Source organism: Cupriavidus basilensis (assembly GCF_008801925.2).
GTDB classification, from domain to species: domain Bacteria; phylum Pseudomonadota; class Gammaproteobacteria; order Burkholderiales; family Burkholderiaceae; genus Cupriavidus; species Cupriavidus basilensis.
In genome coordinates this window covers 3,451,650-3,565,995 of sequence record NZ_CP062803.1, presented here as the reverse complement: position 1 = coordinate 3,565,995, position 114,346 = coordinate 3,451,650, and the positions used below count along the sequence as shown (strand labels likewise).

Genomic DNA, 114,346 nt, shown 5'->3' with positions numbered 1-114,346 from the left:
GAAAGTAGCCGCCGACACCACGCTTCTGATCAACAACGCCGGCATTGCCGCCCTGATAGATGGGCCTCTCGCGGCCGACACAGAAACCCAGTCCCAGCAGATGTTCGATACTAACTACTATGGCGTCGTGCGTGTCTCTCAAGCCTTCGAAGGGATACTAGCAATCAAATCACATGCGGCAATCATCAACGTCCTTTCCGACATTGTGTGGCTGCCGCGCCCCTATCTGACGCCGTATGCCGCGTCAAAGGCAGCGGCGTGGAGCTTCACGAACCAGCTTCGCTTTCACCTGAAAGAGCGTAACATCCACGTGCTCGGCCTGCACGTCGGCTTCGTCGATACAGACTTGACCAAGGGCATTGACGTACCTAAGGCGAGTCCGGATGATGTTGTTCGGAAGACCTACGACGCTCTAGCCGCCGGCAAGAGCGAAGTAATGGCTGACAAAGGCACTGCAGTCCTGAAGAGCACCCTCGCGGCCGAAGTGCCTGGGTATATCGTACCGCCGGACGGAGTGTAGACCGTCCGATGACGATGGCCGTTTTGCACGCGTATCGTCCGGTCAGCCGACCCGAGTATCTGAGTGCCCCGGAGCCCGGCTCGGCGCAAGCTGCTCCAAGTTTAATGCATGACTAGCCCAAATAGATAAGGAGTGGAACCGCGATGTCGCTGTTTAACCAGCCGCTTGGAATCGATCAGTGCAACTGCTTCGCCGCTAGGAAGGCAAGCAGGCAGATCTCGCGACTCTACGATAGCCATCTCGAACCGGTGGGTCTGCGCATTACACAATTCCTGACGCTTGCGGCACTGGACGAGGTGGGAAGTGCCCCAGTCAACGCGCTGGCCGAGAGACTCGATATTGAGCGGACGGCGATGGGAAAGATGGTTGGCTTTCTCGAACGCGATGGCTTCGTGAAAATCAAGCCGTCGCCAACGGACGGCAGAATCCGACTGATTGAACTCACCAAGGACGGTCGACGGCTGCACGAAAGAGCAGCCCCGTTCTGGCGAGCTGCACAACGGGAGTTCGAGGAACTAAACGGCATAGAAAATGCGACCGCACTGCGTGAAGGGCTAAAAGCAGTGGTCGTAGGCGACGACAAGGAACACGCGGCCGGAGATTAAAATACGCGGGCAAGTAGTCGAGTACCGACGTGGCGTGACGTCATCCGCCATGTCTTGTTCATGGAAACCGCTCGATGCCGCATCCGGCCGACAATACCCCGGCCGAGGTCGACGACTTCGACCGCATCGGCACAGCCAAGTCGAACATGTCAGCCAATCGGCCAGCCCAGCGAGACCCTGGTTCTTCTCTGTCGAGCTCTATAAGCGGCGAGCAGCTGCTTTACACTGGGTTGCGGCCGCACGGTAGAGTGCGGTTCAGTGTCCCAAATGGGTCGACTACGGAAGTTCGGAGCTGAGTCTGGGCGATCGAGCGTTGGCCGGCGACGAGCTTCCGGCCAGTAGAGGTCGTTCGACTACCAATCCGAAATCGACGACAATCCTGTACCGAGCACGAGTTCCTCAAATACGCCATGGAACAGTCCATCACGCTGAATGTACCAATCGATTTATCGGCTGAGGAATGGCAGAAGGTTGCAGCTGTCTATAAGACACTAGACGGATGGATGGCTGATTCCGATGGAGCGCACTGGTATGGTCGCGAGGGTGATGCACAGTATATTTGGGCATCTGCGGAACCTAGCGGGCTCCTCTTCTGCGGCCGGCTTGAATCGGACTTATGGCTTGGTTGGGTTACAGTACTTTGTGCCCGATTGAGTCTTGCGCTCGGTCGCGAAATCTACGACGCCGAAATGTAGATAGTGCAGAGGCTTGCTCTTGCGTCCGCTTCCGAGAGACTTCACTGTCCGGTTAGAGCCGCGGCCGACGTCACATAGGCGGATTACGGGCAGTTTGAGTCATCTGAAGGCGCGGCATCGAATGACCGAGTCGGCCGAAACTCGGTCGGTCGCGGAGCGAATTACAGGCGCCGAGAATGCGCTTTTTGATTTCCGCTCGCAACCCCGCAGATCGGCGAACCAAAATTTGACGCCTTGCGCCACGCTCTGCAGCCCTACCAGTACTTGCGGCCGCATAGGGTACCGGATCCATTGCCTCTGTCGAGAATGACATCTGGCATGCTGCCCTGAGCGGGTTCCTGCTCGTAGAAATCCGCCAGCGCCCCGCATACAGCTATCGAGTGTGCGCGCAACTGATCCAGAAGAGTGACATAGCCGCTGGCAGGATTGCGATTGACGCAGGCTTCCTGCTCAGCCTTGACCACGCAGTTTTGATATTGCGCACGGGCACGCAGGAATCTGTTCCCCAGATTTTGACTCTGCACGATGTTGGCCGAAACGGCGCAATCAGCGCCGAGTCTGAACGTGAAGCTCGCATACGTTCCGGTCTCGTCGCTAGCGCTCCCGTGGTACGTGTATACGGAGACGCCGTCGGTGGCGTTTGCCGGCTTCGCTTCAGGCAGGTATTTCCTGACATCGCGATAGGTAATGCAGGTAAACGATGGTAGCCCTGAAAATTCCAAGTTGGCCTCGTCGCCTAAGAATGCAGGTCGGTTTCCACATGGCGCCACTCGCCGGATGTCATATTTGAGCGTTGCGTCCCCTACACCCGAGGGCAGATTGACGATAAATCCCGGCACCGGCATGTTCGGGACGCCGGTTGGTAGATTTCGATACCAAGACCTCTGGTCTGAAACGATCTTGATTTTCCGGGCGCCAACCGCTCCTTCTTTACCTGTGCACAGTTCGAGACCTGGCTGCAACGCCGTCGGTTCTTCGTGAAGAGAGATGCCGAGGTGTTCCGATGTCGCGGCGATATCGAAGAGCCTGCCGTCATCGGTGATTGTCTTCAAACGGTTGAAGAACTGGGAGAGGACATCGTCGCCCGTGCCGTGCAGATCATTGGCCAATGCCGGGCCTGCCGCCAGGAAAAGGACTACAAGCGGGAGCCGTGAGGCGCCGATTCTGAACCGTTTGAGGAGATTCGACATGGTAGTCATTGAACGTTAGCGGCGGGGGCGTTCGAAGCGGAACGTATATACCGCTTCGAACAGGCGCTCTTGAACTGTAAGCTGGCGTCTACCCGAAACACTGCAATGCCCTGCCACTGGTCGGCTTTCTCTGCGAGTATCGCAAATGTCGCGCCGTGCCAGTTTCGGTAGAAAACGTAAGAGCCTCGACAGTTTCCAGCCTCCGCTGATAATAGATCGAGAGTAGGACTGTTAATCAGCCGATAGCCGCCGCCGGCACGTTCCAAGTAAGTATCTCTTATGCACCTGGCCGAGCCAATGTATCGAGCGACTCTCACAATCGGTACGGGCCTTCCAGCAATGGCTATGCGGGAAACATGTCCCGTCACGCCGGAATAGGCCAGTAGGTCGCCTTTCACTGCTTCTGCCACCCCGTGCCTGGGATCGTTCGACCAGAATTGCTCGGCCGGAACATCACCAGAGGAGCACCATCCGGAGCCGTTGAAACAGAGAGGCACACGCCCGATCGCGAGGCGGGATTGTGACGAGCCGTTCTCGTCGATACGAATGGCCTCCTTGCGGAAATGGGTGCAAGTCTCACTCGCGCTGATGGCACCTCCACATTTCACGAAAGGCAGCAGACCGGCACCCGCCTGCATCTTCCGCCAGAGGGTCGTCATAGTCCGTCCACCACAATCCACACAAGCAAACACTCTAACAAGGATATCCCCCGCGCCCGGGCACGCTGAAGTGGGGTGTCACGGTTGCACAACGCCGATCGCCGAATCGGCGACAGACGGCCGCGAATGTCTTGAGCGGCGACTAGCCCGGGCGCGGTCCCGCTCATGCCAGCGGAGCGGATTGGCCGCTTCAGTGGGAAGCAGCCGACCCATCGCAGATCTTCAGATTTCCCGAACCGGTCCTCGGTTGAAAAAGCGAGAACTGACAAAGCCCCTGCGCGGCCTCGAATCGAAATCCCTGTCCGAACCACAGTGCCGCCTCAAATTGATGACAGAGCGCGCTGGTCTCCGTGGGCACAAACCACAGTCACGCCGTCACCACCGCTGCCTCGTCGGCGACAGCGAGCTGCAAGGGCAAATGTTCGCGAATAACCGGGGCCCACTGGCGCCAACTGAAGAAGGCGCTCGGGTGACGGATAAGGAGTAGCTTCAGCGCGCGGCCATCGTCAGCAATAGTAACCAAGCGCGGCCGCGTCCGCCCGACCTTCGCCGGCAAGCGGCTCTGCTTGAAGGATGCCCCGCGGAGCCGGATGGCTTCCACCAGTGCGTCGACCTTCTTGGGCTCGAGCCCATAGACAATGGCCTGGTCGACCGCCATCAGGTGAGACAGTTCGAAGAACTCGTGCCAGCCGTTCAGATATTGGGCGTAGGTCGGCCGTTTCTTGATGGACATAAGTGGCTGCAGCACCAGGTTGTGGTAAGCCACCGTTGACCAGAGCGCACGCTTTTGCTTCTCACTTGGCTTGGACGCGCGGTAGATAGCCCGCTCGATGTTGCGCACGTAAGGGGAGTCGCGTCGATAGTTCAGGGCATGCCGGCGGTGCGTTTCCCGCAGGCCATCGGTTTGCTTGTAACGCGTATCGAACCCCTCGCCCCAGTTGTAGACGCTCTCGCCGACCACCATGGTCCGCACCGACGAGGTTGAGAACTTTGACCCAACCCAAGGCCACCAGGGCAGGCTGGGGCGGGCGGCGAATGCGGCGTCAAATGAAGGGTCCAGCAGATTTTCAAATTCCATAACGTTCAGTAAGGCTGTCAGCGGCTGGCCAGCCGCTCAATGGCGAGCACGCCGGCCCGCATCTTGTCGACCGCCGAAGAATTCGCGGAGTGCACGATGATTCTTGGTGGCTTGAACCCGCGCAGCGCGACGGCCTCTTCAATCCACAGGATGACATCGTAGCCGGTGCCCCGGGCGTCGTTGCCCAGGTCATGGTCCAGGCTGATTTCCTCGACGACCCCGCTTTCGAGCAGTTGGATGGTCTCGTCTGGCCAATAAACGCGGCGCCACCCGTCTGGCGTTGGCCGCTCATCGTCAAGGAACACCTTCATGATTGCTTAACCCTGAAGAGGGGTGCATCAGCACGGAAGATATGCATTATGCTGAAGTCTTCACATTTCGCCTATGCCAATATGGTTGCCCCCAAACTTGTAGCCAAAATAGAAGCCGAAGAGCCGGCGCTGCGGCTTGCCGTCCTAATCGACGCTGACAACGCGCAAGCTGCGGTCATCGAGGGCATTCTCGGGGAAGTGGCAAGATTCGGGGAGGCAACTGTGAAGCGCATCTATGGTGACTTCACATCGCCGCACAGCGCGTCCTGGAAGAAGGTCCTCCAGAAGTACGCCATCAAGCCGGTGCAGCAGTTCGCATACACGACCGGCAAGAACGCAACGGACTGCACTCTCATCATTGACGCGATGGATTTGCTGTACACCCGGCGCTTCGATGGCTTCTGTCTCGTGACAAGCGACAGTGATTTCACCGGCCTCGCGACCCGGATTCGGGAAGAGGGGCTGGTTGTGCTGGGCTTTGGGGAACAGAAGACGCCGGATGCGTTCCGGAGTGCCTGCAACAAGTTCGTGCTCACGGAGGTGCTGCGGCCTGCGCCGGCGGAATCCATCCCGCCTGCGGCCAAGCCCGAGCCCACAGTGGCTCCCGCACTACCGTTGGCGGCAGCCGTTACCCCAGCCGCGGCGCCCAGTTTCCCGCAGGACTTCATGCTTTCCGCGCTCGACCAGTCGTCCGACGAGAATGGCTGGGCGCATTTGGGCACCTTTGGCAGTTACCTCACGAAACTGCAGCCGGACTTTGACTCCCGGGTCTATGGATTCAGGAAGCTATCCGACCTGGTGAGGTCGCGGCAGGACATCTTTGTGACGGAGGAGCGCGCGGTACCCGGACAAGCACAGAAGCAGCTCTACTTGAGGCCCAGGTGAGGTCGTGGCGAGGACTTAATGAGGGAGTGGGGCCCTCGTACGGCAAGACGCGGCACGCATCGTGCACCAGGGAAGTTGAAGTCTCAAGTGCGACCGGCCGCTATTAGCCAGCCGCCGCGCTTCGAGGCTACCTGACTGCAGTCAGCGTCGGCGACCTGCCGATAGCGGCCCAGGGCGGGAGCGAATTCGGGCGGCGGCGTTTGGGCCAAATCCGGACATCCGCAGCCGCGAATTCGATCGCATAAAACGAACATTCCCGACCCGCTCCACACTAGGGGATAGGCAAGCTCTGCGGTGTCCGTCACAATTTCTTCGATAATCCCTCATTCCGACGACCCACCACAGTGGTCACCGAACCTTACAACGGACCTCTCCAATGACTCTCTCGACGAATTCCAGCGGATTTCAGTTTGAACAGCTTGTGCGGAGAATCCTTGAAGCCAATCATTTCGACGTTCACGAGGCCGGACTGTCGATTGGCCTGGAGACAGGCAAGCGCGCCATCGTGGTGTCGTCGAGCGGCGGCGTGCGGGCCGATGCCAACGCGCGAGGGCAGAGCGCTGGATTCGACTTTACAGCCACAATGGGCAATGAAATTTGGGCGATTGAGGTTAAGTTTTACCGAACTGCTAGAGCCCAGGTCACGTTGCTGGAGTCGGCAGCCGCACGGCTGGCCGCAAGAGGGATCATTGCGGGTGCTAGGAAGGGCATGCTTGTGGTTTCATGCCAACTGTCCTCGGCACTTCGCACTACGTTGGAAGATAGGTTCAGCATCACCTTCATCGATCGCGTGGATCTACTGAACTGGGCCGCAAGGGCACCAGAACTCCTTGACGAACTGAACGCCCTTCTGGAGCTTGATTCGATCGCAATACCTGAGGCATCGGAAAGACCCACCGAGCCGACTCAAACCAGCAAGCGTCTGCCCGAGACAAGTCCGCCAGAAGACACCAAGGGTACAGAGCTTTGCCAAGAACTGAAGGCGCTTAAACGCGGTAAGAGCACTTGGTCTGCTTATGAAAAGCTCTGTGATCGAATTCTCAGGTATCTGTTCCCGAATGATCTTCACGGCTGGCATCGCCAGAAGCGGACGGATGATGGTTTGAACCGCTTCGACTATATTTGCCGCATTCGTCCGACAACGGACTTTTGGCAATTCCTGCTGCACCACTTGGACAGCAGATACGTCTTGTTTGAGTTCAAAAACTACGCGGACAAGATCAAGCAGGGACAGATACTGACAACAGAGAAGTACTTGCTTGAGCGCGGCCTTCGCAGAGTTGCGATAGTCCTAAGTCGAGCGGGTGCGAGCACTGATGCGATAAAAATGACCCAAGGTGCCATGCGTGAACATGGCAAGCTGATGCTGGTGATCGATGACGGGCAAATCATCGACATGCTCCAGATGAAAGAGCGGGGCGAGGATCCTACGGACCGTTTGTTCGAACTTGCCGACGACTTCCTTCTCGCACTCCCGCGCTGAAAATCGCCGGTAGCATGAACCTGGTTAAAAAATACGCTCTGGATGTCTGTATCGGCACGTAATGCACGCGTGCCATTGCCGACGGCAGCAAGCTACAAAAGACGCCCATCGGGCTACGAAGTCACTTCGGGCGCCGGCAACTTCCCCAAAGCGGGAGGCATCCGAATTCAAGTGTAAGCCACATTGTCCTTGTAGCTTCGGTGACCGACCGCTTAGGGTTGTACTACCGCCATTGACCACTTCTAGAGTGGATGACCGCGTTTCGGCCATTGCAGCCGTCCAGCCTAGTCAAAGTAAATGGCCGAGAAGGGTTCAGACGGATACCTGCCGCGTAACTGCAATCATCCCTGACCAGCCTATTGCGGGGGTTCGCTCTTTTCAGAAGTATGCGCTCGGCGTGGTACGTGAGGGCCGGGGAGAGAGCCGGCCGCTCGGGCTCCCGGGTGTTCCATCTCCACCGGGTGGCAGATCACTAGTCTCGGAGAGGCGCTTCGATCTTCTTGTCCTGCAGTTGATATTCTAAGGTGCTTCCCTTCGGCACGCCTAATTCAATGAGCTTCCGCTTCAGAAAGGGGAGTCCTTCGCCGAGGTCTATCAACTCGACGTCGACACCCACCCACTCTATTTTGCGCTCCTTCGAAAGAGAACTGCCACCGCCCGTCACTTCACCGAGCTTAGCTTTCTTCAAGGCTGCATCGAGTGGATCTTCGTACTTCTTCCCCCTCTCAGTCGGCATGATCGATTCGTTGATCTTCACGAATACGAATGTTGTAGCCGACTGGGCCAAGGCGACACTCGGTAGGAATAGTGCCAGAAGGAGCGAGAGGATTCGTTTGAGGATCATAATATGGAGCAAACCTCCGAGTTCGACGGTGCGCACAGTCTTGCAGGCAAGTACGGTGGGCCGACGCGTTGGCCAGTGCGAGGCGTCTCGCATCCTCTTACGTACGTGCTGGAATTAACCATTGATGGCGGGGAAGCGAATCACCGCGCCCCCTTGTATGTCGGAAAATATGTCCTGGAAGCCTCAGATCGATGGCCCCATGCCCTGGGCGAAAGCCCAAGTTCGAGGGAGAGCGAGGATCGAGGCTTCCATTTTTGATAGCGTTTAGCCTAAGCCCGAACGGTTGGATGGCAGCACGCCGAATGGTCACAAGGATGGGATAAGCCAAATGGATATCAAGGTTGTAGGAATCGACGTTAGCAAGAACACGCTGGATCTGGACTCTTTGCCTGACAGCGCGAGCTTGCAGTTCATCAATGACGAAGCGGGTATCGCTTCGCTGTTGGCATACCTGGCCGAGCACAACGACGAAGGTCAAATCGATCGCATCGTGCTTGAGGCGACAGGCGGTTATGAAACCAGCGTCAGTATCGCGCTGGCTGGTGCCGGATTGCCGGTCGCAGTTGTCAACCCCAAGCAGGTGCGCGACTTCGCCAAAGCTTGCGGGATTCTGGCCAAGACCGACCGGCTCGACGCGCGCGTGCTGGCGCGTTTTGCCCAGCAGATCCGGCCGCCAGTGCGTCCGTTGCCCGACGAGGCGCAGCGCGAATTTGCTGACCTGTTGGACCGGCGCAGCCAGCTCGTGGTCATGCGGGCGCAAGAGAAGGCTCGAGTCGCCACTGCGCCGCCGCTTGCCATCAAGAGCCTGAAAGAGCATATCGAATGGTTGGACGCCCGTATCAAGTCGCTCGATATCGATATGACCCACAAGCTGCGCACCAGTGACGTATGGAAGCACAAAGTGGAATTGCTTAGCAGTGTGCCGGGCATTGGCAAAGTCAGCGTGTTCACCCTGCTGGGGCGACTGCCCGAGTTGGGTAAGCTCAACCGCCAGCAGATCGCAGCGCTGGTCGGCGTGGCGCCGTTTAACGACGACAGTGGCAAGCGCCGGGGACAACGCTACATCCGCGGCGGTCGAGCCGAGGTGCGCAATGTGCTGTACATGGCGACGGTAACTGCGATTCGTCATAACCCTGCCATCCGTAGTTTCTATGAGCGCTTGAGTCTTACCGGTAAGCCATTCAAGCTCGCCGTGACTGCCTGCATGCGCAAGCTGCTGACAGTCCTCAATACCATGGCGAAGACCGGTCAGCCGTGGGAAAACAAACTGCCCGCTTGACACGGTTGCTCTCCCCCCCCCCCGTTTTTGAGCCGGCCCTTCCAGACCTAAGTCAGGGATCCGACTTGGCGATTGACGTGAGCGGCGCCGGAAGGGCACGCTCGAGAAAAGTCTAAACCCTAAAAATTTCGACGATTTGATCCCGGTACGCACGCCACTTCTCCAGGCCCGCAGCAGGGTGCTCCGATTGGTCGAGGAAGCTACTGTTCGTAAGATCAATGGCTTGACAACCAATGCGTTCGCACAGATGGAGGATTCCACCAACGATGGCCTTGTTGGCGCGCACGTGAAGGGTAAGGATTTGTACTGGATCAGCTTTCCCAATATTGAACTCAATTGAGCCGGGCCCACCATCGTAAATACCCCAAATGGGATCGGTCCAGTTCGTTCCTGGAAAAGCCTCCGATACTGCAGCCTGTACTTCGGACAGTGATCCTAAAAGAAGCGGCTGCTCATTGTCGGGAATTTCGTCGACAGTGTTATATCGCTGACTGAACTTGTGTAATGAAACGTCCCAGCTCATTTTGGCACTCCTTTGATGCTCCGGCATTCTTGATGGGGTCCAAGCAGACATTGTCGACGATCTACACACTGATGTCGAATGTCCGCATTAGCCGAACTCGGACGTCGGCGTTTCGTTCCAATTCTGTTCATAGAAGCCATCATCACGAGTCCGGCGGTCGGTCGATTCGAACTCCATCGGGCCCGTCAGTGGATGCCCTGAAGCCAACGCTGGTGCTGACGCGCTCGACCGCGTAGTCCCCGCCGATTGACATCCTCCCCAAACCTCCCCGACAATCCTCACTCACCTCAAACAAAGGTGACCAGGAGTGGAAACCTGCGAAAGCATAGGCGACCAGCCGCCGCACGCGGCTAATTTTTCTATGGAACCGCAATGTCCAACTCCTCCGCTCACATTCGTCAGTCCATCCCCTCGCACTACCCCGAGCGCACACTCACCCTCTCCCGGCAATCCGATCTCCTTGCCGACCTGATCCGCATCACCTTCCCAGCGGACACCCCCACAAAGCTAAGCGTCCAGGAGCTATGCCTACCAACTAGATGCGCTGCGCAACGACGCCCAAGGCATCGCGCAGGAAAGCTGCGCCGACTTGCTACGCGTTAGCGCGGGCCTTGGCTCCGTTCTGAGGCTGCTGGATTACGACAGTGACGAGGTAGAAGACAGTCACGGCCTGCATTGCTTGCTGACGCCGTTGAAGCAGCAGTTGGATGCGGCTTTGAATCGGGTGCAGGGGTTGCTTTGAGGTAGGGGGAGGAGGGGCTGCATAGGTTCGGCGCGTGTCGCTCCTGTGGCCCCTCCCCAAACAGCCGGTTCCCGGCTGTCATTCCACGAACGGAAGCAGGCGCCTTCGTTCGCTACGGGAGTCTAGCCCGTAGCCAGTCCCAACGTGTCGGCGGCAGTGTTACATAGCCCTTGCCATCGTGCGCGCCGATGTCATACAGCACATGGTCGTGAAACCAAAGTAGGCGCGGAGCGTTGGGGTCAAGGTACGTGCGTTCTGCGAGTAATTCATCGCTACGCGCAGCATAAAGGCGAAACAAAGTGCCGTGCTCACGCGCCAGATAGCAGGTTTCACCGATGTAGTCGCCGGAATCCTCCCGCCGGCATTCGTGCGCAGTGGATCTGTCTCTAACATCCAAGCCATAGAGAACAAGAAATACAGCAGCGGCGAGCGCCGCCAGCCTGATCGCCGAACGTAGCCGAGGATCGGCTTTGCGAGGATCGGCCTTGATTTTGGTGCCTGTTTTCATAGATCGAACTCCACAACAAGCGGATCTTGACGGATGCGTTCAGCCATTCGCGAAACGCCAGAAGCGTCTTTCGATGCGCGATGTCGGCGGGTGCACAGGCGCCTTCGGTTTCGGCGGAGTGGGCGGAGATGGGGCGGTTGCGGAGGAGGGTGGCAGGGTGTCACGTAGGAAGTTAGAGCGCTTCCACGTCCTCGATGGGGCAGCATGTGCGGCTCGCGGCTGAGCACCCACAGTGTGCTGAATGAACTGAACGGTAGCCGCTTTTCTGATCGTTTCATAGCCGCCCTCATCGCCAAATTTCTCATCGAATTTCGTACTTGTCCGATTGCGGCATAGCGTTGCTCGCTGCAGGATACCGTCTTGGTATTTGTGAAAATCACTTGCGGATCGATGCGCCAGCACTGGCGCAAGGCATATCGGGTTCAAGCCTCATGGCCTTGCGGATCTTGCATCTTCCGAATCCGATCATAGTGGAGTTTGAGCTATGATGCGCCTCGTTAAATTTCTGGCTAAGTTGCTGGTCATTCTCGTAGCCCTGGTTAGCTCGCTGATTTATGGCTGCAACGCGCTGAACCGATCAGCCCGGTATCAATGCGAGCAAGAACGTTCCCATACAGGCCAATACATAGGTGAAACCTGCTTTCTGCCACGAGAGTACGGCGCGCTATTCCGCCTGTATGAAGCGCGCACTGGGGAGTTACTGGCCGAGCGTAAATATATTGAACCTGAACCGCACAAAAATTTGATTTGGAATCCAATTTTCGTGCAATACGATTTGGGGGCGACCGAAAATAATGGCGTCGTGGACCTACCGCCGACCTGGCTGGATCGCGTAAGGGCGAAATTGCCGTAGATCTGCACCTGCTGTGCTGAGGTTAGCGCCCTTGATGCGAGGCCCATCCTCAATCCACCCAAGTTAAGCCTCAGCAAGCCTTGTAAGCGGCATGTCGATGAGGTTTGTGGCGAGGCGGACATGGCTTAGCGCGATCCGGTCGCGCGCGATGGCTAGCCGAATTGGCGGCATGCTTGTTCGCAGTGCCGTCCAAGATCTCTGCAATTTCCGCATGACTGCGAATTGTCCGGGTTCATTTCCGGAATAGTCTCATAGACACCCCCGTTTCCAAGCCGATAAGCTTGGGAAGCTAAATTCATCGGAGTAGCGGATTTTTTCGGGAGCCCAAGTCACGTAAGGTGGCCTGGGTTGTTTCGCGTCGCGTCAGGAATGCGCCGAGGGCGCCTGACATCACGGAGCTTACTTGCATGGGTAACCGCTTGCCGCGCTTTTCTCGTACCGTCACCGTGTCCGGTGAGGGGTTGCCGGAACTGATGGGACAGCCGCTGCTGGTGTTTTCCCGCATATCCGGCACTGAGGGCATTAACGCCCTTTTCGAATACGAACTGGAATTAAAGACCCCCGACGACCGCAATGCCCTTTACGGCCCGGCAGGCGACCTTGATATGGAAGCCATGCAGGGCAAGGAACTCACTGTCAGTATTGAACTGGACGGATCTGGCACCGGCCAAGCCGGCGGCCTGGGCCAGGGCATGCGGGAAATCACCGGCCTCGTCACCGAAGTTCGGGGGCCGTTCTATGACAACGAGCGCATTCTGTACCGGTTGACCTTGCGTGCGTGGCTGTGGCTGGCAACACTGACGAGCAACTACAAGCGGTTCCAGAACATGACCGTGCTGGAAATCGTCGAGGCGGTACTCAGCAACTACACCTTCCCCGTCGAGCGTCGCCTGCTGGATAGCCAATATCCTCAGCGCGAATATCAATTGCAGGCCGGTGAAACCGATTACCAATTCGTGCGGCGCCTGCTCGCAGAATGGGGCATATCGTTCTTCTTCGAGCATTCAGATGGTCACCACCGTCTGGTGCTGACCGATGGCAACGGGGCTTTCAAGGTTATTCCCAGTGCCGCGTATCACACCATTAGCTGGTATCCATCCTCTGACCGGGTTGACGAAGAACACCTCTATCAGTTTGAGGCGCGTGACCGGCTGGTCACCGGCCAATGGACGCATGGGGATTACGATTTCAAGCAACCGCGCGCTGACCTCAACGTGTCTGCCGAAGCGCCGCGCGACACCAGTCATTCGACCTACGAGCGGTTCGACTGGCCGGGTGACCACGCCGAGCCCATGGGCGGCATGCAAGCCCGCGCCGAGGGCGACATGCGGGCGCGCATCCGCATGGAAGCCATCCGGCAGCACGGACACCGTGTGCGCGGCAAGGGGAATGTCCGCGCGATGGCACCGGGCAATACGTTCACGCTCGCGCGCTCCCTGCGCAGGAAGGCCAACTGCGAGTACCTGATTTTCGACACACGCCTGCTGATCGAGGATGTGGGCGAGTTCTCGGGCAGCGGCCAGCAATGGCGCTGCGAGGTGGAATTCGAGGCACAGCCGACCCGCGAGATCTTCCGGCCCGAATGGGTCAGGAAGCCCTACATCGGCGGCACGCATGTCGCGAAGGTCACCGGTCCGGCCAATCAGGAAATCTGGACCGACAGTTTCGGTCGCGTGCGCTGCGAGTTTGCCTGGGACCGCTATGGCAACAACGACGAGAACAGTTCCTGCTGGATTCGCGTCGCCAATTTTGCGTCGGGAAGCCGCTTCGGCAACACGCACCTGCCGCGCATCGGACAGGAGGTCGTTGTGGCCTACCTGGGCGGTGATCCGGATCGGCCGATCATCGTCGGGGTGGTGAACAATCAGGAAAATCTACCGGCGTGGAACCTGCCGGATCAGCACGCGCTATCCGGCTACCAGAGTAAAGAGCTATTCGGCGAAGGCCGCAACCAGACGCTTTATGACGACACGCAGGGCCAGCAGCAGGTGCAGGTCGCCTCGGCCCACCAGAACAGCCTGCTGGCGCTCGGCCACAACGTCCGCGTGAACGATTGGCAGGGGCGCGAGGAAAAGCGCGGCGAGGGCTTCGAGTTGCGCACCGATGGCAAGGGGGCCATCCGCGCAGACGGGATGCTGATTACCACCGAGGCCCGACGTAACGCAGACGGTCATGTGCTGGCAATGCAGGAAACGATCCGCCGGCTGGAACAGGCACTGGCCGAAGCCCGCAACGTGCTGGATGCCAGCGTGGCGGCACTCGCGCAGACCGATGAACAGAAGAATGTGGCGCAGGCCATTGCCGAACAGAACGACGCCATCAAGGGGACGGGCGAAGCGCTGGGCGAACTGTCACAGCCGATGATGGTCATGGCGAGTCCAGCCGGGATCGCCAGTACGACACCGAAGACCACGCACCTGCACAGCGGCGACCATACGGCGCTGACCACCGGCAGGCATTTGTCCATGTCTGCGGGTCACAGCATTGTCGGCAGCGCGGCCAAAGGTGTCTCGCTGTGCGGCCATACCGAAGACGTGAAGCTGATCGCCCGCAAGGGCAAAGTCGCGGTGCAGGCGCAAGACAACGAAATGGAAGTCGTGGCGCGCGACACCCTGAAGGTCACCAGCACCGAAGGCAGGATCGAAGTCACCGCCGCCAGGGAAATCGTGTTCAACGTTGGCGGCACTTACTACCGCATGACGCCCAGCGGCATCGAGAGCGGCACCAGCGGCGCATGGACGGTTCACGCGGGCAGCAAGCAATTGACCGGCCCGAAGACTGCCAGCGTGGCGATGCCGAGCTTCGGCAAAGGTTACGAGGGCTTCTACAAGCTGCATTGGGATGGCACTGACCACCTTGCACCGCACCAGTCATACCGCATTACGCGCGCCGATGGCAGCCTCATCGAAGGTGTGACCAATGCGCACAGCGAGACTGCGCTCAAGCTAGCCGAGTTCGGCGAAACCGTAAAGATTGAAATTCTATAAGACCGCTTATGGCAACCCATTCCACACATCCTTCGCAAAAGCCGCCTGCATCGTATCCGGAATTGACCCTCAAGCCGGGCGGCGCGGTGTGCAAGGTGGCGATACCGCTGCGCCCATTGCGCATCTATTTCCAGCTGTTCCCGGGTATCTCCCGGACTGAAGCCGAGCGCGGGCTGGCCGGCCTCAGCTACAAACTGCGCATCCCTGGACAAACGGATAGCGAAGGCACGACGGAGGCCAACGGCAAGATTCTCTTGCCGGGCCTGCAACCTGGCATCACAGGCGAACTGGAGATTCTTGGCACGCTGATCCAGTTGACCGCGCGTGACTACAGCGATGACGAGAAGACCGACAGCACAACGACGATGGGCATCCAGGGTGCCAAGCGTCGCCTGATGGTGCTGGGTTACTACGACAAGCCTTATCGGTCCGTACGGCCCGGGCAAGTGGCTGTGTCGCAGATTCCCGATGACAAGTTGGACCACATCGAAATCGAGGACGCGATCCTGCGTTTTCAGGTGGACAGCGGCATCGAGCCCAATGGCGAAATTGAGCGGCACGAACTCGCTGGCAGCAAGATCGATCCATCGCAGGCGTTTGGCTTTCACCGCGATCTCACTGGCTCGAGCGTCAAGCAGTTTCACCCCGACTTCGTCGCCAAGCTGGCAGCGCGCGGCGGCAGCGCCCCTCCGGGCACCATGGAGCCATGTACCGTCCCGCCTCCGACACGACCGAAAGACAAAGGCACAGTCGGATCTGCCACGCCGGGGCCGTCGCCAAAACCGCTGGCACGCGAAATCTACGATGGACACCGGTTTGTACCGGTGCGTTTCGTGCGGTACAACGAATCGACCACCTTTCATCCGGGCAGGCCCGAACTGGACGAGCGCGGCTACCGGGAGCATGACGGGCCCATCGTTAGCCTGATGGCTGGACAGAGAATTGACCTGTTGCTGCTGCGCCTGCATGTCGGGGCGAGCGTGCCGCTGAGCTTCGTCAGTACGGATGAGAGCGCGGTCAAGATCAGTCATGTGACGGGTGACTTGATTGAACTGTCAGGGGTACGTGGCGGAGAAGAAGCATCTCCACGAACGGCCAGTATTGAAGTGCGCTTCGGCAGTTCCACTGGGCCACTACTGCACACCCTGGCTGTGCAGGTCTACGACCCCATCAACGTTGCTGTGGCGGTGCATTTTGTGTCTATTGGGCAGGCCGGCAGGCCGGAGATTCCACGGGTTCCTCCGTCGCTTCAGCGTCCAAAGCTCGAACCCATCTTCAACAAGATCAATGACATCTGGCGGGCAGCGGGGATTCGCTTTGAGGTCGAGCAATGGCTGAATGACACCATCGACTTGACGAAGGCAGGGGCGATGACCGTCAAGCCTGCCAAAAACGGGCAACCTGCGGTGAACGAGTTCCCCGCGGTGACCAGTCTGAGTCGCAAGGCGAGGCATCTGAACATGTATGTGGTGGAATCCACAATCGGTAGTGGCATTGGCTGGGGGCTTTGCAATACCGCCCTGGTGGCCGCCGAGCAGATGCATGGCGGCCAGCCTTCCAGCCAGGATCAGCTCATCCAGACGTTCGCCCACGAGATCGGACATTTTCTCGGACTATGGCACCCCGCAACGCATAACCCCAAGGGGGACGATGTTCACGTGCAAATTCAAGGCAGGGAAGAACGCCACAACCTGGAGGATTTCTGGTCCCGCCGGATGCTGATGTATGTCTATACCGGTTTGAACGGCATCGGTCCACTGGACGCCAATACCCGGCAACGAGGACGGCAACAAGATGTTGGCAATGGCTGGCATGTGGGCGGCAAGATGCTGTGCTGCAAGACGGTGCCGAAGGTCGTGTCCTCTTCGAAGTACTCCGAGATTGTCACGGCACGCGGGATCGCACTACTCAACAAGTCTGAATCGTCAACGGAGAAGAAAGCGGCATGGTCACCACCGTCCGACAACGCTGGGCAAGGCGTTTTTGCCTGAGCCTGCTACTCACCTGCAGCGTAGCGGTACCACAGGTGTGTGCTGCGCAAGATCAAGTCATACAGGAGAAAACGAATATGCCTAGCCTGGCAAAAATGATCGACCACGAGCAGTGGGATGACGCTTACGCCTATGTTCGCCTGCAACAGAATGCCATCGTGCCGGAAGTCCGCGCTATCGTGAGCGATCCAAGAACGAGTAGTACCACAATGGAAATTGCCTACGGCTTTCTGCGGAAAGTTCCAACGCTTGAATCGGCAACGCTATTGGCGCAAGGCTTTAGTCAAGGAGGCGGTCAGGCAAGCGTACTTGGCCTGATCGAGAACCCTCGTTCCGAGGTTTACCCAATTCTGAAGGGGCAGATGCGACCACCTGCAAAAGAAGGCGACAGGGATCTCCTGCTCACGATGGCGCAAATCCCCGTGCCACCGGAGCAGCGCATCGCCGATCTGAAACCCTATCTAGCGGCAAGAAACTACGGGGTGCGCGTCGGCGCGGTCTTCGGCCTCGCGCTGCTGGAGGACCCCGGCAGTATGGAACTGATGACGCGTGCGCTGGGTGCGGGTGACCGTGACGGGAAAAGGGACCCACTCATGATCTTCTATCAGTTCCGCGCATGGCGCACGCCGAAATTTGTGCCGGTGCTGATTCCCGTGCTGAATGACCCCATGCCGATCAAGGATATCGGACTGCGCCGCTATAACGAGGATGGCAGCGAATCGGCCATGACGCCCGAAGATCTGCGCTATCTACGCGCCCGCGACTACGCGCTGAACATCCTTGTCAAGACGCTGAACATCGACGTGCCGTTCAAGATCGAGGACGACGTGACTTATTCCAAGGAGCAACGCGAACTGGTCAAGCAGAAGCTGCGTGACTTGGGCTACACGGTGACCGATGAGCCCCATCCGGTCACGGACGGAGTCTAAGCAAGATGGCCGACATGGACCCGCAAGGCATCCCATCGCCCGAGCCGGGCAACAGACCAGCAGCCGGTAACGATTCGCAGCCGACGCGAGCCGAAGGCGTCAAGCCGACGCCTCGCTGGATTCTGCCGCCGCGAACTCTTGATCAGCGTATGGGCACCACCGTCCGACAACGCTGGGCAAGGCGTTTTTGCCTGAGTCTGCTGCTTGCCAGCACCATTGCATTGCCACAAACATGGGCTGCGCAAGATCAAGTCATACAGGAGCAACCGAATATGCCTCGCCTGGCACAAATGATCAACCACCGGCAGTGGGATGAAGCTTATGCCTATGTTCGCCGGCAACAGAATGCGATCGTGCCGGAAATCCGCGCTATCGCGGATGACCCAAACACAAGCAGCACCACGAGAGACATTGCCTATAGCTTTCTGCGAAAGGTGCCTACGCTGGAATCAGCTCTTTTGTTGGCGCACGGGCTGGGAGAGGGCGGTAGAGACAACAGTGTATTTGGCTTGATCGAGAACCCCCGTGCCGAGGTCTACCCGATTCTCAAAGCGAAGCTCCAACCTCCAAAGGAGGAGGAAAACAAGAACCTTCTGCTCACAATGGCGCAGATGCCCGTGCCACCGGAGCAGCGCATCACCGATCTGAAGCCCTATCTAGCGGCAAAAAACTACGGGGTGCGCGTCGGCGCGGTCTTCGGCCTCGCGCTGCTGGACGACCCCGGCAGTATGGAGCTGATGACGCGTGCGCTGGGTGCGGATGACCGTGACGGGAAAAGGGACCCACTCATGATCTTCTATCAGTTCCGCGCATGGCGCACACCGAAATTTGTGCCGGTGCTGATTCCCGTGCTGAACGACCCCATGCCGATCAAGGATATCGGACTGCGCCGCTATAACGCGGATGGCAGTGAATCGGCCATGACGCCCGAAGAACTGCGCTATCTACGCGCCCGCGACTACGCGCTGAACATCCTTGTCAAGACGCTGAACATCGACGTGCCGTTCAAGATCGAGGACGACGTGACTTATTCCAAGGAGCAGCGCGAGCTGGTCAAGCAGAAGCTGCGCGACTTGGGTTACACGGTGACCGATGAGCCCCATCCGGTCACGAACGGAGTCTAAGCAAGATGGCCGACATGGACCCGCAAGGCATCCCCTCGCCCGAGCCGGACAACAAACCAGCAGCCGGTAACGATTCGCAGCCGACGCGAATTTTTGAGCAGCGTTTCGCCGATGTGCAGCGTGCCCAGAATCCAATATTGGAGGCAGCACGGCGCTTGGTTCGTTGTCTGTGCGACCTACCGGAGCGCATGGCGCCGGCGGAAACGGAACGTCTGCGCGCGTTGATCAACCAAGAGCTAGACACATTCAAGGCACTGGTCGAGCGCGCCAACGTCAAGCGCGAACATGTCATTGCCTCGCACTATGCCATCTGCACGGCGCTGGACGACGTAGCCTTGCAGCACGAATGGGGACAGGGCCGGTGGGCCAACCACAGTCTGCTGGTTCAACACCACCAGGACAATCAGGGCGGCGAGAAGGTATATCAAGTGCTGGGCCGCCTGGTGGAATCGCCCCACGAGCATATTGCGGTCATCCAACTGATCTACCATTTGATGTCCCTGGGATTCATGGGGCGTTATCGCGGGATGACCGACGGAGACCGGCAGCATTACACGATTCGGCAGCGCTTGTACGACTTGCTGCTGAAGCACTACGGCCCCGTCCCCAACGAACTGTCGCCGCACATTGAACCCGCGCCGCCGGGGCGCTTTCGCCATCTGTACAGTTTGTCGCCGTGGGCGACGGTTTCGGTGCTTGCCCTAGTTGCCTTGGGGTTGTTCGCTTGGATGAAATACGATTTGCTGCGCAGGCAGAATGAATTGGTGCGGCAGATCGAGGCCATTGGCAGGATGACGCCGCCACCGCTGCCCCAGGCGCTGCATCTGGCCGAATTGCTCAAGGATGAGATCGCACGCGGCGTGGTGGCGGTCCATGACAACGACCGGGACACCACCGTGGTATTCCGGGGCGATGACATGTTCCGTGCCGGTCAGGCTGATGTGAACAAGCGACTGTTGCCAGCGCTCAACAAGGTGGCCAGAGAAATCAACAAGGTGCAAGGCAAGGTGCAAGTGATCGGCCACAGCGACAACCAGCCCATCAAGAGCGTGCGCTTTCCGTCCAATCAGGCGTTATCCGAAGAACGCGCTGCCGTCGTCAGTGAGTGTCTTGCAAGTCAAGGGGTCGCCAAGGGCCGGCTCGAAGCGATTGGCAAGGGCGATAGCGAACCCGTTGGCGATAACAAGACCATCGCTGGTCGCGCTGCAAACCGGCGTGTCGAAGTGGTGGTGACCCAATAGTCGCAAAGCCAATCCAAATGCCAAAGAAATGCATCAAGAAAAGCGATAAGACCGCGCATGGCGGCGAAGTCATCCGTGGGTCCGCCAGCGATTTTCTGGACGGCCAGCCATTGGCGCGCCTGGGTGACCTCGTCAGGTGCCCGCTCGGCTACCCGGATGGCCGGCCGCACGGCACTAACAAGATCGTGGAGGCGAGCTCCGGGCTAACGGTCGAAGGCGGCGTCGTGGCATGCGAGGGGGACCGCTCAGAGTGTGGCTGCCAATTGATTGCGAACACCGACACGAGTGTGGGGGCATAGTCAGATGCGCGATTTTTCCTGCCTGTCCTGGTCCCCTGAACTGGCTGATATGGAGACGGGAATGATCGCCGCCAAGGTTGCGAAGCGAGTCATGCTGCGTGCAGACGGCGGTCTCTATGGCATCGTGAGTGCCGGCGTGATGGGGGTTGCCTATCCCACCGAGCCGGTGACGCTGCGTTTGGACCGCGTGGCGAGCATTGACATCGGTGACCCGGCCCAGGTCATTGAACACGACATGACGGGTGTGGCCGGCATGGTTTCGCATGACATTCACTTTCACGATGGCAGCCGTGCCCAATACGCCGTCAATGCGCATGGGAAAATCGTGGCGTTCGAAGCAAAATGGATCACGCTGGAGATCAGCGCAGACAACCACGTAAAGCTGATATCGACACCTGTGCAATCCTGGGCGGCCAAGCTGCGCGCACGTCTCGATGAACGCAAGACCTTGCGCCTTGCTTTGCTTGCCGGGAGCATGCTGGCGCTCGGCCTGCTGCTAGGCTGGTTTCTGCCGGCGTGGCTGGCTGTGTCGAAGCCCTTTGCCTTGGGGTGCCTGCTAATCATCGGGTTGGCGTTGGGCGCGGCAGGATTCGCCTGGCGCATTCCTCGCAGCCTGCCTGTTGCAGTTGGCGTCTTCAACGCCATTGCATTGCCCCTCGTGTGGGTGCTATTTCAGCTAAGGCTGCTAGCCCCTGGGTTACCGAGCCCAACGATTCACCGCGATGCGGCGGTCTTGTTTTCCTTGGAATTCGTTTTGCTGGCAGGTCTGATACTGACGATTCTGCACTACCGTAGACATGCCCCTGCGACCGTTCATGTTGTGCATCGGATCGACGGCAGGTATCTAGTCGAACAAGCGTCATCCTGTGTACTTGGCATCAGGTTGAATGGCGAAACATTTTGAGGCGCGCATGATAGTGCCGGTCGATTTATACGCCTCAGAGACTTCTTTAGGCGAGCGCGCCGGGTATCAGCCAGGTGATAAGGGGATGATCTACATCTACGCGCAACTCTAGGGCGCAATGGAAGACATGATGCTTCCGGAGCGACCATCCATCGGATACCCCCTGCCGGGGGAAAGGTGCGTGCTTGTCCAGCAGGCTGCGAAGGCGATGCCGGCTTCACGCGTCCGATGTAGGGAGAGGGAGGGCTGGGTGACGGAGATCGATGCCTTTGATCCGCCTATCGCGTTTTGAGTGCGCGTCGTGTGGAGGGGCCGGGGAGGGGCCTTCGCAGGTTGGATGGGTGTCGCTCTTGCTGGCTCCCGCCCTCTCCCCCGCCCCTCTCCCGCAGGGCGGGAGAGGGGAGACAACAGAGCGCAGGGTGGGAGGCTCTGGCTGTCTTCAGACCAAGGCGACGAGCGCCGCCCGGTCCATCAACTACAGCTTACTTGATACCCAAGCGCCACAACGAAGTCACCTCTGCCGCACGCGCGGCGTGCAGCGGGTCGGTCATGTCCGCAGCCTTCGGGTGGTTGGGCTTGACTTCCAGCCGCCCCAGCACCTTCAGCCCGGCTGCATCGATCCAGCCCAGCAACTGGTCCCGCGTGCGCAGGCCCAGGTGTTCAGCCAGGTCCGACAGCAGCAGCCAGCCTTCGCCCTTGGGTTCCAGGTGATCGGCCAGACCGGCGATGAAGCCCTTCAGCATCTGGCAGTCCGGGTCATACACCGCGCGTTCAATCGGCGAGTTGGGGCGTGCCGGTACCCACGGCGGGTTGCACACCACCAGCGGGGCGCGGCCTTCGGGGAAGAGGTCGGCTTCCACCACTTCGACCTGGGCGGCGGCCTTCAGGCGGTGGATGTTGTCGCTGGCGCAGGCGAGTGCGCGCGGGTCCATGTCGGTGGCGATCACGCGTTTGACGCCGCGCTGGGCTAGCAGGGCGGCCAGCACGCCGGTGCCGGTGCCGATGTCGAAGGCGAGGTTGAGGGCGCCGGCGGGTAGCTGGGCCTTGGCCACCAGGTCGATGTATTCGCCGCGCACGGGGGAGAACACGCCGTAGTAGGGGTGGATGCGTTCGGCCAGGGCGGGGATCTCCACGCCTTTTTTACGCCACTCGTGGGCGCCGATCAGGCCGAGGAGTTCGCGCATGGATGCCACGTAGGGGGCGTCGACCTCGCCGTAGGCTTCGAGGCAGGCTTCGCGCACATCGGGGGAGCGGCGCAGGGGCACGAGGTGGTCGGCGTCAAAGGGCAGCAGCAGCATGGAGAGCGTGCGGGCGCGCTGGGACTGGGCCTGGCGGTGCAGGTGGAAGGCTTCGGTGGGGGTGGGCTTGGCCTTGGGCACCTTGGCTGCCTTGGCTGCCTTCTTGGGCTTGTCGGCGCGGCGGGCCAGGGCCTGGAGCAGCTGGCGGGCGTTCTGGAAGTCGCCGCGCCAGAGCATGGCGGTGCCTTCGCAGGCGAGGCGGTAGGCGGTGTCGCCGGTGGTGGTGTCGTCAGCGATGACGACGCGCTTGGGCGGGGGCATGCCGGCTTCGGATTGCCAGTTTGCGCTGCGTTCTTCGCCGTTTTCGGTCCAGTGGATGGTGGCTTGCTCTGTCATGGGGTCTTTCTGGCTGCCTTGGGGCGACCAATGGGTTGTGCTGCGTTGTGCTGATAAGTCTGGCCAACCGGGGTTGGCCATTCAAGGTGATCCGTCCCTGCCGCGCGCCGGTTGCATCCGGGGCGCCGTGGCGGGGCTGGCATGGCGCGGCTGATGGCTATTCATCGTTGGTCAGCCGCGCTGGATGGGGTGCGTCAGAGTTCGTAGGCTTCGTGGTCGCCCGACATGGCTTGTTCTACCAGCTTGCGGTTGAGCGTTGGGGAGAACAACTCAATAAAGGTATACACAAAGCTGCGCAGGTAGGCGCCTTGCTTCACAGCCAGGTGCGTCACATTGGTGCCGAACAGGTGCCCGGCGGGGATGCCGCGCAGGTTGCGGTCGCGCTCGGCGTCAAAGGCGACGCCGGCGACGATGCCCACGCCCAGGCCGATTTCTACATAGGTCTTGATGACGTCGGCGTCGATGGCTTCCAGGATGATGTCGGGCTTGAGGTGGCGCAGCTCAAAGGCTTTGTCGATCTTGGGGCGGCCGGCGAAGTTGGGATCATAAGTGATGAGTGGGTAACCCATCAGGTCTTCCAGCGCCAGGTGCTTCTTTTCTAGCAGGGGGTGGTCGGGGGGCATGACGACCACGTGCTGCCATTGGTAGCCGGGCAGGGAGATGAGGTTTTTGTCGGCCGAGATGCCTTCGGTGGCGATGCCGATGTCGGCGTGGTCGTGCAGCACCATGTCGGCGATCTGGGCGGGATTGCCCTGTTGTATGGAAAGGCGCACCTTGGGGTAGCGCTTGGTAAACTCCGCGATCACCCGGGGCAGGGCGTAGCGCGCCTGCGTGTGGGTGGTGGCGATGGTGAAGTTGCCCTGGTCCTGGGCGGCGTAGTCCTTGCCTACGCGTTTCAGGCTTTCCACTTCTTGCAGGATCTTCTCTACCGACTCCAGGATGCGGCGGCCGGGCTCCGTCAGGTTGCGGATGCGCTTGCCGTGGCGGGTAAAGATGTCCACGCCGAGCTCTTCTTCCAGCTCGATGATGGCCTTGGAGACACCGGGTTGTGACGTATAGAGCGCTTTAGCGGCTTCGGTCAGGTTGTAGTTCTGACGTACGGCTTCGCGCACAAAGCGGAACTGATGCAGGTTCATATAACTGTGTTCGTATAAACAAACAACTTCTTATTAGTTTGAGATATGAGGGCAGTTTATTACGATTCTCGAACTTTGTTAATGAACGGTCGGAACCTCCGTGTGCTTGCCTCACTTTTAGGCAGCAACGGGCGCTTACCGGCCCGGTGAACCCCAATGTCTCTTGCCTATACCGTTTCCGGTCTGCTAGTAGGCGTCCTCGTCGGTCTGACCGGGGTAGGCGGGGGTTCGCTCATGACGCCGCTGCTGACGCTGCTGTTCGGTTTTTCGCCGGCCACGGCGGTTGGCACCGACCTGGCTTTCGCCGCCATCACCAAGGGTTTCGGCACGCTGGCGCACCGCGCCCACGGCCATGTGCAGTGGCAGGTGGTGCGCCGCCTGTGCATCGGCAGCCTGCCGGCCGCGGTGGTGGCCATCCTGGTGCTCAAGAGCGCCGGCGAGCTTGACGCGCAGTGGCTGCACGCCATCCGCATGACCATCGGCGTGTCGGTGATCCTGACGGTATTGTCGCTGTTGTTCCGCAGGCAGCTGCTGGCGTGGCTGTCCCGCAACCCCCGGTTCCAGCTGGAAGGCCGTGCCCAGACCATTGCCACCATCGTGGTGGGCGCCGTGATCGGCGTGCTGGTGACGGTGTCCTCGATCGGCGCCGGTGCGGTTGGCGCCACCTTGATCCTGCTGCTCTATCCCCGCATGAAGCCTGCCGAAGTGGCGGGCACCGATATCGCCTACGCCGTCCCGTTGACGGCGCTTGCCGGCCTGGGCCATGTGTGGCTGGGCACGGTGAACTGGACCCTTTTGCTGGCCTTGCTGGTGGGCTCGATCCCCGGCATCTGGCTGGGCGCGCAACTGTCGCGGGCGTTGCCCGAGCGGCTGGTGCGCGCCGCGCTGGCTACCACGCTGACGCTGGTGGCCATCAAGCTCGTCTCCTGAATTCAACGAATACTGAACGGACCCACACCATGTATCAGTACGACCAATACGACCAGCGCATCGTCAACGAACGCGTAGCCCAGTTCCGTGACCAGGTGCGCCGCCGCCTGTCCGGCGAGCTGACCGAGGAAGAGTTCCTGCCGCTGCGCCTGCAAAACGGCCTGTACATGCAGCGCCATGCCTACATGCTGCGCGTGGCGATTCCGTACGGCTTGCTGTCGAGCAAGCAGATGCGCATGCTGGGCCATATCGCGCGCGAGTATGACCGCGGCTATGGCCACTTCTCCACCCGCCAGAACATCCAGTACAACTGGATGGAGCTGGAGCGCGTGCCTGACGTGCTGGCCGAACTGGCCAGCGTCGAGATGCACGGCATCCAGACCTCCGGCAACTGCGTGCGCAACATCACCACCGATCACTTCGCTGGCATTGCGCCCGATGAGTCCGTGGACCCGCGCGTGCTGGCTGAGCTGCTGCGCCAGTGGAGCACGTTCCAGCCGGAGTTTGCGTTCCTGCCGCGCAAGTTCAAGATCGCCATCTCGGCTTCGGCCGATGACCGCGCCGTGGTGCAGATGCACGATATCGGCATCTACGCTTACCGCAACGCCGAGGGCGAAACGCGCCTGCGCATCCTGGCTGGCGGCGGCCTGGGCCGCACCCCGATCCTGGGTTCGGTGATCAAGGACGACCTGCCTTGGCAGCACCTGCTGTCGTACGTGGAATCGGCCATTCGCGTGTACAACCGCTATGGACGGCGCGACAACAAGTACAAGGCGCGCATCAAGATCCTGGTGAAGGCCATCGGCGCGGAGAAGTTCGCGCAGGAAGTCGAGGAAGAGTGGCAGTACAGCAAGGATGGTCCCGCCACCATCACGCAGGCCGAGTTCGACCGCGTGGCGCAGTATTTCGCGCCCCCGGCCTACGACAAGCTGCCGGACACCGACGCTTCGTATGAAAAGCACCTGTTGGAAGACAAGGCGTTCGCCCGCTGGGTGAGCCGCAGCGTGCATGCGCACAAGGTGCCGGGCTACGCGGCGATCACGCTGTCGACCAAGCCCGGCCCGGCATCGCCCCCGGGAGATGCCACCGATGCGCAGATCGACCTGGTGGCTGACCTGGCCGACCGCTACGGCTACGGCGAGCTGCGCGTGGCGCACGAGCAGAACCTGGTGCTGCCGGACGTGAAGAAGCGCGACCTGTACGCGCTGTGGCAAGAGGCCAAGAAGGGCGGCCTGGCTACCGCCAACATCGGCCTGCTGACCGACATCATCGCCTGCCCGGGCGGCGATTTCTGCTCGCTGGCCAATGCCAAGTCGATCCCGATCGCGCTGGCTATCCAGGAGCGTTTCGACAACCTGGACTACGTGCACGACCTGGGCGAGATCTCGCTCAATATCTCGGGTTGCATCAACGCTTGCGGCCACCACCACGTTGGCAACATCGGCGTGCTGGGCGTGGATAAGGACGGCGAAGAGTGGTACCAGGTCACGCTGGGCGGCGCGCAAGGCAACAAGAGCGCCATCGGCAAGGTGATTGGCCCGTCGTTCAAGGCTGAGGAAATGCCGGACGTGGTGTCGCACATCATCGACACCTATGTGGCCAACCGCCATGAAGACGAACGCTTCATCGACGTGCTGGGCCGTATCGGCATCGCCCCGTTCAAGGAACGCGTCTACGCCGACAAACAACGCGAACGCGCCGAAGCCTGAGCACCGGAGATAACGACATGGCAAAGATTATTCAACTGCAACGCAGCGAAGGCGCCAACCCGGTTCCGGTCATCGTCGATGACGCATGGACGGTGCTGCGCGGTGCCGAGGGCGCGGCCCTGACCGACGAACAGATCGTCGCCGCCGCGCAAGGCAAGGATGCTGTGCTGTTCCCGCTGACCGCATGGCTGGCGCACAAGGACGGCGTGCTGGCTGGCCGCGCTGCCGACATCACCGGCATCTGGCTGGCGCCGGAAGACGAGCCGGCCGATGCGCAGGCCGCGTTTGCCAGCGTGGCCGTGGTGGCGGTGGATTTCCCCGTGTTCCGCGATGGCCGTGGTTTTTCCACCGCCTATCTGCTGCGCACCCGCTACAACTGGACCGGCCAGCTGCGCGCCATCGGCGACGTGCTGCGCGACCAGCTGAACTTCATGAAGCGCTGCGGCTTTGACGCTTTCGCGGTGCGCGCGGACAAGAACATCGATGACGCCATCAAGGGCTTCACCGAGTTCACCGTGGCTTACCAGGCGTCGGTGGATGAGCCGCTGCCGCTGTTCCGCCGCAATCGCGCCGAAGCGCTGGGCAAGGAAACGGCATGAGCGAGATTGCAATCGTCGAGGCTGCGGTCTCGTCACTGCGCCCGCCGGCGCTGTGGACCGCGCCGGCGTACACCGGCAGCGTGGCGGATCTGGAGGCCAAGGAGCGCGAGCTGGGCCTGCGCCTGGCGCAGATCGCCGGCCGCTTTTTCCGCGCCCGCTTTGCGTCCAGCCTGGCGGCCGAAGACATGGTGGTGACCGATGCCATCCTGCGCGGCACCGAGGCCGTGCGCGCCGGCATCCGCGTGTTCACGCTGCAAACCGGGCGGCTGCATGCCGAAACGCTGGCGGTGCTCGATGAGGTCAAGGCGCATTACGGCTACGACATCGAGCGCTACACGCCGGACCCCGAGGCGGTGGAGAACTACCTGAAGAACCACGGCCTGAACGCGTTCTACGACAGCGTGGACCTGCGCAAGAGCTGCTGCGGCATCCGCAAGGTGGAGCCGCTGAACCGCGCGCTGTCCCACGCGGACGCCTGGCTGACCGGCCAGCGCCGCGAGCAGGCGGTGACGCGCTCGGAGCTGCCGTTCGAGGAAATGGACGAGGCACGCGGCATTCCCAAGTTCAACCCGCTCGCCGACTGGAGCGAGTCCGAGGTGTGGGCTTACCTGAAGCGCCACAACGTGCCGGTCAACGCGCTGCATGCCAAGGGTTACCCCAGCATCGGCTGCGAGCCTTGTACGCGTGCCGTGCGCGCTGGCGAGGATGTACGCGCCGGGCGATGGTGGTGGGAGAGCAAGGACTCGAAAGAGTGCGGGCTTCACGAACAGAACATCAAGCATTGAGGCCAGACGAAATGGGCATCATGAACGAACTGACCGGCGCGCCGGAAGTGGCGCACCTGCTGCAAGTGCAGAACGATCACCTCGACAAGCTCGAGGCGGAATCCATCTACATCATCCGCGAGGTGGTGGCGGAGTGCCGCAACCCGGCGCTGCTGTTCTCGGGCGGCAAGGACTCCATCGTCATGCTGCACCTGGCGCTCAAGGCCTTCCGCCTGGGAGACCGAAAGACCGAACTGCCGTTCCCGCTGGTGCATATCGACACCGGCCACAACTACCCGGAAGTGATCCGCTTCCGTGACCAGCGCGTGGCCGAGCTTGGCGCGCGCCTGGTGGTGGGCCATGTGGAAGATTCCATCAAGCGCGGCACCGTGCGCCTGCGCAAGGAAACCGACTCGCGCAATGCCGCGCAAGCCGTGACCCTGCTGGAAACCATCGAAGCCAACAAGTACGACGCGCTGATGGGCGGCGCCCGCCGCGACGAAGAAAAGGCGCGTGCCAAGGAACGCATCTTCTCCTTCCGCGACGAGTTCGGCCAATGGGACCCGAAGGCCCAGCGCCCGGAACTGTGGAGCCTGTACAACGCCCGCATGGCGGCCGGCGAGCAGATGCGCGTGTTCCCGATCTCCAACTGGACCGAGCTGGATGTGTGGCAGTACATCGCCCGCGAAGCGCTTGAGCTGCCCCCGATCTACTACGCGCACCAGCGCGAAGTGGTGAGAAAGAACGGCCTGCTGGTGCCGGTCACGCCGATCACGCCGAAGCAGGACGGCGATGTCAGCGAAGTGATCTCGGTGCGTTTCCGCACTGTGGGCGACATCAGCTGCACCTGCCCGGTGGCCAGCGTTGCGGCCTCGCCGATCGAGATCATCGCTGAGACGGCCGTGACGGAGATCACCGAGCGCGGTGCGACGCGGATGGACGACCAGACCAGCGAAGCGTCCATGGAACGCCGCAAGAAAGAAGGCTACTTCTAACCCGGACGCATAGGCGGGCACATCGCGTCGTTGCGAGAGTGCTCGTGTACCAATGTACACGTCGCCCTCACGCGCCTAGCGCTGCCTCCCGCCTATGCGCCGGAGCGAGCGCTGCGAGAGGGATGAAGAAAGGATTTGACATGAGCACTCAAGCAACACACCAAGGCCTGCTGCGTTTTATCACCGCCGGTTCGGTCGACGATGGCAAGAGCACCCTGATCGGCCGCCTGCTGTACGACAGCAAGGCTGTGCTGTCCGATCAGCTGACCGCGCTGACCAACGCCAAGAACAAGCGTACCGCCGGCGAGCAGATCGATTTCTCGCTGCTGACCGATGGCCTGGAAGCCGAGCGCGAGCAGGGCATCACCATCGACGTGGCTTACCGCTACTTCTCCACCGCGCGCCGCAAGTTCATCATCGCGGACACGCCGGGGCATGAGCAGTACACCCGCAACATGGTGACGGGCGCGTCCACCGCACACGCCGCCATCGTGCTGGTCGACGCCACCCGCGTGACCGTGACCGATGGCCGCGCCGAGCTGCTGGCGCAGACCAAGCGCCATTCGGCCATCCTGAAGCTGCTGGAACTGCAACACGTGATCGTGGCCATCAACAAGATGGACCTGGTCGAGTTCAGCGAGGAGCGCTTCAACCAGATCCGCGCGGCCTACACCGAACTGGCCAGCCAGCTGGGTTTGAAGGATGTGCGCTACGTGCCGGTGTCGGCGCTGCGTGGCGACAATATCGTCAACGCCAGCCAGGCCATGCCGTGGTACCAGGGCGAGCCGCTGCTGCCGCTGCTGGAGGCCCTGCCGGTGGAAGAGCCCGCGCCCGAAGGCGACGCCGCGCTGCGTTTCCCGGTGCAGCTGGTGATCCGCCAGGACGGCGCCCAGGCTGACGACTTCCGCGGCTATGCCGGCCGGGTCGAGGCAGGCACCGTGCGCGTGGGCCAGAAGCTGCGCGTGCTGCCGGCCAACCGCGATGCGCTGGTGGCGGAAGTGCTGACCCCCAACGGCGTGGCCGAATCGGCCAGCGTGGGCGAGACCGTGACGGTGCGCTTGTCGGAAGACGTGGATGTGTCACGCGGTGATATGTTCGTGGCTGCCGCCGCGGACAGCGTCTCAGCCAGGAAGCTGACCGCCGACCTGTGCTGGTTCGACGATGAATCCCTCAATCCGGCCCGCAAATATGTGCTCAAGCACACCACGGCCAGCGTGTTCGCGCGCGTGTCGTCGGTGGATCGCGTGCTGGACGTGCATACGCTGCTGCACGAGACCGACCGCCACGAAATCGGCCTGAACGATATCGGCTCGGTGCAGATCTCGCTGCAAAAGCCCATCGTCTGCGACAACTATGGCGACAACCCGGCGACCGGCGCGTTCGTGCTGATCGATGAAGCCACCAACCACACCGTGGCCGCTGGCATGATCCGTGCGTTCGCTTAAGGCGAGTGCATAGGCAAATCGATCCAGTGAGCGCGAAGGAGCATGGCATGGGCAAGGTCTATCTGATCGGCGCGGGTCCCGGCGCCGCGGACCTCATTACGGTGCGCGGTGCACGGCTTTTGGGCGAAGCCCAGGTGGTGCTGCACGATGCGCTGGTCTCGCCCGAGATGCTGGCATGGTGTCCGCAGGCGCAGCTGATCGAGGTGGGCAAGCGCTGCGGCCAGCGCTCCACCGCGCAGTTGTTCATCAACCGCCAGATCGTGGACCAGGCCAGCAAGTTCGAGCGCGTGGTGCGCTTGAAGGGCGGGGATCCGATGCTGTTCGGCCGCGCCGACGAGGAGCTGCAGGCGCTGGAAGAAGCCGGCATCGAGTACGAGATCGTGCCGGGCATCACCGCCGCGCTGGCGGCGGCTTCGGCGATCCGCAAGCCGCTCACCAAGCGCGGCGTGTCGCGCAGCGTGGCGTTTGCGACGCAATCCAAGGCGGCTGACACGGTCGACGTGGAGGCGGATGTCAAGGCCGACACGGTGGTGTATTACATGGGCCGCGACCAGGCGGCAGCCATCGCCGCGCAGCTGATCGCGCACGGCAAGCCCGCTTCCACGCCCGCCTGGGTGGTCGAGGCCGCTACCTCGGCGCACCAGCGCAGCCGCCAGTTCACGCTGCGGCAGATGGCGGCGGGCGAGGCGGCGGCCTGGATCAATCCGGTGCATCCCAGCCTGCTGATGATCGGCGAAGCGCTGGCCTCGCGGGCTAGCGAAGTGGTGCCGCAGGATGTGGATGGCGACATCGCATACGCGGATACTCGCGCGGCCTGAAGCACTGGCGCGCCAAATGAAAAAGCCGGGCAACGCTAAGTTGCCCGGCTTTTTCTTTGGGTGCTTCGATGGGGCTACGTGGGCGCTAGGCGTTGCCACCGCTGAGCGTCGCCACACAATAGGCCGCAATCGCGTCCAGCACGCTGTCATCCTCGCCGACCGCCGCCGCGCAGCGGATCGTCACACCCGGAAGCTTGCTCCGGCAATCATCCAGCAAGGCCGGCAGGTCCCGCCGCAGATGCCCGCCCTGGCCAAAGAACACCGGCACCACATTGATGTCGGTAACCCCCCCGGCGGCGAGCGCCGCCAGCGTATCCGGCAGCGAAGGCGTCATCAGTTCCAGGAAGGCCAGGCGTACCGCGCAATCTGGCAACGCGGCAGTCAGCCTGGCGTGCAGCCGGTCAAACGGCTCGCGCCAGCGCGCATCGCGCGCGCCATGGCCAAACAGCACCATGGCCTGGCGGGGAAGGGGCGTGGTATTCATCTTCGAGCCTTAATGCCGGTCCACCCAGCGCAACGCGCCAAGCGCCACCAGCAGGTACAGCGTGCCGGGGATCAGCGCCGAGACGATGGGCGGCCAGGTATGCAGCAGCCCCACGTGCGAGAACAGGGTGTTGGACAAGTGGAAGGACAGCCCCAGCATGATGCCGCCGAACACCTTCACGCCCACCGCGCCGGCCCGCGCGTGCAGGTAGGCAAAGGGCAGGGCCAGCGCCACCATCACGAACAGGGTCAGCGGGTAGATCACCTTCTTCCAGAAGGCGATCTCATAGCGCTGGGTGTCTTGCTTGTTGTCGCGCAGGTGGCGGATATAGCGGAACAGGTCCACCGTGGACATCCGCTCCGGCTCCACCAGCAGCACCGACAGGATCTGCGGCGTCAGCTCGGAGCGCATGGTCATGGTGGGCACGCTTTGCTGCTCGCCGCGGAAGGCTGGTGCCAGGGCGTCCGCCTTGCCGGGCTCGCCCCTGGGCAGTTCCAGGAAGTGGGTCTCGGTCACGCCGGTGAGCTGCCAGGACTGGCCGCCCTCGTAGCGGCCTTCCTTGGCCACGCGGATCACGCTCAGGCGGTATTGGTCGTCGAACTCGTAAATGGTGACGCCGGTGATGCTCTGGTCGGGCCGCAGGCCGGCCACGTTGACGAAGCGCGTGACTTCATGGCCCTTGGCGCTATCGCGGTCGCGGTCCTTGACCCACACGCCGGAGCGAAAGCCCGCCGACACCGTGGCACCCAGTGCTTCGAGCTTGACCTTCTGCGCGTACTGCTCGGCCTTGGGGCCGATGAACTCGCCGAAGATAAACGTGGCGATGGCCAGCGGAATCGCCAGCTTGAACAGCGAGAACAGCGCCTGGCGCGTGTTCAGCCCGGCCACCCGGAAAATGGTGTACTCGGACTGGCTGGCCAGTTGCGAGAACACATAGATGGCGCTGATCAGCACGGCGATCGGCAGCACCTCATAGATACGGGTGGGCGCCTGCAGGATGACGTGGAAGAACGCCACCAGCGAGGTGTAGCGGCCGGCCACGCTCTCCAGCTCGCTGAGCATGTCGAAGAACACGAACAGCGCCAGCACCGCAAACAGGATAAAGGCGAAGACCCCGTAGATCAGCCGCGCGAAATATCGTTCGTAGACGCGCAATACCTTCATGCCTGGTTCTCCCGGGCGCCGCCCTTGCGGGGCAGGCCGAAGACCGCGCGCCAGCCACCCAGGCTGCGGTTCTGGCGGTAGCGGAACAGCATCACCGCGCCCAGCAGGGCGATCAGGTGGAACGGCCACCAGGCCAACGCGAACGGGATGGAGCCGGAGCGCACCCAGGCCTGCGAGAGATTGATCACGTTACTGTAGGTCAGGTAGATCAGCACCGCGAAGACCAGGGGCGTGTAGCGGCCCAGGCGCGGGTTGACGTAGGCAAGCGGGATGGCGATCAGCACAAAATTGAAGGCCAGCAGCGGCAGCGACAGGCGCCACAGCAATTCGCCCAGGTTCTCGTTGGTGCGGTTGCGCAGCAGGTCGATGGTGTCGCGGCTCTTGGTCGGCAGGTTGGCGTCCGACTCAGGAGGTTTGTTGTCCACCTTGACCGCGTACTGGTCGAACTCGACGATGCGGTAGTCGATCTTGCCGGGCGTGCCGGCATAGCGGCGGCCGTTTTCCATCACCACCATGCGGTCGCCGTTGGGCATGGTCTGGAACTGGCCCTGGTGGGCCAGCGCCACGCCGATCTTGTCGGCCTCGGCGTTGGCCACGAAGACGTTGCGCGCGTGCTTCATGTCGGCGTCGATGCCTTCGATGAACAGCACGTAATTGCCCTTGGCCGGCTCGATGAAGCGGCCGGCGGCAATCATGGACAGCACGCCGCGCTGCTCGAAGCGGTCGCGGAACAGCGCGCTTTGCTGGTTGGCCCACGGCCAGGCGAACATGCCCAGCAGCAGCGACATGATGATGAAGGGCGCGGCAAACTGCAGCACCGGCTTGACCAGGTCGCGCAGCGAGATGCCGGCCGAGAACCACACCACCATCTCCGAATCCTTGTACCAGCGCGTGAGCACGATCAGGGTGGAGATGAACAGGGTGGCGGACAGCAGGATCGACAGGTAGCCGATGGTGGCCAGGCCGATCAGCATCAGGACGTCATTGGGGCTGGCCTGGCCATTGGCGGCCATGCCGAGAATACGGATCACGAGCGAGGTCAGCATGAAGGTCAGCATGACCAGAAACACCGCGCCGGCGGTGTATGCGAGCTCGCGACGCAAGGCTTGTTGAAAGATCATGCGGAGTCGGTTCCGGGCTGCCGGCCGGCGCGGGCGATGTCGGTGCCGGGGGGCTTGCTAGCAAGCATAGCGGACCGCCGGCAGCAAATCGCGGATAATAGGAGCTTTCGTGGTGGACAAGCCCCTGGAAGGAAGCGCGATGGAATTTAGCACAAAAGCCTTGGATTGGAGCAAAGCGGGCCAAAATGGTTTCCTGGCAACCAAGACCGATTGTCTGGTCGTGGGCCTGTTTGAAGGACAGAGCCTGGCCGGTGTGGCCAAGGCGCTCGACGTGGCAACCAAGGGTTTGGTCTCCCGGCTCGTCAAACTGGGCGATTTCGAAGGCAAGCGCGGTACCCAGCTGATGCTGCACGAAGTGGCCGGCGTGGGCGCTGCCCGCGTGCTGCTGGTGGGCTTCGGCAAGGAAGCCGAGTTCGGCGACAAGGCGTTCGCCGAGGCCGTGCGCACCGCGCTGCGTGCCTTGTCCGGCACGCGCGCGGCCAATGTGCTGTGGTGCCTGGCCCAGCAGCAGGCCCCGCAGCAAGCCGGCAACGCCCGCGACCTGGCCTGGCGCCTGATCACCACCGTCACCCTGATCCGCGAGGCGGGCTACCGCCTGCTGGAGCGCCATCCAGGCCTCAAGCGCGCCAACGCCGGTACCAAGGGCAACGGCAACGGTGCCGACAAGCCCACCGGCCTGCGCAAGGTGGTGCTTACCGTCGACGCGGCTGACGCCAAGGCGGCCGCCCAGGCCGTGGTCCGCGGCGCGGCCATCGCCAACGGCATGGAGCTGACCAAGGACCTGGGCAACCTGCCGTCCAACATCTGCACGCCGACCTACCTGGCCAATACCGCGCGCGGCATCGCCAAGCGCCACAAGCTCAAGGTGGAAGTGCTGGGCCGCAAGCAGCTCGAGGCGCTCAAGATGGGCGCCTTCCTGGCGGTCACCAAGGGCGCGGTGGAGCCGCCCCAGTTCATCGTGCTGCGCTACGACGGCGCCTCGGCCAAGCAGGCCCCGGTGGTGCTGGTGGGCAAGGGCATCACCTTCGATACCGGCGGCATCTCGCTCAAGCCTGGCGAGGGCATGGACGAGATGAAGTACGACATGTGCGGCGCTGCCTCGGTGTTGGGCACGCTGCAGGCCGTGGCCGAGATGGGCCTCAAGCTGAACGTGATCGCGGTGGTCCCCACCTGCGAGAACATGCCGTCCGGCAACGCCACCAAGCCCGGCGACGTGGTCACCAGCATGTCCGGCCAGACCATCGAGATCCTCAACACCGACGCCGAAGGCCGCTTGGTCCTGTGCGACGCGCTGACCTATGTGGAGCGCTTCAAGCCGGCCGCCGTGGTGGATGTGGCAACCCTGACCGGCGCCTGCATCATCGCGCTGGGCCACGTCAACAGCGGCCTGTACGCGCGCAACGATGGCCTAGCGGACCAATTGCTGCAAGCCGGCCGCAAGGCCATGGACACCGCCTGGCGCATGCCGCTGGACGATGACTACCAGGACCAGCTCAAGTCCAACTTCGCGGATATGGCCAATATCGGTGGCCGCCCGGCCGGCAGCGTGACCGCCGCCTGCTTCCTGGCGCGCTATACCGAGAAGTACGACTGGGCCCACCTGGACATCGCCGGCACGGCCTGGAAGAGCGGCGCCGCCAAGGGCGCCACCGGCCGCCCGGTGCCCCTGCTGGCGCAGTTCCTGATGGACCGCGCTGGCTGAAGCTGGATGGTTAAGCTGGATGCTTGACCGCAGGGACGGGCCGGCGCCGGCATCTGCGCGGGTCCGTCCCTGTTTAGCTTCATACTCACAGGATTGCTTTCAACCATGACGCGTATCGATTTCCACAGCAACGTGCCCGACAAGCTCGGCTACGCTTGCCGGCTGATCCGCAAGGCGTACGGCGCCGGCCAGAAACTGGTGGTGCATGGCGCGCCGGAGCAGCTGGCGCAGCTCGATGCGCGCTTGTGGACGTTCTCCGCGCTGGATTTCCTGCCGCATTGCGGCGTGGACAGCCCGAACGCCGAGGTGACGCCGATCGTGCTGGCGGCCGCGCTGGACCAGGCTCCGCACCATCAGTTGCTGATCAACCTTGGCGCCGAGCCGCCGGCGCAGTTCGCCAGCTTCGAGCGCATGATCGAGGTGGTGGGCAGCGACGCCGACGACCGTGCCGCCGGGCGCGAGCGCTTTCGCCTGTACCGCGAGCGCGGCTATCCGCTGGCGCACCACGATATCGCCCAGGCCGGCCAGGGTGCACAGGGCGCACAAGCCAAGGGGGATGCCGCATGACCGAACGCACCACCTCGCGCGTGATCCCGCGCATCGGGCCCAACGACAGCATTCCACTGCTGACGGAGGTGATCGACCTGCCCACCGACGGCGCCAGGCAAGCGGCGCCGGACGCGACGCCGACCGCGGCCACGCAAACGGTCGCGTGGTCGGATTCCGGCGCTGGCGGCCCAGGCCATGCCCAGCCCGTGCATGACATGACCTGGCCTGGCCCGGTCACCCATGTCGTCATGCCCCGTGAGACCGGCGACGGCATTCCCGCGCCCGAGATCCCGGCGCTGCACCAGCCGACCCCGTCGACCCAGGATGGCGCCTACTCGGTCTCGTACGCCACGCACCACGCCAGCCCGCCGCCCAGCCCGGACGAGCTGCGCGCCATGCGCAGCGAGCTGCTGACCCGCGTGATGATGCGGTTTCGCACCGAATGGCCGCAGGTGGTGGAGGCCCATACCGAAGCCACGCTGCAATCGCGCCTGGCCCCGCTGACCGCACAACTGGCGGCGGAACTGACACAGGCGATGGAGGCCCGGCTGGTGGAGTGGCTGGACGCCACGCTGGAAGAAATCGAGCGGGACCCGGGCGGCATGTGAAGGAGCCAACCACGCGGGGGTTTGCGTCTGCGCCACACCCATAAAAAAGCCCTCGATCGCTCGCGGGCTTTTGTCCTTCTGGGGATGAAGCCGCAGCCTCAGTCCGTCACAGCGCCCTTGCTGGCGGTCGAGGCCAGCTTGGCGAACTTGGCCAGCACGCCACGGGTGTAGCGCGGTGCCGGCTGCTTCCAGGCGGCGCGGCGCTTGGCCAGCTCTTCTTCGCTCACGTTGAGTTCCAGCAGCAGCTTGTGCGCGTCGATGGTGACCGAGTCGCCTTCCTGCACCAGTGCGATGTTGCCGCCCACGTGCGCTTCCGGCGCGACGTGGCCGACCACCATGCCCCAGGTGCCGCCCGAGAAGCGGCCGTCGGTGATGAAGCCGACCGATTCGCCCAGGCCCTTGCCGATGATGGCCGAGGTGGGGGCCAGCATTTCAGGCATGCCGGGGCCGCCCTTCGGGCCCAGGTAGCGCAGCACCAGGATGTCGCCGGCGTTGATCTTGTCGGCCAGGATGGCGTCCATGGCGCTTTGCTCGTCCTCGAACACGCGGGCCGGGCCGGTGATGACCGGGTTCTTCAGGCCGGTGATCTTGGCGACGGCGCCTTCCTGCGCCAGGTTGCCCTTCAGGATGGCCAGGTGGCCTTCCTTGTAGAGCGCCTTTTCGATCGGCATGATCACATCCTGGTCGGCGCGCGGGGTGTCCGGCACGTTTTCCAGTTCCTCGGCCAGGGTGCGGCCGGTGATGGTCAGGCAGTCGCCGTGCATCAGGCCTGCCTTGAGCAGGATCTTCATGACCTGGGGAATGCCGCCCGCGCGGTGCAGGTCGGTTGCCACGTACTGGCCCGACGGCTTCAGGTTGCAGATCACCGGCACCTTGCGGCGGATGCGCTCGAAGTCGTCGATGCTCCATTCCACTTCGGCCGAGTGGGCGATCGCCAGGTAGTGCAGCACGGCGTTGGTGGAGCCGCCGGTGGCCATGATCAGCGCAACGGCGTTCTCGATGGACTTGCGCGTGATGATGTCGCGCGGCTTGATGTCCTTCTTGATGGCCTCGACCAGCACGCGTGCCGATTCGGCGGCGCTGTCGACCTTTTCCTGGTCCGGGTTGGCCATGGTCGACGAGTACAGCAGCGACATGCCCAGCGCTTCGAACGAGGAGCTCATGGTGTTGGCGGTGTACATGCCACCGCACGAGCCCGACGACGGGCAGGCGTTCTTCTCGACGCCCTCGAAGTCTTCCTGGCTCATGCGGCCGGCGGTGAATTCGCCCACGGCCTCGAACGACGACACGATGGTCAGGTCCTTGCCCTTCCAGTTGCCCGGCTTGATGGTGCCGCCGTACACATAGATGCCCGGCACGTTGGTGCGCGCCAGCGCGATCATGCCGCCCGGCATGTTCTTGTCGCAACCGCCGATCACGACCACGCCGTCCATCCACTGGCCCTGGGCCGCGGTCTCGATACAGTCGGCGATGACTTCGCGGGAGATCAGCGAGTACTTCATGCCCTCGGTGCCCATCGACATACCGTCCGAGATGGTCGGGGTGCCGAAGATCTGCGGGTTGGCGTCGGAGGCCTTGATGGCCGCCACGGCGGCGTCAGCCAGGCGCTGCAGGCCGGAGTTGCACGGCGTGATGGTCGAGTGGCCGTTGGCGATGCCCACCATCGGCTTGTCGAAGTCTTCCTTCTTGTAGCCCAGCGCGTAGTACATCGAGCGGTTGGGGGAGCGCGCCACGCCTTGCGTGATGTGCTGCGAGCGTTTGTTGTATGCCATGGGAATCTCCGGGGGAAGTAGTGTGCCGGCCTGCGCGGGGCGCCTCAGGGTTCCGAGGACCGGGCAGGCTCCTGCCATGTTGTGGACGAGAGCATGCCGCTTGCCTTTTATCGTGTCAAATATATTATTCAACCTTTATTGAGTCGAAAAACATATCAGGAGCGCCTTTGGACCTGCGCCAGTTGCGTTACTTCGTTACCGTGGCGGAGGAGTTACATTTCGGCCGCGCCGCGCGGCGGCTCACCATGACGCAGCCGCCGCTGTCCCAGCAGATCCAGGCGCTGGAGGAGGAGATTGGCGTGCAGCTGTTTGCCCGCACGCGGCGCTCGGTGGCGCTCACCCCTGCCGGCCAGCAATGGCTGCCCGAGGTGCGCCGCGTGCTGGCCGATGCGGCCGCGCTGCCGGGCCTGGCCCAGCGGCTGGCGCGCGGGGAGGCCGGCACGCTGTCGCTGGCCTTTGTCAGCACGGCCGACTACGGCATCCTGCCCGACCTGCTGCGGCGCTTCCGGGCGCGGCACCCCAATGTGCAGCTGCAACTGCGCGAGGCCACCAGCGATATCCAGCTGGAGGCCCTGATGGACGGCGGCATCGACGCCGGGCTGGTGATCCGCCCGCAACTGCCGGCCATGCCGCATGGCGTGGCGTACCTGCCGCTGGTGCGCGAGCCGCTGGTGCTGGCCGTGCCGCAAGGCTGGCGCCCGGATGGCTCGGCGGCGCAGGAGGAGGGCGCGCAGTCTGGCGTTTCCCTGAGAGATGCGGCGCGCGAGCCGCTTATCATCTTTCCCCGGCGAAGCGCGCCGGCGTTTTATGACATCATTACGGGCTGTTATGCGCGCGAAGGCCTCACGCCGGTGATCGCCCAGGAGGCCATCCAGATGCAGACGATCGTCAGCCTGGTATCCGCCGGCATGGGGGTGGCACTGGTGCCGGCCTCGCTTTGCAACCTTCGCCGTACCGGTGTGTCCTACCTGCCGTTGCGCGACGCCGGGCCCGATATCGAGACCGGGCTGGTGTGGCGGGAGGCCGGCGCCGACAGCGTGAGCCCTGTGTTGAGATCGTTTATCGAGATCGCCGGCGCGCTGGCTGCTGCCATGACACTGACGCAAAACGCTGGCATAACACCGGGCACGGAGCCGGGCGCAGAGCTTGGCACTGCCGCTGCGGCAACGCACCTGACGGACGCACCCTGAACCCTGATATCGCGCCGCAGGCCAGTTTGCCCGTGCGCGATCTCTCTACCAACAACCCTAACCACGGCACACATGCTGATTCATCCCCAATTCGATCCGGTTGCGATTCATCTCGGCCCGCTCGCCATCCGCTGGTACGGGCTGATGTACCTTGCCGGGTTCATCATGTTCCTGTGGTTCGGGCGCCTGCGCATCCGCCAGCCGCATATCGCGGCCCAGGGCTGGACGGTCAAGGACCTGGACGACATGCTGTTCTTCGGCGTGCTGGGCGTGATCCTGGGCGGGCGGCTGGGCTACGTGTTTTTCTACAAGGCCGATTACTACCTGAGCCATCCGCTGGAGATCTTCAAGGTGTGGGAGGGCGGCATGGCCTTCCACGGCGGTTTTCTGGGCGTGATCGTGGCGATGTGGCTGTTCGCCAAGCTGCGCGGGCGCCACTGGATGGAGGTCACCGACTTCATCGCGCCGATGATCCCTTGCGGGCTGGCGGCCGGGCGCATCGGCAACTTCATCAACGGCGAGCTGTGGGGCCGTCCCACCGACCTGCCGTGGGGCATGATCTTCCCGCAGGCGGGTGACAACATTCCCCGCCATCCTTCGCAGCTTTATCAATTTGCCGGCGAAGGCGTGGCGCTGTTCATCATCCTGTGGCTGTTCGCCAGGAAGCCGCGTCCCATGGGCGCGGTCTCGGGCGTGTTCCTGATCGGCTACGGTGGCTTCCGTTTCCTCGCCGAGTTCGCGCGCGAGCCGGATAACTTCCTGGGCCTGCTGGCGCTGAACTTCTCCATGGGCCAGTGGCTGAGCCTGCCGATGATCCTGGCCGGCATTGCCTTGGTGGTCTGGGCGAACCGTCACGCACAGGCGGCGCAGGCCCCGGTCCGTTGAAGCCGGCGCGGATGAGCCCGCAGTTGACCCCGCAGTTGACCCCATTCACCGCTGCCATCTTCGATATGGATGGCCTGCTGATCGACTCCGAGCGCGCCATCATGCAGGCATGGATTGGCGCCGCGCGCGAGATCGGCATCACGCTGGCGGCCAGCGACTACGTGCAGGTCATCGGCAAGGCCAAGCCGGAGTCCGATGCCTTCCTGGTGTCCCTGCTTGGCGACGAGCATGCCTTCCGCCAGGTGCAGGCGATGGCGGGCGCGCAATTGCATGCGCCGGCCACCGGGCCCCGGTTTCCGCTGAAGCCCGGCGCCAGGGAATTGCTCTCGGCGCTGCGCGGCGCGGGCATTCCCTGCGCGGTGGCATCGTCATCCCGTGTGGAGGAGATCAAGGACCGGCTCGGGCGCGTGGGCGTGCTGGATTTCTTTTCTTCCATCTCGGGTGGTGATGATGTGCGCCGCGGCAAGCCGGACCCGGCGCTGTACCAGCTCGCCGCCGAGCGCCTCGGCGTGGCGCCGCGGGCCTGCCTGGCCTTCGAGGACAGCGAGAACGGCGCAACGGCCGCGAACCGCTCGGGGGCGCAGGTGGTGGTGGTGCCCGATATCAAGCCGCCTTCGCCGGTCGTGACCGGATTCAGTTTCCGGGTACTGGGCACGCTGCATGAGGCCATTGCGCACGTGCCGCATTGGTTCGGCGTCCACGCGGCAAGGGGTTTGGCGGGCTAGTCCGCACGCGGCGCCCCCGTGGCGCTGGCGACCCTGGTGAGACTGACCCTCCTGTTGATCGGCGCGCAAGCGTTGCGCGCGCGCTGGAAGGTGCCGCGCATGCGGCTGCGCAACATCGATTTGTCTTGTCATCTGGGCGCCGTTATTCATAATTATGAATTATTGGGCCTGGCAAGACACATTCCACCGTGCCGCAAGCCACCCCGATGCCATTGCATTCTTCCGTCCGGAGGCACCATGCGCATCATCCAGCAGGCCCTGTACCTCGAAGTCGCGGAGCGCCTGCGCGCCATGATCGACGAGCACGCGCTGATGCCCGGCGCCTGGATCGACGAGGCCGCGGTGGCCGAGTCGATGGGGATTTCGCGCACGCCGATGCGCGAGGCGCTCAAGGTGCTGGCCGCCGAAGGCCTGGTGCGGCTGGAGCCGCGCCGCGGCTGCTTCGTCAACGCCTTGTCCGAGCAGGACCTCGACGAGATCTTCCCGCTGATGGCGCTGCTGGAAGGCCGCTGCGCCTATGAGGCGGCACGCAACGCCACCGCCGAGGACCTCGACGCGCTCGAAAGCCTGCATGCCGACCTGACCCAGTATGCGCAGGCCGGCAATATCGACGCCTACTACGAAACCAACTACCAGATCCACGAAGCCATCCAGCGGCTCGCCGGCAACCGCTGGCTGTCCGGCCTGATCAGCGACCTGCGCAAGGTGCTGCGGCTGTCGCGCCACAAGAGCCTGAAGCTGCCGGGCCGCATCCGCGAATCCTGTGCCGAGCATCTGTCGGTGTTCTCCGCGCTCAAGGCCCATGACCCGGAGGGCGCCGAAACCCTGATGAAGACGCACTTGCTGCGCCAGCGCGGCGCGCTCCGGGCATTGGACGCCGCCGAGGTTGACGTGGTTGACGATCGCGGTGGCGATCCCGTGCCCGAAGCGCAGCCCGGCCGCCTGCACCTGGCCGGCAAATCATCCGTTGATCGATAGCAGCTTGCAGACAGCCCTTACCGACAGCCAATAGCAGGTACGCCCATGGATTCCCTCAGCAATAGCGACCAGAAAGTCAGCGCGCCCCTGAGCGGCTTTGAGCCGTCGGCGCCAACCCTGTTGTCCCGCTTTGGCCGGTGGTGGGGCCGCAAGGGCGAGGGCAACGCCAAGCCGGACGCGGTGGCTGATGCCAAGGCACAAGCCAAGGCCGTGGCGCTGCCGGCGCGCGTGCTGCGCCGGCAGCGCGAGCAACTGCGCCAGTGCTTCGATGCGCGCCTGACCGACAGCGCGGCCAATGCCGCCGCGCAAACCTGGCGGGCCGAGTACGAAGCCGCGGGCGATGACGCACGCCAGGCCATGCTCGGCGTGCTGGCCGAAGTCGCCGCCAGCGGCAGCGCGCAAGTGGATGATGAGGCCAAGGACGGCAATGCGGACAAATCCGCGTCCGGCCCGCCGCAGGCGACATCCAACGCGCGCATCCGTTTCTTCAAGCGGCTGGCGGCCTTGCACGGGCAGGAGGGTGCAAGCGTCTGCGGCCTGCATTTCCTGATCGGCCTGCGCGCCGACATGCTGCGCTGGCACAAGCGCGTGCCGGGCCTGCGCCCGCTTGACGACGATCTGGAGGCGCTGTTCTCCAACTGGTTCGACGTGGGCCTGCTGGAGCTGCAGCCCATCACGTGGGACTCGCCCGCATCGCTGCTGGAAAAGCTGATCCGCTACGAGGCGGTGCACGAGATCGCGTCCTGGGCGGACCTGCGCAACCGGCTCGATTCCGATCGCCGCTGCTATGCGTTCTTCCACCCGCGCATGCCGCGCGAGCCGCTGATCTTTGTCGAGGTGGCCTTCGTGCCCGAGATGGCCGCCAACGTCCACGCGCTGCTGGACGAAGCCGCGCCGCTGGAGGACCTGCGCCGCGTGAAGTGGGCGATCTTCTATTCCATCTCCAATACGCAGGCAGGCCTGCGCGGCGTGAGTTTTGGCAACTTCCTGCTCAAGCGCGTGATCGAGGAATTGCAGCGCGAGTTTCCCAAGCTCAAGCAGTTCGCCACGCTCTCGCCCATTCCCGGGTTTGCCGACTGGCTGCGCAAGCGCGATGGCGAAGCGGTGGCCAAGGTGCTGGGCGACAAGCGCCTGGCGCGCTGGCGCGAGCGCCACGGCACGCCACCCGACGACGGCGCCGGCTGGCTGGCCGCGCTGCCTGCCGATGCCGAGGATGCGATGGTGCGCGACATCGCGCTGGCGCTGGCCGCGCATTACCTGGTGCGCGAGCGCCAGCAGGCGCTGCCAGCCGATCCGGTGGCGCGCTTTCACCTGGGCAATGGCGCCTGCGTGGAGCGCCTGAATTGGGCCGCCGACCTGTCGCGCAAGGGCCGCGCGCAGTCGTGCGGGATGATGGTGAATTATCTTTACGTGCCTGAGGCGCTAGATGACAATCTGGTGCGCCTTGGCAACGGATCCCCGCGCATGAGCCGCGCGGTGAGCAAGCTGTTGTAACCCTGGTCAGGTAACAGATAAGGCCGCGGGCCGCGTTCATGGGCCATTCCAGCAGTTCTTCGTTTTGACTTTCCACAGCAGAAGAGAGAGGAGACAGAGTCATGAATCGTCGTCAGTTTCAACTGGCAGGGCTGGCTTGCGCGCTGGGCGCGGGTTTGGGCGCGGTAGCGCCCGTGGCGCAGGCTGACACCTGGCCGTCCAAGCCCATCACCGTGATCGTGCCGTTCCCGGCCGGCGGCGGCACCGATGCCTTCGCCCGCCCGCTGACCGCGCAGCTTTCCAAGCAGCTTGGCAAGCAGTTCGTGATCGATAACCGCGGTGGCGCCGGCGGCACCGTGGGCGCGAGCATCGCGGCCAAGGGCGCGCCGGACGGCTATACCGTTTTCATCGGCGGTGCGCACCACGCCATCGCGCCGTCGTTCTACAAGAAGCTCGACTACGACATCGAGAAGGATTTCATCCCCATCACGGTGATCGCGCAGCCGCCGCAGGTGATCGTGGTGAACCCGACCAAGGTCACCGCCAACACGCTGGGCGAGCTGATCGCCTATGCCAAGAGTAACCCCGGCAAGCTGAACTACGCCTCTGCAGGCAACGGCTCGTCCCACCATCTGGCAGGCGAGTTGTTCAAGCTGCAGACCAAGACCTTCATCACGCATATTCCCTACAAGGGGGCCGGCCCTGCGCTGTCCGACCTGATCGCGGGCCAGGTGGACATGGATTTCGACGGTCTCGGTTCCTCGGCCCAGCACATCCGCGCGGGGCGCATCAAGGCGCTGGCGGTGGCATCGACCAAGCGCTCGGCCGCGTTCCCGAATGTGCCCACCGCCGCCGAGGCCGGGGTGCCTAACTACGAAGTCTCCACCTGGTACGCGATGTGGGTGCCCAAGGGCACGCCCAAGGACATCGTCGACCGGCTTTACACCGAAGTGGAGAAGGCACTGAACACACCCGAGATGAAGCAGATCTGGCTTGCCAACGGCTCCGATACGCCCGCCTTTACGCAAGAGCAGTTCGCGCAGTTCCAGCGCGCCGAGATCAAGCGCTGGGCTGCAGTGGTGCAACAGTCCGGCGCCAAGATCGACTGATGGAGGATAGCCGCATGGTTTCCGATGTTTCCCGTGCGCGTGGAGCGCAGGCATGAGCGGCACGGTAGCGTTCGCGCGTGAGGGCGACGTGGCCACGGTCACGCTGTCCCACGCTGGCAAGCTCAATGCCATCTCCGTGGCGATGTGGCGCGCGCTGGCGCAGGGCTTTGCGGACCTGTCCGCCGATCCCTCGCTGCGCTGCGTGGTGGTGCGCGGCGCCGATGGCAACTTTGCCGCGGGCGCCGACATTGCCGAGTTCCCCGAGGAGCGTGGTGACGCCGCCGCGCTGCGCCGTTACCACGAGGCGGTGATTGCGCCTGCGCTGGCCGCCATCGCGGGTTGCCTGCATCCCACGCTTGCCATGATCGAAGGGGTTTGCGTGGGCGGCGGGCTGGAGATCGCTTGCCATTGCGACCTGCGCATCGCCGCCGACGACAGCCGCTTCGGCGTGCCGATCAACCGCCTCGGCTTTCCCATGGCGCCTGGTGAGCTGACCGGGCTGCTGGCCCTGGCGGGCCGCGCCGTGACGCTGGAGATCCTGCTGGAGGGCAGGGTGTTCGACGCCGCCGAGGCGCGCGAGAAAGGGCTGTTGACGCGCGTGGTGCCGGCAGCGGCACTCGGCGAGGAAGTCGCCGCGGCCGTCAAGCGCATCGTGGCCGGTGCGCCGCTGGCCGCCCGCATCAACAAGCAGAGCATCCGCCGCCTGGCGCAGGTGCCCGCGCCGCTTACCGCGGCGGAGCTCGACGCGCATTTCCGCTATGGCGACAGCGCCGACCATGCCGAAGGCGTGGCGGCATTCCTGGCACGCCGGCCGCCGCGCTTTAGCGGTCAATAGCAGGGGCAATATCACGGGCAAAAGCACGGGCAATCGCATTAGGTATCATTGCCGGCTATCGATCGGATCGCCCATGCGGATTGCCCATGCTCTTGCCGATTCCGTTTTTCATCTTCCGCAATATGAACGCCAACCTGTTCGCCCTATTCGAATCCCGCTTCCCGGCGGACCGCAGTGCTTGCTGCATTGAAACCCACGACGGCCTCTACTACAGCTGGGACGACCTGGACCGCGCCACCGCCAAGATGGCCAACCTGCTGGCCGCGCTCAAGCTGCCCGAGGGCGCGCGCGTGGCGGTGCAGGTGGAAAAATCGCCCGAGGCGCTGTTCCTGTATCTCGCCACGTTGCGTGCGGGCTACATCTACCTGCCGCTCAATACCGCCTACCAGGAAGCCGAGATCGACTACTTCGTCGGCAACGCGGAGCCAGCGGTGGTGGTGTGCAGCAGCGCCAACTTCGGCTGGGTGTCCAAGGTAGCGTTCCGCCACGGCACCAAGCACGTCTTCACGCTGGACGACGACCGCTCGGGCTCGCTGTTGTCCCGCGCCGCCGTGCAACCGGACCGCTTCGCTACGGTAGCGCGCGGCGCCGACGAACTCGCCGCCATTCTCTACACCTCGGGCACCACGGGCCGCAGCAAGGGCGCCATGCTCACGCACGGCAACCTGGCCTCCAACGCCAAGACGCTGCACGCGTACTGGGGCTGGCGCAGCGATGACGTGCTGCTGCACATGCTGCCGATCTTCCACGTGCATGGCTTGTTCGTCGCGTCGCACGGCGCGCTCTTGGCCGGTGCCAAGATGATCTGGGCGCCCAAGCTCGACATGGCGCAGATCCTGAAATTCCTGCCGCGTTGCACCGTGATGATGGGCGTGCCCACGTATTACGTGCGCATGGTGCAGGAGCCGCGCTTTGACGACGACACCTGTCGCCGCATGCGCCTGTTCGTGTCCGGCTCCGCGCCGCTGCTGATGGAAACCTTCGATGCCTTCCGCGAGCGCACGGGCCACACCATCCTGGAGCGCTACGGCATGAGCGAGACCGTGATGCTGGTCTCCAACCCGTACGACGCGCAAGACGGCGAGCGTATCGGCGGCACCGTCGGCAAGGCGCTGCCGGGGGTGTCGGTGCGCGTGGTGGACGGCGACGGCAAGCCTTGCGCGGCCGGCGAGATCGGCAATGTGGAAGTGCGTGGCCCGAATGTGTTCAAGGGCTACTGGCGCATGCCGGAGAAGACGCAGGAAGAGTTCACCGCCGACGGCTGGTTCAAGACCGGCGACGTGGGCCGCTTTGGCGGTGCCATCGTCAGCCAGGCTGGCGAGCGCAAGGTGCCTGACGACTACCTGACCATCGTCGGCCGCAGCAAGGACCTGATCATCTCCGGTGGCTACAACGTCTACCCCAAGGAGATCGAGAGCTTTATCGACGAGATGCCGGGCGTGGCGGAAAGCGCCGTGATCGGCGTGCCGCATGCCGATTTTGGTGAGGCGGTGGTGGCGGTGGTGGTTGGCAAGCCCGGTGCCTCGCTGGATGCGCTGAGCCTGATCGGCGGGCTCAAGGGGCGTATCGCCAATTTCAAGGTACCTAAGCGCGTGCACGTGGTGGAAGAGTTGCCGCGCAACACCATGGGCAAGGTGCAGAAGAACGTGCTGCGCCAGCAGTTCGGGGAGCTGTAAGCGCGGCCGCTTCTTGATGGCTCCTGCATCATGGACAAGGCCCCTGCCGCTTGCGCGGCAGGGGCCTTGTTCCGTGCCTTCTTCCTTTTGCCTTCTGCCTTGATCCTTGAGCCTGTGGCTTTGGACGGCGCTTACTTGAGCATCTGCACCGAGCCGTTCACGGTCACGGTGACCTGGGCCTTGCCGCCCTCGACCGGCACCGGCGCGGAATCCGCCATCATGGCCTTGGCTGCGTACATGCGCGGCATCGGTTGCACCGCGCCAACCTCGCCTACCTGCACTTCACGGATGGTGTAGCTGCCGTAGCCGAACAGCTTGGTGGTAGCCTGGGCCTTGTCGCGGAACGAGGCCACGGCCTGCTCGGTCAGCTTGGTCTCGGCCGCCTGGCGGGCTTCGCGCGAGAGCGAGAAGCTGATGTTCTGCACCTGCATCTGGCTGGCGAGCTGCCCCGCGAGCTTGGACACGGCGGTGAAATCGCGCGATTCCAGAATCACCTCGGCGCGGCCGCGCCAGGTGCTGATGCGCCCGTTCTTGTCGTTGGACGGATAGATGGTGAAGCCGCCCGATTGGGCCTGCACGCCACTGGTACGCTTGGCCTGCGCGATCACGTCCGCCGTCTTTGCCGACAGCGCCGAGGAAATCGCACCCGGTTCCGCGCCTTCCTGCTCGGCGGCGAGCGTCAGGTGCACCACGTCGGTCGGCACTTCGGTGGCGGCCTGGGCGGACAGCGTCAGCACGCCGGCAGGGGCCGGGTCGTGGCTAGGGCCGCCGCCCTGGGCGGAGGCAACCATGGCGGTAGTACCGAGCAGCGTGGCGGCAAGCAGATGTTTCATTGGATTCTTCCTTGTCAGACGATGGGTATCAGACGCGCCGCCCAGGTGATCGTTCCGCTACGTCCCGTGCGACCTTGTATCTACTTGTATCCGCGGGGTGCATCGCTGGCACCTGCAGCCTCAGAACGCGTGCCAGGCCTTCCACATCATGTAGGCCGACAGGCTGAACAGCAGGCAGGCGAAGACTTTCTTCAACTGTGCGACATCCATGCGGTGCGCGGTGCGCGCGCCCAGCGGCGCGGTCAGCACGCTGGCCACCGCGATCACCGCCAGCGCCGGCAGGTAAATGTAGCCGAGTGAGCCGGCCGGCAGCCCGGTCTGGCCCAGCCCGCTCCACACGTAGCCGATCACGCTCGCCACCGCGATGGGAAACCCGAGTGCGGCCGAGGTGGCCACGGCATTGTGAATGGGCACGTTGCACCAGGTCATGAACGGCACCGAGACAAAGCCGCCGCCCGCGCCCACCAGGCTGGACAGGAAGCCGATCACGCCGCCCGCACCCAGCATGCCCGGTGTGCCCGGCAGTTGCCGGTGCGGGGCGGGCTTGCGGTTGCGCAGCATCTGCCACGCCGAAAAGCCCACGAATACAGCGAACAGTAGCGACAGCCAGCTGGTCTTGAGCGCCGCGAAGACCTTGCCGCCGCCGATCATGCCGCCAATCAGGATGCCGGGCGCCAGGGCCAGCACCAGCTTCCATCGCACCATGCTGCGCTTGTGGTGGGCGCGCACCGAGGACAGCGAGGTAAACAGGATGGTCGCCATGGAGGTGGCGATGGCCATATGGACGATGGCCTCAAGGGGGAAGGCCAGGGCGGTAAACAGCAGCGTGAGGAAGGGCACCATCAGCATGCCGCCGCCTACGCCAAGCAGGCCGGCGCAGAAGCCGGTAAAGGCGCCGAGCAGCAGCAGCCCGGGAATCAGGGAAAAGCTCATGACGCGGAATCGACCTTGTTGGCGTTGTAGTTATGTCGTCGGCAGCCATTGTTTCATGCCGCTGCTGTCGCCGCCGTTGCCGGGCTAGCGCATCAGCCGCGTGGTGATGAAACGCCATTCGGCCGGGGTCACCGGCGTGATCGACAACCGGTTGCCGCGGCGTAGCACGACCATGTCGGCCAGTTCGTCATGCGCGCGCAGGTCGGCCAGCGAGATCAGCGGGCCCTTGCCGACAAAGCGCACGTCAACCAGCATCCAGCGCGGGGCATCCGGCTTGGCGGCGGCGTCGTAGTAATCGCTCTTCGGGTCGAACTGGGTGGGATCGGGGTAGGGCTGCGAGCAGACCTCGGCCAGGCCGGCAATGCCGGGCTGCGGGCAGGAGGAGTGATAGAACAGCACGCCGTCGCCGATTTGCATGCCGTCGCGCATGAAGTTGCGCGCCTGGTAGTTGCGCACGCCGGTCCATGGCAAGGTGCCGCGTTCGGCTAGCGTATCGATGCTGGCCTCGTCGGGTTCCGACTTCATCAGCCAGTACTGGCGGGCGCGCGCGGCGGTATTGGCTTGCGTGGATCGGCTCATGGGCGGGCAGGGCGGGCGTGACGTTGGCGACAGCGATATGGTGCAGCAAGCACGGCCAAAAGAAAACCGTCTGGCGGGTGTGGGCCGTGGCGCAAAAACAGAGGAAGGGCACTGCGGAAGCAACGCAGGTCAACCTGCGCCACAAAAGGAAAAGGCGGTGGTTGAATAACCACCGCCTTTAGAGGGGTCCCCGCCTCGGCCGCTGGATCGGCATCCTGAACCCAAGTGAGGTTCAGAGTGGCTGCGGAAGCCGCATTTCGGGTACATCACCGGTTCAGGGAGTCCAGACTGCAACTATGAACCATGCGACGCGCTCGCCCACACGGCATAATCCCGCACCAACAAATGCTTATCGGTTCAAGGAATATGATCCTGACGAACCAGGCAGGGAAACTGTCAAACGTCTGACTTTTTGCACTGCCAAACGCGTACTGCTTTGGCATGGCTGTCAGACGTTTGCCGTTTCTAACTTGGATGGGATGAAAACGGCGGTCAGGCGCGATAACCCGACCTAAGGTGCCGCAACTATGTGGCTTGGTGCGGCTTGGCTCCACTATACACCGCGAGGCTTTCCATACCAAGCCCGTCTTTGCGTGTCGTTACATTTTGCTGACGCGCGCGGCATGTGGGGCACATCGGGCCGAAATCACGGGCGTATTGCCGCCTGCCTGTGCCGTGCGGTACACCGCCGGCACAGGCAGGGCATCAGTTGCGCGGCACGGGCGAATTGGTGCCCACATGCGCGTACTGGCGCAGGGCTTCGTCCGCGCGCTCGTTTAGCTCGCGAATGCGCGCACGCACTGCATCAACGGGAATCGCGCCATCGTCTTGCTGCTTGCGCTTGAGCGCGAGCAGGTCCGAGGCGATGCTGATCGCGGCCATCACGGCAACGCGTTCCACGCCCTTGGCGGATACCCCGCCCTTGAGCCGGGTCATCTGGCCGTCTACCAGTGCCGCGGCCTCCAGCAGCGCGGCCTCGTTGTCGGCGGCAATGGCGAACCGGTAGGACTGGCCGGCAATGTTGACCTCGACTTGCTTATTGCTCATGCGTTTTCTCCGGGTCCCTTCTGTTCGGCGCGGCTGGCCGCATCGCCTTCGCCCAGCAGGTCGAGCTGGCGGGCGTCGCTGGCGGTGGGCAGCTTGTCCAGGATCGACTGGATGCGCAGCTGCGCTTCCTCGATCTTGATATTGAGCAGCTCGCGGTCGGCGGCCATGGCTTCACGGTCGCCGCGCAGCTGGCTGGCGTCGGCCTGCAGGCGTTCGATCTCCTCGCGCAGCCGCTGGTTCTCCGCCGCCAGGGTATCGGCATGGTGCAGCACACGCCCGATCTTGGCGGCGAGTTGTTCGAGTTCGGTGAGCATAGAGCCTGTCATATCTAGGGTCTCGGGTTTTGGGATTTTAGCCCAAGCGCTATCGTGCGGACGGCGAACGCAGACGTGTGTGACCGGGCCTGCGTGCCGAAGTTGCATGCATCGTCGTTTAACGGCATCCGTGGCGACGGCTTTATGCCTGTTTCCGGGCGCTTTCCCCGTGTTTTGCCGCGGCATTGACGCTTGCCTCGAAACTGCCTACACTCGCGCACGTTCCAGGTGCTCGTAATCCTATTCACTACAGGGTTGCAGTTCAACGGGAAACAGGGAGCCAGCCGCCGCCGCCAGGGCAGGGCCGAGCCAACCTGTGCTGCCCCCGCAACGGTAAGCGACCGTGATCGCAAGATCGCAAGGCCGACCACTCAGCCACTGAACCGCAAGGTTCGGGAAGGCGGTCGGACTGGTGTCGTCAGCCCGGATACCGGCCTGGATGAGAGTGCGCCGCCCTCCGCTGCTTTTTGCCGCGCAAGCCAGCGGCGTGCTTCGTCGCCAGACGGTCCGCGGGGGAACGGACTAGGCAGCTCTCTCCCACTTCGCATCATGCGCTTTTCGCCCTCCACGTCGAGCCGTCCGGCATTGCCGGCGCGCCGTCACACCACACCCGTTTTCGTCTCGCGGCAACTGCCCGCCGCGCTTGCCGCCTGGCTTGCCATGAGCGCGCCAGGCGCGGCCATGGCCCAGTCCGCTGCGCAATCCGCTGCGCAACCCGCGCCAGACGCGCAACTCGACCCGGTGGTGGTCACTGCTACCCGCACTGCACAGCCTTTGACCGACGCGCTGCCGCATACCACCGTGGTGACCCAGCAGGATATCGTCAACTCGCAAGCCGTCGACCTGCGCTCGCTGCTGCGCACGCAGGCCGGTGTGGAGTTTGCCGCCAACGGCGGCCTGGGTGCCAATACCAGCCTGTTCATGCGCGGGGCCAACTCCAACCAGACGCTGATCCTGATCGACGGCATGCGGATCTCGGCGGCCAGCAGCGGCACGGCCCAGCTCTCGAATATCCTGCCCGACCAGATCGACCATATCGAGATCGTGCGCGGCAATGTCTCGGCGCTCTATGGCTCGGATGCGATCGGCGGCGTGGTGCAGATCTTCACCAAGAGCGGCGCGGGCCAGGCCCCAGCGGCCAACGCGCAGATCGAGTACGGCAGCAACAATACGCGCCAGGGCACGGTGGGCTACGGCGGCCAGGTGGGCGATACCTCGTTCAATATCACCGGGTCGGCAGTCAAGACAGACGGCTTTTCGGCGATCAACGCGGCCCAATGGAACGGTGACAATCCGGCCAAGGCAAAGAAGGGCATGGGCCCGAACCCGAACGACAACCCGTATGACAACAAGAGCGTATCGGGCCAGGTGAAGCATCGTTTCACCAGCGACTGGGATGCCGGCGTCACCGCCTACTACTCGAAGAGCAAGCTCTCCTACGACACCACGACAGGCAAACCGACCGATGTCTGGTGGATGAACAGCGAGTTGTACACCGTATCCGCCTTTGTCAACGGCAAGATTACCCGGGACTGGACCACGCATTTCAAGGTCGCGCAGAGCGGGGACAATAGCGAAAACACCTTGAACGGACTGTTCAACAGCAACTTCAACACGCGCAATCGCCAGTACACCTGGCAGAACGAATATGCGCTGGCGCCGACCCATAAGCTGCTGTTCGGCACGGAGTATGCGCAGCAGGAATTCAGCTCAAACACGTATGGCGCACCGGGCCGCAATATTGCGTCGGTGTTCGGGGGCTACGATGGCCGGCTGGGCAAGCACCAGTTGCAGCTCAATGTGCGCAACGACCACTACTCGGACTTCGGCAGCCAAGCCAGCTACTTTGCCGGCTATGGCTATAACGTGACCGAGGCGTTCAAGCTGATCGCCAACGCCAGCAATGCCTTTCGCGCGCCGACGTTCAACGAGCTCTATTATCCTGGCTACGGCCAGCCGGGCATCCAGCCCGAGCGCGCCAAGTCGGTCGAGCTGGGCGCGCAGTACAACACCGATGCTGCCGGCCTGCTGCGCGTGACGGCGTTCGAGACCCGCTACGACAACCTGATCACCTCGGCGCTGCAGCCCAACGGTCTGTACCTGGCGCAAAATGTCAACAAGGCCAAGGTGCAAGGCGTCGAAGCCTCCTGGCGCGCCAGGCTGATGGGCACCGATGTGGGCGCCAGCATCACCTTCCAGAACCCGGTGGATGAGCAGAGCAACACGCAGTTGCTGCGCCGCGCGCGCCGCCATGCCGCCTTCGACGTGGGCCGCCAGTTTGGCGACTTCCGCCTGGGCGGCGAGTGGATCATCTCCTCGACGCGCATGGATAGTGGCTCGCGCACGCTGGGCGGATACGGTATCGTCAACCTCAACGCCCGCTATAACATCGACAAGCAATGGTTCGTGGCCGCCCGTGTGGAAAACCTGTTCGACAAGAACTACCAGCTCGCCTATCCCTACAACACGCAGGGACGCGCCGGCTTTGTCACGCTTGGCTGGCGCCAGAAATGATGGTGGCCGCCTGACATGCGCCGCGCGCTAGCCGTCTGGCTGATGCTTGCCGCCGCCGGCGTGGCGGTGTTCCTGCTGTCGCTGGCGGTGGGCAGCGTGCCCTTGTCGGGTGCGCAGGTCTGGCACGCGCTGTTTGTCGGTGCCGACGATACCGCCGGGGCCATCGTGCGTGAGCTGCGGCTGCCGCGCGCGGCCGCGGCATTCGCTTGCGGCGGCCTGCTGGCGCTGACCGGCGCGCTGATGCAGGTGCTGCTGCGCAATCCGCTGGCCGAGCCCTATGTGCTTGGCGTATCGGGCGGTGCGGCCACCGGCGCGCTCACCGCCATGCTGATGATGTGGCCTCTGTGGACAGTGCAGGCCGGCGCGGCCGGCGGCGCGCTGTTCTCGATGGTGCTGGTGGCCACGCTGGCGCGGCGCGACCTGCTGCATCCGCAGGTGCAGGGCGGGCATCATGAGGCCGGCTCGCGCCTGCTGCTGACCGGCGTGATCCTGGCCGCTGGCTGGGGCGCGCTGATTACCTTGATCTTGAGCGTGGCGCCCGAGGCCCGTTTGCGCGGCATGCTGTTCTGGCTGACCGGCGACCTGGGCGGCACCGCCAGCTACGGCCTTGCGCTGGGTGCGCTGGCGCTGGCTGTGCTGCTGGCCATGCCGATGGCGCGCTCGCTCAATGCCATGCTGATGGGCGAGACCGTGGCGCAGGCGCTGGGCGTGCGCGTCGGCGCGGTACGCATGTCGGTGTTCGTGCTGGCCTCGCTGGCGATCGCGGTGGCCATTACCTCGGCCGGCTCGATCGGCTTTGTCGGGCTGGTGGTGCCGCACCTGGTGCGCCTTGCCTGGGGCAACGACCAGCGCCTGATGCTGCCTGCCTCGGCCTTGCTGGGCGGTACGTTGCTGATGGCGGCCGACCTGGTGGCGCGCACGGTGATTGCGCCGGCGCAGTTGCCGGTTGGCGTGATCACAGCGCTGCTGGGCGTGCCGACTTTCCTCTTTCTCCTGCTGCGCAGGCCGCGCTGACTACCATGCCGACCTGGAACGAACCCGTCACCGCTTGTCCGTCGCTGGTGCTGCAGTCCTTGCAATTGCGCGCCGGCGCGCGCGTGCTGCTCGATGGCCTGAGCCTGTCCATGCAGGCGGGCGAGCTGTGGTGCATCGTGGGCCCGAACGGCGTCGGCAAGTCCACGCTGATGTCGGTGCTGGCCGGGCTGCGCAAGCCGGACGGCGGCGTGGTGCTGCTCGATGGCTGCGCGCCGCTGCAGACGCCGCCCGCGGCCCTGGCATTGCGCCGCGCCTACCTGCCTCAGGCGGTGCACGACACCTTCTCGATGTCGGTGCGCGACGCCGTGGCGGTGGGCCGCCACCCGCATCTCTCCGGCTGGGGCTGGGCCGGCCGCGAGGACGACGCGGTGGTCGCGGCCGTGATGCGCGAGATGGATCTCGATGCGCTGGCCGGGCGCGACGTGCTGACCCTGTCCGGCGGCGAGCGCCAGCGCGTCTCGCTGGCCGCCACGCTGGCGCAACAGGCGCCGCTGCTGATGCTGGACGAACCCGCCGCCCACCTCGACCTGCGCCACCAGATCATGGTGCTGGAAACCCTGGCGCGGCTGGCCCGCGCCGGCCGCCACGCCATCGTGGTGATCCTGCACGACCTTAACCTGGCGCGGCGCTACGCGACCCATGCTTTGCTGCTGGCCGAAGACGGCCTGTGCCTGCATGGCCCCGCCACGCAGGTCCTGACCCCCGCGCATTGCTCGCACGCGCTGCGCACGCCCATTGTCAGCGTCAGCGACGGCCGCCATACCGCGCTGATTGCCGACGGGGCGTATTCTCCCGTACCGGACGAAACCCAACATGACTGAACCCAAAGCCCTTGAGACCTCCACGTCGGAAGACGCCGCCCGCGACGAGCGCCACAAGGCGCGCATGCTGCGCAAGAAGGATGTCGTGGATGCCAAGATTGCCGCGGCGCAGGACGAGCGCGGCGTGATCGTCATCACCACCGGCAATGGCAAGGGCAAATCCAGCTCCGGCTTTGGCATGGTGGTGCGCGCGCTTGGCCACGGCATGCAGGCCGGCGTGGTGCAATTCATCAAGGGCGCGATTCCCAGCGGCGAGGAATTGTTCCTGCGGCGCTTTCCGGAGCAGTGCGCCTTCCATGTGATGGGCGAGGGCTACACCTGGGAAACCCAGGATCGCGCGCGTGACGTGGCCAAGGCCCAGGCCGCGTGGGAGGTGGCGCGCTCGCTGCTGCGCGACCCGTCGATCGGGCTGGTGCTGCTGGACGAGCTCAATATCGCGCTCAAGCTGCATTACCTCGATGTCGACACCGTCATCGCCGACCTGCGTGCCCGCCCGCCGATGCAGCACGTGGTCATCACCGGCCGCGGCGCGCCGCCCGCGCTGATCGAGGCGGCGGATACCGTGACGGACATGACGCCAGTCAAGCATGCCTTCCAGCAAGGCATCAAGGCCCAACGTGGCGTCGAGATGTAAAACGTCTATTCTTGTTCCAGCGAATCGAATCTTTTCTCAGCCACACCAAGAAATACCATGCAGTTTCCCGCCATCACCCCGCTCGACGCCTCCCTGCGCCCGGCCCTGCAAGCCGCCATCGATGCCAAGACCAAGCCGCTCGGCGCGCTCGGCCGGCTCGAGGATCTGGCCTTGCAGATCGGCCTGATTACCGGCAGTGGCACGCCGGAGCTCAAGCGTCCCGCGGTGATCGTGTTCGCCGGGGACCATGGCGTGGCCGATGCCGGCGTGAGCGCCTATCCGGCCGAGGTCACGGCGCAGATGGTGCTCAACTTCCTGGCCGGGGGTGCGGCCATCAATGTGTTCTCGCGCCTGCACGGGCTGGCGCTGGAAGTGGTGGATGCGGGGGTGCGCGCGCCGCTGCCGTCCGCGCCCGGGCTGGTCAACTGCCGCATTGCCGCGGGCACGCGCAATTTTGCCTTTGAGCGCGCCATGAGCGCGGAGCAGGTGCAGGCAGCGCTCACCGCCGGCATGGCGCGCGTGCTGCGCCACGCGCAGCAGGGCAGCAACGTGATCGGCTTTGGCGAGATGGGCATTGCCAATACCTCGTCGGCTGCTTGCCTGGTGAGCCGGCTTACCGATACACCGATTGAGGACTGCATCGGCCGCGGCACCGGCCTGGACGACGCGGGCCTCGCGCGCAAGCGCGCGGTGCTGGCGCAGGCGCTGGCGCTGCACGCGGATGCGGTGGAGCCGCTCGATGTACTGGCCGCCTTCGGCGGCTTTGAGATCGCCATGATGACCGGCGCCTTCCTCGCCGCCGCCGCGAGCCGCATGGTGATCCTGGTCGATGGCTTTATCGCCTCGGCCGCGCTGCTGGTGGCGCAGCGCCTCGTGCCCGCAGTGCTGGAATACTGCGTGTTCTCGCATTGCTCGCACGAGCACGGCCACCGCCGCTTGCTGGATTGTTTCGGCGCCGAGCCGCTGCTGGCGCTGGACCTGCGCCTGGGCGAGGGCACCGGCGCCGCGCTGGCCTATCCGCTGGTCGCGTCCGCCGCGGCCTTCCTGCGCGAGATGGCCACCTTCGGCGCGGCTGGCGTCAGCACCGCGTCGGCGTAGGCCGCGGCACGCTCCCGCTACCTGGCCCAACGCACCCGCCCATGCTCGACGAACTTCGCTACTTCCTGACCGCCGTCGGCTACTTCACGCGGGTGCCGGTGCCGCGCTGGGTTGGTTTTGCGCCGCACTACCTGAACGCGGCGGCGCGTTACTTTCCGCTGGTGGGGTTGCTGGTTGGCGTGCTGGGCGCGCTGGCTAGCTGGGGCGCGCTGCAATGGTGGCCGCCGGGCGTGGCCTTGCTGATGGGCATGGCCGTGACGCTGCTGGCCACCGGCGCTTTTCACGAGGACGGCCTGGCCGACTGCGTGGATGCCTTTGGCGGCGGCTACCGGCGCGAGGACGTGCTGCGCATCATGCATGACTCGCGCATTGGCGCATTTGGCGCCATCGCGCTGGTGGTGGCGCTGCTGCTCAAGTGGCAACTGCTGGTGGCGATTGCCGCACGCAGTGGCATGGTGGAGTTGCTGCTGGTGCTGGTGGCCGCGCATGCGGCCAGCCGCGCCATGGCGGTGAGCTATCTTGCCACGCTGGACTACGTGCGTGCCGAAGGCAAGGCCAAGCCGGTGGCGCAGCGGCTGTCCGGCATCGGGCTGGGTTTCACGCTGCTTTGCGGTGGGTTGCCGCTGTTGCTGGTGTCGCCGCTGTTCGCTGCCGTGGTGATCGTTGCCTTGGTCGCGCTGCGCTTTTTGCTGGGGCGCTACTTTGTTCGCCGCATTGGCGGCTACACCGGCGATTGCCTCGGCATGGCGCAGCAGCTGGCTGAGTTGTTGATCTATCTGGTGGCGGCGGCATGGACCTGGTCCTGATCCGCCACGCGGCGCCCGAGGTTGCGCAGGGGATCTGCTACGGCGCGCTTGACCTGCCGCTGGCTCAGCCCGTTTTGCCCGAGCCTTCCCGCATGCTGCTGGCACTCGATGGCCTTGCGCCGCAGCGCATTGTTTGCAGCACGATGACGCGGGCTCGCGCTACGGCTGATTTACTTGCGCGGGATTTCGGTTTGGTGCCGCAAGCCGATGCGCAGTTGCGCGAACTCGATTTTGGCCGTTGGGAAGGCCTTGCATGGGACGCCGTGCCGCGCGCCGAGCTGGATGCGTGGGCTGCGGATCTGCTGCATGCGCGGCCGCATGGGGGCGAGACTGTCGCGCAGGCGATGGCGCGTGTGGCGGCCTGGGCTGATGCCTTGCCGGTGGAGGCTCCGGACCGGCTGTGGGTTGTTGCGCATGCGGGGCCGATGCGTATGCTGGCGGCGCACTGGCTCGGGGTGCCGCTGGCTACTACGCTGGGGTGGGATCTTGGTTATGGGGCGAGTTGCCGGTTTACTTTGAGTAGTGGTTTGGCGCGGTTGCGGTGGTGGAATCGGGTTTGAGGTTGTGGGTTGTGGGTTGTGGGTTGTGGGTGTTGGGTGATGACTGCAACTGCAACTGCAGTTTCACCGCCCCTGCGGGGCGGCGACCTACTTTCTTGTCTTGCCAAGAAAGTAGGCAAAGAAGGCGCGCCGGATGGGGCGACTACCCCCTCGGGCTTCGACGAAAAGAGCGGCCGGGACCCAAACTCGCATCGCCTTAAGGCGATACTCAGACATGGGTCCCTCTTTTCCGCTCTTTTCGCCGAATCCCGAGGCGCCCCATACGGCCTTGGCACACCTTCACGGCTCGCTTCGCATCGCGCTGGGGTGTTCCCCGCCTGAGGGCGGGTCACACGGCTACGCCGAATCGTTGGTCTGACGATGTCGATTCTGCTCCTGCTGGTTGGCTCCCCTCTCCCACTTGTGGGAGAGGGGCCGGGGGAGAGGGCGGGCGCTCGTTAAATACGAGATTTCAGACCTGACCCACTGTCTCGCTCTTACTGCGCTGGCCGTTTGCGCCTTGCGTTGTCCAGGTCCTTGCACACGATTTCCGCGCCTTGGACGATGCGTGGTCCGGCGCGGTTGACCAGGTCGCCGTCGATGGCGTAGAGGTTGCCGCGCGCCACGGCGGTTACCTGTTTCCAGCGCTCCCACATGGCGAAGTCGGGCAGCGGCCGGTCGGAGCGGGTTGCGCCCATGCTGGCGGTCATCATGACTTCCGGGTTGCCGGCTACCACGGATTCCACCGAGACCGTCGGCACCAGCAGCGCTTCGTTGGCGAACAGGTTGCGCCCGCCGCATAGCGCGAGCACGTCGCTGATCAGGTGTTGGCCGCTGAGCGTCATCAGGGGTTGTTGCCATACCTGGTAGAACACCGTCACCGGCGCACGCGCCGCATAGGTCTGGCGCAGCTTGTCGATCTGCTGGCGGAAGCTGGTGGCGGCGCTGTTGGCGGTGGGCTCGGTGCCGAGCAGCACGCCCATTCTCTCGATATTGCTGGGGATGCCTTCGAGCTTGCGCGGCTCGCTGTAGAACAGCGGCAGGCCGAGCGCACGCAGGCGGTCGGTTTGTTTCTGCGCATTGCCGTGGCGCCACACCACGATCAGGTCGGGCTTGAGCGCGGCGATGCGTTCGAGATCCAGCGCCTTGTTGTCGCCGACGCGCGGGATGTCGCGGGCCTGTGGCGGGTAGTCGCTGTAGCTTACGGTGCCGACGATGCGCGAGCCGCCGCCGGCGGCGTAGAGCATTTCGGTGACGTGCGGCGCGAGCGAGATCACGCGGCGCGCGGGCTGGTCCAGCGTGACGGTCTGGCCGGCGTCATCGACCACGGATACAGCGGCGCCGGCTTGGCTGCAAAGGGCGCTGCCCAGCAGCGTGGAGAGGACCAGCAGGGCACGGGTAGTGATCGAGGTAGGGGTCATCGGGCGTTAGCTGGATAGGGTGCTGGTGTCGGAGCGCGTTGTTGCAAGGGCTTGGGCCAGTGCTGCATCGAGCCGTTGCCACGCGGGCTCCTGCGCGGGTGGCAAACCCAGGCGCAGGCTTGGCAACGCGCCAGGGATGCCCGGTGGTGCATCGAACAGCCGCGCCCACACGCCTTGCCGCGCGAGCGCTTCGTGCAGGCGCGGGGCATCGGCATGCGGCACCCAGTTGAACAAGGGGCGGCCCACGGGGGTCAGGCCGTGCTTGCGCAACAGCGTCGCGAGCCGGATGCCGGCTTGTTGCAAACGGTCGCGCGTGGCCGCCTGCCAGGCGCGATCGGCCAGCGCCAGGCGTGCCACTGCGCGTGCGGGGCCGGCCACGGTCCAGTGGCCGAGCTGCTCGGCCAGCGCTGCCAGCAATGCGGGCTCGGCCAGCACAAAGCCGCAGCGCACGCCGGCCAGGCCGTAGAACTTGCCCAGCGAGCGCAGCACCACCATGCCGGGGCGATCCGCCAGCGCGGCCAGCGAGCGCTCAGGCGTGCAATCCATGAAGGCTTCGTCGAGCAGCAGCGTGCCGCCACGTGCGGCGAGATCCGCGTGCCATGCCCGCAGCGTGGCTTGCGCGAGCGTGCGCCCGGTTGGGTTGTTCGGGTTCACCACCACGAGGTGATCGAGCTGCGCGGCCAGGTCCGCACGGGCGAAATCCGTCTCCGCGAGCGGCACAACCTCATGCCCCGCGCGTGCGAAGGCGGGTGCGTATTCGCTGTATCCCTGCACCGCCACGCCGACGCGCCCGGGCCGGAGCAGTTGCGGCAGCGTGCGGATGGCGGCCTGCGAGCCGGCCACCGGCAGCGCGCGCGGCGCGCCGTAGGCTTGCGCGGCCAGTTCGGCCAGGCCATCGTCATCTTGCGGCAGCCGCAGCCACGCGTCGGCGGGCAGGGGTGGCACGGGATAGCCGTCCGGGTTGATGCCGGTGGAAAGATCGAGCCAGTCTTCGACCGGACGGCCATGGCGGCGCGCGGCGGCGAGCAGGTCGCCGCCGTGGCGGATCGGAGTACTCATGCTAAGCCGTAGTGGAGGAGGGCGGCGCTGGCGCCGGAAGCGGCCAGCCAGAGCCACAGTGTGCGTTGAACAAGGCGCAGGCAGGCATGCACATCGGCCGCGCCGGGCGCGTGGCCCATGCCCAGCGGCGGGCGCTCTTCCCATTCGCCGTGATAGCGGGCGGGGCCGCCAAGCGCCACGCCGACGGCGCCGGCGCCGGCCGCCATGACCGGGCCCGCATTGGGGCTGGACCATGCCGGTGCCTGCGCGCGCCAGCAGCGCAGCGCCTGGGCCGTGCGCCCGAGCAGCGCGTACGAGAGCGCGGTCAGGCGGGCGGGCGCCAGGTTGAGCGCATCGTCAAGCCGCGCGGCCGCCCAGCCGAAATACAGCAGGCGCGGCGTGCGGTAGCCCCACATCGCATCGAGCGTGTTGGCCAGGCGATAGGCGACCACGGCGGGCGCGCCGCCAACCAGGAACCAGAACAGGGCGCCGAAGATGGCGTCGTTGCCATTCTCCAGCGCCGATTCGCAGGCGGCGCGGGCCAGCGCTTCGGTATCCGCGTCGGTGGTGTCGCGCGAGACGATGCGTGCCGTGAGCTGGCGCGCATCGGCGAGATTGCCCTGCGAGAGCGCCGTGGCGATCGGCGCGATATGCTGGGCCAGGCTGCGCGCGCCCAGTGCCGCGTAGAGTGCCAGCGCTTGCAGCAGCCACGCCAGCGCCGCGCTGAACTGCGCGGCGACATGCACCAGCAGGGCGGCCAGCGCGGCCGGCACCAGCACCATCAGCGCCCAGGCGGCCAGGCCGGTGAGCCGCTGGCGCAGCGGCGTGCCGGCCTGGCTGCGGTTCAGGCGGCGCTCAAGCGCTGCCGCCAGGCGGCCGAAGCCGACCAGCGGATGCCAGCGGCGGGGCTCGCCCAGCCATTGGTCCAGCAAGACGCCGGCTACGGCCGCAGCCACGCAGGCTTGCCAGCTGAAGAGGGGAAACGGCCACCACGAAGACAGCGACGGCAGTGACGACAGCGAGGGCATCACGCCGGGTCGGCGCCTTTCACGCTGACAGGGATGCCGGCCACCAGCAGGCGCACGCGGTCCGCGGCGGCGGCCAGCTTCTGGTTCAGCCGGCCCAGCTCGTCGACATAGAAGCGGGTGATGGCGCCCATCGGCACCACGCCGAAGCCGATCTCGTTGGAGACCAGGATCACGTGCCCGGGCAGGGTGGGCAGCGCGGTCAGCAGCGCGTCGATTTCCTCGGTGAAGGCAGCCGGTGGCGTTACCAGGCCATGCTCGGGATAACTGCGCGCATCGAGGAACAGCAGGTTGTTGAGCCACAGCGTGACGCAGTCGACCAGGATGCAGCCATCGTGGGTGGCATGGGCATATAGCGCATCCGCCAGATGCAGCGGCGCTTCGACCAGGCCCCACTCGGCCGGGCGCCGCGCGCGGTGCAGCGCGATGCGCACCTCCATTTCTTCGTCGGTGCTGTCCTGGCCGTGGCGTGCGGTAGCGATATAGGTAACGGGGCCGCCGGTGGCAGCGGCATGGTCGGTGGCCATCTGCTCGGCAAAGTGGCTCTTGCCGGAGCGCGCGCCGCCCAGCACCAGCGTGAGCTGGCGCGCGCGGCCCGGGACGGCAGCGGCGTGCGGCGCGGCTGCAGCCTGGGGCGCGCGTTCGCTGGCCGGCGCATGGGTGGTTGCGCGCACGGGCTCGGTGGCGGTGGCGGAAGCGTTGGCCGGGGTCATCCGCGTATTGTAGCGGGCGCATCCATGGATCGCACGCCCGCAGTGGCTCGCGCGCCGGGCCGCGCCGCGGGCCGCCGATGCGATAATCCCACGATGCAAAAAAATTCCTCCGAAGCCGCTCGCGCGGCAGTGCCGGGTGGCTTGCGCGGTACCTTGATGGTGCAGGGCACTACCTCCGACGCGGGCAAGAGCACGCTGGTGGCGGGCCTGTGCCGGGTGCTGGCGCGCGCCGGCGTGCGCGTGGTCCCGTTCAAGCCGCAGAACATGGCGCTCAACAGCGCGGTCACCGCGGACGGTGGCGAGATCGGGCGCGCCCAGGCCTTGCAGGCCGCCGCCGCCGGGCTGGCGCCGCACACCGATATGAACCCGGTGCTGCTCAAGCCGAGCAGCGATACTGGCGCCCAGATCATCATTCACGGCCAGGCGCGGATGGATCTGGACGCGCGGGCCTATCACGCCTACAAGCCGGTGGCGATGCAGGCGGTGCTGGCGTCGCACCAGCGCCTGTCCGGCGCCTACGAGGTGGTCATGGTGGAAGGCGCCGGCAGCCCGGCGGAGATCAACCTGCGTGAGCGCGACATCGCCAATATGGGTTTTGCCGAAGCGGTGGATTGCCCGGTGGTGCTGGTGGCCGATATCGACCGCGGCGGTGTGTTCGCCCATCTGGTGGGCACGCTGGACTGCTTGTCGGCGTCGGAGCGCGCGCGCATCAAGGGTTTCATCATCAACCGTTTCCGCGGCGATATCGCGCTGCTGCAGCCCGGGCTGGACTGGCTGGAGGCGCGCACCGGCAAGCCCGTGCTGGGCGTGCTGCCCTACCTGCACGGCTTGCACCTGGATGCCGAGGACGCCATCATCGGCGCGCAGGCGGCCAAGCGGGGCGAACTGCTGCGCGTGATTGTGCCGGTGCTGCCGCGCATTTCCAATCACACGGATTTCGATGCGCTGCGCGCGCATCCGCAGGTGGACCTGCGCTTTATCGGCCCCGGCATGCCGATCCCGCCGGCGGACCTGATCGTGCTGCCGGGCAGCAAGAGCGTACGCGCCGACCTGGCATTCCTGCGTGGCAATGGCTGGGAGCCAGCCTTGCTGCGGCACCTGCGCTATGGCGGCAAGGTCATCGGTATTTGCGGCGGCATGCAGATGCTGGGCCGGCGCGTGGATGACCCGGCGGGCAACGAGGGCAAGGCCGGCAGCAGCGAAGGTTTTGGCCTGCTCGACTACGACACCGTGCTGGCGCCGCACAAGCAGCTGCGCGTGGTGAGCGGCCGGCTGGCGCTGGATGGCGCCACCGAGGCCACCGAGGCCGCCGTGCAAGGCTACGAGATCCATATGGGCGTGACCACCGGCCCCGCGCTGGCGCGCCCGGCGCTATGGCTGGAAGGCGAGCGCCCGGACGGCGCGCAATCGGAGGACGGGCAGGTGCTGGCTTCCTACGTGCACGGGCTGTTCGACCAGCCGCAGGCTTGCGGCGCGCTGCTGCGCTGGGCCGGGCTGGCGCGGGCGGAGGGGGTGGACCTGGCCGCGCTGCGCGAGGCCTCGCTGGAGCGCCTGGCGGACACGCTCGTCGCGCACCTTGACATGGATGCCTTGCTGGCGCCGCTGCGGGCGTCATAGCGGCTGTCATAGCGGGTGTCAAAGCAGGCTCGGCCGCCCGCCGCGGCAACTGCTAAACTCGCAGGCGGGCTCGCTCCGCCAGGGCCCGGCAGCGACCATGGCAGGGCCATGGCGGAACCCGGAGCGGCGCGCCCGCCGGCGGCGCTGCCATGGAAAGCCATTGCGGAGACAACCATGCCCGTAGTCGTGATCGCCAATCCCAAAGGCGGCGTAGGCAAGACCACGCTGGCCACCAACCTGGCGGGCTACTTCGCCAGCGCCGGCCACGCCGTGATGCTGGGTGACACGGACCGGCAGCAATCCTCGCGCGCCTGGCTGGGCTTGCGCCCGGCCTCGGCACCGGCCATCCGCACCTGGGACATCAGTGCTGACCAGATCGCGCGCCCGCCCAAAGGCACTACCCATGTGGTGCTGGATACCCCGGCCGGCCTGCATGGCTGGCGCTTCAACGATGTGATGAAACTGGCGCACCGCGTGGTGGTGCCGCTGCAACCTTCGCTGTTCGATATCCTCGCCACCCAGGATTTCCTCACCCGGCTCGCCAACGACAAGCGCGTGCGCCACGGCGAGGTGGAGGTGGGCGTGATTGGCATGCGGGTCGACCTGCGCACCCGCGCGGCCGAGCAGCTGCAGCGCTTTGTCGCGGGTCTGGGGCTGCCAGTGCTGGGTTTTCTGCGCGATACCCAGAACTACGTCCAGCTTGCCGCGCACGGCCTGACGCTGTGGGATGTGGCGCCGTCACGTGTGGCGCGGGACTGGGAGCAGTGGCAGCCGATCATCGGCTGGCTGGAGCAGCCGGCGCTGGCCAGGCGCCCAGCCGCCTGAGCAGGGCATCCACGGACGGCCAGCTCACCCGGCGCACGGCCACGATCAGATCGGCGCCGGGAAACTGGTCGGTGAACGCCTCGCTCTCCACGCCGTCAAGGCGCCGGTAGAACTCGCGCGCCTGGGTGTTGCCGTCCAGCACATAGAGAAAAAGGGGTTGCCCGTGCCAGCCGACGGCGGCACGCTGCGCGCAATGCGCGAACAGGCGCTTGCCAAGCCCTAGCCCGTGCCATCCCGGCATCACATGCAAATTGTCCAGATACACGCCATATTGCGGCTCGGCCTCGGGTTGCAGGCAGGCAAAGCCGGCGGGCGTGCCGTCCACGCGCACGAGCGTGACCTCCACCGGGCCATCGGCGCCATCCACCAGGCGCGCTTGCCAGGCCTGCGCGCGCTGGGCCGGTGCTTCGCGCTCCAGGTAGTCCGCCGGCAACAGGCCTTGGTAGGCATGGCGCCAGCTCTGCGTGTGCAGGTCGGCAATCAGCGCGGCGTCATGCGGGCCGGCAGGTAGCAATTCGATGGAATGGGTCATCTTCAAGGGAGAAATCCAGGGCCTGCAATGGACGCGATCCACATTCTGCCGCAATCCGGGCGAGCCTCGCCACGGTCTTGCGCCTGTCAGGCACTGGCAGGCCCTGCCTGCTAGAATCGCGAATCTTTCGCATTCTCATTATGGCGGCGTGATGCGTTCGTCTCACGCCTGCATGGGGTCCGAAAACGCAATCCCCACAACCTCCCAATCTGCTCCCCGCCTCCCATGGTCACCGGCCGCCTGCGCGTTGTTTTCGTCAAGATTCACCTGTATCTCGGCTTGTGGCTGGGCCTGCTCTTTGTCATGCTGGGCCTGACCGGCACCGTCATCGCCTGGCGCGATGAGCTGGATGCCCTGCTGAACCCGGCGTTGCTGACGGCATCGGCCGAAGTACCCATGCCGGTAGCGCCGGCCACGGTGCAAGCGGTCGCCGAGCGGCTACAGGCCGACCCGCACTATGGCCGCCCCACCTTGCTGATGCTGCCATCCGCGCCGCATGAGGTGTTTATCGCCTGGTACCCGCTCAAGGGCACGCCCAACGCCGGGCGCTCGCGCCAGGTGATGGTCGATCCCGTTACCTTGGCGGTGAAGGGCGAGCGGGTCTGGGGCGAGCCCGGCCTGTCGCGCCCGTTGCTGCTGCCCACCTTGTTCCAGTTGCACCACTACCTGCTCTCTGGCGAAACGGGCCGGACGATCCTGGGCATCACCGGGATGCTGTTGCTGATTCTGGTGATTGGCGGGGTTGTGCTGTGGTGGCCCAAGCTCAAGCCGCGCGCGGTGCTCAATGCGTTTCGCATCAGCCATGGCGGCTCGTGGTCGCGTTTTAATTACTCGCTGCATCGTACGGCTGGCATTTTTGCGGCGCCGGTGCTGGCGACCATGGCGTTTTCCGGCTGGTACCTGGATTTGCCCAAGTGGGTGACGCCGATCGTGGCTAGCGTGATGACGGTGTCGCCGCCCGGCAAGCCGGCATCGGCGGCAGCGCCCGCGGGCACGCCGCTGCTAGGCCTGGCGCAGGCCGTGAGCACGGCTCAGGCGCTTTATCCTGCGGCGTTGGTGACGCGGGTCAGCTTTCCGCGCAAGGCGGGGGATCCGTTTGAGGTGCGGCTGCGGCAGCCGGGCGAAGTCCGCCAGGGCAGCGGGGCTACGCGGCTCTGGCTGGATGCCCATACGGGCAAGCGGCTCGGGGTTCGCGATCCGATGGAAGCGCCGGCTGGGGATACTTTTCTTAACTGGATGTATCCGCTGCATACCGGGGAGGCGTTCGGATTAGTGGGGCGGGCGTTTATTTCGGTGTTCGGGGTGGTGCCGCTGATGTTTGCTGTTACCGGGGTGCTGATCTGGTGGAAGCGTAGGCGGGGGCATCGGCGGCATGTGGTGCGGGCGATGGAGAGGGCTAGCGGCGCTAAGGGCGTTAAGGTGGTGCGGGAGGAGGCGGTGGAGGTTTGATTGCCGGTTGTCTTTTTCTGCGGAATTAGCTTTAAATTCAACGGCTTAACTGAAAATTCAACTGCAGTTTCACCGCCCCTGCGGGGCGGCGACCTACTTTCTTGTCTTGCCAAGAAAGTAGGCAAAGAAGGCGCGCCGGATGGGGCGACTACCTCCTCGGGCTTCGGCGAAAAGAGCGGCCGGGACCCAAACTCGCATCGCCTTAAGGCGATGCTCAGACATGGGTCCCTCTTTTCCGCTCTTTTCGCCGAATCCCGAGGCGCCCCATACGGCCTTGGCACACCTACACGGCTCGCTTCGCATCGCGCTGGGGTGTTCCCCGCCTTGGCGGCGGGTCACACGGCTAAGACGTATGGGTGGGAGGCTTCATTGCCTGGCTGGTCAGATTTCCAGGTTGTCGATCAACCGGGTCGCGCCTAGCTTGGCTGCGGTCAGGATGACCAGCGGTTCGCCGGCTACATATTCTTCGCGGGTGGGGGCTTGCAGGTCCACGCGCTTGCGGATGGCGACGTAGTCGGGTTGCCAGCCGCGGGCTTGCAGGGCGGCCTTGGCGCTGGCTTCGATGGCGGCGAGGTCCGCGCTGGCGCTGTTGGCGGCCAGGACGGTGTCGCGCACTTCGTGCAGTGTCTTGTAGAGGACCGGGGCTTCGGTGCGCTCGTCGGGCGTCAGGTAGCGGTTGCGCGAGGACAGGGCCAGGCCGTCTTCGGCGCGCACGGTTTCGGCGGGGACGATGTCGATCGGCAGCGCGAACTGATGGACCATGCGGCGCACGATCATCAGTTGCTGGTAGTCCTTCTTGCCGAACACGGCGACACGCGGCTGCGCGCAGGACAGCAGCTTCATCACTACGGTGCATACGCCTTTGAAGAAGCCGGGGCGGAACTCGCCTTCCAGGATGTCGCCCAGGTCGTGCGGCGGCTCCACGCGGTATTCCTGCGGCTCCGGGTACATGTCGCGCTCGGTGGGCGCAAACAGCACATAGACGCCTTCCTTTTGCAGCTTCTCGATGTCGTCCTGCAGCGTGCGCGGGTACTTGTCGAAATCCTCATTGGGGCCGAACTGCAGCCGGTTGACGAAGATCGACGCGACCACCGGGTCACCATGCTGGCGCGCCAGGCGCATCAGCGACAGGTGGCCTTCGTGCAGGTTGCCCATGGTCGGCACGAACGCCGCCCGGTTCTGCCCGCGCAACTGGTCCCGCAACTCGTGAATGGAGGAGATGACTTTCATGAAGTTGGTGTGCTGGTCGTGGTAGGAATGCCCTGGCGCGGATGTGCGCCGGGAGGCCGGTCCGGTGCTCTAGGTGGCGCCGATTGTCGGCGGATTGTAGAGCATGTGGCCCGAGGCGGGCGGCGCTATTGGTGCGGCTTAGCTGGGAATGTACGCCAATCGCACATAAATCGGTGCGAAGGGTTCGGCCTGGGTGATCTCGACCAGGGCTTCGCGCGATAGCTCGAGCATGGCGATGAAGTTGACCACCACCACCGGCACGCCCTTGCCGGAACGCACCGCGTCTTCGAAGAGCTCGCTGAATTCCATGAAGCGGGCATGCTGCAGGCGGCGCAGGATGTGGCTCATGTGCTCGCGAACGGACAATTCCTCGCGCGAGATCTTGTGGTGCTGGTTGAGCTTGGCGCGCTTGATCACGTCGGCCCAGGCGGCCTGCAGGTCCGCCACTTCCACATCGGGGAAGCGTGGCGCAATGCTCTGCTCGATGTAGACCTGCGAGTGCAGGAAATCGCGCCCGAGCTGCGGCACCTGGTCGATGCGCATGGCCGCCAGCTTCATCTGCTCGTACTCGAGCAGGCGGCGGACCAGTTCGGCGCGCGGATCCTCTTCTTCGTCGTCGCTGTCGGACTTTTTCACCGGCAGCAGCATCCGCGACTTGATCTCGATCAGCATGGCGGCCATCAGCAGGTACTCGGCGGCCAGCTCAAGATTGCTCTTGCGGATTTGCTCGATATACGTGAGGTACTGACGCGTCACTTGCGCCATCGGGATATCGAGGACGTTGAAGTTCTGCTTGCGGATCAGGTAAAGCAACAGATCCAGCGGCCCCTCGAACGCTTCCAGGAAGATTTCCAGCGCATCCGGCGGGATGTACAGGTCCTGCGGCAGCTTGAACAGGGGCTCGCCGTACAGGCGCGCGAACGCCATGCCGTCGACGGCGGCCGGCGTGGAATCCTGCTCGGGCGTCACGCTCGGCAGCTCGATCGCCGGCTTGCGCTTGTCCTGCTCGCTCTGGTTCATCTAGGGGCGCTCGCTCGGGGGTGGGGCGATGCGGCGGGTAAGGGCTTTCAGTCCAGCGAGTAGACGTACGGCTTTTGCGCCACGCGCGAGGCGTCGGCACGGGCACGTTCTTCGAGGTTGATCGGGCTCTTGTCCCACAGCAGGGCGCGGCCCTGGCGTTGTTCCGCTTCCAGGGAAGGGCGCTCGTCCTTGAGCGACTTCAGGAACTGGGTGATATCCGATTCGTAGGCAGCCATGGCGGGAAACAGGGTGAAATTAACAAACAGCGGAGATTTTACCGTATCGGCGGGCCTGGCAACGGGATTGCGCGCGAATCTGCCGTTTTCATCCCGTGCCCTCGCTGTCGGCGATGGTTGTGGTGACCGCAGTTGTGACAGTCGCGGTGGTCTTTTTGGCGGCGCCGGACAGGCCGGCCGCGCGGGTGTGGTCAAATATCGACTTTGCGTGACGTGCATCGATCGATGAGGATGGACCCAGGGAACCCGCGCACCATGCCCGCCGGCCTTGCCGCCCATGCCGGCGGACTGCCGGTGGCGCCGGCCGTGCTGCGCCGCCTGATGCCCCCGCTGCTGGCGGCCCTGATGCTAGCCGCGGGGCCCGCCGCTGCCGCCTATCAAGTCGAGTTGGACGCGCCCAAGCCGATCAAGGAAATCCTGCAGGACCACCTGGATCTGTCGCGCTACCGCACCCGCGACGACATCTCGCCCGACCAGTTCAACTATATGGTCGAGACCGTGGGCGAGCAGGTCCGCCAGTTCACTTCCACCGAAGGCTATTTCGATCCGCAGACCACCACCAAGGTGGACGGCAGCGGCGACGAGCGCACCGTGCACATCACGGTGGAGCTGGGCGCGCGCACGGTGATCCGCGCCGTCGACGTGAGCGTGACCGGCCCGGCCGCCAGCCAGTCGCCGGAGCGGATTGCCGAAGTCAGGGCCAAGTGGGGCCTGCCGGCAGCCGCGCCGTTTCGCCAGGCGGACTGGGACAAGGCCAAGGAAGATGCGCTGGTGGCGCTGCAGAGCAACACCTACTATGGCGCCCGCCTGACCGGCTCGCAAGCCCGCATCGAGCCGGATGAGCACGCGGCGGACCTGAGCGCGCGCTTTGCCAGCGGCCCGGCCTACAGCATGGGGCCGCTGAAGATCAGTGGGCTGCGGCGCTATCCCGAGCAGATCATCCGCAACGTCAATCCGCTGTATGAGGGCGAGCCGTACCGCGTGGAGCGCTTGCTGGAATTCCAGCGCGCGATCCAGAACCAGCCGTATTTCTCCAATGTGCAGATCGACCTTGGCGAGCAGGAGACGACGGAGGACGGCACGGTTGTCGACACCAGTCCGGACCAGGCCGCCAAGCCCAAGGTCGACATGAGTGCCGACAAGGTCACCGTGCCGGTGTATGTCCGGGTGCGGGAGTATCCCGTCAATCGGCTGTCATCCGGCGTGGGCTACACCACCGATACCGGCGCCCAGGTCGAGGGCCGATATTCGTACTACAACCTGTTCAACCGCGCCTGGGTGTTCGATTCGCAAGCGCGCATCGAGCAAAAGCGCCAGTACGCATTCGGCGAGATCGCGATGCCACCGGACAGCAGGACGTACCGCAACAGTGCCTACGCCAGCTACGAACGCACCATCGACCTCGAAAGCACCGACCTGACCAGCCTGCGCACCGGCCTGAAACGGTCCCGCTCGCGCGAGAAGTACGACACCACCATTTCGCTCGACTACTACTACGACAACCTCCAGCCCTTCGGCGAGCCGGACCAGCTCAGCCGGGCGCTGGTGCCTGCCTTTGCCTGGACGCGGCGCGACGTGGACAACCCGGTGTTCCCGCGCCGCGGCAACGTGATCAGCACGCAGGTGGGCGTGGCCGCCAAGCACATGCTGAGCGACGAAACCTTTTTCCGCCTGTACGGGCGTATCCGCCAGTACGTGCCCGTGGGCAAGCGCGACCTGGTGGTGGCCAGGCTGGAGCTCGGGGCGGATATCACCAACGGCGATGTGACCAAGATCCCCGCCTCGCTGCGTTTCCGGGCGGGCGGCACGGATTCGATCCGGGGCTACGGCTACCAGTCGATCGGTACCCGCAACGGCGCCAGCGTGCTGCCGGCCAAGTACCTCGGCACGGCGAGCCTGGAGTACCAGTACTGGTTCCTGCATGACTGGGGCGCGGCGATCTTCTGGGACGTGGGCACCGCCACGGACAACCTGACGGGCGTCAAGCTTTACAACGGCGTGGGCATCGGCGCGCGCTGGCGCAGCCCGGTGGGGCCAGTGCAGCTCGACGTGGGCTACGGCATCCAGGAAAAGCAGTTCCGCCCGCATATCTCGCTGGGAGTCGCGTTCTGATGATGGATCTGACGATGACGATGCGGCCCGGCCGCCAGCACGGCGTTCTCCATGAACGCAGTTGCAGGGTATTTGCCACATGAGCATTCCCGACATGCCTCCCGTTCCCGCCGCCGGCGATGTTCCGCCCGGGCCGGCGCGGCCGCGGCGCACACGCCTCGGGCGCTGGCTGGCGTGGTGCGCCGTGGTGCTGCTGTTGCTGGTGCTGGCGGCGGTTGCGGCAGTGGTGCTGGCCCTGCGCACGGAGGCCGGCACGCGCCAGTTGTGGTCGCTGGCCACGCGCCTGTCCTCAGGCGCGTTGTCCGGCAAGCTCGAGGGCGGCACCGTGGCGCATGGCCTGCGGCTGCGCGATGTGGTGTTTGCCAGCGGCGAGACACGGGTGACGGTTGACCGTGTCGACGGCAGTTGGGCGCTTGGCTGGTCGCCGACCCGCTTGCATGTCAGCGCGCTGCGCGTGGGCGCCGTCACGCTGCGCTTGCCGCCGTCCCAGCCTGACAGCGCGCCCGCCTCCTTGCCCAAATCGCTCGACCTGCCATTGGCGGTGGATGTGGATACGCTCACGCTGGACCGCTTGACCATGCTGCAAGGTCCGCCGGCCACGCCCAGCGAGATGGTGTTCAGCGACCTGGTGGGTTCGCTGCATTCCGACGGGCAACGCCATCGCATCAGCGTGGAACGGCTGGTCACGCCATACGGCAAGCTGGCCGCCAACACGCAGATCGCAGGCCAGGCGCCGTTTGCGCTGAATGGCGCCGCGCTGCTGGAGGGCAGCTGGCAGAAGGAATCCTTTAGCATCAGCGCCAATGTGCGTGGCTCGCTTGCCATGCTGCATGCGCAAGCCGAGGCCAGCGGCGATCGCCTGCGCGGCCGTGCGGAGGCGGACCTGACACCGTTTGGCAAGGTGCCGTTCACCCATGTGCTGGTCAATGGCGAGCACATCAATCCGCGCTTGTTCAGCCCGTCGGCGCCGCAGGCCAATCTCTCCGTGCGGGCCGAGTTGCGCCCGGTGGATGGCACGGCCACGCCAGCGCCGGCCGCGGCGGCCAATGCCCCGGCGGCACCGCCGGCATCGGCCGTGACATCGGCAACTGCCGCCCCGGCCTCCGCTCCCGCCGCCAAGCCTGGCAGTGGCCATGACAGCGCACCCCTGCGCGTGGCGGGCGACGTGCGCATCGTCAACCACGAGGCCGGCAAGCTCGACGCCGAGCGCTTGCCGGTGGAATCGGTACAAGCGCATATCGAGGTCAGCGAGGCAGCGCAGATGGTGCGCGACCTGAACGTGGCGCTGGCCGGTGGCGGCGAGATCCACGGCGGCGGCGCGCTGCGCGATGGCCGCGGCGGCTTCGACCTCGACGTGCGCAACCTCGACCCGCAGGCCCTCTATGGCAGCCTGAAGCGCATGCGCCTGTCCGGCCCGGTGAGCTTGCGGATGGAACCCGGCCGCCAGAGCGTGGCGCTGGACCTGGCCGGCGGCGAGTACAAGCTGTTTGCCGATGCGCATCTGGATGGCGAGGCGGTCACGCTGACCTCGCTGCGCGCCGGCATCGGCGCGGGCACCCTCAACGCCGACGGCAAGCTGTCGCTGAAGGACGCACAGCCTTTCAGCTTCAAGGGCAAGCTGATCAATTTCGACCCGGCGCGCGTGGCCGAGGTGGCGCCCGGGCGCATCAATGCGGACTTCACCGCCAGCGGCACGCTGGCGCCGGAGCACCACGTGGCGCTGGACTTCGCGGTGCGCGACAGCGTCTATGCGGGGCTGCCGATGCGTGGCGAGGGCAAGCTGCGCCTGGCCGGCGAGCGCTTGCTGCCCAGCCAGGCCATATTGGAGATGGCAGGCAACCAGGCCCAGGTCAACGGCAGCTTTGGTGCGCGCGGTGATCGCCTGAGAGTGCATGTGGATGCGCCGCAGCTCGATCGGCTCAAGTTCGGCGTGGGCGGCGTGCTAAAGCTCGACGCTGACATCACCGGCACGCTGGCGCGGCCCGAGATCGTGGCTAGCTACGACGCGCAGTCGCTGGTGGTGGGGCCGCACCACGTGGCCAGCGCCAGCGGCAGCGCCGAGTTGCGCGGGGGGCTGAACGGCACGCTCGCGCTGAAACTGAACGCCCGCGACTATCGCGGCCCGGTCGCCACGCTGCGCACGCTTGATGCCTCGCTCAGCGGCACCCAGGCCAGCCATGCCTTCGACCTGAAGGTGGCCGGCGCGCTGCACGACAAGCCGATGCAACTCGCCTTGTCGGGGCAGGGCGCCTGGCAGGGGGCGGCCGGCTGGAAGGGCACCATCGGCACCCTGGAGGAGCGCGGCACCGTCAACGTGCGGCTGATCGCGCCGACGCAGTTGCAGGTGGCGGACCAGCGCGTGCATCTCGGCGCGGCCAGCCTGCAGTTCGAGCGCGCCCGCGTGACCGTGGACAGCTTCGATTTCGACCACGGCCGCATCCGCACCCAGGGCAACCTCGATGGCCTGCAGGTGGCCAACGTGCTGCGTCTGGCCGAGGCCTTGACGGGCGAAGCGCTGCCGGTGCGCTCGGACCTGGTGCTGGACGGCCGCTGGAACATCACGCTGGCCGAGTCTGCCTCCGGCTTTGCCGAGCTGCGCCGGCGCAGCGGTGACGTCTCGGTGAGCGCCGGGCGGGGCTACACCGCGCTGGGCCTGGGCGAAACCGCGCTGCGCGCCGAGTTTGCCGGCAGCCGCGTCAACCTGAGGGGCGGCATCGAGGCCGCACGGGTCGGCAAGGTGGTGGTAGACGCGTCCGCCGGGTTGATCCAGGAGCACGGCCTGATGACGGTGACGCCGGCTTCCACGCTGGCGGGCAAGGTCTCGCTGGATGTGCCGAAGATCAAGTCGCTGGAGGCGCTGAGCGGCCCGCAATACGCGTTCGATGGCAAGCTGGCGGCTGTGCTGCAACTGGCGGGCAGCGTCGGGCAGCCCCTCCTTACCGGCACGATCGACGGCACCGGCATCGCCATCACGCTCTACGACCTCGGTATCCAGCTGACCGATGGCATCGTGCACGTGGTGCTCGACCAGAACACCATCGAGCTAAAGCAGGTGGAGTTCCGTGGTGGCGACGGCAAGATCGTGGCCACCGGCAACGTGAAGCTGGGCGACACCGATCCCAACCTGACGGGCAAGATCGTGGCCGACAAGCTCCAGCTCTTTGCCAGCCCCGAGCGCACGCTGATCATTTCCGGCGATGCCAGCATCGCCAACGAGAACCGCCAGATCGTGATACGCGGCAAGTTCCGCGTGGATCGCGGCTTGTTCGACCTGCCCAAGGCCGGCGCCCCGGAGCTGGGTGAGGACGTAGTGGTGGTGCGCCGCCGCGACCAGCGCGAGATCAAGACCGCCGCCACGCCGTTGCCGGAGGCCAAGCCTGCCAGCCGCTTCAGCCCGCTGATCGACCTCACGCTCGACCTCGGCGACAATTTCCGTTTCCGCGGGGCCGGCGCGGACCTGCGCCTGGGCGGCCAGCTTGGCGTGCGCAGCGCTCCGCTGACGCCGTTGCGCGCCACCGGCACCATCCGCGTGACCGACGGCACCTATGAAGCGTTCGGGCGCAAGCTCAACATCGAGCGCGGCATCGTCAATTTCAACGGTCCGTTGGACAATCCCAACCTCAATATCCGCGCCATGCGCCGCAACCAGGAAGTGGAGGCAGGGGTGGAGGTGACCGGCACGGTACGGCTGCCGCGCGTCAAGCTGGTGTCCGAGCCGAATGTGCCTGAGGAGGATAAGCTGTCATGGCTGATGTTCGGCTACGGCGCGGAAAGCGCCGCGGCCGGACAGCAGCAGCAACTGAGTGCGGGGGCCCTGGGGGGTGCCGCGCTGGGCATGCTGGGCGGGCGTGCGGGCAAGGGGATCGTGCAGCATCTGGGCATCGACGAGTTTTCGATCGGGCCCAGCACGGCCGGCCTCAACGATCAGCAGGTGGTCAGCGTGGGCAAGGCCGTGACCGAGCAGATCTCGGTGGGCTATGAGCAGAGCCTGACCAGTGCCAGCAACGTGGTCAAGCTGACCTGGGCATTCTCGCGGCGCTGGTCGCTGATTGCCAAGGGCGGCTCGATCAACGGGCTCTCGGTGCTGTTTAACCGCCGCTTCGACAGTTGGGGCAATTTGTTCACAGGCGCGTCCAGCCGCGCCGGAACCGCGAGGAGCCAGTCCGATGCCAGCCAGGATGCCGATAGCAATGCGACGGGCGCGACCGCGCCCGCGCAGCCCTGAGACACGTGCCATGATCTGCGTGCCGCCCACCTCCGCCACCGCAGCCACTGCCGCGTCTTACCGACGCCTCGCCGCCATGGGACTGATTTCCTCCGTGCTCGCCCTGTTCGGGTGCGACCAGCAAAAAGTCGACGAAGCGATGAAGAAGGCGGGCGATACCGCGCACGCCACCTGGAACTCGGTCAAGCCCGACAGCCAGTTGTTCAAGGGCATCGTGGTGGGCGAATCCAGCGAGGACGACGTGCGCAAACAGGCCGGGCGCCCGGAGATCACCTGGGAAGAAGAGGATGGCGGCCGCCGGCTGGAATACCCGCGCGGCCCGGAAGGCGCCACCACCTGGATGGTGACGATCGGCGCCGATGGCAAGGTGCGCGCCATCGAGCAGGTGCTGACCGCGGAGAACTTCGCGCGCGTGCGCGCCGGCATGAGCCGCGACGATATCCGCCGCCTGGTCGGCAAGCCTACCAAGGTGGAAGCCTTCGCGCTCAAGAAGGAAGAGGTGTGGGGCTACCGCTGGTGGGAAAGCGCGCAGGAGAAGGCGTTCTTCAACGTGCATTTCAACGCCGATGGCAAGGTGACGCACACCTCGCGCAGCGACGAGAGGCTGCAGGGCGGTTAGCCTGCAGCGGGCCGCTCGGCCCGCTCTGCGAGCAAGACGCCGGCCCTGTCACAGGCTGCGGCCAGCGTGTCGCAATAGTTTGCCGTGCCCATCCGTTCCAGGAAGCCCGCGCGCCGCATCAGCGACATCACCTGTGCTGCCGCGGCGCAGATCACCAGCGTGCCGCCACGCCGCGCCAGTGTCTTGCGCAAGGCGTCCAGCGTGTCCAGGCCGGTAGTGTCCAGTGCCACCAGCTTGCCCACGTCGAGGATCAGCACCGCCGGTACCGGCTGCGTGCGGTCGCGCGGGTCGATTAGCGCTTCCACCTTGTTGACGGCGCCGAAGAAGAGCGCGCCGGTCATGTGATAGGCCGCGACCTCGCCGGCCGGCAGCGGCTTGCCGTTGGCCGCCGGGGGTAGTGCGGCTGGCGCGATCGCCTCGATCTGCGTGAGCGCGGCCATGCGGTAGATGAAGAACAGGCAGGCGAGCACCAGTCCCACCTGCACCGCCACGGTCAGGTCGAACACCACGGTCAGCACGAAGGTGCCGAGCAGGATGATGCGGTAGTTGTTGCTGTAGCGCTTCAGGTGCGTCAGCCCGAACATATGCCACTCGCCCATGTTCCACGCCACGTAGAGCAGGATGGCGGCCAGCGTGGCGAGCGGGATGGCGCTGGCCAGTGGCGCCGCCGCCAGCATGATTAGCATCAGCGTGGCGGCGTGGATCATGCCAGCCACCGGCGTGCGCCCACCGCTGCGCACGTTGGTGACGGTACGGGCGATGGTGCCCGTGGCCGGCAGGCCGCCGAAGAACGGCGTGACGATATTGGCGATGCCCTGCGCCATCAGTTCCTGGTTGGGATCGTGGCGGTCGTCGATCAGGCTGTCAGCCACGCGTGCGCAGAGCAGCGATTCGATGGCGCCGAGCAGGGCGATGGTCAGGGTGGGCGCCACCAACTGCTGGACCAGTTGCCAGCTCAGTTGCGGCAGCGCAAACGGCGGCAGGCCCTGCGGAATGCCGCCGAAGCGCGTGCCGATGGTTTCCACCGGCAAGTGCAGCAGGCCATTGGCCGCGGTGGCTAGCACCAGCGCTATCACCGTGCCGGGAACCATGGCCAGCGCGCGGCCAAGGCGGCCGTGGGCATCGGGCGGGCTTGCCGGGTTTGCCACAATCGTCGATACGGGGCGCCAGCGCTTGCCTGCCAGCAGGGCCAGGCGCGACCAGCCCGCCACCACCACCAGCGAGCTGACCGCCAGCGCTACCGTGGGCCAGGACACCGTGGGCAGGGCGCGTCCCAGCACACGCATCTGCGAAAGGAAGTTGCCGGGCAGCTTGCCGGTTTGCAGGCCAAGGAAATCGGCGATCTGCGAGACCATGATCAGCACCGCGATGCCGTTGGTGAAGCCGATCACGATGGCCACGGGGATAAAGCGGATCAGGGTGCCTAGCCGGAACAGCCCCATGGCGAACAGCAGGCCGCCCGCCAGGATGGTCGCGATCAGCAGGTTGGCCACGCCGTAGCGCGCCACGATGCCGTAGACGATGACGATGAAGGCGCCGGCGGGGCCGCCGATCTGCACCGGCGAGCCGCCCAGCGCGGCGATCAGGAAGCCCGCGATGATGGCGGTGAACAGGCCGGCTTGCGGTGGCATCCCGGAGGCGATGGCAAAGGCCATCGCCAGCGGCAGCGCCACCACGCCCACGGTGAGGCCGGCGGCGAGGTCCTTGAAGAAAAGGGCGCGGTTGTAGTCGCGCAGGCTGTCGAGCAGGCGCGGGTGGAAGGCGGCGAGGGGGAAGGGCTGGCGCAGGCGCGGCCTGCCGCCAGCGGGCGGCGCTGGCGTGCCGGAAGGAGCGGGGGCGTGGCCGGGAACGCTGTCGGGCATGCCAGGAAATCCCATCAACACCCTGTCGGGCATGGGTGCAGTATGGGCTTCCCGGCGGCGTGGCGTCAATCGGCGCCGGCGCCATGGCGCGTTGGCGGCTCGGCGCTGGCGCGCCTCACCGCCCCCGCGGGTCAGCCGATGCGCATGCCCGGCACAGCGCCTTCGTGCGGCTCCAGGATCCAGAGGCCCGGCGTGGCCTTCTCATCCGCTGCCGATGCGGCCAGCACCATGCCTTCGGACAGGCCGAACTTCATCTTGCGCGGAGCCAGGTTGGCCACCATCACGGTGAGCTTGCCCACCAGCTGCTCGGGCGTGTAGGCCGACTGGATGCCGGAGAAAACGTTGCGCGTCTTGCCTTCGCCCAGGTCCAGCGTGAGCTGCAGCAGCTTGCTCGATCCTTCCACCTTCTGGCAGTCCACGATCTTGGCCACGCGCAGGTCGATCTTGGCGAAGTCGTCGATCGTGATGGTGTCGGCGATAGGCTCGATCGACGCAGTGGCAGCATCCGCTTCACCGGCGGGCGCGCTGGCCTGCAGCGAGTCGCGGTTAGCGGCCAGCAGTGCATCGACCTGCTTGGCATCCACGCGCGTCATCAGGTGCGAGTACGGCTGCACCGGGCGCGAAGCCGACAGTTGCTTGTCGATGCCGCGCCAGTCCAGCGGCTCGATATTGAGGAAGCGCTCCACGCCCGCGGCCATCTGCGGCACCACCGGCTTGAGGTAGATGGTGAGCAGGCGGAAGGCTTCCAGCGAGACCGAGCAGGCAGCGTGCAGGGCCGCGCGCTTGCTTTCGTCGCGCGCCAGCTCCCATGGCTTTTCCGTGTCGACGAAGGCGTTCACCGAATCCGTGAGCTCCATCACCAGGCGCAGCGCCTTGCTGTACTCGCGGGCTTCATAGAACTGTGCCACTTGGGGCGCGGCTTCACGCAATTGCTTGAGCAGCGGGTGGGCCAGCGCGGCCTCGTCCACCACGCCCTCGAAGCGCTTGACCAGGAAGCCGGCGGCGCGGCTGGCAATGTTGACGTACTTGCCGATCAGGTCGCTGTTCACGCGCGCAATGAAGTCATCGAGGTTCAGGTCGAGGTCTTCCATGCTGGCGTTGAGCTTGGCGGCGAAGTAGTAGCGCAGCCATTCCGGGTTCATGCCGGTGTCGATATAGCTCTGCGCGGTGATGAAGGTGCCGCGCGACTTGCTCATCTTGGCGCCGTCCACCGTCAGGAAGCCGTGCGCGAACACGTTGGTGGGCGTGCGGTAGCCCGAGAAGCGCAGCATGGCCGGCCAGAACAGCGTATGGAAATACAGGATGTCCTTGCCGATGAAGTGGTATTGCTCGGCGGTGGAGTGCGGGCCTACCCAGGCGTCGAAATCGATGCCCTTCTTTTCGGCCAGGTTCTTGAAGCTGGCGTAGTAGCCGATCGGCGCATCCAGCCACACGTAGAAATACTTGCCGGGAGCGCCGGGAATCTCGAAGCCGAAGTAGGGCGCATCGCGCGAGATGTCCCAGTCCGACAGCGTGGAAGTCTCGCCTTCGGCGCCCAGCCATTCCTGCATCTTGTTGGCCGCTTCCGGCTGGGCCAGGTCAGCCACCCACTCGCGCAGGAAGGTTTCGCAGCGCGGGTCGGACAGCTTGAAGAAGTAATGCGCGGAGGACTTGCGCACCGGCGTGGCGCCCGATACCACCGAGTACGGGTTCTTCAGGTCGGTGGGCACGTAGGTGGTGCCGCAGACTTCGCACGAGTCGCCGTACTGGTCCTTGGCGCCGCACTTTGGGCACTCGCCCTTGATGAAGCGGTCCGGCAGGAACATGTTCTTGACCGGGTCGTAGAACTGCTCGACCTCGCGCTCGGCGATCAGGTCCTCCGCCTTCAGCGCCAGGTAGATCTTCTCGGAGAGCTGCTTGTTCTCATCCGAGTCGGTGCTGTAGTAGTTGTCGAACGACACCATGAAGCTGTCGAAGTCGCGCTTGTGCTCGGTCCACACGCGATCGATCAGCTGCTTGGGCGTGATGCCTTCTTTCTCGGCCCGCAGCATCACCGGGGTGCCGTGCGTGTCGTCCGCGCCGACGTAGTAGACCTCGTTCGCCATCATGCGCTGGAAGCGCACCCAGATGTCGGTCTGGATGTATTCCACCAGGTGGCCGATATGGATCTGGCCGTTGGCGTAGGGCAGGGCAGAAGTAACGAGGATGCGACGTGCGGTCATGGAAAAATTGCCGGTCAGGAGGGGGTTGGACGGAAAGGCGGGGGGCGTCGCCACCAAAGTCGGGCGGGCACCGTGAGAGGGCTATTCTAACAAGCGGGGCGGGCAGCGCGTGCACTGCGCAGGGGCGCGGCGGGAAGAGAGTGCTCCGGCTGGTCTTTAGTGACGCAAAAAGCACTCAATAAACTGAGGACAAAAAAAGCGCCGGTCAGAGCCGGCGCAGCTTTCCACAACGGAAAAGGAGGAGAAATCAGGTACCGCCCGGGAGGTCAGCCACCCATCGCGAGCCAGCAACGGTGACAAGCGGTACCTGTTTCTATGACCGCATCATCTCTGAATTGGTTTCAAATAAATTTCGACCCGGCGATTTTGTGCGCGTCCGGCCTCGGTGGCGTTGTCCGCGACCGGCTGGGTCTGGCCCCGTCCTTCGGCTGCCAGGCGGGTCCGGGCGACGCCTCGGTCACCCAGGTAGGTCGCGACGCTCTGGGCGCGGCGCTGCGACAGCTGCATGTTGTAGTTCGGGTTGCCGGTGCTGTCGGTATGGCCCACCACGGTGGCGGAGACGTCCTGTTGCTGGGCAAGGGTCTGCGAGACCTGGTCGAGCACCGAACGGAACGACGGCTTGATGGTGGCGCTGTCCGTATCGAAGGTCACCTGGCTGGGGATGTTCACCTTGAGCGAGCCGTCCGGCTGCTCGGTGATCTGCGTGCCCGTGCCCGCCGTGTCCTTGTTCAGCTTGCCGCGGATTGCGTTCCAGTTGTAGCCCGTGGCCCCGCCCAGGGCCCCGCCGACCGCCGCGCCGACGAGCGTGCCGGTGGTATTGCCGCCGATCAGGTTGCCCAGGCCGGCGCCGACCGCAGCGCCCACGCCGGTGCCGACCGCGGTCTGGGTGCCTTGTTCTGTGGCGCAGCCGGCGGCAAGGGTGGCGACAATGGCAAGGCTGACGAGCTTGAGTTTCATGCTTTCTCCTTCAGGACGAAGCTTTTTTGGCTGATTTTGAGGTGGTGCGCGCAACACCGCTAGAAATAACGCGGAAGGCACCTGAATACAAGGGCCCGGACCGTATTCACCGGGCTTGCGTTCCTGGCGCACTACAATAAGGAGATGATGCCGGGTGCACAAGCCTGTGGCTGTGACAGTTGTAAGTGCGTGTAATTCCACGTGCAGAATATGGGCTTGCCGCCCGCGCGTTCCCCTCACGTTACCCTTGCGCCGCACTTCGTTCATACTTTGATAAAGTACGCGCCTTCCCCATATTCCCATATTCAGTAGCGGAGATTGTCTTGAGCCTCACCGTCGACCAGGTTACCGAAGTCCTGCGCACCGTGATCGACCCCAACACGGGCCGGGATCTGGTGTCCACCCGTTCGGCTCGCAATGTGCGGGTCGAAGGCGGCGATGTGTCGCTGGAAGTGGAGCTGGGTTATCCCGGCAAGAGCCAGCTGGAACCGATCCGCAAACAAGTGGTGGATGCGCTGCGCCAGTTGCCCGGCGTGTCCAATGCCAACGTGGCCGTCAGCATGAACATCGTGGCCCACGCGGTGCAGCGCGGCGTCAAGCTGCTGCCGGGCGTCAAGAACGTGATCGCCGTGGCGTCGGGCAAGGGCGGCGTGGGCAAGTCCACCACCGCCGTCAACCTGGCGCTGGCGCTGTCCGCCGAGGGTGCCCGCGTGGGCATGCTCGACGCCGACATCTACGGCCCGAGCCTGCCCATGATGCTGGGCATCGATGGCCGCCCGGAATCGTCCGATGGCCAGACCATGGAGCCGCTCGAAGGCCACGGCCTGCAGGCCAACTCGATCGGCTTCCTGATCGAGCAGGACAACCCGATGGTGTGGCGCGGCCCGATGGTGACCTCGGCGCTGGAGCAGTTGCTGCGCCAGACCAACTGGCACGATCTCGATTACCTGATCGTCGACATGCCGCCGGGCACCGGCGACATCCAGCTGACGCTGTCGCAGAAAGTGCCGGTGACAGGTGCTGTCATCGTCACCACCCCCCAGGATATCGCCCTGCTGGACGCGAAGAAGGGCCTGAAGATGTTCGAGAAGGTGGGCATCCCCATCCTCGGCATCGTCGAGAACATGGCTGTCTACTGCTGCCCGAGCTGCGGCCACGTCGAGCATATCTTCGGCGAAGGCGGTGGCGAGAAGATGTGCGAGGACTACGGTGTGGACCTGCTGGGCAGCATGCCGCTTAACCGTTCGATCCGCGAGCAGGCCGATACCGGCCGGCCCACCGTGGTGTCCGATCCTGACAGCCCGATCGCCGAGCTGTACCGCGCCATGGCGCGCAAGGTGGCCGTCAAGGTGGCCGACCGCGCCCGCGACATGACCAGCAAGTTCCCCAGCATCGTGGTGCAGAACACCTGATCCCATGGACACGCCAGCCGACTCTGCTGCAGGCAACCCGGCCCCCGACGCCGTGCCCACCGGCCGGCCCGGCGTGACCATGGCCGTGGTGATGCGCCGTGTGCCGCTGGCCAGCCGCTGGCAGCCTTGGAAATGGGAACTCGACGCCGTGCTGCCGGATCTTGGCGAGTTCGGCGCCGTACCTCACTGCCTGGCGCAGGACGAACACGGCGCGCGCTGGCTGTACCCAGGCTATGCCGTCACGCTGTTCCGTGACGAGGCCGAGGGCTATTACCTCAACCTGACTTCCACCGCACCCTGCTGGTTCGTGCTGTGGCGAATGGCAGAGGAGGGCGGGCAGGCCGCCATGCCGACGTCGCGCGACGGCGAGCCGTTGCCGGTGCCTATGACGGCGACACTGTCCTACAACGAGGCCGGACGCTGGCTCGACGCCGGCGAAACGGTCGAGAACGTTCCGCTGGCCCCTGAGCAGCTGGAGTGGCTGCAAGCCTACGTGGCCCAGTATTACCGGCCCGAACCCAAGAAGCGCCGCCGCCCGGAATCATTCAAGGCGCCGGAGGACAGGGCGCGCTACTGATGCAGGCAGACCGCGCATGAGCGATGCTTCCTTCCTGTCGCGCTGGTCCCGCCGCAAGGCCGCGGCGCGCGACGGCAAGCCGCTTGAGGCTGAGCCCCGCCTTCCGGCGCAGTCGTCCGAGCCTTCCGGCAGGGATGCGCCAGTAGCCCGGGCACTGCCAGACCCCGTTCCACCGGCCCCACCCGCTGAACCGCTTCCCACGCTAGCCGATGCCGCCTTGCTGCAGCCGGGCGACAGCATCGCCCGCTTCGTCGCGCGTGGCGTGGACGAAAACGTGAAGCGCGCCGCGCTCAAGACGTTGTTCGCCGATCCGCATTTCAACGTGATGGACGGGCTCGATACCTATATCGACGACTACAGCCAGCCCGATCCGATTCCGCTGGATGTGCTGCGGCGCATGCGCCAGTCCGAGACGCTGGGGCTGTTCGCGCCCACCGACGAGGAACTGGCGGCGGCTCGCGCACAGCTAGAAGTGGCCGCTGTGCAAGACGCGGCCCTGGTGCCGCCCGAACCGTCTGCTGCATTGCCGCAAACAGCCGGCGAGGCTGCGCAGCCCGGCATTGCCACTGATGTCGATGCCGACGCCAGCTTGGCATCCCCGGCCGGCGATTCCGCCCCAGGCAAACACGCGTAGTCGCTGCCCGCGGCGCGGCCTACAATAGGCCTCCCCCACATTCCGCCGGCGGCAAGACTCCCAACCAAGGGGGCGGCTAGGCCGGCCAGCCGCACTCTCCATGCCGACGCTGATCTGCAATTGCAACGACACGATGCCGCTTGACGGGGCGGCATTGTCAGGCAGTGTTCCCGCGCCCGCGGGTGGCGTGAAGACGCCACTCAAGGTCCATCATCTGCTGTGCCGCCGCGAGATTGGCGATTTCACCGCCGCGCTCGCCGGCACCGATGACGTCATCGTGGCTTGTACGCAGGAGCGCGCGCTGTTTACCGAGGTAGCCGCCCGGCGCCAGGCCGAGGGCGCCATGACGGCGCCCGTGCGCTTCGTCAATATCCGCGAAACCGGTGGCTGGTCGCAGGGGGCGCGGCGCGACCCGAAAACCGCCAACGCCAAGATCGCTGCCTTGCTGGCTGCCGCCGCGCTGCCGGACCCGGATCCGGTGCCCGTGGTGGACTACCGCTCCGGCGGCGCCGTGCTGGTGCTGGGTCCCGCCGACCGCGCGATCCCATGGGCCGGCAAGCTGGCCGAAGCCGGCATGGATGTTTCGGTCCTGCTCAGCGCCGCCGCCGGGGGCATGGCTCCGGCCGGCCTGCCCGCCTCGCGGGCGTTCCCTGTGCACAGCGGCAAGCTGGTCAAGCTCGGCGGGTGGCTGGGCGCTTTCGAGGCCAGCTGGGAGACCGGCGCGGGGCGCAGCAACCCGATCGACCTGGACCTGTGCACGCGCTGCAATGCCTGCATCGACGCTTGCCCGGAAGACGCCATCGATTTCAGCTACCAGGTGGATCTGGACCGTTGCCGCTCGCACCGCGCTTGCGTGAAGGCCTGCGGCGCTGCCGCCGCGATCGACTTTGACCGCCCGGCTGCCACTGCCACGGAACGCTTCGACCTGGTGTTCGACCTCGCCGACACGCCCGCCTTGCTCATGCACGCGCCGCCGCAGGGTTACCTGTACGCCGGCGCGGATGCGCTGCGCCAGCAGGCGCAGGCATTGGCGCTGGTCCAGCTGGTGGGCGAGTTCGAGAAGCCGAAGTTCTTCCAGTACAAGGAGAAACTCTGCGCGCACGGCCGCAACCAGACCACGGGTTGCACGGCCTGTATCGACATCTGCTCCACCGAAGCGATCCGCTCGCAATGGCACGACGGGCGCGGCCGCATCGAGGTCACGCCGAACCTGTGCATGGGCTGCGGCGCCTGCACCACGGTGTGCCCGAGCGGCGCCATCAGCTATGCCTATCCCAAGCCGGATCACCTCGGCGAGCGCTTGCGCACCCTGATTTCGGCCTACCGCGCTGCGGGCGGGCGCGACGCTGCGCTGTTGCTGCATGGCGAGGAGTACGGCAATGCGCCCATCCTGGCGCTGGGCCGCGCTGCGCGCGCCGGACAGGCCCGCGGCATGCCGCCCAATGTGATTCCGGTGGGGTTGTTCCACCCGGCCGCGTGCGGGCTTGAGCTGTGGCTGGCGGCCATCTGCTGGGGCGCCGGACATGTCGCCGTGATGCTCACCGGTGACGAGGCCCCGCAATACCGTACGGCGCTGGCCGGGCAGGTAGCAGTGGGGCAGGCCATTCTGGCGGGCCTTGGCTATGACGGCGAATGCCTGTCGCTGGTGGATGGCCCGGATGCCGCCACGCTGGACGCGCAACTAGCGGCCTTGGCCGCGCCGGGGAGCAACCGGCCAGCCGCGCCACCCGCCGTGTTCCACGCTGCGGCCGCCAAGCGCGAGACGCTGGATTTTGCGCTTGATCACCTCGTGCGCAATGCGCCGCGCCCGGCCGCCAGCGTTGCGCTGCCTGCCGGAGCGCCGCTGGGCGCGGTGGCGGTGGACACCGGGCGCTGCACGCTGTGCATGGCCTGCGTGGGCGCCTGCCCCTCGCAAGCGCTGCGCGATAATCCCGAGCGGCCGGTGCTGGGCTTCCTGGAGCGCAACTGCGTGCAGTGCGGCTTGTGCGAGAAGACCTGCCCGGAAGACGCCATCACCCTGGTGCCGCGCTTGCTCACCGGTGAGCAAGCGCGCCGCACCGTGACGTTGGCCGAGACCCAGCCCTTCCATTGCATTCGCTGCGCCAAGCCGTTCGGCACCGCCCAGATGGTGCATGCCATGCTGGCCCGGCTGGCGAGCCACCCGGCGTTTGCCGGCGAGGCCGCCGAGCGCCTGAAGATGTGCGGCGATTGCCGCGTCGTCGACATGATGGAAAAGAACAGCGGCGAGGCCAGCGGCAACGCCTTGCAGTAGCCAAGCAGGCCATCCTTGAGAATCATCACGACATGACAGATTTCCAGCCTATCCAGCTGATCCCCCCGGTCGCCCACGCGGCGCCCAACGCAGAAGATACCGCCCGGGCGGACCTGTACGGCCTGCTGGCCACGCTGCTGTATCGCGCCCCGGATGCCGCGCTGCTGCACCATATCGCCGCTAACCGCGCGCATGGCGAGGACGCCGCCACGCCGCTGGGCGACGCCTGGAACGATTTGTGCGACGCAGCATCGGTCACCACGGCCGAGCAAGCCAGCGACGAATACCAGCAATTGTTCGTCGGCGTGGGCAAGCCGGAAGTCCTGCTGTACGGCTCCTACTACCAGACCGGCTTCCTCAATGAGCGCCCGCTGGTGGCGCTGCGCGACGACCTGGCGCGCTATGGCCTGGTGCGTCAGGACAATGTCAGCGAGACCGAGGATCACATCGCCACATTGTGCGAGGTGATGCGCTTCCTGGTGGCGGGCGAGGATGCCGGCGTGGCAAACCTTGCCGAGCAGCAGCATTTTTTCTCGCGCCATCTGCAGTCATGGGTGGAAACCCTGTGCGACAGCGCGGCGGCGCATCCGCAAGCGCGGCTCTATGCCCGCGTGGCCGCGCTGCTGAAGGCTTTCATGGCGGTCGAGGCGATCGCGCTGGAAATGCATTGATCGCACGCAAGTTCTTGATTGCCATCATGGAAATCCCGGGGAGTCATGGTCTTTCGACACATATCATTCTAAAATAGGCAGTAGTGTTCATAACAGGATTGGTAATCGGTCTGGACAGACCGAGGAGCCCCCCAAAATGAAAGACAAGCAGCCGAAGGCCGCGCGCCGCGCCTTCCTTGCCGGTACCGGGGTCGTAGCCGCGGCCGGCGCCGCCGCCGCGCTGACATCGCGCGGTCCGGCCATGCCCGCCGCGCCCAGCCTGGCGGCGGCCATTCCCGATGTCACGTCGACCGACGGCGACGGCTACCGGGTCACAGAGCATATTCGCAAGTACTACCGGACTACGCTGGTGTGAGTGGCCGCGCCTGGCGCACACCACGCTCTACCTCGTTTCCATCCTGGGGTGATACATGATCTTGACCCGCAAACGCGCGGCGCAGGGCAGCGCATCTTCGCAACTGGCTAGCGGCTCGGGCGAGCGCGCTGGCGGCCGGCTATCCGAGCGTCTGGCTGCCGGGCTGGCGGGTGCCATGCCCACCATGGACCGGCGCAGCTTTCTCAAGCGCTCCGGCATCGGGGTGGGGGCGGGGCTGGCGGCTTCGCAACTGACGCTGTTGCGCCGGGCGGATGCCGCGGATGCGTCAGGTGCGGCGGCCGGCGGCGAGGACAAGGGCAACATCGTGGTGCGCCGTACCGTGTGCGGCCACTGCTCGGTGGGCTGCGCGGTCGACGCCGTGGTGCACAACGGCGTGTGGGTGCGCCAGAACCCGGTCTTCGATTCGCCGATCAACATGGGCGCGCACTGCGCCAAGGGCGCCGCGCTGCGCGAGCACGGCCACGGCGAGTACCGGCTGAAGTACCCGATGAAGCTGGTGAACGGCAAATACCAGCGCATCAGCTGGGACCAGGCGCTTGACGAGATCACCGCCCGGATGAAAGAGATCCGCCAGCAGACCGGGCCGGACTCGATGTTCTTCGTCGGTTCTTCCAAGCACAGCAACGAAGGGGCCTACCTGCTGCGCAAGTGGGTGTCGTTCTTCGGCACCAACAACACCGATCACCAGGCACGCATCTGCCACTCAACCACGGTGGCCGGCGTGGCCAATACCTGGGGCTATGGTGCGATGACCAATTCGTACAACGATATGCAGAACGCCCGCGCGGCGCTGTATATCGGCTCCAACGCGGCCGAGGCGCACCCGGTGTCGATGCTGCACCTGCTGCACGCCAAGGAGAACGGCTGCAAGGTGATCGTGGTCGATCCGCGCTACACCCGCACGGCCGCGAAGTCCGATTATTACGTGCGGGTCCGCTCGGGCACCGATATCGCTTTCCTGTTCGGCGTGCTGTACCACATCTTCCAGAACGGCTGGGAAGACCAGAAGTACATCAACGATCGCGTCTACGGCATGGACAAGGTCAAGGAGGAAGTCCTTGCCAAGTGGACGCCGGACAAGGTCGAGGAAGTCTGCGGCGTGCCCGAGGCGCAGGTCCACCAGGTTGCCGAGATCATGGCCAAGAACCGGCCCAGCACGCTGGTGTGGTGCATGGGCCAGACCCAGCACACCATCGGCAACGCCATCGTGCGCGCCTCCTGCCTGGTGCAGCTGGCGCTGGGCAATATCGGCGTGTCGGGCGGCGGCGCCAACATCTTCCGCGGCCACGACAATGTGCAGGGCGCGACCGACGTGGGCCCCAACCCGGATTCCTTGCCGGGCTACTACGGCCTGGCCACCGGGGCGTGGAAGCACTTCGCCGCGGTGTGGGGCGTCGACTACGAATGGATCAAGAAGCAGTACGCCTCGCAGGCGATGATGGAGAAGTCCGGCACCACGGTGTCGCGCTGGATCGATATCGTTACCGAGAAGCCTGAGCTGATCGACCAGGACAACAACGTCCGCGGGGTGTTTTTCTGGGGCCATGCGCCCAACTCGCAGACGCGCGGGCTGGAGATGAAGAAGGCGCTCGACAAGCTCGACCTGCTGGTGGTGATCGACCCGTACCCGTCAGCCACCGCCGCGATGGCCAACATGCCGCCGGCGGAAGGCGATCAGGTCAACCCGAACCGCGCGGTCTACCTGCTGCCGGCCTGCACGCAGTTCGAGACCACCGGGTCCTGCACGGCCTCCAACCGCTCGCTGCAGTGGCGCGAGAAGGTGATCGAGCCGCTGTTCGAGTCGATGCCGGACCACACCATCATGCAGGCCTTCGCCGACCGGCTCGGCTTTGGCAAGGAGCTGTCGAAGAACTTCAAGCTCAACGAGGTCAAGCGCGCGGGCCGGACCTGGATGGAGCCCGAAGTCGAATCCATCCTGCGCGAGATCAATGCCAGCAACTGGACCATCGGCTACACCGGGCAATCTCCCGAGCGGCTCAAGTCGCATATGCGCAATATGGAGAAGTTCGACGTGCGCACGCTGCGTTGCCTGGGCGGCAAGGATCCGCTGACCGGCTACGACCTGACCGGAGACTACTTCGGCCTGCCGTGGCCGTGCTATGGCACGCCGGAGCTCAAGCACCCCGGCTCGCCCAACCTGTATGACACCAGCCGCAACGTCATGGACGGCGGGGGCAACTTCCGCGCCAACTTCGGCGTGGAGCGCGACGGCGTCAGCCTGCTGGCCGAGGACGGCTCGTACTCGAAAGGCGCGGACATTACCACCGGCTATCCGGAGTTCGACCACGTGCTGCTGAAGAAGCTGGGATGGTGGGACGAACTGACGGACGCGGAGAAGCAGAAGGCCGAGGGCAAGAACTGGAAGACGGATCTGTCCGGTGGCATCCAGCGCGTGGTGCTGAAGAACCATGGCTGCCATCCCTTTGGCAACGCCAAGGCGCGGGCCATCGTGTGGAACTTCCCCGACCCGATCCCGCAGCACCGCGAGCCGCTGTATTCCACCCGGCCCGACATGGTCGCCAAGTACCCCACGCACGACGACAAGATGGCGTTCTGGCGGCTGCCCACGCTGTACAAGTCGCTGCAGCAGCGCAACGTCGAGAACAAGCTCTACGAGAAGTTTCCGATCATTCTTACCTCCGGCCGCCTGGTCGAATACGAGGGCGGTGGTGAGGAAACCCGGTCCAACCCGTGGCTGGCTGAGTTGCAGCAGGAGAACTTCGTCGAGATCAACCCGCGCGCGGCGTCCGATCGCGGCATCCGCAACGGCGACTTCTGCTGGGTCAGCACGCCCACCGGCGCGCACATCAAGGTGCGCGCGCTGGTGACCGAGCGCGTCGGCGTGGATACCGCCTTCATCCCGTTCCACTTCTCTGGCTGGTGGCAGGGTAAGGACCTGAAGGACTACTACCCGGAGGGCGCGATGCCGATCGTGCGCGGCGAGGCCATCAACACGGCTACCACCTACGGCTATGACTCGGTGACGATGATGCAGGAAACCAAGACCACGATCTGCCAGATCGCACGGTTCACCTGAATGTGGCTGTGATCGACATCGAGATAGCGACAGAGTTAGGGGCAGAGATGGCGGCAGAGATGGCGATAGGGACAGAGACCAAGGGCAAGGAACGACCATGGCACGCATGAAATTCATCTGTGACGCCGAGCGTTGCATCGAGTGCAACAGCTGCGTCACCGCCTGCAAGAACGAGCACGAGGTGCCGTGGGGCGTCAACCGGCGCCGCGTGGTGACCATCAACGACGGCATCGTCGGCGCCGAGAAATCGATCTCGGTCGCCTGCATGCACTGCTCGGACGCGCCTTGCATGGCGGTGTGCCCGGTCGACTGCTTCTACCGTACCGACGATGGCGTGGTGCTGCACGACAAGGATGTCTGCATCGGCTGCGGCTACTGCTCCTACGCCTGCCCGTTTGGCGCCCCCCAGTTCCCCAGCGCCGGGACCTTCGGCGTGCGCGGCAAGATGGACAAGTGCACGTTCTGCGCCGGCGGGCCGGAGAAAAACGGCAGCGACGAAGAATTCGAGAAGTACGGACGCAACCGGCTGGCCGAAGGCAAGCTGCCGCTGTGCGCGGAAATGTGCTCGACCAAGGCGCTGCTGGGCGGCGACGGCGACGTCATTGCCGACATACTGCGCAACCGCGTGATCAAGCGCGGCAAGGGCGGCGATGTGTTCGGCTGGGGCACGGCCTACGGCAACAAGGGCGCCGCGCAGGGTGCCGCGGGCGCGGCGCCGCCCGCCGCCGCGCCACCCGCTTCAGGAGCGCAGCCATCATGACCCGCCTGTTGCTGATCCTGCTGGCCGCCGGCTGCACCGCGCTGGCCGCCTGCGGCGAGCGCGCGCAGACCGCCACGGCGGCGCACAAGAAATCCGATGCGCCGGCGTACGAAGGCGCGCCGGGCGATCCCTTCGTGGCCAAGGGCTGGACGCCGGGCGACAAGACCAGCTGGCAGAACCAGATCCGCGAGCGCAACCAGTACCAGAACGAATACAACCGCACGCCATGACAGCGGCGATGCGAAGCCCGGGGCGCACCCTGGCCGACCCGATGGAGGGCATATGAAGCCGACGCTCAATCCTGGCTGGTTCCGCTACCTGGCGGGGGTGGCCTGCGCGCTGGCCTTGCTGGCGCCGCCGGGGGCCGCGCGGGCGCAAGCCCAAGCACCGGCCCAGGGCGCTTCCGCGCCGCAGGCCGGCGCGCCCGCCGAGGCCAACAACCCCGCCACGCATCCGGCCCAGCCCTTCGCGGGCATCGCTTCCGAGAACATCTTCAACGTGCCCCGCCGCGACATCGCGGCCGAGGCGCAGGCCCAGCAGGCGCGTAGCAAGGAGCAACCGGGCAACAACGCGCCGGTCTGGCGGGAGGCGAATTCCGACCAGGCGCACTACAGCAGCCTGCCAGCCAAGGAAGCCGGGGTGCTGATCCAGCGCACCGGGCAGAAATGGCGCCTGTTCCGCAACGGGGTGATCACCGTCTGGGGCGGCTGGCTGATCGTGCTGGTGCCCGCCGCGATCCTGGCCTTTTTCTTCTGGCGCGGCACGATCCCGCTCAAGACGCCGCGTACCGGCCGCATGATCCAGCGCTTTACGCCGCTGGAGCGCATGGTGCACTGGACCATGGCGATTTCATTCGTCACGCTGGCGGTCTCGGGCATCGTGATGCTGTTCGGCAAGCATTTCCTGCTGCCGCTGATGGGCCACACCTTGTTCGGCTGGCTCACCTACCTGCTGAAGAACGTCCATAACATCGTCGGCCCGGTCTTTACCTTGTCGGTGATCGTCGGCTTCGTGATCTTCGTGCGCGACAACTTCCCCGCCCGGGAGGACTGGCAGTGGCTCATCAAGCTTGGCGGGCTCGTGTCCGGCAAGCATGTGCCAAGCGGGCGCTTCAACGCGGGCGAGAAGGCCTGGTTCTGGGGCGGGCTGGTGGTCTTCGGCCTGATCTTGTCGGCCTCTGGCTGGGTGCTCGACATGATCGTGCCAGGCATGGATTTCTACCGCGCCACCATGCAGATCGCCAACGTCGTCCATGGCATCGCGGCGGTGCTGATGATCGCCATGGCCTGCGGCCATATCTACATGGGTACCATCGGCATGGAAGGGGCCTACCGCGCCATGCGTGACGGCTGGGTCGATGAGGCCTGGGCCAAGGAGCACCACGAGCTCTGGTACGACGATATCAAGGCAGGCAAGATCCCCGTGCAGCGCGCGGCCGAGCCGGAGCCGGGCGAGCGCGCCGGTGGCCGGGCCAGCCCGGGCGAAGTCTGAGCGCGCACGGCCGATTCCCCAACGAGGAGCCCGATCCATGAACCGCATTCTGCTGGTGCTCGCCCTGGCCCTTGCCGGCACAGGCGCCATGGCCAAGCTGCCGCCGCCCACGGAGGCGCAAAAGCTCAAGGCCGACGAGGCCAAGGCGCGCGCCGGCTGGGCCGACAAGGTGGCTGCATATCAGCTCTGCCGTGCGCAAGACAAGGCGGCGGCGCACTACTACAGCGACATGCAGGCAAAAGGCAAGGCGGTGCCGGCGGCAGCCGCGTCCGCGCCGTGCGCCGATCCGGGCCCGTTCGTGGCGCAAGCGCCGGCTGAGCAAGCCGCGACAAGCACCGCCGGAGGGCCTTCCGCTGCACCCGTTGCCGCGCCTTCGGATCACAAACCGGCCGCAGCGCCGGGCACGGGAGCGGTACAATCGCCCCGGACATCACCGTGAGAGGAGGTTCGGCATGAAGCGTGTACGTGTACTTTTCGGTCTGGCTGTAGCGGGAACCCTGGCAGGCATTCTGGCCGGCTGCGGGGGCATGGGGATGGGCAGTTCGGATACCGCGGTCGCTGTGCTGGCGTCCAAGAGCGGCACCGCGACGCAGGGCAGCATCACCTTCACCCAGCGCGGTGACACGGTGCTGGTCAAGGCCGACGTAACCGGCCTGCCGCCCAATACCGAACACGGCTTCCACGTGCACGAGAAGGGCGACTGCTCGGCCCCCGACGCCATGAGCGCCGGCGGTCACTTCAACCCGACGGCCAAGCCGCACGGCTCGATGTCGATGCCCGACCATCATGCCGGTGACATCAACAACCTCAAGGCCGACGCTACCGGCCGCGCCCAGGCCAGCTTCGAGCTGACCGGCGTGACCTTGGCCCCGGGCCCCACCAGCCTGGTGGGCCGCGCGGTGGTCGTCCACAAGGACCCGGACGACTACAAGACCCAGCCCACCGGCAACTCCGGCGGCCGCATTGCTTGCGGCGTGATCGCCAAGTCCTGACGGATGGGGCAGCGCGGGCCGGCAGCTCCCGGCGCGCGCCATCCACCCGCATCCCCCACGCCCATGCCCCTGCGCCCTGAAATGACCCACGCGTGCGTCCCCTTGATCGAAGAGGTCGAGGTGGTCGACGAGCAGGGCCGCTTGCGCCAGGCCTTCCTGCCCGGCGAGCGCCCGCTGACGGTCTACCTGGACAAACGCGAGCTGGTGACGCTGATGACGCTGGGCGGGGCGCCGGAGGCCCTGGTTCTGGGTTACCTGCGCAACCAGCGCCTGGTCGAATCGATCGAGGATATCGCTGCGATCCAGGTCGACTGGGAAACCGAATCCGCCGCCGTCACGACCCGCACGGGCGTGGATCGCATCGAGGAGCGCACGGCGCGCCGGGTGGTGACCACCGGCTGCGGCCAGGGCACCGTGTTCGGCTCGTTGCTGGATGAAGTGGACAATATCCGGCTGCCGGACGACGCCACCCTGGACCAGGAAACGCTCTACGGCATCGTCGACACCATCCGGCTGCAGCAGTCGGTCTACAAACAGGCAGGCTCCGTGCATGGCTGCGCGCTGTTCCGCGGGCGCGAGCTGCTGATGTTCATCGAGGATGTGGGCCGGCACAACGCCGTGGATGCCATTGCGGGCCTGATGTGGCTCGAAGGCATGAGTGGCGCCGACAAGGTGTTCTACACCACCGGGCGGCTGACCTCGGAGATGGTGATCAAGGGCGCCCAGATGGGCATTCCGTTCCTGCTGTCGCGCTCGGGCGTCACGCAGATGGGCTACCAGATGGCCCGGCGCGTCAACCTGGCTCTCTTTGCCCGGTGCACGGGGCGCCACTTCCTGCTCTATACCGGCCGCGAACGCTTCCGGCACCAGCTGCCGGAGCAAGCCACGGCCTGACGCCCGGGGGGCGGATGGCCCGTTGCGGGGCCAGGGCGGCATTTAAGGCGGTGATGCCGGATTTTGGTTGTACAATGCGGCCCATCGCAAGGCCCCGGCAGGTCCGGCGCGCCTGTGAGCAAATGCGAGCAGTGTTCCCGGTCAGCATGGGCCGCGCCCGAGCCTGCCCTCATTTGTTCATCCCGATACCCCTATGAGCATCAAATCCGATAAGTGGATCCGCCGCATGGCGGAACAGCACGGCATGATCGAGCCCTTCGAGCCCGGCCAGGTACGGGAAGAAGACGGCCGCAAGATCGTTTCGTACGGCACCTCGAGCTACGGCTACGACATCCGCTGCGCCGACGAATTCAAGATCTTCACCAATATCAACAGCACCATCGTCGATCCGAAGAACTTCGACGAAAAGTCCTTTGTCGACTTCAAGGGCGATGTCTGCATCATCCCGCCGAACTCCTTCGCGCTGGCCCGCACGATGGAGTATTTCCGCATTCCGCGCAGCGTGCTGACCATCTGCCTGGGCAAGAGCACCTACGCGCGCTGCGGCATCATCGTCAACGTGACCCCGTTCGAGCCGGAATGGGAAGGCTATGTGACGCTGGAGTTCTCGAACACCACGCCGCTGCCTGCCAAGATCTACGCCGGTGAAGGCTGTGCCCAGGTGCTGTTCTTCGAGAGCGACGAGATCTGCGAGACTTCCTACCGCGATCGCGGTGGCAAGTACCAGGGTCAGCAAGGTGTCACACTGCCGAAGACCTGATCGCATACAATGCGCGCGTTGCGGTGTTACGGGAACCCCCGGGGCCGCGCGCCAAGCCTGAACGTCGAGCCACATGCCGACCCAGGGGGATGAATCCCCGGGCCATGTGGCTCAAGTCCTTCTTGCCGTCCAAGGATGCCAAATGAAATTCCGCTTCCCCGTCATCATCATCGATGAAGACTTCCGCTCCGAGAACATTTCCGGCTCGGGCATCCGCGCGCTGGCGCAGGCCATCGAGCAAGAAGGCATGGAGGTGATGGGCCTGACCAGCTATGGCGACCTGACCTCCTTCGCCCAGCAGTCGAGCCGTGCCTCCTCGTTCATCGTGTCGATCGACGACGACGAGTTCGTCAGCGAAGACGACCGGCCCGAAGCCGCGGCCATCGAGAAGCTGCGCGCCTTTGTCAACGAAGTGCGCCGCCGCAATACCGACCTGCCCATCTTCCTGTACGGCGAGACGCGCACCTCGCGGCATATCCCCAACGATATCCTGCGCGAGCTGCACGGCTTCATCCACATGTTCGAGGACACGCCGGAATTCGTCGCGCGCCACATCATCCGTGAAGCCCGGGTCTACCTGGATTCGCTGGCGCCGCCGTTCTTCAAGGCCCTGATCGCCTACGCGCAGGACAGCTCGTACTCGTGGCACTGCCCCGGCCACTCGGGTGGCGTGGCGTTCCTGAAGAGCCCGGTCGGCCAGGTGTTCCACCAGTTCTTCGGCGAGAACATGCTGCGCGCCGACGTCTGCAATGCCGTCGATGAGCTCGGCCAGTTGCTGGACCACACCGGCCCGGTGGCGGCCTCGGAGCGCAACGCCGCGCGCATCTTCAACTCCGACCACATGTACTTCGTCACCAACGGCACGTCCACCTCGAACAAGATGGTGTGGCATGCCAACGTGGCGCCGGGCGACATCGTGGTGGTGGACCGCAACTGCCACAAGTCGATCCTGCACGCGATCATGATGACAGGCGCGATTCCCGTGTTCCTGATGCCCACGCGCAATCACTACGGCATCATCGGCCCGATCCCGAAAAGCGAGTTCGATCCCGAGACCATTCGCCGCAAGATTGCCGCGCACCCGTTCGCCAGCCAGGCCAAGAACCAGAAGCCACGCATCCTGACCATCACCCAGGGCACCTACGACGGCGTGCTGTACAACGCCGAACAGATCAAGGAAATGCTGGCCACCGAGATCGACACGCTGCATTTCGACGAAGCCTGGCTGCCGCACGCGGCATTCCACGACTTCTATCGCAACATGCACGCGATCGGCAAAGACCGCCCGCGCAGCAAGGACGCGCTGGTGTTCGCCACGCAGTCCACGCACAAGCTGCTGGCCGGCCTGTCGCAGGCCTCGCAGATCCTCGTGCAGGATTCGGACACGCGCAAGCTGGACCGTTACCGGTTCAACGAGGCGTACCTGATGCACACGTCCACCAGCCCGCAGTACTCCATCATCGCCTCGTGCGACGTGGCGGCGGCGATGATGGAAGCCCCGGGCGGCACCGCACTGGTCGAAGAAAGCATCCAGGAAGCGATGGACTTCCGCCGCGCCATGCGCAAGGTCGAAGGCGACTACGATGCCGGCAACAACGGCGACTGGTGGTTCAAGGTGTGGGGTCCCGAGGCGCTGGTCGAGGACGACATCGGCGACCGCGACGAGTGGATGCTCAAGGCCAACGAACGCTGGCACGGCTTCGGCGACCTGGCCGACGGCTTCAACCTGCTCGACCCGATCAAGGCCACCATCATCACCCCGGGCCTGGACGTGGACGGCGAGTTCAGCGACCGTGGCATCCCCGCGGCCATCGTCACCAAGTACCTGGCCGAGCACGGCATCATCATCGAGAAGACCGGGCTGTACTCGTTCTTCATCATGTTCACCATCGGCATCACCAAGGGCCGCTGGAACTCGCTGGTGACCGAGTTGCAGCAGTTCAAGGACGACTACGACCAGAACCAGCCGCTGTGGCGCGTGCTGCCGGAATTCGTCGGCAAGCATCCGCAGTACGAGAAGCTCGGCCTGCGCGACCTGTGCGACGCGATCCACAGTGTCTACAAGGCCAATGACGTGGCCCGCGTGACCACCGAGATGTACCTGTCGGACATGGAGCCGGCGATGAAGCCGTCGGACGCATGGGCCATGATGGCGCACCGCGAGATCGAGCGCGTGGCCGTCGACGAGCTGGAAGGCCGCGTCACCGCCATCCTGCTCACGCCTTACCCCCCGGGCATTCCGCTGCTGATCCCGGGCGAGCGCTTCAACCGCATCATCGTGCAGTACCTGAAGTTCGCGCGCGAGTTCAACAAGCTGTTCCCCGGCTTCGAGACCGACATCCACGGCCTGGTCGAGGAAGAGGTCGAGGGTGGTGGCAAGGCGTATTTCGTCGACTGCGTGAAGTAACGCAGGCTGGCGGCAAGAATGAAGGCCTCGCGTGTGCGAGGCCTTTTTTCTGCGCTCGCCCATGCCTTGCGCACGGCCGACGCGCCGCGCGAGATTGCGATAGAGTGGCGCTCACAAATCTATGCAACCTCGACGGAGTGGAAATGACATCAGCACGCGTGGTGGAATTGACGGAGTTCGGCGGCCCTGAAGTGATGCGCCTGGTGGATGCCGGGTTGCCCGCGCCGGCGGCCGGCCAGGTACAGTTGCGCCAGACCGCCATCGGCTTCAACTACATCGACGTCTACCAGCGCTCGGGCAAGTACCCGCTGCCGTCGCCGACCGGGCTGGGCCATGAAGCCGCCGGCGTGGTCGAAGCGGTGGGCGAGGGCGTGACCGCCCTGCGCGAAGGCGACCGCGTGGTCTACATGCACGCTGGCATCGGCGCCTATGCCAGCCGGCGCAACGTGCCCGCCGACAAGCTGGTCAAGCTGCCCGACAGCATCGACGACCTCACCGCCGCTGCGATCTTCTTCAAGGCCATGACCGCGCAATACCTCGTGCGCAAGACACATCCCGTGCAAGCCGGCGACATCGTACTGGTGCACGCCGCCGCGGGCGGCGTAGGGCAGATCCTCAGCAGCTGGGCCAAGGCGCTCGGCGCCACCGTGATCGGCACCGCCGGCTCGGCGCAGAAGTGCGAAGTGGCGCGCGCGGCCGGGTGCGATGTCGCCATCAACTATTCGCAGGCGGACTGGGTGGAGCAGGTGATTGCCGCCACCGACGGGCGCAAGGCGCGCGTGGTCTATGACTCGGTGGGCAAGCATACCTTCATGGGCTCGCTGGACTGCGCGGCGCCATTCGGGCTGGTGGCGCTCTATGGCGCCGCCTCGGGCCCCGTGCCGGCGTTCGAGCCGGAGCTGCTCAGCAAGAAGGGCTGCCTGTTCCTGACGCGGCCATCGGTGTTCCCGCACAACGCCGATCCACAGACCTTCCGTGCCAACGCGGCGGATGTGTTCCAGGCGATCGGGCAGGGCGCGATCCGGGCCGCCATCGGCGCGCGCTTCCCGCTTGAGCAGGTGGCCGAGGCGCATCGGATGGCCGAGGCGCGCGCGACCACGGGCGCTATCCTGCTGCTGCCGTGACCTGATCTAGTGACGGTTTCAGTGTGTCACCAGCCAAGGCTGTCACCCGGCATCGCGCAGACGCTGACTGAAAGGAGGCGGCGAGGTGCCGCGCAAGAGGTAGCATGCGCGGCTTATTCGCGTTGGTGCTTGGTCCCAGGTTGAGGACGGTCGCAGGTTGAGTTGTGGCAGAATCCCGGGACGTCAAGGTGTCCCGGCGCGTGGGCGCGTTTCAGCCGGCGTGCCGGCACTTGAAGCCCAACGTCGTGGGCGCCTGTTGTCCTGAAAATAGCACTGTCTCCGACTCCTGATTATCAATGCACTCTTCCGTCCCGAGCGCCACGTTGTCCCTACCTGTGTATCTTGTTTCTCGCAATGGTGTGCGAAACACGGGTGGTGTCGAGCGTGTCGTTCATCTCACGATGGATGACCTCATGCGGCATGGAAACGAGGTGACATTAGTGGATGAGATCCGGGTCGTGCCCAGCTTCTTGCGGGGTGGCCGGCTAGGCCAGTTCGTGTTTCCGATGCTTGCTTGCTTGTGGCTATGGCTTAAGCGAATGTCGGGGAATCGGTTTGTCACGATTTCAAATTCGTCGTTTACCCCGTTCTATCCGTCGGACCTTCTTATAGTGCATGGCTCGGCGGCCGGATATATAAGAGCATTATCCGGTCTTCGAAAGCGATTTGTCGGCATGAGGCTTCTCTCGGTTTTTGAGGGATTGTCGATGCGTACTGCCCGTTGCGTAGTTTGCGTGTCGGAGGATATTCGGGAATTGTGCATTAAACTGCATGGAATCCCACCGGAAAAGTGTGTTGTCGTGCATAATGGGATTAATGCCTCGATATTCAATCCGAAACCGAAATTCACCGGCGATACAGTCCGTATAGGATTCGCAGGCCGACTCGAATATGGCAAGGGTTTGCCATATCTGATTGAGGTGGCGCAATGGGTTGCAGCGCAATCTGAGGTTTCCCTTGTGATAGCAACAATCAGCGAGATACCCGAAGCACTGCAGGGGCTACCCAATGTATCGATTATGCGCGGAGTTTCTCCTGACGATATGGCAGCGTTTTACGATAAGATTGATATTTTCATCTTGCCTTCATTGTTCGAGGGTTTCGAGCTGGTCACCCTCGAGGCGTTGGCCTCCGGTGTCAGCGTACTTGGCACGGAGGTGGGCGCGTGCAAGGTCTTCATCAAGAGTGGTGTGCCGTGGGTGCGCAAGCTGCCTGCCAGCGCTGCAGAGTTCGCGACTGTCGGGACGGCGTTGTTCGACACATTGCGACACAGCAGCGATCCTGACGCAATGAAGGCATTTATCGCCGAATTTTTTTCCACTCAGCGCTTCTGTGCCCAGATCCGCGCGCTTGCTCTGTGCCGAACCCCGTGAAAGTTCTTCTCGTGTCACCTAACGGCCTGCAGGAGCTCTCCGGCGGCGGGCTTTACCTGCGATCCATCGCGCAGTCCCTGTGCAATTCACCCACAATCACGGAGTTGACGATCCTTAGCAAGGACGTTGGCCGGCGGGATGCATTCGATGTTTCTGGCAAATGCAGGGCGGTTTATTTGCGCAAAAACGCCTGGCGGGATGTCCTTGCACGAGTGGCCTTGTGCCCAACTTATTTGCGGACTTACCAGTCGAATATTGCTGCATATGCGACGAACGCCGATGTCGTTATGTTCCACAATTCGCGCTGTGGCGGATTGATGCGGCATGTACGCCGCAAAGTGCCGGACAGCACCTATGCGATCCTAAGCGACAACGTTGAAGCCGAGCTGAAGCGCCAGCACGTTGAGACGAATATGTTACGTAAGGTAACTAGCAGTCTCGAGACGTGGATTATCCGCCGCACTGAAGCATTGGCGCCGACAGCCGATCTTATGACATTCATCACTGCAGCGGATCGGACACTTTTTACCGAAGTTTATGGTGCGCCGCGTCGTGATGGGGTTCTTCCGATTGCGCTTTCGCGCGGCGATATCGGGGCCGCAAGCGATGCCATTGAACGGGGTGCCCCAGCAATAGTGCTGTTTACGGCTCACTTTGGCTTTGCGCCGAATAAGAAGGCCTTGGAGAACTTTGCCGAGGTAGCGCGCAGGTTTCGACTGACCAGTCCGCTCCACGTTGAGTTTGTGGTGGCTGGTGCCAAAGCCGCCGAGGCCGCCGCGGGCTACCCGGACATCCGCGTCGTCGACAGCCCCAGCCCAGACCTCATGGCGGCAACATTAGCTTCGGCATCTGCTTATCTCGCGCCCGTCGATTGGGGTAGTGGCATGAAGACCAAGGTCGCCGAGGCGATGTCATATGGGCTGCCAGTAATTTGCATGCCCAATGCGGCGGTTGGCTACGAGGCAGTCTTATCGGACCCAAGATTCCGGGATACCGTTCGTGTGGTCGATGACATTTCGTCGATGGTCGAGGTTCTTCACAATTTCTTACAGACCCCGGACTTGAGGCCCTCCCGCGAGAAGGTGCTTGACGCATTCGATACGCTATACTCTTACGCATCTCAAACGCGACGACTGGAAAATTTATTGTTAGCGCGATGATTACATCAAGTCCGAAGAAACTCGTGAGTATCGTCACGCCTGTTTACAATGATGGCAGGTATATTTCCGCCTGCGCGAACTCGGTTTTGCTGCAGAGTCTCCCGGATTTCGAGTGGCTATTAATAGATGATGGCTCGGATATCGAAACGGCTACGATCCTGGCGGATCTGGCTGCTTCGGATTCGCGAATAAGTATCCTGACAAACCCGGTAAGCCGTGGGCCCGCATTCGCTCGGAATGTCGGCGTTGCGGCCGCGCAGGGCGATTTTATCGCCTTCCTAGATGCGGATGATATATGGGATTCAGGAAAGCTCGAGCGGCAGACAGCATTCATGCTGGAAAATAATCTCGATTTTAGTTATCACGATTATATTTCGTTCGAGGACGGTGGTGGAAGCCCGATAGCGAGGGTTTGCGGTCCTGACCGCCTTACCCTTTTTTCCCACAATGCCAGGCGCGGTGTGGGATGCTTGGCGGTGATGCTGAGGCGCCATATCGCGAAGGACGGTCTGTTTCCTAGCATGCCGTCAGGACTGGTTGCCGAGGATTTCGCCGCCTGGGCGATTCTCGTAAAAACCGGCTACAAGGGATGGCGGCTGCCAGAAACCCTTGCCTGGTATCGCGTGCGTAAGCGCTCATTCTCGTCCAACAAGCTCCGATCCGTACGATCGGTCTGGTTCATCATGAGAACACTGGAGGGGTTCAGCAAGGCGACTTCCGCCTTCTTCCTTGCTAGTTTCGCGTGCACTACGATTACCAGTCGTATTTTTTCGCGCCTCTCAGGCCCACGCCTCCTTTCGGCGCCTCCATGGTATTGAACGCTGTTTTTTCTGGTGTGGGCGTTCTCGTCAAATTACTGTCAGGCCTTGCCACCAACAAGATTCTCTCCGTCCAGCTAGGGCCTGCCGCATTCGGCATCTGGGGGAACATCTTCAGTATCAGTTCGCTCTATTCGACCTTTTCCAATGGAGGAATCGGACAGGGCCTAGTGGCCAAACTATCGGCTGAGGGGCCAGAGGCAGGGCAATCGCGTGACCGCTGGCTGACCGGTGGCCTAATCTATGCCATTGGCTTGCCGTTCCTGATATGTGGCTTCCACGCGGTGTTTCGCGATCTGGGTATTGTGAATGGCGCACAACTCCTGAGTCCGGCCGCGGCATTGATGATTGCGCTGTGCGCCGGTTTAACATTGCACGTGCAGGCGGTCGCCTTATCCCTTGGGAATACGGGCGCCAACGCGTTGGTCGTGGGCTTGAGCGGGCCCGCGGCTTTGCTGGCGTACTGGCTGATTGTCCGCCCAGGTTCCCCGGAAAGCGCCATTCTGGCCCTTATGACTGGCGGCGCAATGACGTTAGGCATGTGGTTGCTCGCGGCAAGACTGGCGGGCATGCGCTGGCACGCTGGCGTGCAGATGCCAAAGGCGAACTGGACGGCGGTCAGAACGCTTGCTCCGTATGTCGCCATCGCGTTAGCTCCCGCGCTGGTCGGGACGAGCGCAGTGATCGCTGTACGCGCTACGATTTCGGCCCAGCTGGGGCCGGAAGCGGCGGGCCTATGGCAAGGGCTGTTTCGCATCTCCGATGCCGTCATGGCAATGACGCAGGCGGTGGTTGCTTACGTGCTGCTACCTGAAGTCTTTCGCAGCAGTTCGCCGCGAGAGGCGCTGAAGGGGCGTCTGCCGGGCTATGCGATCATGGTTGCGGTGGGGCTTGTCGTGGGCATGCTGATTGTCCTGCTGGCGTCCGATGTGATCGTGAAGCTGCTCTATTCCGAACAGTTCATGGCCATATCGAAGCTAATGTGGATTGAGTTGGCGGGGGATGCCTTGAAGGCCTTGGCCATGCCTTTAATCGCATTTTTTATCTATGAGCGGAAGTTGCGATTCTCCTGGGCTCTGGAGTTGGTATTTTCGATTTCATTTGTGCTTGGTACACATTTCTTGATCGGTGCTACGGGACTGGCAGGTGCGGCGATTGCTTATGTCGTGGCAAATCTGATTCTCTTGGTCGTCGCTTCGACAATTTTTTTTGGTACACGGAATGCGTAGTATCGCTTTGCCGGCGATTGCCGTGCTGATCCTCGCGAATCTTGTCTCTGGATCGTTCGGGGTGCTCAGCGTTCAGGCGCCAATCACCGGCCTGACTTTCGCCGTTTGTCTGGCGTTGACAAGCGTGGCCGCGCCCACTCGGACCAATCCTGCTAGTCTGCTCTGCCTGACCACGGGTATGTTCTTGCTTGGTCGTTTTATTATCACGACTATCTTTGGCTGGGCGGATTACCGGTATGGCGATTGGTTTCTGATGGGTCCGATGGACCTCACGCTGGTAGCCAAGGCGCTCGCCGCCATTTCACTTTTCCTGTGCGGCATCACGCTGGCTGTTGGCCAACTGGGCCAGTTGGACGCGCGCGAGGATCCGGCGCTGGGACGCATAGCGCTGCGCGTTGGTATTGTCCTGATGCCATTTGCTCTCTATCGCCTCCACATCAACTTGGCGACCTGGAGCAGTGGCGACTATCTCAGCCTTTATAAGACTGGTGGCCCCGGCGGGATTCCGTACGCAATCGGAAGCTGGATGATCCTATGCGTCTTCGTATACATAGCATCCCGCCCCAAATGGAAGCCGGCCCTGCTTGCCTATGTCTTTGGGGTGATGCTGTGCTTGCTGGACACACTCAAGGGTGCACGCGGCATACCAATGGCTCAGATCATTGGACTCACATGGCTCTTCGTGACCAGCCAGGGGTTCAAATTCTCAGTATGGAAGGCGCTGCTGGCGGGCATTGCGCTCGCGATCTTCGGTGAGTACCTGGGGCGGGCGCGAGTAGGTGTAGCGGGTTCAGGGTCATTCTTCGCGAACCTGCCAGATACGCTGATGGGATTTGTTTACGGACAAGGCGTTTCCCTGATTTTCATCGTTTCGACGCTGAAGAATCTCGCGTCCTTTGTTATACCCATTGATGGCTTGCGTTCCACGTTCGCTCTGTTTATCGACGGCTACGACCGGCTCTTCCAGCATTTGCCGATTGGCCAGAACCTGGACTTCGCGCACCATACGGCGAGCCTGGCGCACCGGGTGTCTTTCATTGTCGATGCTGAGATGTACCTCGACGGCAAGGGAATGGGTGGTTCGGCAGTGGCTGAAGCCATGCTTTACTCCCCGCTTTTTGGTCCGCTGTTCGCTGGCGTGTTCACCGGGCTGGTCCTGAAATGTCTGTTCAGGCTGGGCACCAAATCCCCGGTCGGACTCTTCATCTTCGCAAGTGTATTCCCGTTTTTGCTATTGGTGCCACGAGAGACGCAGCTCTTCTTTTTCGTGCCACTGGTAAAGGCGGCGCTCTTTGCTGTTGTCTGCGTGTTAGCGAGACGTTATGTCATACAGTCAAAATAAGGTCACGGTGGTCGTCCCCACCTACAAGCGTGCGCATTTGCTCCATACGACGATCCCATCGTATCTGCAGCCGGAAGTGGAACAGTTGATTCTGGTGGATGATTGTTCGCCCGATGATACGGGAGCCGTCGCGCAACAACTCATCCAGAAATATCCGCAGATCCAGTACATCCGCAATGCTGTCAACAGTAAGCAGACGGCTTCCAAGAATCGAGGCAAGGCGTTGGCACGCACGGAGTATCTCTACTTCGGCGATGACGATTCGATGTTGAGCGAGGGGGCGATCGGTTTGCTACTCCAGACCGCAAAAGAGCACGCGGCGGATATCGTGGGTGCCTCGGCTCTGTATCTTCGTGACAATGAGGATGACTTTTCCGGCGTGATGGGCAGGCGCAAGTTGATCAGGAATGCCAACGACATCGCTGACCTTAGCAGGCTACAGTTTGATTTCTCGGCCGTCACCGATATGCCCATGGAGCTGCCTGTTTGTCACGCATCATTCCTGATTCGCGCCGAAGCCGCACAGTCAGTCGATTTTGATACCCGCTATATCGGGAATTGCTATCGCGAGGAAACCGATTATCTTGTCCGCTGCCGAGCGGCAGGAATGAAGGTTCTCTATGACTCGCGTGCGGTGCAGATTAACTTGCCGCCGTCAAAAGCAACCGGTGGCGCGCGAGGACGGGGGCGACTGTCCTATGAAAGCTATGCGCTCTATAACACGATGCGCTTTGCGCTCAAGAACCGAAAGGCGCTGAAGCGAATTGACCCGCGCTGCCACCCCGCCAGGATGATGGTGAGCTATATCGGGGGCCGGGTGCATGCTGTCATGCTCCGTATGAAAGGCGCCTGACCGGACGAAGGCAGTGTGAGGTAGCCTGACTGTAGTGGACACACCTGATTCTTCGATAATGATCTGGTCAGGAGGTGTCAGAGATGAATAGTGGCGGGTAGGCCTACTCGGAGGAGTTCCTGGCGGAAGCGGTAAAGCTGGACCGCCTGTTCGACCTACTCATACGGCAAATGTTCACTGAGCCAGAAAAGTCGGCGGCTTGCTGAGCTTCCAGCAGATAGTTGAGGTGTGCAGATAACATTGCGCTGCAAGCGCTAACACTGCGGCGCGGGGTTTGCAGCCGCGTTCACGGCCGCAATGGAAAATGCCGTTCGGTTCTTAACCGAACGGCATTACAGCCGAGATGGCCCTTTCTGATTCCGTAGTGACCGCTGCAGGCTGGCGTTCCTGCTACTTTTTCTTGTCGAACTCGAACTGCGGCGTGGCAGGTTCGCTGTCCGCAGGCGCCGACGGCAACTCCAGCGTGCCAGGCTCGCTACGGCCGCCCGGCACAGGCGCCGGCACCGAGGCCGCACCGCCCGGGCTCTCGCCCCCCAGCGGAATCGTGACCTCCGCCGCATTGCTGTGGTGCAACGACCCCTTGTCCAGGAACATCGTCACCAGGCCCGGCCAGAACATCACCAGCACGACCATGATCATCTGCAGGCCGACCCAGGGCAGCGCGCCCCAGTAGATGTCGGAGCTCTTCACTTCCTTGGGCGCGATGCCGCGCAGGTAGAACAGCGCGAAGCCGAAGGGCGGGTGCATGAAGGAGGTCTGCATGTTCACGCACAGCATCACGCCGAACCACACCAGCGCCGCGGTGGCCGCCGCTTCCGGGTTGCCGCCCATCGAATCGGCGACGACCGGGGCCAGCACCTTGACCGCGACCGGCGCCAGCATCGGCACCACGATGAACGCGATCTCGAAGAAGTCCAGGAAGAAGGCGAGGAAGAAGATGAACAGGTTGACCACCAGCAGGAAGCCGATCCAGCCGCCCGGCAGCGAGGTGAACATGTGCTCCACCCAGGCGCCGCCATCCACGCCCTGGAACACCACCGAGAAGCAGGTGGAGCCGATCAGGATGAACACCACCATGGCGGTGATGCGCGCCGTGGACTGGTAAGCCTCGATGATCAGCCCGCGCAGCGCGGTCAGTTGCCCGGCACGCAGCAGCAGCCACGTGATCACGAGGTAGACCACCGCCAGCGGAATGCGGAAGGCGTGCGAGCCGAACGCGACGGTGCCGGCGATGATGGCCACGCCCGTGGCGGCAAGGCCGGTACGATAGATACTGCGGTCGAGCTTGCCGAAGCCGGGGTCGCGCAGCACCGCCAGCACCAGCGCGCCGACCGCGCCCATGGCGCCGGATTCGGTCGGCGTGGCGATGCCCAGCATGATCGTGCCCAGCACCAGGAAGATCAGCACCGCGCAGGGAATGATGCCGCGCAGGCATTTGCGCCACAGCGCCCAGCCGCGCAGCGTGCGTTCCTCCACCGGCACCGGCGGCAGCCAGTCAGGCTTGACGCGTGTCAGCACGAAGGTATAGAGCGCGAACAGCGCGATCTGGATCACCGACGGGCCCCAGGCGCCCAGGTACATGCTGCCCACGTCGGCGCTGCCCATCGGCGTCTTGAGCTGGTCGGCCAGCACCACCAGCACCAGCGACGGCGGCACCAGTTGCGTGATGGTGCCCGACGCCGCCAGCACGCCGGTGGCGTACTTCATGTTGTAGCGGTAGCGCATCATCACCGGCAACGAGATCATCGCCATGGCGATCACCTGCGCCGCCACGGTGCCCGTGATGGCGCCGAGGATGAAGCCCACGATGATGACCGAGTAGCCCAGGCCGCCGCGCACCGGGCCGAACAACTGGCCCATGGAGTCCAGCATGTCCTCGGCCAGCCCGCACTTCTCCAGTATCGCCCCCATGAAGGTGAAGAACGGGATGGCAAGCAGCAACTCGTTGGCCAGCACGCTGCCGAACACGCGGCTGGGCACCGCCTGCAGGAAACTGACCGGGAAATAGCCAAACTGAATGGCCAGGATGCCGAAGGCAAGACCCACCGCCGACAGCGAAAATGCGACCGGGAATCCGATCAGCATGAATACCACCAGGCCGCCGAACATCAGCGGCGGCATATATTCCAATGGAATCATTGCACCGGCCTCTCGTATTTCGATTCGATGCGCACGAGGCCCTTGAGGGCGGCGATGCGCTTGATCAGCTCGGACACGCCCTGCAAGGCAAGCAGGACAAAGCCGAGGGGCACCACCAGCTTGATCGGGTAACGCGGCAGGCCGCCGGAATTACCGGATTGCTCGAGGATGCGCCACGAGGGCAGGAACAGCGATTCCCACGACAGCCATGCAAACAGCACGCACGAAGGCAGCAGGAAGAAGATGATCCCGAAGATGTCGATCCAGTGTTGCGCACGCTCCGATACGTTGCCGTAGATCAGGTCCACGCGCACATGTTCATTACGCTGGAAGGTGTAGGAGGCGCCGAACATCACCGCGATGGCGAACATATACCACTGCAGCTCGAGCGGCCAGTTGTCGCTGAGGTTGAAGCCGTAACGCAGCAGGGCGTTGCCTGCGCTGATCAGGCACGACAGCAGGATCATGATGTTTGCAAGCCTGCCCGTGTGCTGATTCAACCTGTCGATCTGTCGTGACAGACCAAGCAAGTAATACATGGGTTGTCTCCCCTGTTTTTGCGGCGATTAGTTTATCTGTAACAAAATGCTTCGGCGCTTGGGGCTAATACCTACCGCTTCGCGCAAAAATCAAAAACGCCGTGAGGCAATAAAAAAAGCCGCCAGGGGCCTGCCCCGGCGGCTTTTTTTCAAAACAAAACTTACGTGAAACTTACATCGGCACGCTGCGCCGCATTGAATCCGCAGCTTGCGATTAAAGCGTGGCGCGCGCTGCGGCAATGGCCGCGCGTACCTGCGCCGGCGCGGTGCCGCCGATGTGGTTACGCGCCGCGACCGAGCCTTCCAGCGTCAGCACCGCGTGCACGTCATCGCCGATCAGCGCGGCCTTGTCGCCCAGGCCGGTGACTTCGCGCAGCTCGGCCACGGTCAGGTCGGCCAGGTCGCAGCGGCGGTCGTCGCAGGCGCGCACAGCGTGGGCCACGGCTTCGTGGGCATCGCGGAAGGGCAGGCCGTGCTTGACCAGGTAGTCGGCCAGGTCGGTGGCGGTGGCGTAGCCTTGCAGCGCGGCGGCGCGCATGGCCTCCGGCTTGACCGAGATGCCCGGCACCATGTCGGCGAAGATGCGCAGCGTGTCGGCCACGGTGTCGACCGTGTCGAACAGCGGCTCCTTGTCTTCCTGGTTGTCCTTGTTGTACGCCAGGGGCTGGCCCTTCATCAGGGTCAAGAGTCCGATCAGGTGGCCGTTCACGCGGCCGGTCTTGCCGCGCGCCAGTTCGGGCACGTCCGGGTTCTTCTTCTGCGGCATGATCGAGCTGCCCGTGCAGAAGCGGTCGGCGATGTCGATAAAGCCAACGCGCGGGCTCATCCAGATCACCAGTTCCTCGGAGAAGCGCGAGATGTGGGTCATCACCAGCGCGGCGGCGGCGCAGAACTCGATGGCAAAGTCGCGGTCGGAGACGGCGTCCAGCGAGTTGCGGCACACGCCGTCGAAGCCCAGTTGCTGCGCTACAAACTCACGGTCGATCGGGTAGCTGGTGCCGGCCAGCGCGGCGGCGCCCAGCGGCAGGCGGTTAACGCGGCGGCGGCAGTCGGCCATGCGCTCGGCGTCGCGCGTGAACATTTCCACGTAGGCCAGCAGGTGGTGGCCGAAAGTGACCGGCTGGGCCACCTGCAGGTGGGTGAAGCCCGGCAGGATGGTGTCGGCGTTTTTCTCGGCCAGGTCCAGCAGCGCGCCGCGCAGTGCGCCCAGCAGGCCGATGATGGTGTCGATCTCGCTGCGCAGCCACAGGCGGATATCGGTAGCGACCTGGTCGTTACGCGAGCGGCCGGTGTGCAGGCGCTTGCCGGCGTCGCCGACCAGCGCGGTCAGGCGTGCTTCGATATTCAGGTGGACGTCTTCCAGGTCGAGCTTCCACTCGAAGCCGCCGGCCTCGATCTCGCCACGGATCTGCGTCATGCCGCGCTCGATCTCGGCGCGGTCGGCCTCGGCGATGATTCCCTGCTTGGCCAGCATGGCGGCGTGCGCCAGCGAACCCTGGATGTCGAACAGAGCCAGGCGCTTGTCGAAGAACACCGAAGCGGTGTAGCGCTTCACCAGGTCGGACATCGGTTCGGAGAAGCGGGCGGACCAGGCTTCGCCTTTCTTGGCAAGTTGGGAGGTCATGGGCGGTAAGGCTGGGTTAGCTCGCAAGCCGGCGGCAGGCCGCGCGGCGAACGAGAAAATTCGGGGAAACCGCGATTATATCGCTGCCGGGCCCCACGCAGACGGTAGCGGGTCCGGGAGAGCCTCCCGGACCGCCCTATAAGGTGTTGTCGATCACCTGGCCCTTGAACACCACCGGCCCGGTGGGGCCGTTGGGATCGGGCGAGCCGCCGCGCGGCTCCACGCTGATGGCCAGCGCCGGCACCTTGCCCAGCGCCTGGGCGACCGCCAGGCGCAGCTGGCGCTGGTGCCCGATCACGCCGAGCGACTGTGGCTTGCCACCGGCGGGGAGGGCCCAAAGCTGCAGGGCCTGCGTATCGTTCAGTGGCAGGTGATCCAGGCGGCGCAAGGTCAGCGCTTGCGAACGTGCATCCCAAGTCACAAGCACGGCGGCCTGGGCCCGATCGTCGTTGAGCACGGCCACCGCATTGACCAGCGGAGCAGTGTCCAACTGGCGGGCCATCCGCACGTTGAGGCCGATTGCCACGGCCGCCAGCACGGCGGTCGCCATGGTGGCGCCGCGCCAGAAGCCAGGGGCGGCCCACAGCCGTTGCCACCAGGCTGTGGCCGCGCCGGCTGGGCCGGCGGCCTCGGACGACTTCATGGCTTGCCAGCCCAGCCGTTGTTCGATCCCGCTCCACACCTTATCCACCGGCGCCGAGGCAGGCTGGAGTTCGGCAAGGCCTGACAGCCTGGACTGCCAGTGGCTGATGGCAGCGCGGATCGCGGGTTCCTCGCGGGCGAGCGTCTCCAGCCGGCGGCGCGCGCCCCCGCGCAACACGCCCAGCGCGTACTGCGCGGCAAGGCGGTCGATCAGGTCGGGATGGCGGCTGAGGTTCATGACAGGCTTTCCAGGCACGTGCGCAGGCGCTCCAGGCCGCGCCGTATCCATGACTTGATGGTGCCAAGCGGCACCTGCAATTGTTCGGACAGCTCGCTATGGCTCATGTCCTTCAGGTAGGCCAGCGAGATCGCCTGACGCTGCGGCTGTTCCAGCCGCTGCAGGCACTGGTTCAACGCCCGCGCTTGCTGGCTGGCGAGCGCAAGTTCCGCCGGGCCGGCCGCTTCGTCGGCCAGCCACTCGCCAAGGCTGTCGTCCAGCTCCACGGTCTGGCTGGTGCGGGCAGCTGCCTGGCGGCGCAGGCAATCCAGCGCCCGGTTGCGCACGATGGCTGTCATCCAGGTCATCGGGGCAGCCAGGTGCGGCCGGTAGTCGCCGGCGTGATGCCAGATGCTGACGAAACTCTCTTGCACCACATCCTCCGCCCAGTCGTGCCTGTTGGTTATACGCAGCGCGAGGCCAAACAGTTTCGTTGCGGTCTGATCGTAGAGCTGCCGCAAGGCGTGCCGGTCTCCCATGGCCGCGCCTTGCAGCAACGAGGCAAGCAGGTCGGCGTCGGCCGGCCTGGGGGCAAATGCGGGGTCTGTGGGGGAGGAGGGCACCGGGGGCGGATATCAGCAAGTGACGTTCCCGGATTATAGGCATGGCTTGCGCGCGGCATGCGATGGATCGCTGCATCCGATGGCCAATTGCGCGCGTAGAAGAGACAGGCGCCGCCGTTGCAGCCGCGATGCAAGCCGCATCCGAGCGCATGCGACCCCATGAAGGCGCCATCCCCCCTATACAGGAGAACACCATGGAACGCATGCAGTCGAGCACCGCGCAGCACGAACGCCAGGCCGGCGAGGACACGGACAGCCGCATCCTTGTTGCGCCGGATGCGCGCCGGCGCGGCTTGCTGAAAGTCCCCGGCCTGTTCGCGCTGGGATCACTGGCGGTGATAAGCCTGGGCGAGTCGATGCCAGCATGGGCGCAGGTCCAGTCCGGCAGCACCAAGGACGATATCGCCATTCTCAATGTCGCCCTCGGGCTGGAATACCAGGCCATCGCGGCCTATCAGGTTGGCGCCGAGAGCGGTTTGCTGCAAAAGCCCGTGCTGGAAACCGCAGTCAAGTTCCAGACGCACCACAAGGCACACGCACAGGTGCTGGCGAGCACGGTGTCCAAGATGGGCGGCAGCCCCGTGATGACCAAAAAGCCGGGTGAATACGGCTTCCCGACCGACCAGCTGAAGACCCAGGCCGATGTATTGCGCTTTGCCGCCGGCCTGGAGAAGGGTGCCACCGCGGCCTACCTGGGCGTGCTGCCGAATTTCCACAATCGCGAGCTGACCAAGGCCGCCGGCAGCATCCTGGGTGACGAAGCGATGCATTGGGCCATCCTGCTCTCGGCGCTCGGCGAAGACCCGGTGCCGGGCGCGTTCGTCGGCTAAAAGCCTGGCCGCCAACATCGGATGGCGGGCTGCGCGCCCGGTCTGCCGTTTCTGCCCGGATAGCCGCTATCCTCGGTAGGCGAGCCACACTCTGCGCCGTCCGGCCTGTCGGCCGGACGGGTTCCCCGCCATGGTGCCAGCCACCATGGCGGGTTTTTTGCGCAGTGCGCGCAGCCTCGCCTTAGCCGCTGTTGCGCAGGCCCGCCGCCACCCCGTTGATGGTCAGGTGGATGCCGCGCCGCACGCGGATGTCGTCACCGTCCTTGCCCGAGCGGTAGCGCTTGAGCAATTCCACCTGCAAGTGGTTGAGCGGGTCCAGGTAGGCGAAGCGGTTCTTGATCGAACGGGCCAGCAGCGGGTTGTCGGCCAGGCGCTCATGACGGCCGGTGATCAGCGCCAGCATCTCGCACGTCAGGTGCCACTCGGCGCTGATGCGCGCGAACACCGTCTTGCGCAGCGCGGCGTCTTCGCACAGCTGGGCGTAGCGCGAGGCCACGGCCAGGTCTGTCTTGGCCAGCACCATGTCCATATTGGACAGCAGCGTGGTGAAGAACGGCCAGCTCTTGACCATGCGGCGCAGCGTGGCGACGGCGGCCTTGTGCGCACGCTCGTCCGGCGCTTCGTCCAGCAGCGCCTTGACCGCGCTGCCAAAGCCGTACCAGCCCGGCAGCAGCAGCCGGCACTGCCCCCAGGAAAAGCCCCAGGGAATCGCGCGCAGGTCTTCGATACGGCGCTGCTTCTTGTCCATCAGCTTGCGCGAGGCCGGGCGCGAACCCAGGTTGAGGTCGGCGATCTCGGTGATCGGCGTGGTGGCGAAGAAGTAGTCCTTGAAGCCGGGCGTGTCGTACACCAGGTGACGATACGACGTGAACGCGCGATCCGAGAGCTGCTGCATCACGGCCTCGAACGTCGCCAGGTCCTTCGGCGCGTTCTGCGTCGGCAGCAGCGAGGCTTCCAGCGTGGCGGCGATCACCGTTTCCAGGTTGCGCCGGCCGATCTCGGCGTTGGCGAACTTGCTGTTGATGATCTCGCCCTGCTCGGTCAGGCGGATCTGGCCGTTGACCGTGCCCGGCGGCTGCGACAGGATGGCCTGGTAGGTCGGGCCGCCGCCGCGGCCAACGGTGCCGCCGCGGCCGTGGAACAACCGCAGCTTCACGCGGCGCGCCTCGAACACCTGCACCAGTGCCAGCTCGGCCTTGTACAGCTCCCAGTTGGAGGTGAGGAAGCCGCCGTCCTTGTTGGAGTCGGAGTAGCCCAGCATCACTTCCTGCTCGCCGCCATGCTGGGCGATCACCGAGGCAAAGCCCGGCAGCTCCAGCAGCGATTGCATGATGCCGGCGGCG

At 64.4% G+C, this 114,346-nt stretch carries 102 protein-coding genes, 1 other RNA gene and 1 riboswitch (2 of these 104 only partly in view); of the genes, 68 read left to right on the top strand and 35 right to left on the bottom strand.

The window, feature by feature from the left end; translation table 11 throughout:
- Positions 1-520 carry the 3' portion of an SDR family oxidoreductase gene (locus F7R26_RS16385; RefSeq protein WP_150990924.1) on the top strand. It extends 194 nt beyond the left edge of the window, so the window shows 520 of its 714 coding nt (coding positions 195-714); its start codon lies beyond the left edge, outside the window; the stop codon is at positions 518-520.
- A 143-nt stretch (positions 521-663) separates the two neighbouring features.
- Positions 664-1,125, top strand: coding sequence for a MarR family winged helix-turn-helix transcriptional regulator (locus tag F7R26_RS16380; protein WP_150990926.1), 462 nt, complete (start codon positions 664-666; stop codon positions 1,123-1,125).
- Between the two features lie 949 nt (positions 1,126-2,074).
- Here F7R26_RS16380 and F7R26_RS16375 read toward each other — a convergent pair.
- From F7R26_RS16375 to F7R26_RS16365, 3 genes are all read right to left on the bottom strand, one after another.
- Entirely contained in the window at positions 2,075-3,010 is a 936-nt protein-coding gene (locus F7R26_RS16375) for a hypothetical protein (protein WP_150990930.1), read from the bottom strand.
- A 1,026-nt stretch (positions 3,011-4,036) separates the two neighbouring features.
- Positions 4,037-4,747: a hypothetical protein gene (locus F7R26_RS16370; RefSeq protein ID WP_150990932.1), complete on the bottom strand. Its 711-nt coding sequence runs from the start codon at positions 4,745-4,747 to the stop codon at positions 4,037-4,039.
- 17 nt (positions 4,748-4,764) lie between these two features.
- Positions 4,765-5,058 (bottom strand): cyclic-phosphate processing receiver domain-containing protein, encoded by a 294-nt coding sequence (locus F7R26_RS16365; protein WP_150990934.1) that lies wholly within the window; start codon positions 5,056-5,058, stop codon positions 4,765-4,767.
- Between the two features lie 48 nt (positions 5,059-5,106).
- Here F7R26_RS16365 and F7R26_RS16360 point away from each other — a divergent pair, with 48 nt between their 5' ends.
- Together F7R26_RS16360 and F7R26_RS16355 are read left to right on the top strand one after the other, a co-directional pair.
- Positions 5,107-5,943 carry an NYN domain-containing protein gene (locus tag F7R26_RS16360; protein WP_206702494.1) on the top strand — a complete coding sequence of 279 codons (837 nt, stop codon included), beginning with the start codon at positions 5,107-5,109 and terminating at the stop codon, positions 5,941-5,943.
- Between the two features lie 376 nt (positions 5,944-6,319).
- Positions 6,320-7,426 (top strand): restriction endonuclease, encoded by a 1,107-nt coding sequence (locus tag F7R26_RS16355; protein ID WP_150990936.1) that lies wholly within the window; start codon positions 6,320-6,322, stop codon positions 7,424-7,426.
- Positions 7,427-7,898: 472 nt separating this feature from the next.
- Here F7R26_RS16355 and F7R26_RS16350 read toward each other — a convergent pair whose 3' ends face one another.
- The gene (locus F7R26_RS16350; RefSeq protein WP_150990939.1) at positions 7,899-8,183 is read right to left on the bottom strand and encodes a hypothetical protein; all 285 of its coding nucleotides are present in this window, start codon (positions 8,181-8,183) and stop codon (positions 7,899-7,901) included.
- Between the two features lie 415 nt (positions 8,184-8,598).
- Between F7R26_RS16350 and F7R26_RS16345 the strand changes: the two genes are divergently transcribed.
- On the top strand, positions 8,599-9,549 hold the full coding sequence (locus F7R26_RS16345; RefSeq protein WP_193692084.1) for an IS110 family transposase: 951 nt from the start codon (positions 8,599-8,601) through the stop codon (positions 9,547-9,549).
- Between the two features lie 112 nt (positions 9,550-9,661).
- Here F7R26_RS16345 and F7R26_RS16340 read toward each other — a convergent pair whose 3' ends face one another.
- Complete coding sequence (locus F7R26_RS16340; RefSeq protein WP_150993592.1) at positions 9,662-10,072, bottom strand: hypothetical protein; 411 nt, start codon at positions 10,070-10,072, stop codon at positions 9,662-9,664.
- A gap of 544 nt (positions 10,073-10,616) precedes the next feature.
- Here F7R26_RS16340 and F7R26_RS16335 point away from each other — a divergent pair.
- A complete protein-coding gene (locus tag F7R26_RS16335) occupies positions 10,617-10,814 on the top strand; it encodes a DUF1484 family protein (protein ID WP_150993594.1) in 198 nt (65 codons plus the stop codon).
- A 112-nt stretch (positions 10,815-10,926) separates the two neighbouring features.
- Here F7R26_RS16335 and F7R26_RS16330 read toward each other — a convergent pair whose 3' ends face one another.
- Positions 10,927-11,322, bottom strand: coding sequence for a hypothetical protein (locus tag F7R26_RS16330; protein WP_150993590.1), 396 nt, complete (start codon positions 11,320-11,322; stop codon positions 10,927-10,929).
- Between the two features lie 484 nt (positions 11,323-11,806).
- Here F7R26_RS16330 and F7R26_RS16325 point away from each other — a divergent pair, with 484 nt between their 5' ends.
- The 8 genes from F7R26_RS16325 (at position 11,807) to F7R26_RS16290 (ending at position 21,650) form a co-directional block, all read left to right on the top strand.
- The gene (locus F7R26_RS16325) at positions 11,807-12,175 is read left to right on the top strand and encodes a hypothetical protein (protein WP_150993588.1); all 369 of its coding nucleotides are present in this window, start codon (positions 11,807-11,809) and stop codon (positions 12,173-12,175) included.
- A gap of 407 nt (positions 12,176-12,582) precedes the next feature.
- The gene (locus F7R26_RS16320) at positions 12,583-15,162 is read left to right on the top strand and encodes a type VI secretion system Vgr family protein (RefSeq protein WP_150993587.1); all 2,580 of its coding nucleotides are present in this window, start codon (positions 12,583-12,585) and stop codon (positions 15,160-15,162) included.
- Positions 15,163-15,170: 8 nt separating this feature from the next.
- Positions 15,171-17,153, top strand: a complete 1,983-nt coding sequence (locus tag F7R26_RS16315) for a zinc-dependent metalloprotease family protein (protein ID WP_193692083.1) — start codon at positions 15,171-15,173, stop codon at positions 17,151-17,153.
- A 77-nt stretch (positions 17,154-17,230) separates the two neighbouring features.
- Entirely contained in the window at positions 17,231-18,082 is an 852-nt protein-coding gene (locus F7R26_RS16310) for a hypothetical protein (RefSeq protein WP_150983966.1), read from the top strand.
- 5 nt (positions 18,083-18,087) lie between these two features.
- Positions 18,088-19,206: a hypothetical protein gene (locus tag F7R26_RS16305; protein WP_150983967.1), complete on the top strand. Its 1,119-nt coding sequence runs from the start codon at positions 18,088-18,090 to the stop codon at positions 19,204-19,206.
- Between the two features lie 5 nt (positions 19,207-19,211).
- On the top strand, positions 19,212-20,447 hold the full coding sequence (tssL, locus tag F7R26_RS16300) for a type VI secretion system protein TssL, long form (protein ID WP_150983968.1): 1,236 nt from the start codon (positions 19,212-19,214) through the stop codon (positions 20,445-20,447).
- Between the two features lie 17 nt (positions 20,448-20,464).
- Positions 20,465-20,746 carry a PAAR domain-containing protein gene (locus F7R26_RS16295; protein ID WP_150983969.1) on the top strand — a complete coding sequence of 94 codons (282 nt, stop codon included), beginning with the start codon at positions 20,465-20,467 and terminating at the stop codon, positions 20,744-20,746.
- A gap of 61 nt (positions 20,747-20,807) precedes the next feature.
- The gene (locus F7R26_RS16290) at positions 20,808-21,650 is read left to right on the top strand and encodes a hypothetical protein (RefSeq protein WP_150983970.1); all 843 of its coding nucleotides are present in this window, start codon (positions 20,808-20,810) and stop codon (positions 21,648-21,650) included.
- Positions 21,651-22,132: 482 nt separating this feature from the next.
- On the opposite strand, the gene F7R26_RS16285 is transcribed toward F7R26_RS16290, so the two are convergent.
- Together F7R26_RS16285 and F7R26_RS16280 are read right to left on the bottom strand one after the other, a co-directional pair.
- Entirely contained in the window at positions 22,133-23,284 is a 1,152-nt protein-coding gene (locus tag F7R26_RS16285; protein WP_150983971.1) for a 50S ribosomal protein L11 methyltransferase, read from the bottom strand.
- A 194-nt stretch (positions 23,285-23,478) separates the two neighbouring features.
- Positions 23,479-24,420, bottom strand: a complete 942-nt coding sequence (locus F7R26_RS16280) for a CysB family HTH-type transcriptional regulator (protein ID WP_150983972.1) — start codon at positions 24,418-24,420, stop codon at positions 23,479-23,481.
- Between the two features lie 156 nt (positions 24,421-24,576).
- Between F7R26_RS16280 and F7R26_RS16275 the strand changes: the two genes are divergently transcribed.
- The 7 genes from F7R26_RS16275 (at position 24,577) to cobA (ending at position 31,680) form a co-directional block, all read left to right on the top strand.
- Positions 24,577-25,350 (top strand): sulfite exporter TauE/SafE family protein, encoded by a 774-nt coding sequence (locus F7R26_RS16275; RefSeq protein ID WP_150983973.1) that lies wholly within the window; start codon positions 24,577-24,579, stop codon positions 25,348-25,350.
- Positions 25,351-25,379: 29 nt separating this feature from the next.
- Positions 25,380-27,059: a nitrite/sulfite reductase gene (locus F7R26_RS16270; RefSeq protein ID WP_150983974.1), complete on the top strand. Its 1,680-nt coding sequence runs from the start codon at positions 25,380-25,382 to the stop codon at positions 27,057-27,059.
- A gap of 17 nt (positions 27,060-27,076) precedes the next feature.
- Positions 27,077-27,658 (top strand): DUF934 domain-containing protein, encoded by a 582-nt coding sequence (locus tag F7R26_RS16265; protein WP_150983975.1) that lies wholly within the window; start codon positions 27,077-27,079, stop codon positions 27,656-27,658.
- Positions 27,655-28,443, top strand: coding sequence for a phosphoadenylyl-sulfate reductase (locus F7R26_RS16260; RefSeq protein WP_150983976.1), 789 nt, complete (start codon positions 27,655-27,657; stop codon positions 28,441-28,443). Before F7R26_RS16265 ends, F7R26_RS16260 begins: the two co-directional genes overlap by 4 nt.
- Positions 28,444-28,454: 11 nt before the next feature.
- Entirely contained in the window at positions 28,455-29,417 is a 963-nt protein-coding gene (gene cysD / locus F7R26_RS16255; protein WP_150983977.1) for a sulfate adenylyltransferase subunit CysD, read from the top strand.
- A 140-nt stretch (positions 29,418-29,557) separates the two neighbouring features.
- On the top strand, positions 29,558-30,862 hold the full coding sequence (locus F7R26_RS16250; protein ID WP_150983978.1) for a sulfate adenylyltransferase subunit 1: 1,305 nt from the start codon (positions 29,558-29,560) through the stop codon (positions 30,860-30,862).
- Positions 30,863-30,909: 47 nt separating this feature from the next.
- A complete protein-coding gene (cobA, locus tag F7R26_RS16245; RefSeq protein WP_150983979.1) occupies positions 30,910-31,680 on the top strand; it encodes a uroporphyrinogen-III C-methyltransferase in 771 nt (256 codons plus the stop codon).
- Between the two features lie 85 nt (positions 31,681-31,765).
- Here cobA and F7R26_RS16240 read toward each other — a convergent pair whose 3' ends face one another.
- Genes F7R26_RS16240 through lptF form a run of 3 tightly spaced genes read right to left on the bottom strand, consistent with a single transcriptional unit; the run spans position 31,766 to position 34,449 of the window.
- Positions 31,766-32,164: a sirohydrochlorin chelatase gene (locus tag F7R26_RS16240; protein WP_150983980.1), complete on the bottom strand. Its 399-nt coding sequence runs from the start codon at positions 32,162-32,164 to the stop codon at positions 31,766-31,768.
- 9 nt (positions 32,165-32,173) lie between these two features.
- Positions 32,174-33,328 carry an LPS export ABC transporter permease LptG gene (gene lptG, locus F7R26_RS16235; RefSeq protein WP_150983981.1) on the bottom strand — a complete coding sequence of 385 codons (1,155 nt, stop codon included), beginning with the start codon at positions 33,326-33,328 and terminating at the stop codon, positions 32,174-32,176.
- Entirely contained in the window at positions 33,325-34,449 is a 1,125-nt protein-coding gene (gene lptF / locus F7R26_RS16230) for an LPS export ABC transporter permease LptF (RefSeq protein WP_150983982.1), read from the bottom strand. Before lptF ends, lptG begins: the two co-directional genes overlap by 4 nt.
- A gap of 139 nt (positions 34,450-34,588) precedes the next feature.
- Between lptF and F7R26_RS16225 the strand changes: the two genes are divergently transcribed.
- From F7R26_RS16225 to F7R26_RS16215, 3 genes are all read left to right on the top strand, one after another.
- Positions 34,589-36,151, top strand: a complete 1,563-nt coding sequence (locus tag F7R26_RS16225) for a leucyl aminopeptidase (protein ID WP_150983983.1) — start codon at positions 34,589-34,591, stop codon at positions 36,149-36,151.
- A 105-nt stretch (positions 36,152-36,256) separates the two neighbouring features.
- Complete coding sequence (locus tag F7R26_RS16220; RefSeq protein WP_150983984.1) at positions 36,257-36,718, top strand: DNA polymerase III subunit chi; 462 nt, start codon at positions 36,257-36,259, stop codon at positions 36,716-36,718.
- A complete protein-coding gene (locus tag F7R26_RS16215) occupies positions 36,715-37,308 on the top strand; it encodes a hypothetical protein (RefSeq protein ID WP_150983985.1) in 594 nt (197 codons plus the stop codon). The genes F7R26_RS16220 and F7R26_RS16215 overlap by 4 nt, the downstream gene beginning before the upstream one ends.
- A gap of 98 nt (positions 37,309-37,406) precedes the next feature.
- Here F7R26_RS16215 and ilvD read toward each other — a convergent pair whose 3' ends face one another.
- Positions 37,407-39,080: a dihydroxy-acid dehydratase gene (gene ilvD / locus F7R26_RS16210; protein WP_150983986.1), complete on the bottom strand. Its 1,674-nt coding sequence runs from the start codon at positions 39,078-39,080 to the stop codon at positions 37,407-37,409.
- Between the two features lie 167 nt (positions 39,081-39,247).
- Here ilvD and F7R26_RS16205 point away from each other — a divergent pair, with 167 nt between their 5' ends.
- From F7R26_RS16205 to F7R26_RS16170, 8 genes are all read left to right on the top strand, one after another.
- Positions 39,248-40,270, top strand: coding sequence for a LysR family transcriptional regulator (locus F7R26_RS16205; protein ID WP_150983987.1), 1,023 nt, complete (start codon positions 39,248-39,250; stop codon positions 40,268-40,270).
- A 72-nt stretch (positions 40,271-40,342) separates the two neighbouring features.
- On the top strand, positions 40,343-41,155 hold the full coding sequence (gene lgt / locus F7R26_RS16200) for a prolipoprotein diacylglyceryl transferase (RefSeq protein WP_150983988.1): 813 nt from the start codon (positions 40,343-40,345) through the stop codon (positions 41,153-41,155).
- A gap of 11 nt (positions 41,156-41,166) precedes the next feature.
- Positions 41,167-41,880, top strand: coding sequence for an HAD family hydrolase (locus F7R26_RS16195; RefSeq protein WP_150983989.1), 714 nt, complete (start codon positions 41,167-41,169; stop codon positions 41,878-41,880).
- A gap of 237 nt (positions 41,881-42,117) precedes the next feature.
- The gene (locus F7R26_RS16190) at positions 42,118-42,858 is read left to right on the top strand and encodes a GntR family transcriptional regulator (protein WP_150983990.1); all 741 of its coding nucleotides are present in this window, start codon (positions 42,118-42,120) and stop codon (positions 42,856-42,858) included.
- Between the two features lie 45 nt (positions 42,859-42,903).
- Positions 42,904-44,352, top strand: a complete 1,449-nt coding sequence (locus F7R26_RS16185; RefSeq protein WP_150983991.1) for a malonyl-CoA decarboxylase domain-containing protein — start codon at positions 42,904-42,906, stop codon at positions 44,350-44,352.
- A gap of 101 nt (positions 44,353-44,453) precedes the next feature.
- Entirely contained in the window at positions 44,454-45,440 is a 987-nt protein-coding gene (locus F7R26_RS16180; RefSeq protein WP_150983992.1) for a Bug family tripartite tricarboxylate transporter substrate binding protein, read from the top strand.
- A 52-nt stretch (positions 45,441-45,492) separates the two neighbouring features.
- The gene (locus F7R26_RS16175; RefSeq protein ID WP_150983993.1) at positions 45,493-46,275 is read left to right on the top strand and encodes an enoyl-CoA hydratase/isomerase family protein; all 783 of its coding nucleotides are present in this window, start codon (positions 45,493-45,495) and stop codon (positions 46,273-46,275) included.
- 122 nt (positions 46,276-46,397) lie between these two features.
- Positions 46,398-47,951 (top strand): malonate--CoA ligase, encoded by a 1,554-nt coding sequence (locus F7R26_RS16170; protein ID WP_150984210.1) that lies wholly within the window; start codon positions 46,398-46,400, stop codon positions 47,949-47,951.
- A 131-nt stretch (positions 47,952-48,082) separates the two neighbouring features.
- On the opposite strand, the gene F7R26_RS16165 is transcribed toward F7R26_RS16170, so the two are convergent.
- The 6 genes from F7R26_RS16165 to F7R26_RS16140 form a co-directional block, all read right to left on the bottom strand.
- Entirely contained in the window at positions 48,083-48,784 is a 702-nt protein-coding gene (locus F7R26_RS16165; RefSeq protein ID WP_150983994.1) for an SIMPL domain-containing protein, read from the bottom strand.
- A gap of 120 nt (positions 48,785-48,904) precedes the next feature.
- Positions 48,905-49,717 (bottom strand): sulfite exporter TauE/SafE family protein, encoded by an 813-nt coding sequence (locus F7R26_RS16160; RefSeq protein ID WP_150983995.1) that lies wholly within the window; start codon positions 49,715-49,717, stop codon positions 48,905-48,907.
- An 84-nt stretch (positions 49,718-49,801) separates the two neighbouring features.
- Positions 49,802-50,296 (bottom strand): EVE domain-containing protein, encoded by a 495-nt coding sequence (locus F7R26_RS16155; protein ID WP_150983996.1) that lies wholly within the window; start codon positions 50,294-50,296, stop codon positions 49,802-49,804.
- Positions 50,297-50,479: 183 nt separating this feature from the next.
- Positions 50,480-50,690, bottom strand: a non-coding RNA gene (gene ssrS / locus F7R26_RS16150) — 6S RNA.
- Positions 50,691-51,001: 311 nt separating this feature from the next.
- Positions 51,002-51,343, bottom strand: a complete 342-nt coding sequence (locus F7R26_RS16145; RefSeq protein ID WP_150983997.1) for a cell division protein ZapA — start codon at positions 51,341-51,343, stop codon at positions 51,002-51,004.
- Positions 51,340-51,657, bottom strand: coding sequence for a hypothetical protein (locus F7R26_RS16140; protein WP_150984211.1), 318 nt, complete (start codon positions 51,655-51,657; stop codon positions 51,340-51,342). The genes F7R26_RS16145 and F7R26_RS16140 overlap by 4 nt, the downstream gene beginning before the upstream one ends.
- A 209-nt stretch (positions 51,658-51,866) precedes the next feature.
- Positions 51,867-52,110, top strand: a riboswitch (cobalamin riboswitch).
- A gap of 228 nt (positions 52,111-52,338) precedes the next feature.
- Here F7R26_RS16140 and F7R26_RS16135 point away from each other — a divergent pair.
- From F7R26_RS16135 to cobC, 7 genes are read left to right on the top strand one after another with little or no spacing between them, the layout of a single operon-like run.
- Positions 52,339-54,171, top strand: coding sequence for a TonB-dependent receptor plug domain-containing protein (locus F7R26_RS16135; protein ID WP_416351335.1), 1,833 nt, complete (start codon positions 52,339-52,341; stop codon positions 54,169-54,171).
- 15 nt (positions 54,172-54,186) lie between these two features.
- Positions 54,187-55,185, top strand: coding sequence for a FecCD family ABC transporter permease (locus tag F7R26_RS16130; protein ID WP_150983999.1), 999 nt, complete (start codon positions 54,187-54,189; stop codon positions 55,183-55,185).
- A gap of 5 nt (positions 55,186-55,190) precedes the next feature.
- Entirely contained in the window at positions 55,191-56,027 is an 837-nt protein-coding gene (locus tag F7R26_RS16125) for an ABC transporter ATP-binding protein (RefSeq protein ID WP_150984000.1), read from the top strand.
- Positions 56,020-56,661 (top strand): cob(I)yrinic acid a,c-diamide adenosyltransferase, encoded by a 642-nt coding sequence (cobO, locus tag F7R26_RS16120; RefSeq protein WP_150984001.1) that lies wholly within the window; start codon positions 56,020-56,022, stop codon positions 56,659-56,661. Before F7R26_RS16125 ends, cobO begins: the two co-directional genes overlap by 8 nt.
- A 57-nt stretch (positions 56,662-56,718) precedes the next feature.
- Positions 56,719-57,759 (top strand): nicotinate-nucleotide--dimethylbenzimidazole phosphoribosyltransferase, encoded by a 1,041-nt coding sequence (gene cobT / locus F7R26_RS16115; RefSeq protein ID WP_150984002.1) that lies wholly within the window; start codon positions 56,719-56,721, stop codon positions 57,757-57,759.
- 41 nt (positions 57,760-57,800) lie between these two features.
- Positions 57,801-58,565, top strand: coding sequence for an adenosylcobinamide-GDP ribazoletransferase (locus tag F7R26_RS16110; protein ID WP_150984003.1), 765 nt, complete (start codon positions 57,801-57,803; stop codon positions 58,563-58,565).
- Positions 58,550-59,125, top strand: a complete 576-nt coding sequence (cobC, locus tag F7R26_RS16105; RefSeq protein WP_150984004.1) for an alpha-ribazole phosphatase family protein — start codon at positions 58,550-58,552, stop codon at positions 59,123-59,125. Before F7R26_RS16110 ends, cobC begins: the two co-directional genes overlap by 16 nt.
- A gap of 476 nt (positions 59,126-59,601) precedes the next feature.
- Here cobC and F7R26_RS16100 read toward each other — a convergent pair whose 3' ends face one another.
- The 4 genes from F7R26_RS16100 to cobU are packed head-to-tail and all read right to left on the bottom strand — an operon-like array spanning position 59,602 to position 63,301.
- Positions 59,602-60,525 (bottom strand): cobalamin-binding protein, encoded by a 924-nt coding sequence (locus F7R26_RS16100; RefSeq protein WP_150984005.1) that lies wholly within the window; start codon positions 60,523-60,525, stop codon positions 59,602-59,604.
- A gap of 6 nt (positions 60,526-60,531) precedes the next feature.
- The gene (cobD, locus tag F7R26_RS16095; RefSeq protein ID WP_150984006.1) at positions 60,532-61,584 is read right to left on the bottom strand and encodes a threonine-phosphate decarboxylase CobD; all 1,053 of its coding nucleotides are present in this window, start codon (positions 61,582-61,584) and stop codon (positions 60,532-60,534) included.
- Positions 61,581-62,591, bottom strand: a complete 1,011-nt coding sequence (cbiB, locus tag F7R26_RS16090) for an adenosylcobinamide-phosphate synthase CbiB (RefSeq protein WP_150984212.1) — start codon at positions 62,589-62,591, stop codon at positions 61,581-61,583. The genes cobD and cbiB overlap by 4 nt, the downstream gene beginning before the upstream one ends.
- On the bottom strand, positions 62,591-63,301 hold the full coding sequence (cobU, locus tag F7R26_RS16085; RefSeq protein WP_150984007.1) for a bifunctional adenosylcobinamide kinase/adenosylcobinamide-phosphate guanylyltransferase: 711 nt from the start codon (positions 63,299-63,301) through the stop codon (positions 62,591-62,593). Before cobU ends, cbiB begins: the two co-directional genes overlap by 1 nt.
- Positions 63,302-63,394: 93 nt before the next feature.
- Here cobU and F7R26_RS16080 point away from each other — a divergent pair, with 93 nt between their 5' ends.
- Entirely contained in the window at positions 63,395-64,918 is a 1,524-nt protein-coding gene (locus F7R26_RS16080; protein WP_241754343.1) for a cobyric acid synthase, read from the top strand.
- 174 nt (positions 64,919-65,092) lie between these two features.
- Positions 65,093-65,743: a ParA family protein gene (locus F7R26_RS16075; RefSeq protein ID WP_150984008.1), complete on the top strand. Its 651-nt coding sequence runs from the start codon at positions 65,093-65,095 to the stop codon at positions 65,741-65,743.
- On the opposite strand, the gene F7R26_RS16070 is transcribed toward F7R26_RS16075, so the two are convergent.
- The gene (locus F7R26_RS16070; protein ID WP_150984214.1) at positions 65,694-66,275 is read right to left on the bottom strand and encodes a GNAT family N-acetyltransferase; all 582 of its coding nucleotides are present in this window, start codon (positions 66,273-66,275) and stop codon (positions 65,694-65,696) included. The genes F7R26_RS16075 and F7R26_RS16070 overlap by 50 nt on opposite strands.
- Before the next feature lie 225 nt (positions 66,276-66,500).
- Here F7R26_RS16070 and F7R26_RS16065 point away from each other — a divergent pair, with 225 nt between their 5' ends.
- The gene (locus F7R26_RS16065) at positions 66,501-67,724 is read left to right on the top strand and encodes a PepSY-associated TM helix domain-containing protein (protein WP_150984009.1); all 1,224 of its coding nucleotides are present in this window, start codon (positions 66,501-66,503) and stop codon (positions 67,722-67,724) included.
- Between the two features lie 381 nt (positions 67,725-68,105).
- On the opposite strand, the gene panC is transcribed toward F7R26_RS16065, so the two are convergent.
- The 3 genes from panC to F7R26_RS16050 all read right to left on the bottom strand — a co-directional run bounded on the left by panC (position 68,106) and on the right by F7R26_RS16050 (position 70,210).
- Entirely contained in the window at positions 68,106-68,954 is an 849-nt protein-coding gene (gene panC, locus F7R26_RS16060) for a pantoate--beta-alanine ligase (RefSeq protein ID WP_150984010.1), read from the bottom strand.
- 138 nt (positions 68,955-69,092) lie between these two features.
- Entirely contained in the window at positions 69,093-69,974 is an 882-nt protein-coding gene (locus F7R26_RS16055) for a segregation and condensation protein A (protein WP_150984011.1), read from the bottom strand.
- A 47-nt stretch (positions 69,975-70,021) separates the two neighbouring features.
- Positions 70,022-70,210, bottom strand: coding sequence for a DUF3460 family protein (locus F7R26_RS16050; RefSeq protein ID WP_006160566.1), 189 nt, complete (start codon positions 70,208-70,210; stop codon positions 70,022-70,024).
- 255 nt (positions 70,211-70,465) lie between these two features.
- Here F7R26_RS16050 and F7R26_RS16045 point away from each other — a divergent pair, with 255 nt between their 5' ends.
- From F7R26_RS16045 to bamE, 3 genes are all read left to right on the top strand, one after another.
- A complete protein-coding gene (locus F7R26_RS16045) occupies positions 70,466-72,322 on the top strand; it encodes an autotransporter assembly complex protein TamA (RefSeq protein ID WP_150984215.1) in 1,857 nt (618 codons plus the stop codon).
- Positions 72,323-72,401: 79 nt separating this feature from the next.
- Positions 72,402-76,547: a translocation/assembly module TamB domain-containing protein gene (locus tag F7R26_RS16040; RefSeq protein ID WP_150984012.1), complete on the top strand. Its 4,146-nt coding sequence runs from the start codon at positions 72,402-72,404 to the stop codon at positions 76,545-76,547.
- 76 nt (positions 76,548-76,623) lie between these two features.
- A complete protein-coding gene (bamE, locus tag F7R26_RS16035) occupies positions 76,624-77,166 on the top strand; it encodes an outer membrane protein assembly factor BamE domain-containing protein (RefSeq protein WP_043352217.1) in 543 nt (180 codons plus the stop codon).
- Here bamE and F7R26_RS16030 read toward each other — a convergent pair.
- From F7R26_RS16030 to F7R26_RS16020, 3 genes are all read right to left on the bottom strand, one after another.
- Positions 77,163-79,028, bottom strand: coding sequence for a SulP family inorganic anion transporter (locus F7R26_RS16030; protein WP_150984013.1), 1,866 nt, complete (start codon positions 79,026-79,028; stop codon positions 77,163-77,165). The genes bamE and F7R26_RS16030 overlap by 4 nt on opposite strands.
- Before the next feature lie 131 nt (positions 79,029-79,159).
- Complete coding sequence (gene metG, locus F7R26_RS16025) at positions 79,160-81,229, bottom strand: methionine--tRNA ligase (RefSeq protein WP_150984014.1); 2,070 nt, start codon at positions 81,227-81,229, stop codon at positions 79,160-79,162.
- Between the two features lie 324 nt (positions 81,230-81,553).
- Positions 81,554-82,186 (bottom strand): YiaD family glycine zipper/OmpA-like lipoprotein, encoded by a 633-nt coding sequence (locus tag F7R26_RS16020; protein WP_150984015.1) that lies wholly within the window; start codon positions 82,184-82,186, stop codon positions 81,554-81,556.
- A 323-nt stretch (positions 82,187-82,509) separates the two neighbouring features.
- Between F7R26_RS16020 and apbC the strand changes: the two genes are divergently transcribed.
- From apbC to F7R26_RS15910, 22 genes are all read left to right on the top strand, one after another.
- Entirely contained in the window at positions 82,510-83,598 is a 1,089-nt protein-coding gene (apbC, locus tag F7R26_RS16015) for an iron-sulfur cluster carrier protein ApbC (protein WP_150984016.1), read from the top strand.
- Between the two features lie 4 nt (positions 83,599-83,602).
- On the top strand, positions 83,603-84,175 hold the full coding sequence (locus F7R26_RS16010) for a DUF3305 domain-containing protein (RefSeq protein WP_150984017.1): 573 nt from the start codon (positions 83,603-83,605) through the stop codon (positions 84,173-84,175).
- Between the two features lie 16 nt (positions 84,176-84,191).
- Positions 84,192-84,809 carry a DUF3306 domain-containing protein gene (locus tag F7R26_RS16005; protein WP_150984018.1) on the top strand — a complete coding sequence of 206 codons (618 nt, stop codon included), beginning with the start codon at positions 84,192-84,194 and terminating at the stop codon, positions 84,807-84,809.
- A 100-nt stretch (positions 84,810-84,909) separates the two neighbouring features.
- Positions 84,910-87,081 (top strand): 4Fe-4S binding protein, encoded by a 2,172-nt coding sequence (locus F7R26_RS16000; RefSeq protein ID WP_150984019.1) that lies wholly within the window; start codon positions 84,910-84,912, stop codon positions 87,079-87,081.
- 32 nt (positions 87,082-87,113) lie between these two features.
- Positions 87,114-87,752 (top strand): TorD/DmsD family molecular chaperone, encoded by a 639-nt coding sequence (locus F7R26_RS15995; RefSeq protein ID WP_150984020.1) that lies wholly within the window; start codon positions 87,114-87,116, stop codon positions 87,750-87,752.
- Between the two features lie 136 nt (positions 87,753-87,888).
- Positions 87,889-88,107 carry a formate dehydrogenase gene (locus F7R26_RS15990; RefSeq protein ID WP_150984021.1) on the top strand — a complete coding sequence of 73 codons (219 nt, stop codon included), beginning with the start codon at positions 87,889-87,891 and terminating at the stop codon, positions 88,105-88,107.
- Between the two features lie 55 nt (positions 88,108-88,162).
- Positions 88,163-91,186: a molybdopterin-dependent oxidoreductase gene (locus F7R26_RS15985; RefSeq protein ID WP_150984022.1), complete on the top strand. Its 3,024-nt coding sequence runs from the start codon at positions 88,163-88,165 to the stop codon at positions 91,184-91,186.
- A 97-nt stretch (positions 91,187-91,283) separates the two neighbouring features.
- Positions 91,284-91,946 (top strand): formate dehydrogenase FDH3 subunit beta, encoded by a 663-nt coding sequence (gene fdh3B, locus F7R26_RS15980; RefSeq protein ID WP_150984023.1) that lies wholly within the window; start codon positions 91,284-91,286, stop codon positions 91,944-91,946.
- Positions 91,943-92,176: a hypothetical protein gene (locus F7R26_RS15975; RefSeq protein ID WP_150984024.1), complete on the top strand. Its 234-nt coding sequence runs from the start codon at positions 91,943-91,945 to the stop codon at positions 92,174-92,176. The genes fdh3B and F7R26_RS15975 overlap by 4 nt, the downstream gene beginning before the upstream one ends.
- A gap of 52 nt (positions 92,177-92,228) precedes the next feature.
- A complete protein-coding gene (locus F7R26_RS15970; protein WP_150984025.1) occupies positions 92,229-93,437 on the top strand; it encodes a formate dehydrogenase subunit gamma in 1,209 nt (402 codons plus the stop codon).
- A gap of 37 nt (positions 93,438-93,474) precedes the next feature.
- Entirely contained in the window at positions 93,475-93,876 is a 402-nt protein-coding gene (locus F7R26_RS15965) for a hypothetical protein (RefSeq protein ID WP_150984026.1), read from the top strand.
- Between the two features lie 13 nt (positions 93,877-93,889).
- Positions 93,890-94,429: a superoxide dismutase family protein gene (locus F7R26_RS15960; RefSeq protein ID WP_150984027.1), complete on the top strand. Its 540-nt coding sequence runs from the start codon at positions 93,890-93,892 to the stop codon at positions 94,427-94,429.
- A 63-nt stretch (positions 94,430-94,492) separates the two neighbouring features.
- Positions 94,493-95,323 (top strand): formate dehydrogenase accessory sulfurtransferase FdhD, encoded by an 831-nt coding sequence (locus F7R26_RS15955; RefSeq protein ID WP_150984028.1) that lies wholly within the window; start codon positions 94,493-94,495, stop codon positions 95,321-95,323.
- A 193-nt stretch (positions 95,324-95,516) separates the two neighbouring features.
- A complete protein-coding gene (gene dcd / locus F7R26_RS15950; protein WP_017230746.1) occupies positions 95,517-96,083 on the top strand; it encodes a dCTP deaminase in 567 nt (188 codons plus the stop codon).
- 142 nt (positions 96,084-96,225) lie between these two features.
- A complete protein-coding gene (locus F7R26_RS15945; protein WP_150984029.1) occupies positions 96,226-98,490 on the top strand; it encodes an arginine/lysine/ornithine decarboxylase in 2,265 nt (754 codons plus the stop codon).
- A gap of 143 nt (positions 98,491-98,633) precedes the next feature.
- The gene (locus tag F7R26_RS15940; RefSeq protein ID WP_150984030.1) at positions 98,634-99,614 is read left to right on the top strand and encodes a quinone oxidoreductase family protein; all 981 of its coding nucleotides are present in this window, start codon (positions 98,634-98,636) and stop codon (positions 99,612-99,614) included.
- 296 nt (positions 99,615-99,910) lie between these two features.
- Positions 99,911-100,987, top strand: a complete 1,077-nt coding sequence (locus F7R26_RS15935; RefSeq protein ID WP_150984031.1) for a glycosyltransferase family 4 protein — start codon at positions 99,911-99,913, stop codon at positions 100,985-100,987.
- A complete protein-coding gene (locus F7R26_RS15930) occupies positions 100,984-102,147 on the top strand; it encodes a glycosyltransferase (RefSeq protein WP_150984032.1) in 1,164 nt (387 codons plus the stop codon). The genes F7R26_RS15935 and F7R26_RS15930 overlap by 4 nt, the downstream gene beginning before the upstream one ends.
- Positions 102,148-102,170: 23 nt before the next feature.
- On the top strand, positions 102,171-102,965 hold the full coding sequence (locus F7R26_RS15925) for a glycosyltransferase family 2 protein (protein WP_170301742.1): 795 nt from the start codon (positions 102,171-102,173) through the stop codon (positions 102,963-102,965).
- On the top strand, positions 102,956-104,194 hold the full coding sequence (locus tag F7R26_RS15920; protein WP_150984034.1) for an MATE family efflux transporter: 1,239 nt from the start codon (positions 102,956-102,958) through the stop codon (positions 104,192-104,194). Before F7R26_RS15925 ends, F7R26_RS15920 begins: the two co-directional genes overlap by 10 nt.
- On the top strand, positions 104,187-105,536 hold the full coding sequence (wzy, locus tag F7R26_RS15915; protein WP_150984035.1) for an O-antigen polysaccharide polymerase Wzy: 1,350 nt from the start codon (positions 104,187-104,189) through the stop codon (positions 105,534-105,536). Before F7R26_RS15920 ends, wzy begins: the two co-directional genes overlap by 8 nt.
- Complete coding sequence (locus tag F7R26_RS15910; protein WP_150984036.1) at positions 105,517-106,389, top strand: glycosyltransferase family 2 protein; 873 nt, start codon at positions 105,517-105,519, stop codon at positions 106,387-106,389. Before wzy ends, F7R26_RS15910 begins: the two co-directional genes overlap by 20 nt.
- Positions 106,390-106,779: 390 nt before the next feature.
- Here the strand turns inward: F7R26_RS15910 and F7R26_RS15905 are convergent, their stop codons facing one another.
- The 5 genes from F7R26_RS15905 to F7R26_RS15885 all read right to left on the bottom strand — a co-directional run bounded on the left by F7R26_RS15905 (position 106,780) and on the right by F7R26_RS15885 (position 112,089).
- Entirely contained in the window at positions 106,780-108,528 is a 1,749-nt protein-coding gene (locus F7R26_RS15905) for a TRAP transporter large permease (protein WP_150984037.1), read from the bottom strand.
- Positions 108,525-109,067, bottom strand: coding sequence for a TRAP transporter small permease subunit (locus tag F7R26_RS15900; RefSeq protein ID WP_150984038.1), 543 nt, complete (start codon positions 109,065-109,067; stop codon positions 108,525-108,527). Before F7R26_RS15900 ends, F7R26_RS15905 begins: the two co-directional genes overlap by 4 nt.
- Positions 109,068-109,281: 214 nt before the next feature.
- Positions 109,282-110,691: an argininosuccinate lyase gene (gene argH / locus F7R26_RS15895; RefSeq protein ID WP_150984039.1), complete on the bottom strand. Its 1,410-nt coding sequence runs from the start codon at positions 110,689-110,691 to the stop codon at positions 109,282-109,284.
- 136 nt (positions 110,692-110,827) lie between these two features.
- Positions 110,828-111,571: an anti-sigma factor gene (locus F7R26_RS15890; protein WP_150984040.1), complete on the bottom strand. Its 744-nt coding sequence runs from the start codon at positions 111,569-111,571 to the stop codon at positions 110,828-110,830.
- Complete coding sequence (locus F7R26_RS15885; RefSeq protein WP_150984216.1) at positions 111,568-112,089, bottom strand: sigma-70 family RNA polymerase sigma factor; 522 nt, start codon at positions 112,087-112,089, stop codon at positions 111,568-111,570. The genes F7R26_RS15890 and F7R26_RS15885 overlap by 4 nt, the downstream gene beginning before the upstream one ends.
- A gap of 278 nt (positions 112,090-112,367) precedes the next feature.
- Here F7R26_RS15885 and F7R26_RS15880 point away from each other — a divergent pair, with 278 nt between their 5' ends.
- Positions 112,368-113,003 (top strand): ferritin-like domain-containing protein, encoded by a 636-nt coding sequence (locus F7R26_RS15880; protein WP_150984041.1) that lies wholly within the window; start codon positions 112,368-112,370, stop codon positions 113,001-113,003.
- Between the two features lie 181 nt (positions 113,004-113,184).
- On the opposite strand, the gene ppc is transcribed toward F7R26_RS15880, so the two are convergent.
- Positions 113,185-114,346 carry the 3' end of a phosphoenolpyruvate carboxylase gene (gene ppc, locus F7R26_RS15875; RefSeq protein ID WP_150984042.1) on the bottom strand. The gene runs 1,853 nt beyond the window's last position, so the window shows 1,162 of its 3,015 coding nt (coding positions 1,854-3,015); its start codon lies beyond the right edge, outside the window; the stop codon is at positions 113,185-113,187.

Bases quoted from the DNA above. Each gene is read 5' to 3' on its own strand.
- F7R26_RS16380 (WP_150990926.1), top strand. From the start codon at position 664: ATGTCGCTGTTTAACCAGCCGCTTGGAATCGATCAGTGCAACTGCTTC.
- F7R26_RS16375 (WP_150990930.1), bottom strand. From the start codon at position 3,010: ATGTCGAATCTCCTCAAACGGTTCAGAATCGGCGCCTCACGGCTCCCG.
- F7R26_RS16370 (WP_150990932.1), bottom strand. From the start codon at position 4,747: ATGGAATTTGAAAATCTGCTGGACCCTTCATTTGACGCCGCATTCGCC.
- F7R26_RS16365 (WP_150990934.1), bottom strand. From the start codon at position 5,058: ATGAAGGTGTTCCTTGACGATGAGCGGCCAACGCCAGACGGGTGGCGC.
- F7R26_RS16360 (WP_206702494.1), top strand. From the start codon at position 5,107: ATGCTGAAGTCTTCACATTTCGCCTATGCCAATATGGTTGCCCCCAAA.
- F7R26_RS16355 (WP_150990936.1), top strand. From the start codon at position 6,320: ATGACTCTCTCGACGAATTCCAGCGGATTTCAGTTTGAACAGCTTGTG.
- F7R26_RS16345 (WP_193692084.1), top strand. From the start codon at position 8,599: ATGGATATCAAGGTTGTAGGAATCGACGTTAGCAAGAACACGCTGGAT.
- F7R26_RS16340 (WP_150993592.1), bottom strand. From the start codon at position 10,072: ATGAGCTGGGACGTTTCATTACACAAGTTCAGTCAGCGATATAACACT.
- F7R26_RS16330 (WP_150993590.1), bottom strand. From the start codon at position 11,322: ATGAAAACAGGCACCAAAATCAAGGCCGATCCTCGCAAAGCCGATCCT.
- F7R26_RS16325 (WP_150993588.1), top strand. From the start codon at position 11,807: ATGATGCGCCTCGTTAAATTTCTGGCTAAGTTGCTGGTCATTCTCGTA.
- F7R26_RS16320 (WP_150993587.1), top strand. From the start codon at position 12,583: ATGGGTAACCGCTTGCCGCGCTTTTCTCGTACCGTCACCGTGTCCGGT.
- F7R26_RS16315 (WP_193692083.1), top strand. From the start codon at position 15,171: ATGGCAACCCATTCCACACATCCTTCGCAAAAGCCGCCTGCATCGTAT.
- F7R26_RS16310 (WP_150983966.1), top strand. From the start codon at position 17,231: ATGCCTAGCCTGGCAAAAATGATCGACCACGAGCAGTGGGATGACGCT.
- F7R26_RS16305 (WP_150983967.1), top strand. From the start codon at position 18,088: ATGGCCGACATGGACCCGCAAGGCATCCCATCGCCCGAGCCGGGCAAC.
- tssL (WP_150983968.1), top strand. From the start codon at position 19,212: ATGGCCGACATGGACCCGCAAGGCATCCCCTCGCCCGAGCCGGACAAC.
- F7R26_RS16295 (WP_150983969.1), top strand. From the start codon at position 20,465: ATGCCAAAGAAATGCATCAAGAAAAGCGATAAGACCGCGCATGGCGGC.
- F7R26_RS16290 (WP_150983970.1), top strand. From the start codon at position 20,808: ATGATCGCCGCCAAGGTTGCGAAGCGAGTCATGCTGCGTGCAGACGGC.
- F7R26_RS16285 (WP_150983971.1), bottom strand. From the start codon at position 23,284: ATGACAGAGCAAGCCACCATCCACTGGACCGAAAACGGCGAAGAACGC.
- F7R26_RS16280 (WP_150983972.1), bottom strand. From the start codon at position 24,420: ATGAACCTGCATCAGTTCCGCTTTGTGCGCGAAGCCGTACGTCAGAAC.
- F7R26_RS16275 (WP_150983973.1), top strand. From the start codon at position 24,577: ATGTCTCTTGCCTATACCGTTTCCGGTCTGCTAGTAGGCGTCCTCGTC.
- F7R26_RS16270 (WP_150983974.1), top strand. From the start codon at position 25,380: ATGTATCAGTACGACCAATACGACCAGCGCATCGTCAACGAACGCGTA.
- F7R26_RS16265 (WP_150983975.1), top strand. From the start codon at position 27,077: ATGGCAAAGATTATTCAACTGCAACGCAGCGAAGGCGCCAACCCGGTT.
- F7R26_RS16260 (WP_150983976.1), top strand. From the start codon at position 27,655: ATGAGCGAGATTGCAATCGTCGAGGCTGCGGTCTCGTCACTGCGCCCG.
- cysD (WP_150983977.1), top strand. From the start codon at position 28,455: ATGGGCATCATGAACGAACTGACCGGCGCGCCGGAAGTGGCGCACCTG.
- F7R26_RS16250 (WP_150983978.1), top strand. From the start codon at position 29,558: ATGAGCACTCAAGCAACACACCAAGGCCTGCTGCGTTTTATCACCGCC.
- cobA (WP_150983979.1), top strand. From the start codon at position 30,910: ATGGGCAAGGTCTATCTGATCGGCGCGGGTCCCGGCGCCGCGGACCTC.
- F7R26_RS16240 (WP_150983980.1), bottom strand. From the start codon at position 32,164: ATGAATACCACGCCCCTTCCCCGCCAGGCCATGGTGCTGTTTGGCCAT.
- lptG (WP_150983981.1), bottom strand. From the start codon at position 33,328: ATGAAGGTATTGCGCGTCTACGAACGATATTTCGCGCGGCTGATCTAC.
- lptF (WP_150983982.1), bottom strand. From the start codon at position 34,449: ATGATCTTTCAACAAGCCTTGCGTCGCGAGCTCGCATACACCGCCGGC.
- F7R26_RS16225 (WP_150983983.1), top strand. From the start codon at position 34,589: ATGGAATTTAGCACAAAAGCCTTGGATTGGAGCAAAGCGGGCCAAAAT.
- F7R26_RS16220 (WP_150983984.1), top strand. From the start codon at position 36,257: ATGACGCGTATCGATTTCCACAGCAACGTGCCCGACAAGCTCGGCTAC.
- F7R26_RS16215 (WP_150983985.1), top strand. From the start codon at position 36,715: ATGACCGAACGCACCACCTCGCGCGTGATCCCGCGCATCGGGCCCAAC.
- ilvD (WP_150983986.1), bottom strand. From the start codon at position 39,080: ATGGCATACAACAAACGCTCGCAGCACATCACGCAAGGCGTGGCGCGC.
- lgt (WP_150983988.1), top strand. From the start codon at position 40,343: ATGCTGATTCATCCCCAATTCGATCCGGTTGCGATTCATCTCGGCCCG.
- F7R26_RS16195 (WP_150983989.1), top strand. From the start codon at position 41,167: ATGAGCCCGCAGTTGACCCCGCAGTTGACCCCATTCACCGCTGCCATC.
- F7R26_RS16190 (WP_150983990.1), top strand. From the start codon at position 42,118: ATGCGCATCATCCAGCAGGCCCTGTACCTCGAAGTCGCGGAGCGCCTG.
- F7R26_RS16185 (WP_150983991.1), top strand. From the start codon at position 42,904: ATGGATTCCCTCAGCAATAGCGACCAGAAAGTCAGCGCGCCCCTGAGC.
- F7R26_RS16180 (WP_150983992.1), top strand. From the start codon at position 44,454: ATGAATCGTCGTCAGTTTCAACTGGCAGGGCTGGCTTGCGCGCTGGGC.
- F7R26_RS16175 (WP_150983993.1), top strand. From the start codon at position 45,493: ATGAGCGGCACGGTAGCGTTCGCGCGTGAGGGCGACGTGGCCACGGTC.
- F7R26_RS16170 (WP_150984210.1), top strand. From the start codon at position 46,398: ATGAACGCCAACCTGTTCGCCCTATTCGAATCCCGCTTCCCGGCGGAC.
- F7R26_RS16165 (WP_150983994.1), bottom strand. From the start codon at position 48,784: ATGAAACATCTGCTTGCCGCCACGCTGCTCGGTACTACCGCCATGGTT.
- F7R26_RS16160 (WP_150983995.1), bottom strand. From the start codon at position 49,717: ATGAGCTTTTCCCTGATTCCCGGGCTGCTGCTGCTCGGCGCCTTTACC.
- F7R26_RS16155 (WP_150983996.1), bottom strand. From the start codon at position 50,296: ATGAGCCGATCCACGCAAGCCAATACCGCCGCGCGCGCCCGCCAGTAC.
- F7R26_RS16145 (WP_150983997.1), bottom strand. From the start codon at position 51,343: ATGAGCAATAAGCAAGTCGAGGTCAACATTGCCGGCCAGTCCTACCGG.
- F7R26_RS16140 (WP_150984211.1), bottom strand. From the start codon at position 51,657: ATGCTCACCGAACTCGAACAACTCGCCGCCAAGATCGGGCGTGTGCTG.
- F7R26_RS16135 (WP_416351335.1), top strand. From the start codon at position 52,339: ATGGCCCAGTCCGCTGCGCAATCCGCTGCGCAACCCGCGCCAGACGCG.
- F7R26_RS16130 (WP_150983999.1), top strand. From the start codon at position 54,187: ATGCGCCGCGCGCTAGCCGTCTGGCTGATGCTTGCCGCCGCCGGCGTG.
- F7R26_RS16125 (WP_150984000.1), top strand. From the start codon at position 55,191: ATGCCGACCTGGAACGAACCCGTCACCGCTTGTCCGTCGCTGGTGCTG.
- cobO (WP_150984001.1), top strand. From the start codon at position 56,020: ATGACTGAACCCAAAGCCCTTGAGACCTCCACGTCGGAAGACGCCGCC.
- cobT (WP_150984002.1), top strand. From the start codon at position 56,719: ATGCAGTTTCCCGCCATCACCCCGCTCGACGCCTCCCTGCGCCCGGCC.
- F7R26_RS16110 (WP_150984003.1), top strand. From the start codon at position 57,801: ATGCTCGACGAACTTCGCTACTTCCTGACCGCCGTCGGCTACTTCACG.
- cobC (WP_150984004.1), top strand. From the start codon at position 58,550: ATGGACCTGGTCCTGATCCGCCACGCGGCGCCCGAGGTTGCGCAGGGG.
- F7R26_RS16100 (WP_150984005.1), bottom strand. From the start codon at position 60,525: ATGACCCCTACCTCGATCACTACCCGTGCCCTGCTGGTCCTCTCCACG.
- cobD (WP_150984006.1), bottom strand. From the start codon at position 61,584: ATGAGTACTCCGATCCGCCACGGCGGCGACCTGCTCGCCGCCGCGCGC.
- cbiB (WP_150984212.1), bottom strand. From the start codon at position 62,591: ATGCCCTCGCTGTCGTCACTGCCGTCGCTGTCTTCGTGGTGGCCGTTT.
- cobU (WP_150984007.1), bottom strand. From the start codon at position 63,301: ATGACCCCGGCCAACGCTTCCGCCACCGCCACCGAGCCCGTGCGCGCA.
- F7R26_RS16080 (WP_241754343.1), top strand. From the start codon at position 63,395: ATGCAAAAAAATTCCTCCGAAGCCGCTCGCGCGGCAGTGCCGGGTGGC.
- F7R26_RS16075 (WP_150984008.1), top strand. From the start codon at position 65,093: ATGCCCGTAGTCGTGATCGCCAATCCCAAAGGCGGCGTAGGCAAGACC.
- F7R26_RS16070 (WP_150984214.1), bottom strand. From the start codon at position 66,275: ATGACCCATTCCATCGAATTGCTACCTGCCGGCCCGCATGACGCCGCG.
- F7R26_RS16065 (WP_150984009.1), top strand. From the start codon at position 66,501: ATGGTCACCGGCCGCCTGCGCGTTGTTTTCGTCAAGATTCACCTGTAT.
- panC (WP_150984010.1), bottom strand. From the start codon at position 68,954: ATGAAAGTCATCTCCTCCATTCACGAGTTGCGGGACCAGTTGCGCGGG.
- F7R26_RS16055 (WP_150984011.1), bottom strand. From the start codon at position 69,974: ATGAACCAGAGCGAGCAGGACAAGCGCAAGCCGGCGATCGAGCTGCCG.
- F7R26_RS16050 (WP_006160566.1), bottom strand. From the start codon at position 70,210: ATGGCTGCCTACGAATCGGATATCACCCAGTTCCTGAAGTCGCTCAAG.
- F7R26_RS16045 (WP_150984215.1), top strand. From the start codon at position 70,466: ATGCCCGCCGGCCTTGCCGCCCATGCCGGCGGACTGCCGGTGGCGCCG.
- F7R26_RS16040 (WP_150984012.1), top strand. From the start codon at position 72,402: ATGAGCATTCCCGACATGCCTCCCGTTCCCGCCGCCGGCGATGTTCCG.
- bamE (WP_043352217.1), top strand. From the start codon at position 76,624: ATGGGACTGATTTCCTCCGTGCTCGCCCTGTTCGGGTGCGACCAGCAA.
- F7R26_RS16030 (WP_150984013.1), bottom strand. From the start codon at position 79,028: ATGCCCGACAGCGTTCCCGGCCACGCCCCCGCTCCTTCCGGCACGCCA.
- metG (WP_150984014.1), bottom strand. From the start codon at position 81,229: ATGACCGCACGTCGCATCCTCGTTACTTCTGCCCTGCCCTACGCCAAC.
- F7R26_RS16020 (WP_150984015.1), bottom strand. From the start codon at position 82,186: ATGAAACTCAAGCTCGTCAGCCTTGCCATTGTCGCCACCCTTGCCGCC.
- F7R26_RS16010 (WP_150984017.1), top strand. From the start codon at position 83,603: ATGGACACGCCAGCCGACTCTGCTGCAGGCAACCCGGCCCCCGACGCC.
- F7R26_RS16005 (WP_150984018.1), top strand. From the start codon at position 84,192: ATGAGCGATGCTTCCTTCCTGTCGCGCTGGTCCCGCCGCAAGGCCGCG.
- F7R26_RS16000 (WP_150984019.1), top strand. From the start codon at position 84,910: ATGCCGACGCTGATCTGCAATTGCAACGACACGATGCCGCTTGACGGG.
- F7R26_RS15995 (WP_150984020.1), top strand. From the start codon at position 87,114: ATGACAGATTTCCAGCCTATCCAGCTGATCCCCCCGGTCGCCCACGCG.
- F7R26_RS15990 (WP_150984021.1), top strand. From the start codon at position 87,889: ATGAAAGACAAGCAGCCGAAGGCCGCGCGCCGCGCCTTCCTTGCCGGT.
- F7R26_RS15985 (WP_150984022.1), top strand. From the start codon at position 88,163: ATGATCTTGACCCGCAAACGCGCGGCGCAGGGCAGCGCATCTTCGCAA.
- fdh3B (WP_150984023.1), top strand. From the start codon at position 91,284: ATGGCACGCATGAAATTCATCTGTGACGCCGAGCGTTGCATCGAGTGC.
- F7R26_RS15975 (WP_150984024.1), top strand. From the start codon at position 91,943: ATGACCCGCCTGTTGCTGATCCTGCTGGCCGCCGGCTGCACCGCGCTG.
- F7R26_RS15970 (WP_150984025.1), top strand. From the start codon at position 92,229: ATGAAGCCGACGCTCAATCCTGGCTGGTTCCGCTACCTGGCGGGGGTG.
- F7R26_RS15965 (WP_150984026.1), top strand. From the start codon at position 93,475: ATGAACCGCATTCTGCTGGTGCTCGCCCTGGCCCTTGCCGGCACAGGC.
- F7R26_RS15960 (WP_150984027.1), top strand. From the start codon at position 93,890: ATGAAGCGTGTACGTGTACTTTTCGGTCTGGCTGTAGCGGGAACCCTG.
- F7R26_RS15955 (WP_150984028.1), top strand. From the start codon at position 94,493: ATGCCCCTGCGCCCTGAAATGACCCACGCGTGCGTCCCCTTGATCGAA.
- dcd (WP_017230746.1), top strand. From the start codon at position 95,517: ATGAGCATCAAATCCGATAAGTGGATCCGCCGCATGGCGGAACAGCAC.
- F7R26_RS15945 (WP_150984029.1), top strand. From the start codon at position 96,226: ATGAAATTCCGCTTCCCCGTCATCATCATCGATGAAGACTTCCGCTCC.
- F7R26_RS15940 (WP_150984030.1), top strand. From the start codon at position 98,634: ATGACATCAGCACGCGTGGTGGAATTGACGGAGTTCGGCGGCCCTGAA.
- F7R26_RS15935 (WP_150984031.1), top strand. From the start codon at position 99,911: ATGCACTCTTCCGTCCCGAGCGCCACGTTGTCCCTACCTGTGTATCTT.
- F7R26_RS15920 (WP_150984034.1), top strand. From the start codon at position 102,956: ATGGTATTGAACGCTGTTTTTTCTGGTGTGGGCGTTCTCGTCAAATTA.
- wzy (WP_150984035.1), top strand. From the start codon at position 104,187: ATGCGTAGTATCGCTTTGCCGGCGATTGCCGTGCTGATCCTCGCGAAT.
- F7R26_RS15910 (WP_150984036.1), top strand. From the start codon at position 105,517: ATGTCATACAGTCAAAATAAGGTCACGGTGGTCGTCCCCACCTACAAG.
- F7R26_RS15905 (WP_150984037.1), bottom strand. From the start codon at position 108,528: ATGATTCCATTGGAATATATGCCGCCGCTGATGTTCGGCGGCCTGGTG.
- F7R26_RS15900 (WP_150984038.1), bottom strand. From the start codon at position 109,067: ATGTATTACTTGCTTGGTCTGTCACGACAGATCGACAGGTTGAATCAG.
- argH (WP_150984039.1), bottom strand. From the start codon at position 110,691: ATGACCTCCCAACTTGCCAAGAAAGGCGAAGCCTGGTCCGCCCGCTTC.
- F7R26_RS15890 (WP_150984040.1), bottom strand. From the start codon at position 111,571: ATGAACCTCAGCCGCCATCCCGACCTGATCGACCGCCTTGCCGCGCAG.
- F7R26_RS15885 (WP_150984216.1), bottom strand. From the start codon at position 112,089: ATGGGAGACCGGCACGCCTTGCGGCAGCTCTACGATCAGACCGCAACG.
- F7R26_RS15880 (WP_150984041.1), top strand. From the start codon at position 112,368: ATGGAACGCATGCAGTCGAGCACCGCGCAGCACGAACGCCAGGCCGGC.